A 112,981-nucleotide genomic window follows, 5' to 3' on the forward strand; every position below is an offset into this window, starting at 1 on the left:
GTTGCATAGGTCGGGTCTCAGTCCAGGGCATAGCGAGTCTCCTCTTCTATGCCAGTTATAACTGTTACCCATGTATCCGGTCTAAAGTGTTACCCATGTTTCCGGTTCATACCCTACGCTTACCGGGCCTACGGGATCGAGTAGGCCGGGTAAGGCGAAGCCGCCACCCGGCGATGGTTAGCGCAACAGCGCAAACGTCTGCCGCTTCGGCCTTTCCAGCAGCTCCAGCGCCTCCTGATACGTCCGCACGTTGTTATAGCCCATCACCAGCCCGTAGCGTTTGCCCGACCCACGATACCACTCCGAGAGCGCATTGACCTGCAGCTGCTGTTCCTGCCAGCAGCGCGCGATTTCCCGGTCACGGCTTCCTTTGGTCAGGAACGCCACGATATGCATCCCGCCGTCGTTTTGCTCGGTGAAAAACAGATCGCCATATACCTCCTGCAGGGCGGCAATCATCCAGTCGCGGCGGGTCTGATACAGCGCGCGCATCTTTTTCAGGTGACGGAAAAAATGCCCTTCGTTGAGAAACGCGGTGAGGATCTTTTGCGTCAGCACCGGCTGGCCGCTGGTGGTGATGTCCGCGCAGTCGGTAAAGGCCCCGACGGTGCTGGCGGGCATCACTACGTAGCCCATGCGCAGCGACGGCATAATGGTTTTACTGAAGGAGCCCATAAAAATCACCCGGTCGTGCTGGTCGAGGCTTTTCAGCGACGGCAGCACCTTGCGCGTATAGTGAAACTCTCCGTCGTAATCGTCTTCGATAATCCACGCCTCGTTCTGGCTGGCCCAGTCGAGCAGCTGCTGTTTACGCGGCAGCGAGAGCGTGACCGCCAGCGGACTCTGGTGCGACGGGGTGACGATGGCAAAACGGGCGTCGCGATGGTGGCGGAGCAGGTAGTCCGTGTCGATGCCGCAGCGATCGACCGGCACCGTGTGCAGGCGCGGCACGATCCGCTTCAGCAGCTGCTGGCCCATAAAATAACCCGGATCCTCAAACACCACCTTGTCGCTGCGGCTGGCAAGGGTGTCGAGGATCAGCCGCAGGCTGCCGCTGTAGCCGCTGGTGATGAGCACCTGTTCTGCGGTGCAGGACAAGCCGCGTGAGATGTTGAGGTAGCTGGCGATGGCCTGGCGCAGCGGATACCAGCCCAGCACCGGCGGGTTGAACATCTCCTCCTGACGCATGGCCCGCGTCGCCTGGCCCGCCAGCAGCAGCCACTTTTTATACGGGAAGCTGTCGAGGGCGGGGATGCCGGGGCGCAGAAACCCCGCCCGCTCGCGCTGGCTGATGAGCGAGGCCGGAAGCGTACCGGTGGGCTGCTCCGCCGGGGCATGTTTGTCCGGCAGCAGGAGGTCCGGGTTAACCCGCGTGCCGCGCGCCCCCTGGCTCACCAGATACCCTTCACCCGTCAGAATGGCATACGCCGTTTCGACGGTTTTACGCGCCACCTTCAGCTCTTCCGCCAGCACGCGGATGGCAGGCACCTTATCGCCCGGCTTCAGCACGCCGCGCATAATATTGTCGCGATAGCGGGAATAAATCTCGTGATAGCCCGGCTTCATGTCCTACCTCGTTTCACGATTTTTGTATCTTTTTACTATGTCATGAACGGCGTAGATTTGCCTCATCGCATGACACATGCCGCACAAAAAGAGGAAAGACCATGAGCACTCGCGTTAACCACCATAAAGCTACACCTGCCCTCGCCAACGCGCTGTCTGCCCTGAGCATGGAGGTGGCAAAAACCTCCATCGATCCGGCGCTGAAGCACCTGATCGACATTCGTGTGTCGCAGCTGAACGGCTGTACGTTCTGTCTGGATATGCACTCAAAAGAGGCGAAAATCGCCGGCGAGCGCGAGCTGCGCCTGTACCATCTGGCGGCCTGGCGCGAGTCCCCGCTGTTCAGCGCCCGTGAAAAAGCGGCGCTGGCGTTCACCGAAGCGCTGACCCAGATTGGCGTTCACGGTGTCAGCGACGCCCTCTACCGCAGCGTGGCGGAACATTTCTCCGACGTGGAGATTTCAGAGCTGAACTTCGCGATCGTGGCGATCAATGCCTGGAACCGTCTGGGGATCACCTCCCGCATGGCGCCCGGCTCGCTGGACGCGGCTTACGGGCTGAATAAGGCTAACCTGGAATAATCCCGCGCTCGCGGATCATCGCCACCAGCGCCCGCAGTCCCGGCGGGACGTGGCGATGGCCCGGGTAGTACAGGCGCAGCCCGGCAAACGGCTGCGCCCAGTCGTTTAAGACGCTCACCAGCTCCCCGCTTTTCAGCTCGTCCTGAATATAGAGTTCCGGTAAAAATCCCACCCCTAACCCCGCTTTTACGGCGCGGATCGAGGCAAAAAGATCGGACGTCGCAAAGCGCGGCGGCACGGCAAGCGCGTACGTTTCACCCCGACGGGCCAGCTCCCAGCGGTAGATCCCGCCGTGGGCCATACGCATGCCGATCCCCTGGTGTGAAAGCAGATCGTCCGGCGTCTCGGGTGTGCCGTGACGGGTGAAATAGTCCGGCGTGGCGGTGACGAGCTGGCGGATCTCACCGGTCAGCGGCACGGCGATCATGTCCTGCGGAACGGACTCTTCGAGGCGGATCCCCGCGTCATAGCCTTCGGCGACGATGTCGATCATCCTCGCTTCGCTCACCGTTTCCACGCGCATTTTCGGGTAGCGGATCATGAAGTCGATCAGCAGCTGGTCCAGAAACAGCGTGCCGATATGGTTCGGCACGTTGAGGCGCAGCGTGCCGGCGGGTTCCCCGGTGTCGCTGTGGATCTCCTCCCCGGCGAGACGGATCTCCTGCAGCGCCGGGCCGATACGCGCCACGTAGCGCTGCCCGGCGTCGGTGAGCGCCACGCTGCGGGTCGTGCGGTTGAAAAGTCGCGTCTCAAGGCGGCTCTCCAGCCCGGCGATGGCGTTGCTGACCGCCGTGGCGGACATGCCGAGCTCCTGCGCCGCGCCGCGAAAGCTGCCGCGCCGCACCACCGCCATCACCACTTCCAGCTCTGTCAGACCTGAACGATGCATAGATTATCCTGAAAATCGAAACAACCCTTGCAGCATAGCGTGGATTATCGCAACGGAGAAGCCGTGACAGACTGGTCTCACACAGCCTGAGGAGGTTTATATGCACACCATCGAACAGATCTTTATTAACGGCGAATTTGTTACCCCGCACGGCACCGAGTGGTTTGATTTGTACAACCCGGCGACGGCGCAGGTTATGGGTCAGGTTCGCCTGGCGGATGAGGTTGACACAGAGCGCGCTATCGCGGCGGCGATAGCGGCGTTTCCGGCGTGGTCCCGGACCACAAAGCAGGAACGCATCGCCGCGCTGAAGCGCATGCACGCCGCCGTGGCCGCCCGTCACGACGATCTGCTGGCAGCGGTCATTGAAGAGTACGGCGCGCCCGCCTCGCGCTCGGCATGGATGGCAAGCTATCCGGCAGAGGTGATTGCTCAGGCCATCGAGGCGCTGGAGGCGTTTGAGTTTGTCACCTCCGCAGGTGCCGCAGCGGTGCAGATGACGCCGCTCGGCGTGGCCGGGCTGATTACGCCGTGGAACAGCGATGCGGGGTTTATCTGCGGCAAACTGGCGGCCGCGCTGGCGGCGGGCTGCACGGCGGTCATCAAGCCGAGCGAAATGAGCGCCCTGCAAACGCAGATTGTCACCGAAGCGCTGCGCGACGCCGCGCTGCCGCCGGGCGTGTTTAACATCGTCACCGGACGCGGCGAGACGGTGGGCGAAACCCTCAGCCGCCATCCGGACGTCGCGAAAATCTCGTTCACCGGTTCCACGAATACCGGCAAGGCGATCCTGCGCAACGCGGCGGAAAGCTTTAAGCGCGTCACGCTGGAGTTGGGCGGTAAATCGCCGACGATCCTGCTGGATGATGTGGATCTCGTGCAGGCGATCCCGCTGGTGATCCAGGCCGGGTTTATGAACAGCGGTCAGGCGTGCGTGGCCGGGACGCGCATTCTGGTGCCTTACTCGCGCAAGGCGGAGATCGAAACCGCGCTGGCGCAGGCCGTGGCGGCGGTGAAATCCGGCGACCCGCGCAACAGCACGACGGACGTCGGCCCGATGGTCAGCGAAAAGCAGTGGCTGCGGGTGCAGGGCTATATCCGCAAAGGAATCGAAGAAGGGGCGCGCCTGCTGGCGGGCGGCGAAGGGCGACCGGACGGCACGCGGGACGGCTGGTTCGTGCGTCCGACGCTGTTTGCCGACGTGAACAATCGGATGACCATTGCCCGCGACGAGATTTTCGGCCCGGTGCTGTGCGTAATCCCTTATCAGGACGAGGCGGAGGCGATCGCCATTGCCAACGATATCGAGTACGGCCTGAGCGCGATGGTGCTGGGCGGCGATGTGGACCGCGCGCGACGCGTGGCACAGCAGATTGTTTCCGGTCGCGTGCTGGTGAACACCCTGGCTCATGAACCGAAAGCGCCATTTGGTGGCTTCAAACACTCCGGCGTGGGGCGCGAGATGGGCGAGTGGGGAATTCGGGCGTTTATGGAGCCGAGGTCGATGGTGGGCTAAAACCCGCCCGGTGGCGCTGCGCTTACCGGGCCTACATGAGCCGTAGGCCGGATAAGCGCAGCGCCATCCGGCACAACGCTTCGCTCTTTGCCGAAGCATTGTGCTTTTCCCTCCTGCATTCTCTCCCCAACATCACAACGGAGAGAAAACCATGATCGCAGTTCTTTTCGAAGCCAAAGCCGAGCCTGCCCATCAGGCGCGCTATCTTCAGCTTGCCGCAGAGCTTAAGCCGCTGCTGGCCGACATCGACGGCTTTATTGATATCGAACGGTTCCAGAGCCTGACGACCGACGGCAAAATCCTCTCTCTTTCCTGGTGGCGGGATGAAGAGGCCGTCCGCCGCTGGAAGCAGAACGTCTTTCATCAGGCGGCGCAGGCCGAAGGGCGGGCGTCGATTTTTTCTTTCTACCGTATTCGGGTGGCGCAGCTGGTGCGGGAATACAGTTCCGAAACCGGAGGGCACGCTGCGTGTCTATCCTGACTCAGTACAGCGACCATGCGAATCACCTTATTCTGCTGACGGATGATGATAAGCTGGCCGCAGAGATCACCGAACCCTGGGCGGCCCATGCTTAAGACGAGTTTACCCCCCGATAACAGCGCGATGCTGGAAAAGGCGATTGCCGCGGTGGCGGCTGCCATGGCCGATCCGTCGCGCGTGAAGATGCTCTGTGCGCTAATGGACGGGCGGGCGTGGACGGCCACCGAACTGAGCGCGGCGGCAGATGTCGCACCGTCGACCGCCAGCGGGCATCTCGCCCGGCTGGTTGAAGGGCAGCTAATTACCTGCCTGTCGCAAGGGCGGCATCGCTATTATCGTCTTGCCGGGCACGACGTGGCGGCGCTGGTGGAACAGATGATGGGGCTTTCGTGGAGCCGCATTACCCCGCCGGAAACCAGCGCGCCGAAAGCCATGCGTGAAGCCCGGACCTGCTACGACCATCTCGCAGGCGCCGTGGCGGTGCAGATCTATGATTTCATGCAGGCGGAAGGCTGGCTGGAGGCTGACGGTTCCGCATTGACCCTCTATGGCCGGGAGCAGTTCCTGGCGCTCGGCATTTCGTTAAGCGCGCATCCGCGCCGGAAGGCCTGCTGCGCCTGCCTGGACTGGAGCGAGCGACGGTTTCACCTGGGCGGAGAAGCCGGTGCGTTGTTGCTCGACCATCTTGAAAGTAAAGGCTGGATCCAGCGGGTGGCGGGGTATCGGGAGGTGGTGGTGACGGCGTCGGGGAAGGCCGCTGTAAAAAGACTTTTTAGCCGCTAAAAATGCCCGGTGGCGCTGCGCTTACCGGGCCTACGTGTACATTGCCTCCAGTAACACCTTTCGCAATTCCTGCGCTTTAACTTCTCGTTTCTTGATACTTATCCTGATAACTATTATCTTGGCCGCGTGTGACGAGAGGTTCCCCATGAGTGAAGAAGAACTGTTCTGCCGCAGGCCGATGGGCATGCGGATGGCGATGATCGTGCGCCAGTGGCGTGCCGTCATCGACGACGCCATTCTCGATACCGGGTTAACCCAGTCGAGCTGGACGGTGATGATGCAGCTTCATCAGCTCGGGGATAACGTCTCAATGAGTGAGCTTGCGGAGGTGCAGGGCATTGAACTGCCGCCGCTGATGCGCACCCTAACACAGCTGGAAAAACAGGGTTACCTGCTGCGCACCACATCGCCTTATGACAAGCGCATCCGGCTTCTGACGCTGACGCCTGAGGGAAAAGCCATATTACAAAGGCTCACTCAGGTGATTGAGACGTATCAGGCGCGCGTATCGCAAAACATCGCGCCGGAACATCTCGACATTTTCAGCGCCACGTTGAATCAAATCGCCTGCAATTTGCGGACAATCCGCGAAGAAGATAACAAGACCGAAAAATAATGACCCCTGAACAAAAGTTTGCCCGCTGGGTAAGGGTGAGTATTGCCTCTTTCCTGCTGATGTTTGTCTACTTTATCGTCGCGGATATCTGGATCCCGCTGACGCCGGACTCCACCGTGATGCGCGTGGTGACGCCGGTGTCTCCGCGCGTCTCCGGCTACGTGGCGGCGGTACATGTCCATAACAACAGCCAGGTGAAGAAAGGCGATCTGCTGTTTGAACTCGACGACACGCCGTTTCGCAATAAGGTAGAAGCGGCGCAAATCGCGCTCGAGCAGGCACGCCTGTCTAACGAACAGCTGGATGCGCAGATCGCTGCCGCGCAGGCCAGCCTGAAAACCGCCGTGCTGACCGCGCGTAACGACAAAGTGACCTTTGATCGCTACCAGAAGCTGAGCACCCTGCAGAACGTCTCGCAGGCGGATCTGGATAAGGTTCGCACCACCTGGCAGAGCAGCGAGCAGTCCGTCAGCACGATTCAGGCCAACATCCGCAACCTGCGCATCCAGCGTGGTGAGCGCGAAGAACACCGCAACGTGACGCTGCAAAAATACCGTAACGCGCTGGATGAAGCGGAACTCAATCTCGGCTGGACGAAGGTCTACGCCCAGGCGGACGGCACGGTCAGTAACCTGCAGCTGAGCCCGGGCTTCTACGCTTCCTCCGGTTCGGCCGCGCTGGCGCTGGTAAACAACCAGACCGATATCGTGGCCGATTTCCGTGAGAAGAGCCTGCGCCATACCCATCAGGGCACCGATGCGGCCGTGGTGTTTGACGCCTTCCCGGGACACGTTTTCCGCGCCCACGTCACCAGCAGCGACGCGGGGATCCTGGCAGGTCAGGAGGCCGTTAATGGCCAACTCTCCGAGCCGGAAACCTCTAACCGCTGGGTACGCGATGCCCAGCGCATGCGCATTCACGTCTCGCTGGATGAGCCGCTGCCGAAGCATCTGCCGACCGGCGCCCGCGCGACCGTGCAGCTTTACAACAGCGAAGGGCCGTTTGCGCGCTTCTTCTCCGGGATGCAAATCCACCTGGTGAGCCTGCTTCACTATGTCTATTAGCACCCTGGCGCGGGTGTTTACCCCGCACGGCAACATCGTCTACACGGCAAACGACTTTCGCCAGACCCTGCGCATCGTCTTTGCCGGGATGATTGCGTTGAGCATCTCGAGCTTCTACAACACCCGCTACGGCGTGTTTTTCGTGGTCTATCCGATCATGCTGCTGTCGCTGGTGCCGGTGTTTAACCGCCACGTGGCGAAGCAGTTTATCTTCAGCGCATCGCTTAACTGCGTCGAAATGGTAATTATCATCGGCTATCTGTCGCAATGGCCGGCGATCATGACGCTGGTGGTCTTCGCCCTGTACGTGATGCGCTTTCGCTTTATGAGTAAAGGGCCGCTGTTTTTGTTCGGGTCCATGGGCGTGGTGTGCCAGAGCGTGATGCTCAACTTTATGAGCTACCCCACCACCAACTGGCATACGCTTTTGTTCTCGAACATCGAAGCCAGCGTGATGGCGGTGTGCCTGAGCGCGCTGATGAACTACCTCCTGCCGGACGTGGAGCCCCGCAAGCCGCCGCCGCTGATCGAGAAAGACGACGCCCGCGTGCGCCACGAGTCGCTGCTCTCCGGCACCGTCGCGACGCTGATATTCGTCGTGTTTCAGATTAGCGACTTAAGCGATTCGCTTTCGGCGCTGATGGCAGGGATTCTGATCCTGTTCCCGATGCACTATCGCGGCGCGGTGATGAGCTCCATCTGGCGCGTGGTCGGCGTGGTGCTGGGTTGCCTCTATATTCTGGTGGTGCAGCTGATCCTCTACGATCACAGCAGCCATATGCTGTTGATGATGCCGCTGATCGGCCTTGGGCTGGCGTTTGGCGCGCGACTCCACGTGATGGAGAAGGTCGGGGCGGGCGTAGGCTTCTCCAGCATCACCACCATCGGGATAATGTTCGGGCAGAACATGCACCCGGACACTGACCTGGTGTTCAGCGATCTGTACCGCATCACCTCCGTTACCTTTTCGCTGGTGGCGACGCTGACGATGGTCTTTCTGATGCACCTGATCCTCAACCGCTTCGAGGCGACGCGCTACGTCATCGCGCCGCCCAAAGTAGATTAATGTCCCAGCACGGCAGGCAGCTGCGAGAGTAAAAACAGGATCAGGCCAATCGTCCCGCCCACCAGCGTACCGTTGACGCGGATAAACTGCAGATCCTTGCCAATGTTCAGTTCAATCTGGCGGGACATGTCTTTGGCGTCCCAGCTTTTGACCGTGTCGCTGATGTGGCGCGTCAGGAACGCGGCAAAATCCGGCGCGAGGCGGTGCGCGGCCTGCTCCAGATGCTCGTTCAGAGATGCCCGGAGGCTGGCGTCGTTAGACAGCGTTTCGCCAAACCACAGCCCGGCGTTGGCGATGCGTTGCTTCACGCGGGAATCCTCGCTCTGCATATCCGCCTTCAGCCACTGGCGCAGGTCGGCCCACATCTCCCCCAGATAGCGGTTAAACGCCTCGTCGTTTTTCAGGTAGTGCTTAATGTTGTCGGCTTTTGCCACCATCTCCGGATCGTTTTTCAGGTTGTCGATAAGCTTCAGCGTGGCGCGGTCAAACGCCTGGCGGATCTGGTGCGTGCGGTCGTGGCTGATATCGTCCAGCAGCGTGTTGACCGCGTTCGATACCATCTCCGCGCTTTGATCGCCCAGCCACTCGGTGGGCAGCACCATCGCCTTGCGCGGGTGCTCGGTCTTCAGCCAGTGGACGATCTGGTCAGAGATAAACTCTCGCGTGCTTTCCCGCTGAATCAGGGTAATCAACCGGTTGATGATGGCGTCCAGCAGCACCTGGTGGCGGTTGTTTTTGGTCATGCTCTCCAGCATCACGGCGCTGGTTTCGGTGAAGTCGACCTTGTCGATGGCCTTATGCACCGCGCGTTTGAGCAGGCGCTGAATGCGCCCGTCGTCGGTGAGTTCGAGAAAACCGCTCATCACCTGCATCAGATGCAGCCCGACGCGCTGGGCGTTGTCGGGCTTGCTGAACCAGGCGCCAATCATCCGTGCGGGCTCATAGCGGCGGATCAACGCCACCAGCGACTGGGTATCCAGAAACTTCTCCTGCACGAACTGGCCGAGATTGTCGCCGATCCGGTCCTTATTGCGCGGGATGATCGCCGTATGGCGGGAGATAAAGGGAATCGGCACCCGGCGGAACAGCGCGACCACCGCAAACCAGTCCGCCAGCGCGCCAACCATTGCCGCCTCGGCAATGGCCTTGACGCCGCGCACCCAAAAGGTCTGCGGCAGGAACAGGGTGGTGATAAAGGCCGCGGCGGCAATCAGCAGCAGCGACAGCGCCAGCAGCTTGGCGCGTTTGAGTTCAGCTATTTTTTCCATGGGTTAAGGATAGAGGCAAGTGAACCAAAAGTGCAAAACTGGTGAAAGGGGGAGACGCATTCTCAGTGTGAACCAATGGCGTCTATATAAAAAATATATACATCTAAATTTTCTATTATTAATTTTTCTATATTTTTTGTGCTTATTTATTTTCGGTCGTAATGTTTTGTGACCGTCGTAGTCATTTTAACGCTCCTGTTAGCCATAAGATAAAGGACTATTTATGAAAGGAGACGGTATCGATGACATGGGAGTATAAAGTTTCGACGGGGGTATTGAGCCATAATGGTGTTTTTGTTGCTAACTGCTACAGCGGTGCGGGTGAATCGAAAGATAAGCCAGAGTGTGAAAGTCAACGAAACAGAGGGCCTATTCCAAGAGGTATTTATTTTATCGCCGGGTGGAATAATCATAAAAGTGCAGAGGCCATTATTCTTGAGCCTATAGCCGGGACCAATACCTTTGGTAGAGATCATTTTCAACTTCATGGTGATAAAAAAGGTCAGCCACCAGGATCAGCATCAGCTGGTTGCATCATTATGAACGGCCAGGACAAGCGTCATATGATTTATGATTCGGGTGATACAATACTGGTGGTGCGATAATGAAGTGTATTATTGCGCTATTCTTCTTGTGCTTACCGATGGGGTTATTTGCCAAAAACCAAACTCCTGAACAGATCTTGCAGATGATAAACGGCAAAGGCGCCAGGCATGTTGTTGCACAATTATATGCTAATGATAGCGATGAGTCGGAATGGTGGAATCATGTTATCCCAGAGATTAGCAAAGGAAATCAGAAATGGTTAGCTGTCGCGAGTGCGCTTGAGCCGGGCGTGGACGCCAGTACGGCTGAAGATTTAAAGGCGGCGCTTTCTGAAGCTATCCCTCATAATCCTGCAGGCGTTTTAGCCATTTTAAAAGACGATAAGCCGTTACTCACTATTGAACAAATTTGCGCGTTTGATAATTTCCCCGAAACGGAGGCAGAAAGTAATAAGCTTTTTGTGGATTCAATCAGGGAGATGTTCAAAATAAAAAGCCCGCCGGGTAAAAGATGTCTTGCCGTTATGATCTCAACTGTTGAACACTCTGTTCCATTCGATAAGGATATGTAAATGGCCATTCCGGGATATATGTCATTAACTGACGATGCGGGTAATAGCATAAAAGGCAGCGTGAAAGTTAATGGCCGTGAAAACCAGATAGAGGTTTTAGGGCTCTATCATAACGTAAGCTATAATTCTGACCTGCATAATAGCAGAGCATTGAGCAAACGCCAGCATCGTCCCTTTCTGATTCAGAAAGAAATAGATGCCTCCAGCGTTTTTCTCTATAAAGCACTCAGCACGGGCGGTACGTTCAGGAAAGCGACTATCGACCTGTACAGAATCAATGATGCCGGTCAGGAAGACATCTATTTCACGATAACGCTGGAAGCGGTGAAGGTCGTCACGGTGTTTTCATTAATGCATGACGTGAAAGAGACTTACCATGAAAAACAGGGGCATCTTGAGCTTGTTTTGCTTCGTTATGAAAAGATAACCTGGCATTACCGTGACGGTAACGTTATTCACATGGATGACTGGGATTATCGGTTAGGGGCATAGAAAACGGCTGATAAGATTCTTTCATATCACCCGCCACATCACCCACCCGCCAAACCCCATCAGCACCACCCCCGCCGTGCGCTCTATCAGCCACAGCGCACGGCTGAGCTTCTGCTGGACCGCGGGCAAACCCATCAGCGTCACCAGTGCCAGATCCCACGCCAGCACCACCGTCACCATCCAGACGCCGCAGGTTGCCTGCTGAAGCAGCGTCACGTCCGGCCCCAGTAGCGCCGTCATCAGCGCCAGATAGAACAGCGCGTTCTTCGGATTAAGCAGCGCCGAGCCGAGCCCCAGCAGGATCTGCTTGCGCAGCGAGGGGCAGTGTTGACGGGGTTCATTCAGCGCCAGTGCCTGCGGTTGGCTGCGCACCAGATGCGAGCCGATCCACAGCAGGTACAGCGCCCCGCATACCTCGATAAGCGTAAACAGCCACGTAAACTGGCGCAGCGCGCTCCAGCCGATAATCACCAGTAAGATATACAGCCCGTTACCCGCGGCGATGCCGACGCACAATCCGGCGCTGCCGCGCAGTCGGTAGCGCGCCGCGTAGCCCACCAGCAGGAAGAAGTCCGGCCCCGGGCTTAACAGGGCGACAAAATGCGCCAGCGCCAGGGCGAGAAAAGCGGAAGGGAAGAACAGTTCCATAGCAGCCTCGGTTAACAATCTGAGGTCAGGCTACGGTGATGCCAACGTTATTTATTGTCAGATATTGATCGGCCCGTCGCGTACTGGCGCGGCGTGGCGGCGGTATAGCTGACGAAGGTCTTATGAAAATGGCTCTGGTCGGCAAACCCGCTCTGGTAGCCAACGTCGGCGATGTCGTCCCCGGCACGCAGTCGCGCTTTGGCGAACTCCACGCGGGAGATGTTGAGGAAGCTGCCCGGCGTCAGGCCGGTGTCCTGCCGGAAGGTGCGGATCAGCGTCTCCTTGCGCAGCGAGAATCGTTGGGCAAGTTCGTCAAGCGAAGGCGGTGCGGCCAGGTCGGCAAGAAACGCCTGCCGCACGTGCTGGCTGGTTGAGCGAAGCGCATCTGCGTTTTCCACGCGGCGGGGCAGGGCTGAAAGCAGCGTGTCCACGGATACAGGCGACATCATCTCAACAATATCCAGGTAGCGCTTAAACAGCGCAGGGTCGCGAATCACCTGTAACGCCAGAGGAATATCGGTGTCGATATAGAGCATATGGTAGCTGCGCGGTTGCCCGGCGACGGGGTTGCAGCTGTGCGGCGCAGAGGCCGGGATCACAATGAGGTCCCCGGGGTTAAGGATGTATTCTTTGTCATGACAAATGCAGCAGGTCTGGCCATCCATAATCGCGCCGATAGAGAGCTGAGGGTGACTGTGGCGTTTGTACGCCTGCGTGCTCTGCCACGTGCTGCGCAGCTCAAGGCCTGAGGCGCGGTGAAAAGTCTGCCGGATGTGTCGGGTATCGGTCATATGAACTCCTTCTCGACGTTTTTTATACCACGTCAGCGAACCGTCTTGCAGCGCTTCATTAAGAACCTTCCGGATATACCCAACTTTACGTCCACAGCCAGTCATGTTGACTACCCTTAATACCCTAAGCGGTAAAACAAGGAGATTCGACATGGCTTATCAGACAGTAAATCCTGCCACTAACCAGCTCATCAAAGAATACCCCTCGCATACCGACGCGGATATCGAAGCGGCGCTGAAAGCGGCCGATGCGCTTTACCATTCGGACTGGGCGAAAGGCGACATCAGCAAGCGCCTGCCGGTGCTGCATAAGCTTGCCGATCTGATCGACGAGCGCACCGAGGAGCTGGCGAAAATTGCCAGTCAGGAGATGGGTAAGCTCATCGAACAGAGCCGTGGCGAAGTGAAGCTGTGCGCGCAGATCGCCCGCTACTACGCCGACAACGCGAAGCAGTTCCTGGCCCCGGTGAAGTATCAATCCGAACTCGGGGAAGCGTGGGTGGAACATCACCCCATCGGCGTGCTGATGGCCGTTGAGCCGTGGAACTTCCCGTATTACCAGCTGATGCGCGTTCTGGCGCCAAACCTGGCGGCGGGTAACCCCGTTATCGCCAAGCATGCCAGCATCGTGCCGCACTGCGCCGAGACCTTTGCCCACCTGGTGCGTGAGGCGGGGGCGCCGGAAGGGGCGTGGACCAACCTGTTTATTTCGTCCGAGCAGGTGGCGAACATCATTGCCGACGATCGCGTGCAGGGTGCCGCATTAACCGGCTCCGAAAAAGCGGGTAGCGTGGTGGCCGCGCAGGCGGCGAAGCACATCAAGAAATCCACCCTTGAACTGGGCGGTAACGACGTGTTCGTGGTGCTGGACGATGCGGACCTGGACAAAGCCGTCAGGATTGGCGTGAATGCGCGGCTCAACAACGCCGGGCAGGTCTGTACCGCGGCGAAGCGCTTTATCCTGCATGAAAAGATTGCCGACGCCTTCCTGAGCAAATTCACCGAGGCATTTAAGCAGGTGAAGATTGGCGATCCGCTCGACGAAAGCACCACGCTGGGGCCGCTGTCGTCGAAAGATGCGCTGGAAACGCTGACCAAACAGGTCAACGAGGCGGTGAAAAACGGCGCGACGCTGCACTATGGCGGCAAGCCGGTGCAGCGCGACGGGAGCTTTTTTGAACCGACGATCCTGACGAACATCTCGCGCGACAACCCGGCGTACTTCGAAGAGTTCTTCGGCCCGGTGGCGCAGATGTACGTAGTAAAAAACGACGACGAGGCGGTCGCGCTGGCGAACGATTCCCACTACGGCCTGGGTGGGGCGGTATTCAGCCAGAATATCGAGCGCGCGAAAAAAATGGCGTCGCGGATTGAGACCGGGATGGTGTATATCAACTGGCTCACCGATACCGCGCCAGAGCTGCCGTTCGGCGGCGTGAAGCGCTCCGGTTACGGACGCGAGCTGTCGGATCTGGGGATCAAAGAGTTTGTGAACCAGAAGCTGGTGGTGGTGCGTAAGTAAGAGGCCATAAAAAAAACCTGCCAACCGGCAGGTTTTTTTATGGAGTTATTGCACTTCGATCTTGTCCCAGCCGCTTTTGAACATGCAGCTGTCAACCAGCGTATCCCGGCGATATTCATTCGCGTCTTCTACCGTGTAGCTCGTGGAAATATCCTTTTTCTTGTTCTTTTTGTCCGTTTTTTCCGAGCTCGAACCGGTCACCACGTTATCCGGGGGAAGATCGATCAGCGCCTGCGCTTCGCATTCCGTGAGCTTTTTATTCATTTCCGCATCGCTGACGCCCGGTTTCACCCATTTGTACTGGACGCAGCCGGTGAGCATCAGCGTGAGGCTCAGAACGCAAAGCGCGGTCATGCGGTGTTTCATCAGAAGGTGACTCCACCGCCTACATATGCGCCGTCAATCAGCGTGTGGCCAGGGCGGCCGTCCTTGCCATCAACGCTCACGTGGCGGTAACCCACTTTCAGGGTCACAGGCGTAATTGGCGTCCAGCTTACGCCGCCGTTGGCTTCCACGTAGTTTTTCACGCTGTTGTTCAGCCCTTCTGGCGCCACGTAGCCTTCACCGTACACGTGGATGCTGTCGGTCAGGGCAACGTTCACACCGCCGCCGATCGGGAACGCCACGCCGTTATCGCCTTTCTTCGGGCCGATGTAGATGGCTTTGGCACCCGCATTCAGCATCACCGGGCCCACTTCCAGGTTGTAGCCTGCGCCCACGCCGCCGGTCTGGGTACCGTCATCGGTGTTTTTAAGCCAGTTGCTTTCGGCATACAGGCCGGATGAGGATTTCCCCATCTCGAGGTTGAGGTTGGTAAAGTTTTTACCCTGCTCAATGCTGCCGCCCATTGCCAGAGCGGAACCCGAGAGGGCGGTCAGAGCAGAAAGAAGAAGGATATTCAGTTTTTTCATGTTTTATGCCTCGTCATTAAATTCATCTGGGGGCACCTTAACAAGCGATGTTTATGACTGCAAATGTGATGAAGGTCGCTGTTTTATGCTGATATTGTTAACTTTTTTATTTTAAATGTTGCATCGATGTTTGATTGTCGAGGTGTCAACGCGTGATGTTCGGACGTTTAGGCACCGTTTAATTTTTTGACTAAACATAAACTGAACGAGGAAGGGATAGTGATTAGAGGTGAATTAATTGGGTTTCTAATAATTTCCAGAAGTATTTCAGATGTCACACAATACAACACAACCTTACATTTCAGGGCAATGAATATACGTTCACCCGCGCACGCCGGTTGCCTTTCTATGTCATTTTTCTGACACGTTTATTCTTTACGTTGTTGGCTTCACTCACTGGACACTAACAATATGAAAAGAAAAATTATTCCTGTGCTTATCGGTTGTGCGCTCTCTTTCTCTGGCCTGGCTGCGCAGCCTACCGCTGAGCGCTATATCGTCAGCTTCCCTGACGGCTCCCATGTGAAATACAGCGGCGCGTTTGCCGATGCGTTCCCGAACGGGCTTCCGGTGGGGATTGGCTCTGGCCTGCTGTTTACGGGCAAGCAGGGCGATGCCCTGACGTTTGCGACCGTGACCGATCGCGGTCCCAACGCCGATGCGCCAAAAATGGGTAAAAACGAAGCCAAAATCTTTGTTACGCCGGATTTCGCGCCGCTCCTGATGACCATCCGCGTCCAGAACGGCAAAGCGGAGGCGGTTGATGCCCGCCCGCTGCATGACGATAAAGGCGAGATTAACGGTCTCCCGCTGCAAAGCGGCGTGATTGGCTCCACCAATGAAGTGGCGTTCAGCGACACCCTCAAGGTCCTGAAAGGTGATAACCGCGGACTAGATACGGAAGGCATCACGCCTGACGGCAAAGGCGGCTACTGGCTGTGCGACGAGTACGGCCCGTTCCTGATTAACGTCGACAGCAAAGGCAAGATCCACGCGATCCACGGGCCGCAGGCCGCGGAAGGGGAAAAATCTATCGCGGGCGGTCTGCCAAACATCATCAAATGGCGCCAGCCCAACCGGGGCTTTGAAGGCCTGACCCGGATGCCGGACGGGCGGATTATCGCCGCCGTGCAAAGCACGCTGGACATCGACGGGAAGAGCAAAAAGCAGGCGCTGTTCACCCGTCTGGTGAGCTTCGACCCGGCGACCGGCAAAACCGCGATGTACGGTTACCCTATCGACAGCGCGGCCTACGACAAAAACAGCGATGCCAAAATCGGCGACATCGTGGCGCTCGATAATCAGCACATCCTGCTGATTGAGCAGGGAAGCGATAAAAACGACGGGATGCGCAACCTGATTTACAAGGTGGATCTCAGCAAGGCGAGCGATCTTTCCGCCTTCGACAAGCCGGGCGAGTACCCGGAGTTTGATGATGAGAAAACCCTGGCGCAGCGCGGCATTACCCTTGCGGCAAAAACGCAGGTGGTCGATCTTCGCGCGCTGGGCTGGCAGCAGGAAAAGGCTGAAGGACTGGCGCTGATCGACAGCAAAACGCTTGCGGTGGCGAACGATAACGATTTTGGCGTGAAGGTCGCGATGCAAAACCCGGTCGAGGGCAAGAAGCTTAAGGATTACCGGGTGAACGCGGAAGGCAAGCTGACGCTGGAGGATAAACCGGTGGAAACCACGCTCAGCGTGAAGCCGCTGAAGAAGCCGGAGTCCGACAGCGAGCTGTGGATTGTGACGCTGCCGGAGGCGGTGAAATAAGTTTACCGCTCACCCCTCTCCCCACAGGGGAGAGGGGGATTGTTCGGAGCGCATAGTTAAGCGGGGAGGCTATTTCTTCAGCCCCGCAAACGCCGCCCGAATCTCCTCTTCCGGCAGCTGGATGCCTATAAACACCATCACGCTGTGCGGCGCTTCATCGCCCCACGGTCGGTCCCAGTCGGCGCTGTACAGGCGCTGCACGCCCTGGAACAGCAGGCGGTTCGGCTCGCCGTCAATCCACAGCATGCCTTTGTAGCGCAGCAGCCTGTCGGCAAACGACAGCAGCAGGTTCTCCATTACGCGGGAGACCTCGCTGATGTCCACCGGGTAATCCAGCTCCACCACAATCGACGCCACGTCGTTTTGCTTGTCTCCCATAAAGTGGAAGCGCGGTTTTGCGGTGACGTTCTCTTCCAGCATAAAACCGTTGGTGTTGAACAGCTGGGACAGGTTGATATCGCCGTGCGTCACCGTATAAATCGGCGCGCGGGAGTTGATGCGCGTCAGGCGCTCGCGAAGCTTAACGCTTTCACCCGCCACGTCGGTTTTGGTCAGCAGGATGCGGTCGGCGTAGCCCACCTGAGACTGGGCGATGGTGAACTGGTTCATCTGATCGTCGGCGTGGACCGCATCGACCAGGGCAATGACGCCGTCCAGCAGGTAGCGCTGGCAAAGGATCTCGTGCGAGAAAAAGGTCTGAATAATCGGGCCGGGGTCGGCCATGCCGGTGCACTCGATCACCAGGCGGTCAAAGTCGATTTCCCCGCGATCGCGGCTGTCGAGCAGGTCCAGCAGGGCATCTTCCAGCTCGTTAGAGCGGGTGCAGCAGATGCAGCCGTTGGTCAGGGTTTTGATCTGCGTGGCGCGATCGCCAATCAGCTGGTCGTCTACGGAGACTTCGCCAAATTCGTTTTCGATGACGGCGATTTTGAAGCCGTGCTGCTCGTTCAGGATGTGGCGCAGCAGGGTGGTTTTACCGGCGCCGAGGAAACCGGTCAGCAGGGTAACGGCAATCGGGGTCATGGTCTCTCCTTTAGCAGCAGCGGACGCCGCCTTCTCCACTTCCGCCGTAGCGCGCTTCCTGACGCTCGCGGAAGAATTCGGTGTAGGTCATGTACGGCTTATCCGGATGGTTGGTCTTCATATGCTCAACGTAGTTGTCATAGTCCGGGATGCCAATCAGCATTTTCGCCGCCTGACCGAGGTATTTTTTTGCTTCGCCTAAGTTACCAAACATAACGTGTCCTGATAAGAAAAAGCCCGGTGGCGCGCAGCGATCCGGGCCTACAGTACCGTTGTAGGGCGGGTCAGCGCAGCGCCGCCCGCCATTGTTTTAGTGGTGTGAAGAGGTCTTCACGCCGTCTTCCGGTACCGGCACGTACGGGGTTTCTTTATCCGTGCGGCCATCGATGTTGCGCACTTTCATCCAGGTTTTGATGCCGTAGAAGATGATGCTGTACACCACCACCAGGAACAGAATGCTCAGACCCGCGTTGGTGTAGTTGTTCACCACGATATGGTTCATGTTGGCAATCTGCTGCGCGGTTAAATCCGCGCCGCCTGCGGCAATCTTCTCTTTGTACTGGTTAGCCATGAAGAAGAAGCCTTCCAGCTGCGGGTTGGTGCTGAACAGCTTCAGACCCAGCGCCCAGGTGGTGCAGAGCAGCAGCCACAGCGCAGGCACCACGGTAACCCAGATGTATTTGGTACGTTTCATCTTCACGAGGACTACGGTACCCAGCACCAGGGCCACGGCCGCCAGCATCTGGTTAGAGATACCGAACAGCGGCCACAGGCTCTTCACGCCGCCGAGTGGGTCAACCACGCCCTGATACAGCAGGTAACCCCACAGGCCTACGCAGCCCGCGGTGCCGAGTACGCCCGCCACCAGAGAGTCGGTTTTCTTCAGGAACGGCACGAAGTTACCCAGCAGATCCTGCAGCATGAAGCGGCCCGCACGGGTACCGGCATCCAGCGCGGTGAGGATGAACAGCGCTTCGAACAGAATACCGAAGTGGTACCAGAAGCCCATGTCCGCCCACGGCAGCACTTTGTGGAACACGTGTGCGATACCTACCGCCAGCGTCGGCGCACCACCTGCGCGGTTCAGCACGGACGGTTCGCCGATGTCTTTCGCGGTCTGCATGATCTGCTCAGGCGAAATCACAAAGCCCCAGGAGCTGACGGTCGCCGCCGCGTGTGCGCTGGCCTCTTTCAGCTGCGCCATGATCAGCGCGGTATTTTCGCCGCCCATCTCATGCAGGTTAGGCATGGTGATGCCCAGACCCGCTGGTGGCGTGTTCATCGCGAAGTACAGGCCAGGCTCGATAATCGACGCCGCAACCAGCGCCATGATCGCCACGAAGGACTCCATGAGCATTGCGCCGTAACCGATGAAGCGCGCGTCGGTTTCATTGGCCATCAGCTTCGGCGTGGTGCCGGAGGAGATCAGCGCGTGGAAGCCAGACACGGCACCGCAGGCGATAGTGATAAACAGGAACGGGAACAGGGCGCCTTTCCACAGCGGACCGGTACCGTCAATGTACTGGGTTACCGCCGGCATTTTCAGCTCAGGGTTGATGATCACAATCCCGATGGCCAGCCCGACGATCACGCCGATTTTCAGGAAGGTCGCCAGGTAGTCGCGCGGAGCCAGAATCAGCCACACCGGCAGCAGGGCAGAAACGAATGCGTAACCGATCAGCGCGAAGGTGATGGTGGTGTCTTTAAAGGTCAGCGCCGGGCCCCAGTACGGGTCGTGCGCAATCACGCCGCCGAAGTAGATGGAGGCGACCAGCAGCACGATACCGATCACCGACACCTCGCCAACGCGGCCAGGGCGCAGGAAGCGCATGTAGATGCCCATGAACAGCGCAATCGGTACGGTAGAGCAGACGGTGAAGACGCCCCACGGACTTTCGGCCAGCGCTTTCACCACGATCAGTGCCAGCACCGCGAGGATGATGATCATGATCAGGAAGCAGCCAAAGAGGGCGATGGTGCCCGGCACGCGGCCCATCTCTTCTTTGATCATCTCACCCAGCGACGAACCGTTACGGCGCGAGGAGATAAACAGCACCATAAAGTCCTGCACCGCCCCCGCCAGCACCACGCCCGCCAGCAGCCAGAGCGTACCCGGCAGGTAGCCCATCTGCGCGGCCAGTACCGGGCCGACCAGCGGGCCAGCGCCTGCGATGGCGGCAAAGTGGTGACCAAACAGCACGTAGCGGTTGGTAGGCACGTAGTTCAGGCCGTCATTGTTAATGACCGCCGGGGTGGCACGCGTCGGGTCGAGCTTCATGACCTTCTGCGCGATGTATAAGCTGTAGTAGCGATAAGCCACAAGGTAGACGGAAACCGACGCGACCACGATCCACAGGGCGCTGACGTGTTCGCCCCGGCGTAATGCGACAACCGCCAGACAGAAAGCACCGAGGATCCCGAGTAAGGCCCAGGGCACGTGCTTCAGTAGTTTTTTAGTATCCATAGTAAGACCTGGTTTTTTATGTAAAGAAAAAAGGGTCAGGGTTCGTTGTGAGGAGGTATTGATTAATGCTGGAGCGATCGTGCCAGATCCCCGCGCGCGTAAAGGACGGTAAATGAATGAGTGGTTGAAAGTGCCGGGTGAGCGGTCAAAGGCGGCGACGAGCGGTTTCGGCGCGCCGCCAGAGGGCGAAATTATGTGATTGAGATCACTTGATTATTCGGGTTGCGCTCTACGGCCAGATAGCTCTCCAGCGTCCTGATGAGTTTCTCCTTCAGCCAGCTCGGTTCCAGGATCTGAATATGGGGGAGCCAGTAGAACAGCAGCGGCAGGATCTGGTTCTCGTGGGCCGCCTGGCAGCGCAGCGTGACGCCGTCCTGCTGCTCCTCCAGCAGCTCCTGTTCCGGCAGAAGATCCCGGCGCAGGAAGTAATGTGAAATATTATCTTTGATGAATATTTTCACCGCGAAAGTATCTTCGGACACCCAGGGATCGAGGCTTTTCTCCAGCAGCTCAAGAACATTTTCTTCGGGAGTGAAGGTCGTTTTCTGAATATCAAACCAGCTAATCTGGCTCAATGAGAAGGATTTCAGCCGGCTATTTTCGGTGGCTTGTAAATACCATATATTTTTTTTGTTAATGAGTTTATAGGGATTAATCAGGCGGGTTTTACCCTTATAAACGATCTGGCAAACATTATGGTTTTTAATCGATTTCTCGATTTTCGTTAAATGACGGCGAATATCGCGTTCTACCGTATGTTCCGCTTCATTGCCAAGAATAAGAATATGGTTTTCGTCTACGCGCGTTTCAAGCTTTTGCCAGAATTCCATATTTCTTTCAGGGAAAAAGCTGTCGGCATTCAGAAAGTTAGCCAGAGTGTGATGCAATCCTTGCCCACCCGGCGATTGTGCGGAATGAATCAGCCGATATAGACCGTTACCGGTATGTTCAACAATGGGCGAGAGGGCATTTAAATCCCGGTAGACGGTGCGTTCGGTAATTTTAAATTTCTCCATTAGCGCACCGCGGTTTACCACACCGTTTAAATGTAGCTCAAGGAGAATATCGACCAGACGTTCAGCCGAGCGGCTCCGCGTCGTTTTAGCCATAAGGTCATCCTGTATATATAGGTATGCGCTGAATGATGCGGGTGCACTGACAGGCGGCGTCAGTATTCAGGCACAGAAAATTTCTCTTATGGGTATATAACGGCGTGATTTAGCGGAAACCTTAGGAGTTTTTGCAGAAAGCGGCGCTGGCCGGAAAAAAGGCCAGCGCGAGGGGGGATCACACGGCGACTTCCGTCTCCAGCATGACCGGGTGGAAGCGGCGTCTGAAGTAGATCAGGCCGTGGCCCGCGTCACTCAGAATGATGTTTTTAATTTCAACCAGATAAACCAGATGCGTGCCGATGGTTTGCACCTGGCTTATATCGCCTTCAAGGCTGGCCAGCGCGCCCTTCAACACCGGCTGCGCCAGCGGCCCTTTCTGCCAGCAGGAGAGGGCAAAGCGCTCTTCCATCGTCATACCGGTCATCCCGGCGAAATGGCGCGCCATGATCTCCTGCTCGTGGTTCAGCACGTTAACGCACAGCCTGCCGTTGCCCTGGAATACCGGGTTCATGGCGCTGTTGGCGTTGATGCACACCATGACCGACGGCGGGGTGTCCGTGACCGAGCAGACGGCGGTGGCGGTGATGCCGCAGCGGCCCGCCTCGCCCTCGGTGGTGACCACGTTAACCGCCGCCGACAGGCTACTCATTGCGTCGCGAAAACGCAGGCGTTGTTCATCTGAATGCATTGCAACCTCCCGCTGCGCTATTTCAGCAGCTTGTCCAGCATGTTGATATCGCTGTTGTTGTGCAGGTGTGGCACCGTCCAGCCGTGTTGGTCGTATTCGGACATACAGCGGTCGACCATCGCCATCATCTTGTCCATATTGCCGGAGCTCTGCGCCTGGCGCAGACACTGCAGGCGAATTTCATCCTGGCTGCCGGAGTAGTTAATTTCGTACAGCTCGTGACGGCCGCCAAACTCGCTGCCGATGGCGTCCCACATCAGCTTCAAAATCTTGATGCGTTCGACGTGGTCCATGCCGTTGGAGCCGCGCACGTATTTCGCCAGATACTGGTCGATCTGCGGGTTGTTCAGATCCCGGGCGCTGGACGGCAGGTAGATCAGCCCGGAGGTGACGTTACGCTCGATGATGTTCTTGATCTTGGCGTAGGCCATCGGGGCCATCACGCGGTAGGTCTGCAACGCCGCGTGGTCAGGAAGATACGCGCCGTTTACCCACGGGGTGGCTTCGGAACACATGGAGTCGCTCAGCGCCCAGAACATGTTGCGCCAGGCCACCACTTCGCCGAGATCCGCCTGCACGCCGCGGAACTCCAGGGTGCCGGTACACTCCAGGGATTTCTTCAGCAGGGCGGTGATGAAGTCGAGCTTCACCGCCAGGCGCACGCAGGCCTGCAGCGGGTACATTCGCGCAAAGCCGCCTTCCATCGTCCACCGGCGGCAGCGGTCGAAATCGCGGTAAATCAGCACGTTTTCCCACGGGATCAGCACGTGATCCATCACCAGGATCGCGTCGTTCTCGTCAAAGCGGCTGGAGAGCGGGTAGTCGTACGGGGAGCCGGTTGCGCCTGCCACCATCTCGTAGGAGGCGCGGGAGATCAGCTTCACGCCCTCGGCGTCCATCGGCGCGACGAACATCAGCGCGAAGTCTGGGTTTTCGCCCATCACCTGCGCGGAGCCGAAGCCGATCATGTTGTAGTGGGTCAGGGCGGAGTTGGTGGCCACCACTTTCGCGCCGCTGACGATAATCCCGGCGTCGGTCTCTTTCTCCAGCTTGATGTAGACGTCTTTCACCTCGTCCGCCGGCTTGTGGCGGTCGATCGGCGGGTTGACGATGGCGTGGTTGAAGTACAGGCCGGTTTCCTGAATGCGGGTGTACCAGTTCCGGGCGTTCTGCTCGAACTGGCCGTAGAAGGCCGGGTTGGCGCCCAGCGCGCAGCCGAACGCGGCTTTGTAGTCCGGCGTGCGGCCCATCCAGCCGTAGCTCAGGCGCGACCACTCGGCGATGGCGTCGCGCTGCTGGCGCAGGTCGTCGGCGCTTTTCGCCACGCGGAAGAACTTGTGGGTATAGCCGCCGCTGCCGGTGTCGGTGCCCCAGCACAGCGTGTCCTGCATGTCCGGCTTGTGCAGCGCGTCGTACATCTGCGCGATGGAGGCCGCCGCATTGCGAAACGCCGGATGGGTGGTGACGTCTTTGACGCGCTCGCCGTAGATGTAAATCTCACGCCCGTCCTGCAGGCTTTTTAAATACTCTTCACCGGTTAACGGGCGTTTGGCATCAGCGCGGAACTCTTCAGGCTTCATAGGGACCTCGTATCGGAATTGTGTTGTTAAATTTATGTTTTGTTTTTGTTGTTTAATTGAAGCCTGAGAGGGGCGTAACGTGAAGGGACGATTGGGACAACGACGGGTACTTTTCGGGTGGGTTGTGGTTTTGTGATCTGTGCGGCTTTTCGGCGGGTGGCGCTGCGCTTACCCGCCCTACGAACCGTGATGCGCTCAGGAAACCGGTACTTTCTGCGCCCGATACGCGCTCGGCGAGCACCCCACTAAGCGATTAAAAAAGCGGGCGAAATAGGCCGGATCTTTGAACCCCAGCTGCCAGGCAATCTCGCTGACGGTGCTGTCGGAGAAGAGCAGCAGGCGTCGGGCCTCGCGCAGCTGGCGGTCGAAGATCAGCCGTTTTGGCGGCCGGTTGGCGAAGCGGCGACAGATATCGGTCAGACGGGATTCGGTCAGGTGCAGCTCGCTGGCGTATTCCGGCACCGTCCAGTGCTGGTGGTAGTGGGTGTCGATCAGCTGGGTAAACCGCTGGAACAGCTTCAGCTCGCCGCGCATGCCGCCTGACGCGTGGTCGTCGAGCTTCGCGTTGCGCAGCAGCAGGGTAAACACCGCCTGGGCCAGCAGGACCAGCGTATGCTCGCGCCCGGGCAGCTGCTCCGTGGATTCCCGGGCAATGAGCTGCCAGTAGTGCTTTAGCGCCGCCAGCTCGCCCGGCCTGTCGGCCAGCGAGAGGCAGATCCCCGGCAGGCCAAACGCCTCCCGCGTGCCGGGGTAGAGCACCTCCAGCAGCGGCCAGATCAGATCCTCGCGCACCGTCAGCACGTGTCCGTCGCTGTCGGATTCGGTGATAAACGCGTGCGGCACCGACGGTGGGGTGAGGACGAACAGCGGGGCCTGCACCGAATAGCGGTGATCGTCGAGCTGGAGCTCAATCTGCCCGGTATCGAGAAAGTGCATCTGAAAGTACTGGTCGTGACGATGCGCCTGCATGTCGCGGCCAAAAAAGGCCGCCATGCGGGCGAACGACTGGTAGTGCACATCGTCGGTGCCCAGACTTTCGTCGTACTCCTTGCTGATATCAATGTTGGCGATAGGGCTCTGGCACATGATCGTTCCTCTGTTGATCCCGCTGCGTCATCGGGATACGCGTCAGCACCAGCGCGCCGACCACCAGCAGACCCGCCACGAACCACAGTCCCGAGCTGAAGCTGCCGGTCGCGTCGCGCAGGATCCCAATCAGCAATGGGCTAACGGCGGAGCCGACGTTGCCGATGGCGTTGATCACCGCCAGCGCCACCGCGCGGGACTGCAGGCTAATCACCCGATCCGGCGTGGTCCAGAATATCGCCATGGCGGTAAACGATCCGGTTGAGGCCATGATGATGCCAAGCAGCTGGATCAGGCTGTGATCGGTCGCGGAGGCCAGCATCCATCCCGCCGCGGCGAACAGGTACGGCAGGATGGTGTGCTTTTTTCGCTCTTTCAGCCTGTCGGAACGGCGGCTCCACCAGATCATCCCGAGGATGGTGCAGAACTGCGGGATCGCCGCCAGCAGGCCGATGACGATGTTGCTGCTCCCCGTGTTAAAGCTTTGCAGGATCTGCGGGGTCCATATGTTGATCGCGCTCAGCGTATTGGTCAGGCAGAAGTAGGCCAGCGTGTAGAGCAGCACCGCCGGGGTCAGTACCTCGCGCAGCGTCGAGCGCGGCGTGACGGATTGGGCAATCGCGACCTCCTGCTCGCGGGCGATCATCGTTTTGAGCGCCCGCTTTTCGTCCTCATCCAGCCAGGTGGCCTGATCCGGGGTGTCGTTGAGGTAAAACCAGGTCACCACGCCGAGCACCACCGACGGCAGCCCTTCCAGCAGGAACAGCCACTGCCAGCCCTTGAGGTTCCACAGCCCGTCCATCGCCAGAATGTACCCAGAGAGGATTGAGCCGAGCATCATGGTGACCGGCATGGCAATCATAAACAGCGCGTTGGCGCGGGCGCGGTGATAGGCCGGGAACCACCAGGTGAGGTAGACCAGAATCCCCGGTAGGAAGCCGGCTTCGGCAATGCCCACCAGCATGCGCAGAACGTAGAGGGTTTCGGGGCTGGTGGCGAACATGGTGCAGGTGGAGGCAATACCCCACACTACCATGATCCCGGCGATCCAGCGGCGCGCGCCGATCTTCGCCAGCATGATGTTGCTCGGGATCCCGCACAGCACGTAGGTGACGTAAAAGAGCGTCGCGGCCAGGCCAAACATGGTTGAGGTGAGGCCCAGATCTTTGCCCATCGTCAGCCCGGCGAAGCCGATGTTGATGCGATCGAGAAACGAGAAAACAAACAGGATAAAGAGAAAGACGATCAGGCGTCGGAACAGCTTGTGAATGACGCGGTGTTCAACGGCTTTATTATCATGGGTTTGCAGGGTAGAGGTCGTCATGGTGCGCTCCAGATCTTACGTTTAGTAGACGGATTTATTGTTATTAACTGACGTAACCGGTTTTTCGATAAAGCGTGCCGCCAGCGCTTCCGCGCCGCGGGCAAGCAGGGTAGTGTCGACCCCGACGGCAACAAACAGCGCGCCGAGCTCAAGATAGCGTTTTGCCAGCAGTTCATTCGCCATCAGGATGCCGGGAGCTTTACCGGCAGCGCGTATCTGCGCGATCGCCTGCTCAATGGCGGCCTGCACCTCCGGGTGCTGCGGATTGCCGGCAAAGCCCATGTCGGCGCTCAGATCCGCCGGGCCGATAAACACGCCGTCGACGCCTTCTACGTCCAGGATCTGCGGCAGGTTTTTCAGCGCCTCGCGGGTTTCAATCTGCACCAGCACGCACATGGCGTCGTTGGCCTGCTGCAGGTAATCCGGAATGCGGTTCCAGCGCGAGGCGCGCGCCAGGGCGCTGCCGACGCCGCGAATGCCCGCGGGCGGGTAGCGGGTGGCACGTACCGCCTGCCGCGCTTCGTCGGCGTTTTGTACCATCGGCACCAGCAGAGTTTGTGCGCCCACGTCCAGCAGCTGTTTGATCTGCACCGGGTCGTTCCACGCCGGGCGGACCACCGGCTGGCTGGGGTAAGGGGCGATGGCCTGCAGCTGGGTCAGGACGGTCTGCACGCTGTTTGGCGCATGCTCGCCGTCGATCAGCAGCCAGTCGAAGCCTGCCCCGGCCAGCAGCTCGGCGCTGTAGCTGCTGGTCAGCCCCAGCCATAGGCCAATTTGCGGGCGGCCCGCCTGCAGCGCCGCTTTGAATGCGTTTTGCATGTTCCTCTCCTAAACAAAGCGGCAGCTGATGGAGCCCATGTTGCCGTAGTCCACGTGGAAGGTGTCGCCTCTGCTGGCGGGCACCGGGCGGGTAAACGAGCCGCCGAGAACGATCTGGCCAGGCTCCAGCTGCACGTCATACGGGGCGAGCTTGTTTGCCAGCCACGCCACGCCGTTGGCCGGGTGGTTAAGGACGCCTGCGGCAACGCCGGTCTCTTCGATCACGCCGTTGCGGTAGAGCAGGGCGGAGATCCAGCGCAGGTCCAGCGCGTCGGGCTTAATCGGACGGCCGCCGAGGATCACGCCCGCGTTGGCGGCGTTATCGGAGATGGTGTCGAACACCTTGCGCGGGCGCTGGGTGTCCGGGTCGACGTTGTGGCAGCGGGCGTCGATCAGCTCCAGCGCGGGGATCACGTAGTCCGTGGCGTTGTAGACGTCGAAGATCGTGCAGTTCGGGCCGCGCAGCGGTTTTGCCAGCACGAACGCCAGCTCCACTTCAATGCGCGGGACGATAAAGCGATCCACGGGAATGTCGCTGCCGTCGTGGAAGAACATGTCGTCCAGCAGCGCGCCGTAGTCCGGCTCGCTAATCTGCGAGCTGGCCTGCATCGCTTTGGACGTCAGGCCGATCTTGTGGCCCTTCAGCACGCGGCCTTCGGCGATCTTCAGGCTGACCCATTCGCGCTGGACGGCGTAGGCGTCGTCGATAGTGATCGTCGGGTAGTCGAGGGAGAGCTGGCGGATCTGCTCCCGGGACTGCTCCGCCTGATGCAGACGATGGGCGATCAGGGTATGGGTGTGTTTATCGAGCATGGCGTATCCTTTATGCGGCTGTTGCCGGGTGGCGCTGCGCTTACCCGGCCTACGTTCGAGCCGTTGTAGGTCCGGTAAGCGAAGCGCCACCGGGCGGAAAAGATGTCTACTTAAACAACGCGTGCACGTTGTTTTGTTTGTAATTGAGCGTCGGGTGCAGCTCGTCCAGCTCAAACGACAGCGCCAGATAGCGGCTCGCCATCAGCGCCGCGAAGTGCGTTTTAATCAGCGCAAACAGCATTTCACCGACCTCTTCCCGGCTCTCCAGACTGCGCCCCGCGCCAATCTTCAGCGTCATATGGACAAAGGCGTAATCGTGCTTGCCGTCGGCCATCTGCCAGGTGTCCAGCCAGTGGGCGCGGCTGCGGATACCGCCGATAGGGAAGATGCCCGTGGCGGCGAGCGCCTCGTTCACTTTGGCGAACAGTCCCGGCAGGTCGGCCTGCTCGCGGATGTTGTCGGTACATTCAGCAATAAAGTGCGGCATGGAGGCTCCTTACGCGGGCAGGGGGAAAACAGCGTTGACCTGGCCGGTGCCGGAGCTGGCGAACAGCTCGGTGAGAAACTCCACCTTGCCGTCGTATTTGTCCCAGCCGAGCATCCCCAGCAGCATCACCGTGTCGTGCATGTTGCCCTCGCCGTAGCAGTAGTCGGCGTACTCCGGCAGCATGCTGCAGAATTCTTTGAACTGACCCTCGCGCCACAGCTTCACCACGCGCTCGTCCATCTGGCGGTCGAACTCCCGGGTGTAGCTGTTCATCCCTTCTTCCGCGCGCTGGTCGTCGATAAAGCGGTGCGACAGCGAGCCGCTGGCGAGTACCGCCACGGTGCCGTCGTATTTCTCAATGGCGCTGACGATGGCCTCGCCCAGCCTGCGGCTGTCGGCGAAGTCGTGAACCGTGCAGAACGCCGAGATGGAGACCACCTTGAAGTGCTTATCCGCGTTCATGTAGCGCATTGGCACCAGCGTGCCGTACTCAAGCTTGAGGCTCGGAATGTTGTGCGCTTTGGCGCGCACGCCACGCTTCACCGCTTCGTCGGCGATCAGCTGGCTGAGTTCCGGGTTGCCGTCGTAGTCGTAGGTCATGTCGCGGATAAAGTGCGGCAGCTCGTTGCTGGTGTAGACGCCCGAAAAATGGTCCGCACAGTTGATGTGATACGCGCTGTTCACCAGCCAGTGGGTGTCGAAGACGATAATGGTATCGACGCCCAGCTCCCGGCAGCGCTTGCTGATCTCTTTGTGTCCGTCGATGGCGCCCTGGCGGCAGCCGTGGTTTTTGCCCGGCAGTTCGGAGAGATACATCGACGGCACGTGGGTGATTTTTGCCGCTAACGCTAATTTGCCCATTTTCAGATCCCCCACTTTGGAATCGGATGGTCGCCCATGGAGATGCAGACGTTCTTCATCTCCGCGAATACCTCGAAGCTGTACTCGCCGCCCTCGCGGCCGGTGCCGGAGGCCTTCACGCCGCCAAACGGCTGGCGCAGGTCGCGCACGTTCTGGGTGTTGACGAACACCATGCCGGCTTCAATGCTGCGCGCCAGGCGCAGCACTTTGCTGACGTCCTGGGTCCAGATGTATGACGCCAGGCCGTACTCCACGTCGTTGGCCAGGCGCAGCCCTTCCGCTTCGTCCTTGAACGGCAGCAGGCAGGCCACCGGCCCGAAGATCTCCTCCTGCGCCACGCGCATGCGGTTGTCGACGTCCGCCAGCACGGTCGGACGCAGGAAGTTGCCGCCCTTCAGGTGCGCAGGCAGATCGGTCGGTTTGTCCGGGCCGCCCGCCAGCAGGGTTGCGCCTTCCTCAATGCCCAGGCGGATATAGCCGGAGACCTTTTCCCAGTGCTGTTGGCTGATGAGCGCGCCAATCTGGGTGTTCGGATCGGTCGGGTCGCCCACGCGCAGGCGGCTGGCGCGCTCGGCAAAGCGCTTGACGAATTCCGGGTAGATGCTCTGCTGGATAAAGATGCGCGAGCCCGCGGTGCAGCGCTCGCCGTTGATGGAGAAGATGGTGAACAGGGCGGCGTCCAGCGCGCGCTCGATATCCGCGTCTTCAAAAATCAGCACCGGGGATTTGCCGCCCAGCTCCATGGAGTACTTCTTCAGCCCGGCGTTTTTCATGATGTTGCGCCCGGTGGCGGTGCCGCCGGTGAAGGAGACGGCGCGCACGTCGTGATGCCGCACCAGCGCATCGCCTGCCGTCGCGCCGTAGCCCTGCACCACGTTGAGCACGCCCGCCGGAATACCCGCCTCCAGGGCGAGCTCGCCCAGACGGTCGGCGGTGAGCGGGGAGAGCTCGGACATCTTCAGCACCGCGGTATTGCCTAAGGCCAGACAGGGCGCGACCTTCCAGGTGGCGGTCATAAACGGCACGTTCCACGGCGACACCAGCGCGCAGACGCCCACCGGCTGCACCAGGGTGTAGTTGAGCATCTTGTCGTCGACCGGGTAGGTCTTGCCGTTCATCTGCTGGCACACCTCGGCGAAAAATTCGAAGTTGTGCGAGGCGCGCGGAATGAGCACGTTTTTGGTCTGGTGGATCGGCAGCCCGGTATCGGCGGTTTCCATGGCGGCGATCTCGGGCACGTTCTGGTCGATCAGATCGCCCAGGCGACGCATCAGGCGCGCGCGCTCCTTCATCGGCAGGTTAGCCCACTTCGGGAACGCCTCTTTGGCGGCGGCAACGGCCTGATGGATTTCGGCCTCGCCGCCGGCGGCCACTTCTGCCAGGACCTCGCCGGAGGCCGGGTTAGTGGTGTGGAAGTAGTCGCTGCCCGCGACGTTTTTACCGTTGATCCAATGGTTTATCTTTTTCATTTTGCCGTCTCCTCACTCACAATTCGGTTCACCAGGCGTCCCACGCCTTCCACTTCCACCACCACCTCATCGCCCGGCACCACGTCGGACAGCCCCTTCGGCGTGCCGGTGGCAATCATGTCGCCCGGCTGCAGGGTCATAAAGTCGCTCAGGTAGGCGATCAGGAACGGGATGCTGAAGATCAGATCCGCCGTGGTGCCTTCCTGACGCAGCTCGCCGTTAACGAAGGTGCGCAGGGCGAGGTTGTGCGGGTCGGGAATGGCTTCTTTTGGCACGATGTTGGGGGAAATGGGGGTCAGCCCGTCGCGGCTTTTCACCCGCAGGTTCGGGCGGTAGTAGTTTTCGAGATAGTCACGAATGGCGTAGTCGTTGCAGACCGTGTAGCCCGCAACATAGTCCATCGCCTCGGCTTCGCTCACCTTGCGGGCGGTTTTACCGATGACCACCACCAGCTCCGCTTCATAGTGCATGTACTCGACGTTGTTCGGGCGCACCGAGGTCTGGTTGTCGCCGTTGAAGGTGTTCGGCGCTTTGATAAAGACCAGCGGCTCGGTGGGCGGCTTGAAGTCCAGCTCGCTGGCGTGATCGGCATAGTTCAGGCCGAGGGCAAACAGCGTGGCGTGCGGCGGCGTGCGGTGCGCAATAGTGACGTCGCGCTCGTCCACCACCGGGTTTTCCAGCGGCGGAAACCCTTCCGCCAGAATACGTACCCGATCGCCCGGGCGGATCTCAACGCGGCTGTGCGGGGTACCGAGCAGGATCGCATCGCCGGGATTAAGGGTGGCGAACTCGCTCAGGGCGCTCAGCAGTTCGGCAGCGTTACGCTGCAGATCGGCGGTGTTCCAGTGGTCCGCTTCGCGGCCGTTGATCTCCGTGATGATGGTCAGGCTATCCACGTTATCAATGGCGACCGGTTCGCCGAGCGGGCAGAATCCGTCGCGGCATTTGGCCTTGATGGCCGGACGGTAGAAGCTCTCTTCCGGCAGGCTCACCTCGTTGGCCAGCGCATATCCGGCGATGTACGCCGCGGCGTCCTCCACGCGCACCTTGCTGGCGGTTTTACCGACCACCAGCGCTACCGTGGCGCCGCTCAGCACCGTTTCCCCCTGCGGGAACGGAATGGGGTCGCCCGCGCGAATCACGGTGTTATGCGGTTTGATAAACCACACCGCCGTTTTCGGCGGCGTGTTGTAGGGGGCTTTTTCAAACGCCTCTCGCCAGGCTTCGCGCTGGCTCTGATGGTTGAGGGCGACGGCAAAGACGGTACCTTTCATTCACATACTCCTCAGGCCGGAGGTCCGGTTTGGATTTCATTAATATGTTAATGATCTGGTTTTATGCTTTTGCTGATTATTTCGCAATCAGAAGTGAAAGATTTGTGATACGAATAACAATAAATTTACATGTTGGTTTTTATTGATATTAAAATCAGAGTGTTAATAAACTTAATGGGTTTCTGTTAGACTTTTTGACGGAAAACGTGTTGTTTATAAAAGCATCTTTTATGAATTGTTTACGTGTTAATGATGTGAAGGGGAGAGGCTATGCATGATTCATTAACCATCGCGCTGCTGCAGGCGCGGGAAGCGGCGATGTCCTACTTCCGACCGATCGTGAAGCGCCATAACCTGACCGAGCAGCAGTGGCGCATTGTGCGCGTGCTGGCTGAACATCCGTCGATGGATTTTCACGATCTGGCGTTTCGCACCTGCATTTTGCGCCCGAGCCTCACCGGCATTCTGACGCGCATGGAGCGCGACGGCCTGGTGCTGCGCTTAAAGCCGCTGAACGACCAGCGCAAGCTGTACGTCTCGCTGACCAAAGAGGGCAATGCGCTGTATGAGCACGCCCAGGCGCAGGTGGAGGAGGCGTATCAGCAGATTGAGGCGGAATATACGCCGGAGAAGATGAAACAGCTGACGGCGCTGCTGGAAGAGTTTATTGAACTCGGAAACCGACATAACGCAGCGCGGGAAGAAGAGTAAAAACCACAAATTTCAGGATGAATTTCGTAAAGTTTTCCCTTTCCAGGCCGAAAATTCTGTATCTGTCTGAGGAAAGAGAAAACATGTTAAACCGTATCAAGATTGTCACCAGCTTAATGCTGGTTTTAGCGATATTTGGCCTTTTACAACTCACATCCGGTGGTCTTTTCTTTAATGCTCTGAAGAATGACAAAGAGAATTTCACCGTCCTGCAAACCATTCGCCAGCAACAGTCCACGCTGAACGGCAGCTGGGTAGCGTTGCTGCAAACCCGTAATACCCTGAACCGCGCGGGTATTCGCTACATGATGGATCAGAGCAATATCGGTAGCGGCGCGACCGTGAACGATTTGATGCAAATCGCGTCTGCGTCTCTGAAACAGGCGGAAAAAAACTGGGCTGCCTACGAAGCCCTGCCGCGCGATCCGCGTCAAAGCGATGCGGATGCCATGGAGATCAAGCGTAACTATGATATTTACCACGGCGCGCTGGCGGAGCTGATCCAGCTGCTGGGCGCGGGCAAAATCAACGCCTTCTTCGACCAGCCGACCCAGAGTTACCAGGACGGTTTTGAGAAACAGTACGTGAGCTACCTGCAGCAGAACGATAAGCTGTACCAGATGGCGGTTGAAGACAGCAACAGCTCCTACAGCCAGGCTATCTGGGTGCTGATCGGCGTCCTGATTGCCGTGCTGGTGGTGATTGTGGCCGTCTGGCTCAACATCAAGCAGACGCTGATCTCCCCGCTGAATCGTCTGATCGACAACATTCGCCATATCGCCAGCGGCGACCTGGTGAAGCGCATTGAGGTTCAGGGCACCAACGAGATGGGTGAACTGGCCGACTCGCTGCGCCATATGCAGGGCGAGCTGGTGCGTACCGTTGGCGACGTGCGTAACGGCGCGAATGCGATCTACAGCGGCGCGAGTGAAATCGCGATGGGCAACAACGACCTCTCCTCCCGTACTGAACAGCAGGCCGCTTCCCTGGAAGAGACCGCTGCCAGCATGGAGCAGCTGACGGCGACCGTTAAGCAGAACGCCGAAAACGCCCGTCAGGCGAGCCATCTTGCGCTGAGCGCCTCTGAAACCGCGCAGAAAGGCGGCAAAGTGGTGGACAACGTGGTGCAGACCATGCGCGATATCGCGGGCAGTTCGCAGAAAATTGCCGACATTATCAGCGTGATCGACGGTATTGCTTTCCAGACCAACATCCTGGCACTGAACGCGGCGGTAGAAGCGGCGCGTGCGGGCGAGCAGGGCCGTGGTTTTGCGGTGGTAGCAGGTGAAGTGCGTAACCTGGCCCAGCGCAGCGCCCAGGCGGCACGCGAGATCAAGAGCCTGATCGAAGACTCCGTGGGTCGCGTGGAAGTGGGCTCAACGCTGGTCGAAAGCGCCGGTGAAACCATGGGTGAGATCGTGAATGCGGTTACCCGCGTCACGGACATCATGGGTGAAATCGCCTCTGCGTCTGACGAGCAGAGCCGCGGTATCGACCAGGTCGGTCTGGCGGTGGCAGAGATGGATCGCGTGACCCAGCAGAACGCCTCGCTGGTGGAAGAGTCTGCCGCAGCGGCAGCCGCACTGGAAGAACAGGCAAGCCGTCTGACGCAGGCCGTGGCGGTGTTCCGCATTCAGCAGGAGCAGATGAAAGCGCGTGAGTTCGCTTCTGCGAAAACCGTTGCAGCACCGGCGATGGCGCGTAAAACGGTTACCGCTGATGCTGGTGATAACTGGGAAACGTTCTAACGCCGTATGTTGTGCCGGGTGGCGGCTACGCCTTACCCGGCCTACGGTTCGTGGTTGTGCCGGGTGGCGGCTACGCCTTACCCGGCCTACGGTTCGTGGTTGTGCCGGGTGGCGGCTACGCCTTACCCGGCCTACGGTTTGTGGTTGTGCCGGGTGGCGGCTGCGCCTTACCCGGCCTACGGTTTGTGGTTTTGTAGGCCCGGTAAGCGCAGCGCCACCGGGCGGTATTACAGGGGCAGGCGCATGGCGCAGCGCGTTTCATACGCGAAACCGTGCGCCGTCTCTTCTTCCCTTTTCTGACGCAGTTCAGGCGTCAGCGTCGTTATTTTTTCAAACCCCAGCCGCGCATAGAACGGCGCATTCCACGGGACGTTCCTGAACGTCGTCAGCGTCAGCGCTGTCAGCCCCTTTCTGCGGGCATGGTCTGCCACGCAGGCGATGAGCTGCCTGCCGATCCCTTTTCCCTGCCAGTCCAGATCAACCGAGAGTTCGACAATAAACAGTGAAGACGGATGGGCTTCGGCAAGGATAAACCCGACGGGCTGGTCGTTTGCCAGCGCCAGCCAGCTTAACCCGCGTTCGACATAGTCGAGGTGTTGCTCAGCGGAAATGACCTCGCCATCGGCAAGCCAGGCGAGTGCCGGGAAGTCACGGAAGCGCCCGGCCGCCGCGCGTTCAATGGCGGGCAGGGCGGCAATGTCGTTGAGGGTGGTGGGGCGAATGCGAAGAGTCATGGCGGCAAGTATAGCCTGACCCGTCGACATTATTCCGAGCAGATCAGCACCGGCGAATAAAAATTGCTGATCACCAGCGCGTCTTCCGGCGTGCGCTCTATTGTCAGGAGCCTTTTATTGCCCAGCGTCAGGCCGGCAACGTATTTTTCAAAGACCCCGGGCGGCATGGCGTCATGGCTAAAACGCTCCACTTTTTGAATAGCGATCTCATACAGTTCGCCCTCCACGTGACGCCATTTAAACATCTCCTGGCGGGAAACCTCCCAGCTGCGTGGGGCATTTACCACGCTGCCGTTAACCGTGATGTACCCGGTTTTGTCGGGATGAAAACGCATAATGATCTCACCGTCAAAGGTGAAATCGTGGTTGTCGCGCCGGTCGGAAAAGGTCAGGTTTCCGTCGCAGGCCACCGACAGCGGGGGCGTGTGAAAGTACCACGCCAGCACGGTGCCCAGCAGCAGCAGGTTGAGGATCAGGGTTAGCCAAACTTTTTTGTGTCTCATCATCACCACTCGTAATAGTAAAGCGTACGACAGGCGCTGGCTTTACCCTGCGTGAGGGAACATTGGGAGAGCACCAGCCGCCCTTCGTGGCCGTAGAAAAGCGTTCTCTGAATGTGCATGTAGAAAATTGAATTTTTCAGGCACGGAAGATGGCCGTCCTTCTGAAGCGTTTGCGCCAGCGCTATTGCCTTCCCGTGAAATACGTCCGCCAGCGGCGTAAAGGTGTAGACCGGGCAGGTGCCGATATGCGTCAGCAGATGGATCTCCCTTTGTGAATTTTCTGGCTTGATCAGCACGATCCAGAGGCATAGCGCAACGACGACCAGCGTGAGCGCGCCGCAGAACAGCCATTCAGGGCGAACGCGCCATGCAGGTTTCGCCGTTTCGGCGGTCGGTGGAGCCTCCTCCAGCGGAGTGACCGTAACGTCCGCGCTGAGCATAAAGCCCGTTTTCGGTACGGTAACGATAAGCAGCGCGTCGGGAAGCAGGGCCGCCAGCATCTTGCGCAAAATGCTGATGTACTGGTTTAAGGAGTTGTTAGATCCCTGAAGCCCTCGCCGATCCCAGACTTCCTGGAGAAAGGTTTCCCGTTCAACCACGTTCCCATGATGCTGTACCAGCAGCTTCATGATGGTATTGGCCGTACAGGTGAGGAGCTGCGCATCCTCATCCGGCGCATTGATAAGAGAAACAGAACCGTCCTCGTCGTTATAGACGATGGCGTCAGCAAGCAGGTATTTCATAAGTTGTTGTAATAAAAACAGAGATAAAAAATAAAAAGAGAAGGTCTACGCCTTCAGGGCTGCATTGCTGGCTATTTTAACGTCACTGTTACCGATAACATTGATCCAGACAGGATTTTGGGTGGTTTAATAAGTCAGCGTGATAATCACGTCATCAATAAATTCCCCGGTACCGGTTAGCGGCTGTGCCGGGACCTCGCCGTAAACGGTGTAGTTCTGGGTGCCGCCAGCGGGATTGGTGACCTGCAGCGCATCGCCGCTGCTTTGATCTCCCCAGCGTTGCGTGGCCGCCTCATCCTGCCAGAGCCCGTAGCGCAGGCACTGGCCCTCGTTGTTGCAGAGCTGCCGCTGATTACCGCTGGCATGGTTGCCTTTGCCCATGGCAAGGGTGAATGCGGTTCCGGCCGGGCAGCGCGTGGTCAGGGTGGCGGTGGAACGCGTCGGACGCAGGGTAGCGGTGCTGGTCAGGGTGCCGAAGTTAAGGGGCGTCACGCGCTCGATGTAGCATCCCTGGCTGATTTCGGCCTGCGCGCTGGTGCCGCCCTGCACCTGCTCCCCCTCTGCGGAACCGTCCGAGCAGTTTTGCAGGGCATCCTGACGCAGGGCGCTGTGCCAGGCGATGCGCAGATTCATGTTGTAGTTGTAATAGTGGTAGGCCGGAAGCTGGCTTTGCCCTGCCGGAATGGTAGCGATAAGCGGAAAGGTACCGCTGACGTTGGCATTGCTTTGCGCGGCCAGAGTCTGCTGAATCAGGTTCCCGCTGCTGGCAGGCCCCAGCTCCTGAGAGCGTGCTGCGCCGTTCAGCAGGCGGAAGAGGAGGGTGTACTGTTTTCCCTCCTGGTCCCCCGGCGAGATCATCTTAAAGGGGGGGGCGTCTACGCTGCTCAGGCAGACGTTGAGATATTCCGTCCTGCCCTCGTTGTCGGCCTGGCAGCTAAACTTGACCTCGGTGTTGACGGAGGTGGTATTGCCCGCCACGACGTTGCCAAAGTTAATGGCGGGCATGGAGGTTATCCAGCAGGCTGCCGCCATCGCCTTTACGGACAGGACGAGCAGCAATAATAACGGCGCTCTTAATGACACAGTTGTTCTCCCATATTCTGTATAGATGATGCGGTACGGGGCGACGGAAGCGCGACCCGGCACTCTCCCTCACCGGTCTTCACCACCAGTTCACCCGGCAGGGGCGGATCTTCAAGCCAGATAAAGCCATCGCGGCCCACGATGGTGGCACCCTGCGGCGTTGACACGACGCTGCCCAGCGGGAGCGGCCTGCGGCGGCTGTCGACCAGCCGGGCCTGAACCGTGACGGCGTGATGGACGTTAAAATCGACTTTGACCGCGCTGTTGTTGCCCGGCCTGGCATGCATGTCGGTGACGGGGGCGATCACATCGGCGGGCAGATCGAGCGGGTTAATGCTGACTTTGCTGTTGTGGTAGCGCGGCAGGTCGGTCAGCAGAAGATAACCGTCCTCATCCGTTTCACCGGCCGGACGGTTTTCCAGCATCACCGGTACGTGCCCAATACCGTGCGTGGACACCAGCGCCATGCCCTGCTGGATGTAGCGCAGCGCGTGCAGGCTGCCGTCGAGCAGCGTCAGGCTCCCTTCGGCTGAGGCGTACTGGTTGCGCTGGCTGGCACCTTGCTGCAGCCCTACATGCCATTCGCCCGCGCGGCCCAGATAGCCTGCGTCTGCATATCTTTCACGTCGTTCGCCAAAGCCCTGGCCCAGCTCCCATGACCAGCCGCCGGCCTCATCGTCCGGCTGGTGGCGGTAATCCATGCGTGGTTTATCCCGGCTGGCCTGAACGGAGAGCGTGTCCTCGCGACCCAATGGGACGGAAAGCAGTAGCTGAACCTGACTCGACGCATCCGTAAACGAGCGGGTATAGCTCAGCGTGGTGGAGATGTGTGCCGGCAGCGACACCGACCAGGAGGCATTGAGGTAGCGCTGCGTGCTGCCCTGAATGTTCTGCTGTACCCAGCCCGCGCCCACGGTGCCGAAGTGGGGGACGGACTGGCTTACCCAAACGCTGTCGCTGCGTCTGACGGGGGCGGCACCGCTCATGCGGGCGTTGTCGGCGAAATCCGCCTCGGTGCGGACGGTGCTGGCAGAAATGCCCGTTCCTCTGCCGTTCCACTGCCAGCCGAGGCCCCACTGAACGCCCTGACCGTAAGGGCTGTCGCTCACGGCAACGTGCTGGCTAACCACCCCCACGGCGGGAGAGACCAGCCAGTCTGCGCCCGTGCCCACGTTGTGCAGCCTGCGCTGCTGCTCCGTATGCAGTGCCAGCGTCAGGTGATTATTCACCCCATAGCGCCAGCCCGCGTCCAGCAGCGGCGAGGCGGCATAGTCGTCGGAGTGCAGGGCGTAGTTTTCCCGCATCCAGCCGATGTCCAGCGAACCGCTGCTGAGCCCTTCCGCCAGCATGCCCGGCGCGCCGTAGAGATAGAGCTGTACGGTGCGACGCTGGCCGTTGATATCGGTAATCACCACCTCCGCCTGCCCGCTTCCGGTGAAGGAGGGCAGGGTATCCAGCAGAAAGTCACCCGGCGTGACGCGCTGGCTGCTCTGCTTAAGGCCGTCGATATACAAATCGACCGTGGAAGGCAGTACGGCCGTGTCGCTGTAGCGGCTGCGCGGTTCGGTATTGAGTTGCGGATTGAGCTCAAAATTACGTGCCCAGTGCAGCCCGCCAAAGCGCACCTGTCGGCTCCAGCGGGCGCCAGTGGTGATGCTGTCGCCCAGCGCCAGCGTGGTCAGCGAGTCGGTGTTGTCCCACTGCCAGCGGGTTTCGAGACGCGTGTGGGTCGGTCGACCGGCGCTGTTTTCCTCCCCGGCATGGCTTGAGAAACTGCTGCTGAACGTTCCGGGTAATCCTCCGGATGCGGTCAGCATGGTCTGGGCGTTGAGCTGGCGCTTCCCCTGCGCATCGCTGGCGTAGAGCGCGTATCCGAGCGTATAGGCGCTGACGGGTTGCGCATCAGGGTAGCGATACATCGGCGCGGGCTTTGAGGCGGTGAGATGCTGCTGGCCCTCGAGCGCCTCTGCCTCAGCGGTAATCGACACCTGCTGGGACAGCACGTCGAGATTAACCTTCAGGCCCGGCAGGGACGTCAGCTCAACCCATTCGGCGCGATCGTCCGGGGCGTGAAGCCCCAGCTTTTTCATGTCGCTGCGGCTTATCCATAACGCATTATCCACCACCCGGCAGGCCCAGAGCTCGCCTCGCGGGGCGTGGTTTACGGTAATGGCCAGCCATTGTACGGTGTCGGCGGGTTCAGTCCGGGCTGACAGCATGAGCGGTAGCCAAAACAGGAGCGCGAGAAGCGAGCGGGCGCAGGGGTATCTGGCTGGCATGGTGGTCATCATTGAGATAGACGCGCAGCGTGCTGAGCGCGTGACGTGAAGCGTGTTTAAGCGGCAAAAGGGCGGTTTGTCCCGGGAGCACATAGCCCGCCAGGCCTTTAATCGACCCTACAACCTGCCCATCGGCCGTCAGGGCCTCAAGGTGGCTGAGACGGATGTGGCGGTTTCCGGCATTAAAGCAGCGAAGGGTGGCCGGTATTTCAGACTGCTCACAGCTCAGGGCATCGTGGCTGACGGGCGCGCTCTGGTTCCCGGCAATAAACACCGGAATCGAGTAGCGCAGCAGGAAGTGCACCGCGGTGGGATTGGCGGCACGGGACGTGGCGTCCGGCAGTTCGTCGATGACCAGCCGGTAACTTTGCTCCTGCGCACGGATGCCGGGCTGCATGACGATAATACGCACCAGCTGCTGCTGGCCCGGCGCCAGTGATGTCATCGCCGGGCTGCTGACCACCTCCCCGGTGGCCACCAGAACATCTTTACCGTTTTTTTGCGTCCATTCGTACACCCGAATCTGCGCATGGATGGCCGCTTTCCCACTGTTAGTGAGATAGATAGCCGCTGCCCGCTGGTCGCTCTGCAGATCGAGCGTTACCGGGGCCACCTGAAGCGTGGCGGCCAGCGCGTAGCGTGACAGCAGCGCCAGCATCATGAGCCACAGAATGAAGCAGGAAAGATAGCGACGCACGATCAGTACTCCAGTTTTAACGTGATATCGTCGCTGTAGGTACCTGCCTGGGCGGTTGTCAGCGCCCCGGCGTCAATCACGCCATACAGCGTTTCTTCCTGTTCCGCACCGTTGCCGGTATCGTCCAGCCCATTCGTGCCGGTGATTTGCGTCTGTTTGCCTTCGTCAGCAAAGAGCTTCCACGCAATCTTCTGCGCGCCCGTGTCGCCGTTTTCCGGCTTCAGCCAGAAGGTTCCATTTTCGCCGTCGTTGCTGGTGGCGGTCAGAGTGAACGGCGTGCCGTTGGTACAGACGATATCGACCTGCGTTTTGGCCTGGATTTCGCTCGACTCATCGGAGCCGTGACGCGAGAAGTTGAGGTCGTTGGCTTTGAGGGTGCACGACTTCACGACCTCAAGTGATACGTGCATCGTCGCGCTTGCGGTGCTGTCTGCGGCGATCGCAGCAGCAGGAAGCAGGAGAACGGAACAACATACAGCGGTGGGAATAATTTTCATGATCTTATTTCCTGACGTGAGTAACAGTGCAATTACAAAGCGAATGACTGAGCGTCCAGCAGGCAGCGTTTTTGATGGAATGCCGCCAGGTTGTGGCAGCAACAAGTGGGGCAAGGCCATAAACAGGCATTGCCGCGCAGAACGATGACCATATCGCCAGCATTCGGAATGAGAGGGGTCATTTTCTGCCCCACAGATAGCCCTGGCCGTAATCGGCCGCGCTGGCGCGGGCCAGTGCGAAATCACCTGCGGTTTCAATGCCTTCGATCAGCACCTTGCTGGCGACGCGCTTGCACTGGCGGGTGAGATGCAGAAACTTCGCCTGCTCGGTCCGTCCGTTCCAGAAGGTATGTTTGTCAATTTTGATGCCGCAGAAGCGGATCTGGCTGGTCAGCAGGTCGGGAAGAAGGTCTTCGCAAACATCGTCTGCCCACACTTCTATCCCCCACTGATGGAGCGTTGCGATGCATTTCCGCAGCGCCCGGCTTTGCGTATCGTCGAGTTGTATCATCGAATGGAGATCGGTGACCTCGATAGCAAGTCTCTCCGGGCAGGGTGTTTCTTCTTTGAGCCTGTCGAGGAAGTCCGTGTCGAGCAGTAAATCCGATGTCGCATTGAGGTAATACTTGTCGCCATCCTTGCAAAACATGGCGTGACGAAGCTGCGCAAAGAAGTGCGCTTTACGCTGCGTCGCGGTCATCGAGCCAAAGTAATCTTCAAGATTGACGTGGGGCTTTGCCGTGGACAATACCTCCCAGGCAATCACATTTTCACTGCGCAGTGCCCGGATGGATTCGAACTTATAGCCGGTTAGCATGATAAAAGTGCGTAACGCTCCGTGGTGATTTCAGGAGCTGCACATTTTATGGATTTGGATTTTGACAGGATATTTATAGATAAAAATGGCTTATATAAAGTGTTTTTATCTATTTTATAAGATTTATAAAGGATTATTTATTTTCATAAGCGCCCGGCAGAACGCCGGGCGCGACGTGCATTAGCCCGCTTTGCTGATGATTTTGATTTCGACCATGCCAATTCCGATCTCGCGCGGCGAATGCCCAAGGATATTTCCCTCATTCGTGGACTGCGGGTCCGGCGGTACAATCACCAGGGTATTGCTGCGTGAAGGATTCTCAAAATGCAGCGTTTGTGTGCTCACGTCGTTTCCAAGCGTTAACGTCTGCTCCCGATCGCCCACGCGCACGGGTACGGGCTTGTTAGCATTAGGCCCATAGGCCCTGGCGGTGATCACCAGATCAAATTGTTCCGGCAGGGGATGGGTGTACTCAATTTTCACCTCATTGCCCAGTTGCGCGTTGGACCAGCGTCCCCAGGACTCCGGCCGCGAGATGCCGCTAAACTGTTTCACTTCCTCCGGCGCGCCGGCCACGTTAAAGATAAAGCTGTCCGCTTTGTAGCGAATATCGTTGTCGACGATTTTCAGCATGTCGACGTTACGCTGATAGCGCGCGGTATCTATCACCGTATCTTTAAAGGCGGTTTTGCCCTTCCACTGCGCCTTATCCACGTGCTGCACGGTTTGTTCTCCGCCAAGCTGGCCCTGCGAGACGCACCAGTCGGTCGAGAGCGCCAGCGGCTGCGACCAGAGCTGGCCCATTTTGTAGCACCGGTCGACCCAGACGAAGTTATCGCGTGGCGCAAAATCGGCCAGCTGGTAGCGCAGCGGCGCGGAATACTCGCTTTCCGGCAACGGCTCAACGCGTCCTTCCGAGACGCGCAGCAGCAGCGGCAGACGGAAGTTGCTGCCCGAGAAGGCAATGGTGTTTTTATCCCGATCGACGGTGAAGTCTTTCATCTCTTTCGGGAAGTTCCACAGGCGGATGATGTCTGGCTTCCAGGCGAGAATTTTTTCCTTCATGTTGAGGAACACTTCCGACAGGGATTGCCCCGACAGCGTGCTGCGGCCCAGGCCAATAAAGTTGTCGCCGCCCAGAATGTCCAGCACGGTGGCGCCGTTATCCATGGAGTTGCGTTTGGTGGCGATCTCCTCCTGCTGCGGCTGGTCGCCGCGCAGGACGAAGAACAGGTTGCTGCGATCCTGCTTGTTGAGCTGATCCCACGCGCTGTTTTTCATCGCCAGATGGTCAGATGAGACGACAATGACGGTATTTTTAAACCAGGGCGAGGCTTTGATTTTCTCGACCAGTGCGGCGATGTGCTCCTGACTGCAGGTGACGGCGCTGAACGATTTGTTGTTTTTGCCATCAATCTCATAGCTTTTGCGCTTACAGGTGCGCGAGACAAACCCGTCCGGATGGTGGGTATCCACCGTCAGCGCAAAGAGAGAGAAACGCTTGCCCGCGCGGGACAGCTCCTCGAATTTCTTCCAGGTTTCGTCGAGTACCGTATCGTCATAGAAGCCCCAGTCGTTGCGGTAGCTCGGATCGGCAACCGTCGTTTTTAACTCTTCTGAGCCGTACAGGTGGTCAAAACCGTGGGATTTCAGGAACACATCTTTTCCGGCGAAGCGCAGGTTTGCTCCCTGCATAAAATAGTTTTCGTAGCCGGAGTTTTTCAGGATATCGCCGAGGCAAATATTCTGCGGGAAGAAGGTCGACATGGAGGCTGAGGCGTTACCTTCAAAAGGCGCGAACAGCGGGATACCACACTGGGAGGCAACCATCCCGGCAATCGTATAATCCGTGCCGGGCAACTGCATGGTGTGGCTGAAATCGAGACCTTCATTTTTCAGCGCGCCCAAATCTGGCGTCAGGTCCGGGAAGGCATCGTTATCAAAGTAGGTGCGCTCCAGGCTTTCACCGTAGATATAGACGAGATTGAGCGTCGGGTTGGCGATCGTTTTCGACGGCTCTTTGTAGTAAGCCGCGAAATCCGGATCGCCATCGCGCGACTGGGATTTCACCAGCTCGGTGATCTGATGGAACGCCGGGCTGGCGTCGACGGAGGCCAGCGCCAGGAATAACGCCAGCAGGCTGTAGCCATGATGGTGTGGATGATGGCGACGGCGACGCAGCACCCAGGCCAGCGCGCCAAAAATCATCACCAGCGCGACGATAAGGCCGAGCCCCGGAAGTATGTACTTACCCACACCTGCGCCCGTCAGGCTGTTCGTCAGGGTGTAGAGCACCGCATCGTTAATACCGTCGCCGGTAAAGTAATCGCTGGCGTATAAGGTAATGTTTAAAATAATAAAAATGCCGAGCACCACCAGCGTGGCGATAAACCACCAGATGTGACGGCCGGCTTTCCAGGCGTAAACGCCGACAGAAGCCAGAAAAAGGATAAGAGACAAGAATTCTGACAACAGCATATCCTCATGACGCCAGGTGCTTCGCTGGCTAACTGTTTATTTTTTGGGTGATACAATGTAATTGCGATGTCGTTAAGCTGCAATTTTAGTGTCACGAAAGTGTGCTGTTGTTAGGATTTGGTTTAGAAAATCGTTTTTATGAAGATGTGCACATCCTGACAAACGGACGCTGAGACGGTGGCAGGCAGGAAAAACGCTCATTTAGCGCCGCGCTGCAAGACTATCGCACTAAACGCGGCGTGTTGTGGCAGAAAATGGGGTGGATCAGGAGATGAAATTAACGCCTTGTTTCAGCACCAGATCGCAGGCTTTGGTTTTCACCTGTTTGGCCAGAGAAGAGTTGCCGAGGGTGCTCAGGTTAAGCTGCTGACCGTTCTGCGCGTTAAGCAGGCCCTGAATGCCGTCCATGTAGTTGGTGTCCGCTTTTTGCTCCTGAGTATCCAGACCCAGTTTACCCAGCACCTGGTTTTTTACATTTTGCGCGTCGGTCACGGAGGCCAGCTTTTGCTTCGCGCAATATTCCAGAATCCCCGCCGCGTTGTTCATCGTCCCCGCGCTCAGGCTCTGGGAACTGTTGCCCAGCAGGCTGGTGAGGGAAGAGGCGGAGAGTCCGCCCTGCGTGCTGCTGCTCTCTTTGGTCAGCTCATTTGCTGCGCTTGACAGGGACTCCTGCCAGGACGCCGCCTGCGCTGCGCCGGTTACCAGCAGCGCGCCTAAAAAGGTGCTGATTAGAATCTGTTTTTTCATCATGGCTCTCTCAAAAAGGTCCGTTTTGGGCCGAAGGGGTTCCAGTATATACCTGCGACCTGTCGGCGATTCCTGGAACTGTCTTAATACTCTTTCCCGGTGACGCGGCTGCGGTAACTGTCCCAGTCGAAGATGACATACAGGCTGTTACCCAGCTTCATGCGGTCCATGACGCGTTCCCCCAGCAGGCGGGTCATCTCGTCGATATTATGGTTCGTCAGCATGCCGGTAGGGCGCTTGGACGAGGAGCGGCGATCGACAATCTGGTTGATGATCACTTTTTCATAGCGGGATTCCGTCTGAACGCCAATCTCATCGATGACCAGCAGGTCGACGTTACTCAGATCGTTAAGCAGCTGTTCTTCGCTGGTTTCACGGTTGCTGAAGGTGTCTTTCATCGCGGACATGATATCGGCCACGGTGATGATGAGGACCGATTTACCGCGCAGAAGCAGCTCGTTGCAGATGGCGGCAGCAAGGTGGTTTTTGCCGGTGCCCGGCTTGCCGCTAAAGATGAAGCTGGCGATATTGCCGTCGAATTCATCCACGTACTGACGCGCGGCGGCGAGCGCGTTCATCTGCCCGGTGGTCTCAATTTTATAGTTATCGAACGAGCAGTTCTGGTGCAGGGGACGAATACCGGAACGGTTAAAGGTGCGCTGCATTTTCATCGCCCGATTTTCGCGGGCGAGCGCGGCGGCGCGGATCTTGCCTTGCTCTTTTTGCCACGCCAGCAGCTCTTCACCGGTGGTGAAAGCAGGCTTCACGTTGGCAGGCATCATTTTTTGCAGACGTTTCATCAGGTCGCCGACGTTCTTCATTTCGCACCTCGGAATCCGCTGGGGATCTGTTTATCCGGTTCTGAAAAGGCATTGATATCACGTTTTGGCTGGCCGTTGTTGCCGGCGCGGGTAATCTGAAGATGACGCGCGAGCTTTTGCTGCCACTGAATATGGGTAAACACTTTACCCTCCGCCTGCCACCAGGCGGTAAACGCGGCAAGCTCTTCCGCTGTGGCGGGTTGAGTTAACGCAATGCCCCACAGCGCCGCCTGCCGCTGAAAATCTGCATCCGGCTGCCAGCCCGCATAGAGGGCAAATTTACCCATCGGAACGGTCACGGGAACGTTAACCGGTTCATCAAAGAACTGGGTATCCAGCGTGACATCGCTTGCCGGGCGTGCCAATTGCGCTTCGATCTCCAGAAGCTGTGCCAGACGTTCCGGTGTGATTGCGTAAAACGCCGGCGCGTTGTCGGCAAAAACCGCAACCGTGCCGCCTTCGGCGTGGGTCAACACACCGCGTGGGTCGCGCATAAAGGCATCAATACCAGCAATGCTGGTGGTCAGAATTCTGGAGGACATAACGCTTACTCTACTGATGACTACGGGCGTGATATGGGCTTATGGTAGCACAGAGAGGGGAAAGGAAAGGAGGGGATTTCCCCGGTGGCGCTGCGCTTACCGGGGCTACAGTCGTAGGCCGAATAAGCGCAGTGCCATCAGGCAGTTATCACGCAATGATGTTCAGCGTGACGTCGATGTTGCCGCGGGTCGCGTTAGAGTACGGGCAAACAATGTGTGCCGCATCGACCAGCTTTTTAGCTTCCGCAGGATCCATACCTTCAACGTGGATGTTCAGTTTTGCTTCGATACCAAAACCGGTAGGCAGCGGGCCAATACCCACTTCGCCTTCAATAAAGGCATCTTTTGGCAGGGTAAATTTGTCGCGTGCGGCCACGAACTTCATCGCGCCCAGGAAGCAGGCAGAGTAGCCCGCGGCAAACAGCTGCTCAGGGTTGGTCACGTCTCCCCCCATGCCGCCCATCTCTTTTGGCACACCCAGTTTGACGTCCAGTACGCCATCGGAGGAGGTGGCACGACCGTCACGGCCACCGGTGGCTTTTGCTTTGGCGGTATAAACAACTTTTTCTAAAGACATGGCAGGTTCCTCATTTTGTTTTAATGCGTGCTATTAAATAGCGTGCGATATATATAGGTAAGTAATGACGCGTAAAGTATAGCGTTACGCGCGGTGTAGCTGTTGTCGCAAAAGTTCGAGCTGCTGTTTGAGCGCCAGCAAAGTGTCTGTATCACACTGCGCTGCGCAACCCACCGCATGGGGGATACCCAATGCCTGCTGCTGGAGTTCACGTCCCGCTTCACTCAGGGTGACGGCGACCTGACGCTCGTCTTTGCGCGAACGGTGGCGGTTGATGAGCCCGGCGCTTTCCAGACGTTTCAACAGCGGCGTCAGGGTCGCAGAGTCAAGGAACAGCCGTTCACCGATGTCCGACACCGTCATATCATCCTGCTCCCACAGCACCAGCATCACCAGATATTGCGGGTAGGTCAGGTTCAGCGGTGCCAGCAGCTGCCGGTACAGCTTGTTAAGCGCCAGGTTTGCCGAATAGAGGGCAAAGCAGAGCTGGTTATCCAGCTTGAGCGCAGCGGTTGCATCGTTCGTTTTCGCGTTCATGAGATGAATATAGGTAGTGTGCGATTTAATTGCAAGCAATTTTATGGGCAGGTGTAACGGAGCGCCACCTGAACGACCATTTTACGGTAGTGCTGGCGCTGCGCCTGCTCGTCTGCGCCTTCTTCAAACAGCAGCGTAAAGGTGTAGCTGTTGGCAACGTAGTGAAAGCTGAAGCTGCTTATCAGACGATGAAGATCGCGGGCGTCAACCGTCTCACTGAAGAGCTGTTTTTCTTTCCCCCGGCGCAGGATCTCCTCCAGCAGATCGAGCGCGCTGCGGTTGACCTGGCGGAGATAGCTCGACTGCTGCATAAAGCGGCCGCGCTGCATGTTTTCCATGCAGATAATCCGGATGTAGTCAGGGTGGTCGGCATGATAGTCAAAGGTGGCTTCAACCAGATTGACCAGCGCTTCGACCGGGGGCATTCCCGTCAGGCTTAGCGCTTTTTCGCTGGCGCGAATCTGGGTGTAAACATGTTCAAGTACGAGGAGATAGAGGTTCTCTTTATTCTTGAAATGGTAAACCACCATGCGTTTGGTGGTGCCCGCTTTCTCTGCGATCTGCTCCATCCTTGCACCGTTCAATCCATACTCGGCAAAAAGCGCGATGGCGCTCTGAAAGATTTTCTCTTTCAGGCTGGATTCTTCACTGTGCTCGGGGTGTTCGCTGCCAGGGTTAGCCACATCCTTTCCTTATTTTCACCAAACGGACCAGACGGATTATCTCCACGGCAGCGAAATAACACAAATATCATACGCGTGGGCGTTTACGGTACAGCCACAGGCCGGGGATCGACAGCCCGATGGAGAGCGCGCCGACGATGGATGACGCCTTAAGAAAGTTGCTGAGAAGAAGGATCATCTGAGGCTCGGTATAGCCGAAATGGCTGATTTTCACCGCGGAAATCATCGCGGTATAGGCCGATATCCCCGGAAACATGGGGATCACGGCCGCAACGGTGAATACTTTGGGATGCGCCAGATACCAGCGCGACCACTGGATGCCGATACTGCCGACCAGCATGGAGGCCATAAATGTTGACCATTCGATGTTAAAACCCGCCGTCATCATCACCATTCGCGAGCCATGGCCAATCGCGCCCAGCAGCGCACACCACGGCAGCGCGCGTTGCGGTACGTTAAATACCATCGCGAAGCCGACGGCAGGAATGGCGGCCAGAAGCATGTCCTGCGCCAGCGCCAGCAGAAAATCGATCACGCCCATCCGCGTAACCCCCAAAGTGTCATGGCCATGACCACGCCGATGCAGGTCGCCAGCGTCAGCAGGCTGGCGATAGCCCAGCGAGCCAGGCCGGTATTGATGTGCCCTTTAAACATGTCGGCGACGGCGTTGATCAACGGAAAGCCCGGGACCAGCAGAAGCACGCTGGCGGCCATGGCAACGGTCGGCGTGTTGGCAAACTGCGGCAGGCGCAGCAGCAGACCGGAAACCGTAGTGGCGACAAACGCGGTAATGCAGAAGTTAATTTGCGGATGCAGCTGCCGATGCGTCAGCAGCTGGCGAACATACATGGCGATACTGCTGGCGAAAAAGGTGATGATTGCACCGTCCCAGCCGCCTTTGTTGAGCTTACAAAAGCAGGCGCACGAGAGCCCTACCATCACCACGACGAGCCAGCGCGGATAACGTAATGGCTTGATCTGGTTGAACCGTTTTTCAATGTCGCTGAGATCGAGAAGCTTATGTTCTGCAAGGATGACAATGTGCTGCACTTCGGTCACGACGTGCATGTTGATGCCGCGATCATGGTTTTTGCGCGTGGAGGTCAGGCACTGACCGTCCTTGATTGTGGTCAGCACAATGGCGTTGGATGAGATTGCGCTTTCGACGCTGTCCATCCCTAGCGCCAGCCCCAGCCGGGTGGAAAGCTCCTCAACCAGCGCGCTTTCCGCGCCGTGCTGGAGCAGAAAAAGACCGCACTGAATACATAGCCGCGTGATAGCACGCTGCGTTGACCGCTCTGCCTGCATGTATTGTCCTGAAAAAAGATGGATAGCTATCTGTTAACCCATAGTGGGTACTTTTAGCACAGAGTGCAGTCCCTCTTGCTGTGGGCCAGATCAAGGTTTGTGCAAACAGTTGCAGTCCGTGTCGTGGAAGGGGGAAGGGGGAAGGGATTAATTTATCAATACCGTGAATTATAAATACCAAAATATAAAATATTTGTATTTAGTTATTCTAATTTTATATTGTCGTTATTTTAATGTCTCCACAATTAATTTTTGTTTCGCTTTGTGAGATATTACTGCTGTTTAGGCATTTCTTAAACTAAGCATACATCTCATCTTCTGCTTGTATTAACCAGTCTTACACTCAGGGACGAAAATACTCATACGTTGATGCGTTTTAACGTTACTCATCAAATGAAAAATGGACACGGAGGGTCTATGTTGTCATTGCATGGTAAGCATGGCGTTGTCATTAGCCGGATGCCCGTGATGCAAAACGGGTTAGGGGGCCTGATGGCACGTCATTTCCCCGAATTTGAATTGAGCTATTGCCGCTCATTGCAGGAATTAACGCTGCTCCAGTTGCGCCGCGCGGACGTCATTATTGCCGATATTTCAGGCGAATACAGAAACCCTCGGGGTGCGCTTGAAGAGTATTACGGTTTATTGAATCAATACCGGGATATTCACTGGATCTTTTTAGTCTCGCGGCCGCTTTACCCTATTGCGGTTGAGTTACTTATGCGCCCGGAAAGCACGTTGCTTTCTGACATGGAGCCTATTGAAGGCGTGGTTAACGCTATTCGGGCCGGTAGCGAGCGGGCAGAGCGGATTAGCCAGACGTTATTAACTCCGGAACCACTGAGTACGGAGAATGAAAATGAACACGTTATCGCGCTCACGCACTCCGAACGTAAGGTCCTGCGTCTGTTAGGGAAAGGATGGGGGATTAACCAAATCGCCACATTGCTCAAGAAGAGCAATAAAACCATCAGTGCGCAGAAAAACAGTGCGATGCGACGGCTGTCATTACGAAGTAATGCGGATATGTATGCCTGGATCAACAGTACACAGGGAATGAGAGAGCTGAGTTTGCTATCAGCCTATGGAGAGTTCGAGGAATGGAAAAAACCGATTCAACAAGACATATCGCCATCATCGAAAATTGCGCGATGAGTGCCGTCGGGCTACAGCATCTTTTTGCGATGCCCGGCCTGAGCCATTATCAGCTACACCTGTTTAGTGAATTTGACAGTTTTAAGAATGCACTTCATCACGTTAATTTTTTCTCGCTGATCTACTCCCTTTCCGATGCGCGAGAGGAGCGCCGTAACTGCCTGGCGCACCTGCGGGATCTGGCGTTTACGCACGGTCATATCCAGCGCATCATTTTGGTTTCTGACGAGATGGAAGCACGGCTAATTAGCCATCTTTCGCCATCGCGCCTGCACGGAGTAGTCAGTAAATCGGTGACGCTTGAGCATCTGCAGAAGGAACTTGTGGAGTTGCTCAGCGAAACGCTGCGCATCAATGACAATATGCTGAATCACTGGTACCGGAGTCAGAACAGGATGCTAAGCCCCACAGAACGGGCAATATTGCGTTATATGTCCTGCGGGTATTCCATCCCTGAAATCGCGGCACAGCTTGAACGGAATATTAAGACCATTCGGGCACATAAGTTTAATGCGATGGTGAAACTGGGCGTGAATTCAGACGTAGGGTTGCTCGATGCGGCGGATATTATTACGCATCTTCCTGCAAGAGAGCCGCAATGTTTGGCTCTCCTCACGCCCACATTTTTATAACCCGTCTTTTGCGCGCCAGATACACTCTGGCGCGTCAATCAGATACAGACATCCACCCATTTTGCGGAAGTCAGTTCTGCCATTCTGTCAGGTGAAATGCGCACAGCGCTGTGAATTGCGCCTGCGGCGGGCAGCACTTCGGCGTACTGCTTCAAAGAGATATCACAATATACCGCGAGCGGGTTTTCCAGTCCGAACGGGCATACACCGCCAACGGGATGACCGGTAATGGTCACCACTTCATCACTGCTGAGCATGCGCGCTTTCGCACCGAACGTGTCTTTGAGCTTTTTGTTATCCAGACGCGCGTCGCCTTTCGCCACCACCAGGATCACTTCATTTTTAACCTTGAGTGACAGGGTCTTGGCGATTTGTCCCGGCTCGACACGATGGGCGGCAGCAGCCAACGCAACGGTAGCAGTACTTTGACTAAGCTCAATAACGTCTATATCCGGCGCGTTGTCGGCAAAAAACTGCTGTACAGACTGCAAACTCATTGTTTCCTCCTGACAAATATCCTGCGTAATCTGTCATAAGAATTTATGCTCTGTAAATATCTCTTAAGTAACAAATACCCCAAACGGCTGATTTCTGGATCCTCTTCACAATCACAGAAACCGGTTACAGTAACCGGTTGCAGAGCGGGGAGCGTAGATTAATACTGAGTACGTAACGTCCCCTGTATCCAATAATAAGAGCCAAATATGAAACCATTTCGTCTGAGCAGTACCGCTGGTTGGCAAGCCAGCAAGGTTGTGAAGCTGATGTATGGAACAACGTGCGGCGCGTATGTGCCCGTAACAAACGTCTGACAGGAGATCTGCCATGTCTGCCAACCATGCTGCGTTTAATCTGATATTCCGTTTCGTCGAAAATTACGTCAGCCCGATAGCCGGGCGGATCTCTTCCCAGCGTCACGTTATGGCGATTCGTGACGGGTTCATCTCCGCGATGCCGTTTATGATTGTGGGTTCGTTTTTGTTAGTTTTTGCTTACCCACCTTTTTCGCCTGATACCACCTGGGGTTTCGCCCGCGCCTGGCTGGATATGGCGAAGCAGTTTGAAGGCCAAATCCTGACGCCGTTTGATATGACGATGGGCATCATGTCCATTTATATCTGTGCCGCCATTGCCTATAACCTTGGCAAACACTACGTCAAATCTCACCAACTGGACCCCTTTATGTGCGCCATGCTGTCGCTGATGGCGTTTCTGCTGGTCGCGGCACCGAAAACCAAAGGCACGCTTCCTGTCGACAGCCTGGGGGGAACGGGCATTTTTACCGCGATTCTGGTAGCGATCTACTGCGTTGAGATGATGCGTTTCCTCAAAGCGCATAACATCGGCATTCGCCTGCCGGACCAGGTCCCGCCGATGATCAAAAACTCTTTTGATCTGCTGATTCCGGTGCTGGTGGTGGTGGTGACCCTCTATCCTCTGAGCCTGGTGATTCAATCACAGTTTGGCATGCTGATCCCGCAGGCCATTATGTCGGTCTTTAAACCTCTGGTTTCCGCGGCAGATTCTCTGCCTGCGATCCTGCTGGCCGTGTTGATTGGTCATCTGCTCTGGTTCGCCGGGATCCACGGCGCCGCCATCGTCTCCGGGATGCTGCAGATGTTCTGGCTGACGAACCTGGGCGCTAACCAGACCGCACTGGCCGCCGGTCAGCCTCTGCCGCATATCTTCATGGAGGCGTTCTGGACGTTCTTTATCGTAATTGGCGGGTCGGGCGCCACGATGGGATTGGTGATTTGCTATCTGCGCAGCCGTTCAGCGCATTTACGCTCTATCGGGCGTTTGAGCGTGGTACCCAGCTTCTTTAACATCAACGAGCCGGTCATTTTCGGTACGCCAATCGTGATGAACCCGGTGTTCTTTATCCCGTTCCTGCTGGCACCGATGGTTAACGCCGTTCTGGTGTGGGCGGCGATGACGTTTGATTTGATTGGGCGCGTCATCTCCGTGGTTCCCTGGACGGCACCGGCGCCGATAGGCGCAGCGTGGGCCCTGGGCTGGGATTTCCGCGCGGCGATTCTGGTTGTGGTTCTGGCCTGCGTATCGGCGATCATCTACTTCCCGTTCTTCAAAGTGTATGAGAAGCAGTTGCTGGAGCAGGAAGCGGAAGAAGCGCAGCGTAGCGCGGAAGAGGACAATCAGCAGGTGGCCTAGGTAAAAGCAAAACGGCAACTCAGGTTGCCGTTTTTGTTTTTGTCGGCCCGGTAAGCGAAGCGCCACCGGGCAATTCACTGCTCTACTTGAGCGTGCAATCCCCACACTGCTTAACGTCCGGCAGGCGATAGCGCTGGCAGCAGGTGCGGCGAACCAGAAGCCCATCACGGAGCACGACGGTACGGAATAGCGGGTTGCCACGGCCATCGGAAAGCTGCTTTGCAAAGAAACAGGACTGACGCAGGGCCTCAACGTTCTCATCACCGAGAAGCGGCTTCATTTCCGTTAAATACCAGTGGATTAAATAGCCCGTATTGCTCCAGATAAGCTTCCCGTTAATCTCTCCCGTCGCTTCCAGCGCTTCCACCACCGGGATCAGGGCCTGCGTGATGAGCCGCTCCATACGTTCCTGAGCAGTGAGGCGTTCAGCGCTGTGGTCTTCATGGAGATTAATCCAGAAGCAGGCAGCACGTCCGGTTTCGTGAAACTCGACGTGGAAATTATCCGGCGAGAGTTCAAGCATGCTCTTCTGTGTTAACAGCGCCAGCATGAGCGGAGGCACCATCAGCCCGATATACCACTGCGCCCAGAGGGAGAGCAGGGGTTTATTTTCCCGCGTAAGGGTAGGCTGATTGCGATAAATATGGTCGGAATAGGTGGCCAGCAGTGATTGCAGCTTAGACGGTTGGCGCCACTCTAAGAGCGTCATCGCGTGGGACGGGGGCGCTTCATCAAGCCGGATAAAGTCCAGCAGGTGGGCGCGCGTTTCCGCAATCTTTTCCCGTATCGCATCTGCAAGCGAAGCATTCCCACTGATGAGCGGCGCTCGCCAAAGGAGAGGTTCGACGATGTGTGCGGTATGCGTGGCCATAGTATAGATAGAAATCTAAATGATAATGATTGCCAATCCTAACTATTGCTCATACCAATGGCAAGACTTTTGTCCTGGTGACCTCGTCGGTAGGGTTATGCCGTCTGAATCTCTTCGCTTAACAGAATGTTATTGCGTCCCATATGCTTTGCTTCATAGAGGGCTTTGTCCGCTTTTTCCAGCGCGCCTTCCACGTCTTCATCCTCGAAAATGGCGATGCCAATGCTGATAGTGACGTTTGTCGCGACGCTTTCGTTAAACAGATGCGGGATTTTTAAATCATACACTTTCTGACGGATCCGCTCGGCCGTCTGGCGAGCGTGTTCGAGTGAAATGTTGGTCAGCAGCACCATAAACTCTTCCCCACCAAAACGCGCCACAATATCGCGAGAACGCACGGCGTCGCGGATTGCCGCAGAGACGCGCTTCAGCGCCTGGTCGCCCATCATATGGCCGTAATGGTCGTTATAGGCTTTGAAGTGGTCGATATCCATCAGCAGGACAAAGTGTTCGCCATTTTCTACCGTGGGCAGATTCTCCAGACGGCTTTGCAGACCGCGACGATTATAGAGCCCGGTAAGCGGGTCCATCATGCTGAGGTCGGTAAGGGTTTCTCGTTCTTCCAGAAGGCGAGAGAGCAGCTCCTGAGCGAAACGGTCGTTGCGTCTTTGCAAAATGTTATGAATAGCAATTGCCACCACAGGAAGTGCGAAAGAATAGGTCATTCGCAGCCATATATCGTGATCGCTTAACCACAGGCAGACAATAAAGGTGGGCAATGAATGCAGCGTAAACGCTTTGATATTACTGGCGAACGCCAGCGTGCCGATAAAAAGTACCGTTAAAAGAGCAATTAGCAAATATGTCGCATGGTCCTGAGTAATTAAGGCGAATTTGGAGACAATTTGCCAGGCCCATAAAATACCGAAGATCGCTGAAACGACAGGAATATTTATCTTCCGCGCGCGCTTTCTCCAGTGCCAGACGAACAGGCCAGTACTGATGGCGAAAATAGCAATCAGAGGGGCAGAAAACAGGCGTACAGAATTGAGCGGATTTGTTACCGAGAACACTGCCGAGGTTGCGTTCAGAAATAAAAATAAACGTAACGATAATTGATATTTTCTGTGAACCAAAGACCGCCAGGATTGTGATGTCATAGTCGCGTGTTTTTATTAAAATTTAATTAAAACAGATAAATAGGTGTTATTTCGCAATAAAATATGCAAAAAACTCAAAGAGTAATTATCAGAAAATCTTTAGACGTTGTTAACAGGTGCGCAATTTATCACCTTAGACAATTCCTGTCATTACGGGAAAGGTAAAGGTCGATGGATTTTGATTCATTCAGCTGGCAAATGATAATTTTTGTTATATGATATTGGTTATCATTATCGTTGAAAGAGGGAAAAAGCATGTTGAACAGAGCGCTGGGCAGTGGTTGGGGGGTACTGCTACCGGGAGCCATTCTTGGCGGTTTGACGTTTGCCGATCTCTCTCTCGATACCTGGAAAGTCATCATCGCGTCAGGACTGTTAGCCACGTCAGGCATGATCTGGCATAAGCAACTACGTCACTTTGTTTTACTGCCATCCTGTGTCGCGCTGGTCAGTGGAATTCTGGTGATACTGATGAGTTTGAAATAACAGGGAAAAAGAAGAAATTCAGAGGGGTTGTAAGATAATTGGTGCGAGGGGGGGGACTCGAACCCCCACATCCTAAGGACACTAACACCTGAAGCTAGCGCGTCTACCAATTCCGCCACCTTCGCACAGTCATCTTACTCTTTATTGCTATGTTGATATCGCCTCGTTGGTGCGAGGGGGGGGACTCGAACCCCCACATCCGTAAGGACACTAACACCTGAAGCTAGCGCGTCTACCAATTCCGCCACCTTCGCCCAGTGCGAGCAATATCATCGTGATTTATGGTGCGAGGGGGGGGACTCGAACCCCCACATCCGTAAGGACACTAACACCTGAAGCTAGCGCGTCTACCAATTCCGCCACCTTCGCATACCATCGATACTGTAAAAGTATCGTAACCACGGAGGCGCATTCTAGATGTTTTCAGCTTTACGTCAACAGAAAAGTGCGCGTGATGCCTTGATTGATGCAAAAATGGCCGATGGACGCGCCGTGTATAGCCGGATGGCGCTTTCGCTTATCCGGCCTACAGGGGAGGTGGTTACTTTTTGGCCTGACGCGTCATCACGGTGCGGTAGACCTTAAAGCGGCCGGTCTGGGCGATAACTTCGTGGAAGCCAAAAGTTTCATCCAGCACTTTCGGGTATGCCAGGAAGGCGTTCGCGACGATACGCAGCTCACCGCCGCTGTTGAGGTGACGAACTGCGCCACGGATCAGCGCTTGTGCCGCTTCCAGGCTGGTCTCCATACCGTCGTGGAACGGCGGGTTAGAGATGATCATGTCGAAGCGACCGGTGATGTCGGAGAAGACGTTGCTGGCAATGACTTCGCCTTCAATGCCGTTTGCGGCAAGCGTTGCGCGGCTGGCTTCAACCGCCGGGGCGCTCACGTCACACAGGGTTAAGCGCACCTTTGGCGAATGGCTGGCGAGCACGGTAGAGAGCACGCCCGCGCCGCAGCCCACGTCCAGCACTTTGCCTTTGGTGTGCGGCGTCAGGGTGGAAAGCAGCAGCTTGCTGCCCGTATCCAGCGCATCGCGGCTGAACACGCCCGGCAGGGTTTTGATGGTCAGGCCGTCAAGCTGGTACTCGTCCCAGTATGCCTGCGCATCAAACGTTGTCTGTTTTTCCAGACGGCCATGGTACAGACCACAGCGGCGAGCGCTGTCGACTTTGTTCAGCGGCGCATAGCCTTCCAGCAGCTGTTCTGCGCTACGCACGCCGCTGCGGTTTTCACCGACCACGAAAATATCGCAGCCGACCGGCAGCAGGGAGAGCAGGTTCATCAGCTGGAACTGGGCTTCCGGTTTATTCTTCGGCCAGTAGTAGATCAGCGTATCGCAGTCGGCGATATCGCTCTGCTCTGCCACCAGGCTAAAGCGCGCGCGCTCGCCCATCTGGCGGCTCAGCACCTGCCAGTGGTGGTAGTATTGGGTGTGGGCACGGCTTTCAGCACAGTCGAAACGCGCGGGCAGGTCATCCTGCATATCTCCGGCAAACAGAATACGGCTTTCTTCGAAATCATCACTGTGACGCAGCAAGACTTCACTTGCCGGGGTAAATGCAGACATGAATTGTTCCTCATTAAACTCAGGCGGGGATTATAGTAGGTAGATGGCGCACTTTCGACACATTTGCTATATTTGCGCGCCTGAGAGACAGGAGTTTTCCCTATGACATCCCGACGAGACTGGCAGTTGCAGCAGCTGGGCATTACCCAGTGGGCTTTGCGTCGCCCGACGGCGTTGCAGGGCGAAATCGCCATCTCCATACCGGCGCACGTTCGCCTGGTGATGGTGGCGGAAGAACTGCCTGCCCTGAATGACCCCCTGATCGATGATGTCCTTCGCAGCCTGAAGCTGACGGCCGACCAGGTTTTACCGCTGACGCCAGAGCGTGTCGCGATGCTGCCTCCTGATAGCCGCTGTAACAGCTGGCGTATCGGAGAGGCAAATGAGATCTCTCTTCAGGGGAGCCAGATCTGCTCGCCAGCGCTGGACGAACTGAAAGCCAACCCAAAAGCGCGCAGCGCGCTATGGCAACAAATCTGCGAATATGAACACGATTTCTTCCCTCACGACGCCTGACCTGTCCACCGCGTTCGCGATTGAAACACGCGCCCACGCGTTTCCGTGGAGCGAAAAAACCTTCGCCAGCAATCAGGGCGAACGGTATCTGAACTACCGCCTGGACGTTGACGGCACCATGGCCGCTTTCGCGATCACGCAGGTTGTTCTTGATGAAGCGACGCTGTTTAATATCGCGGTTGATCCCGCGTTTCAGCGCCGCGGGCTGGGAAGAGAACTGCTTGAGCATCTCATCCGTGAGCTCGAAACCCGTGACGTTTTCACCCTGTGGCTGGAGGTGCGCGCGTCGAATGTCGCCGCCATCGCGCTCTATGAAAGCTTAGGCTTTAACGAGGCGACAATCCGCCGTAACTACTACCCCACCGCAGAGGGACGTGAAGACGCCATCATAATGGCTCTGCCGATTGGATAATAAAAAATAAGGTTGTAACGATGAAATGGGACTGGATTTTCTTTGATGCCGACGAAACGCTGTTTACGTTCGACTCGTTCGGCGGCCTGCAGCGGATGTTTCTCGACTATAGCGTAACCTTCACCGCTGAAGATTTTCAGGACTATCAGGCGGTCAACAAACCGCTGTGGGTGGATTACCAGAACGGTGCCATCACCGCGTTACAGCTTCAGCACCAGCGCTTTGACGTCTGGGCGGAACGCTTAAAGGTCAGTCCGGGAACGCTGAACGAGGCTTTTCTCAACGCCATGGCCGATATTTGTGCGCCCCTGCCGGGCGCGGTTTCCCTGCTGAATGCGTTGAAAGGTAAGGTGAAACTGGGGATCATCACCAACGGTTTTACCGCCCTGCAGCAGATCCGCCTTGAGCGCACCGGCCTGCGCGATCATTTTGACGCGCTGGTGATCTCGGAAGAGGTTGGCGTGCCGAAGCCGGATCCGCGAATTTTCGACTACGCGCTGGCGCAGGCTGGCAATCCCGACCGCGATCGTGTCCTGATGGTGGGGGATACCGCAGAGTCAGATATTCTGGGCGGCATGAAGGCTGGTCTGTCGACCGTCTGGCTCAATGCGCATGGCCGCGTGAAGCCTGAAGGCATCGAGCCGACCTGGACCGTGACGTCGTTGAACGAACTGGAGCGACTCCTGTGTAAACAATGATTGCCTGCCCCCCGTTGATGGGTAAAATAGCCGCAATTTTGTATTCCATGATGCGTGGCGTGCTGCCGCGCTTATAAAAGAAGATTTAATTATGACGTTGTCTCCTTATCTGCAAGAGGTGGCCAAGCGCCGCACTTTTGCCATTATCTCGCACCCGGATGCCGGTAAAACGACCATCACTGAGAAGGTGTTGCTGTTCGGACAGGCGATCCAGACTGCGGGTACCGTTAAAGGCCGTGGCTCCAGCCAGCATGCAAAATCCGACTGGATGGAGATGGAAAAACAGCGTGGTATTTCGATTACCACCTCCGTGATGCAGTTCCCGTATCATGACTGCCTGGTGAACCTGCTGGACACCCCGGGCCACGAAGACTTCTCCGAAGATACCTACCGTACCCTGACGGCGGTGGACTGCTGTCTGATGGTGATCGACGCCGCGAAAGGTGTAGAAGATCGTACCCGTAAGCTGATGGAAGTCACCCGTCTGCGCGATACGCCGATCCTCACCTTTATGAACAAACTCGACCGTGACATCCGCGATCCGATGGAGCTGATGGATGAAGTGGAAAACGAGCTGAAGATCGCCTGTGCGCCTATCACCTGGCCGATTGGCTGCGGTAAGCTGTTCAAGGGCGTTTATCACCTCTATAAAGACGAAACCTACCTGTATCAGACCGGTAAAGGCCACACCATTCAGGAAGTGCGCATCGTGAAAGGTCTGGACAACCCGGATCTGGACGCGGCGGTAGGCGAAGAGCTGGCCGCGCAGCTGCGCGACGAGCTGGAGCTGGTCAAGGGCGCGTCTCACGAATTCGACAAAGAGCTGTTCCTGAGCGGCGAAATTACCCCGGTCTTCTTCGGTACCGCACTGGGTAACTTCGGGGTTGACCACATGCTCGACGGGCTGGTGGAGTGGGCGCCGCAGCCGATGCCGCGCAAAACCGACACCCGTGAAGTGGAAGCGAAAGAAGAGAAGTTCACCGGCTTCGTGTTTAAGATTCAGGCCAACATGGATCCGAAACACCGTGACCGCGTGGCCTTTATGCGCGTGGTGTCCGGTAAGTATGAAAAGGGCATGAAGCTGCGTCAGGTGCGTATCGGGAAAGACGTTGTCATCTCCGACGCGCTGACCTTTATGGCGGGTGACCGTTCGCACGTTGAAGAAGCCTATCCGGGCGACATCATCGGTCTGCACAACCACGGCACCATCCAGATCGGCGATACTTTCACGCAGGGTGAAATGATGAAGTTCACCGGTATTCCGAACTTCGCGCCGGAACTGTTCCGTCGCATTCGTCTGCGCGATCCGCTTAAGCAGAAACAGCTGCTGAAAGGCCTGGTTCAGCTCTCCGAAGAGGGTGCCGTGCAGGTCTTCCGCCCGATTGCGAACAACGATCTGATCGTTGGTGCGGTCGGCGTGCTGCAGTTTGACGTGGTCGTTGCGCGCCTGAAGAGCGAATACAACGTAGAAGCGATTTACGAATCGGTGAACGTCGCGACCGCGCGCTGGGTTGAGTGTTCTGACGTGAAGAAATTCGAAGAATTTAAGCGTAAGAATGAAGTTCAGCTGGCGCTGGATGGCGGCGATAACCTGACCTATATCGCGCCAACGATGGTCAACCTGAACCTGACGCAGGAACGTTATCCGGACGTTCAGTTCCGTAAAACCCGCGAGCACTAATCCCCTCTCAGAGCACGGCAGCAGCCGTGCTCTTCTTTTATTCCTGTCTTATTAATCCCTTGCGGAATGTTCTTAATTCAACGCAATTTCACGCTATTCGCCCATTTTTTACCCAATTCTGAAAGCGGCTCTGTGAGAGTGATCTATATTTAACTCAGTGTTTAACACCGGGCGTGGATAAATTAACTGTTCAATGCATGGCTTTAGGTTATCCATTTTGCCCGCGTGTTTATTCGCAATATATATCACTACTAAGGAAGTACGTAGCCCGAATAACGGGTCAACACAGGAATAGATCGATGAATATGACAAGACTGAAGATTTCTAAAACTCTGCTGGCTGTAACTCTGGGTAGCGTTCTGGTGAGCGGCTCCGCCCTGGCGGAAAGCAGCACCATGGATAAAGCACAATCCACGGCTGACAGCGCAGGGCAAAAAATCGATAGCTCTATGAATAAAGTCGGCAATTTCATGGATGACAGCTCTATCACAGCAAAAGTGAAAGCCGCACTGGTGGATGATGAAGCCATCAAGAGCACCGATATTTCCGTTAAGACCGACAAGAAAGTGGTCACGCTGAGCGGCTTTGTTGAAAGCCAGGCTCAGGCTGAACAGGCGGTGAAAGTGGCGAAAGGCGTCGAAGGCGTCGCCTCCGTCAGCGATAAGCTGCACGTCCGTGACGGCAAAAACGCGTCGGTGAAAGGTTATGCCGGTGATGCAGCCACCACCAGCGAAATCAAAGCTAAACTTTTAGCAGATGACATCGTGCCGTCCCGTAAGGTGAAAGTGGAAACCACCGATGGCGTGGTTCAGCTTTCCGGTACGGTAGATTCGCAGGCGCAAAGTGAACGTGCCGAGTCCATCGCGAAGGCGATTGATGGTGTGAAAAGCGTTAAAAACGATCTGAAAACGAAGTAAATCTCGACCATTCGCCCGTCTGGCTAAACCCTGCGGGCGAAATAAGAACGACTCTGGAAAAACGCCGGTGAGTGACCTGAGCGCTCACGTTTAGCGGCCGACATTAACTATGGTAAAGGAGAAGCTTATGTTTCGTTGGGGCATTATATTTCTGGTTATCGCGTTAATTGCCGCCGCATTGGGCTTTGGTGGACTGGCAGGTACAGCGGCATGGGCAGCTAAAATTGTCTTCGTTGTGGGTATTATTCTGTTCCTGGTCAGCCTGTTTACAGGGCGTCGACGTCCATAGCAAACGCAATATTCCTTCAACAAAATAAAGCCAGTCACTGTGACTGGCTTTTTCTTATTTGCGTAACAGGTCGGGTGCGTTACTGTGGTGTTATAAAATAATCAAAACAGGAAAGCAGAGGTGGGGCAACGAATTCCCGTTACGCTCGGCAATATTGCGCCGCTGACGTTAAAACCGTTTCGCGCGGGTCAACTCGCGCTGGTCTGCGAGGGTGGCGGACAGCGCGGCATTTTCACCGCTGGCGTGCTGGACGAATTTATGCGCGCGCAGTTCAACCCCTTTGACCTTTACTTCGGCACCTCTGCCGGGGCGCAGAACCTCTCTGCCTATGTCTGTAACCAGCCCGGCTACGCGCGAAAGGTCATCATGCGCTACACCACGGCGAAAGAATTTTTTAACCCGGTGCGGTTTGTGCGCGGCGGCAACCTGATCGATCTCGACTGGCTGCTGGAGTCAACCTCCAGCCAGATGCCGCTGGCCATGGATACTGCCGCCCGTCTGTTTGATAGCGGTAAAGAATTCTGGATGTGTGCCAGCCGGGGCGATGACTATTCCCCGGGCTATTTTTCGCCTCAGAAAGAGAACTGGCTGGATATCATCCGCGCCTCCAGCGCGATCCCCGGCTTTTATCGTACCGGCGCCCTGCTGGACGGTATTAGCTATCTGGACGGGGGGATCAGTGACGCGGTGCCGGTGCAGGAAGCCGCCCGTCGCGGGGCGAAAACCATTGTGGTGATCCGTACCGTACCGTCGCAAATGTATTACACCCCGCAGTGGTTTAAGCGGATGGAGCGCTGGCTGGGCGACAGCAGCCTGCAGCCGCTGGTGAACATCGCGAAGCAGCATGAAACCACCTACGGCGCGATGCAGCGCTTCATTGAGAAACCGCCGGGCAAGCTGCGTATTTTTGAAATTTATCCGCCTAAGCCGCTGCTGAGCATGGCGCTGGGCAGCCGCGTTCCTGCGCTGCGCATGGATTACAAAACGGGGCGGCTGTGTGGGCGCTACTTCCTGGCGACGGTGGGGAAAATGCTGGCGGAGCAGCCGCCGCTTCATCGCCATAAACGCATTATTACGCCGCCTGCGATTGTCGCCAACGACGCCCTGACGGTGCCCCTGGTTGACATTCCGCAGGCGAATGACGCTTTACTGGATAACGAGGATCTGGCGTGATGCACCGCTTTGTCGACACCCATTGCCACTTTGATTTCCCGCCGTTTACGGGAGATGAAGAGCAAAGCATTGCGAAAGCGGCCGAGGCAGGCGTTCAGGCCATTATTGTGCCTTCAGTGGAAGCGGCTTACTTTTCCCGGGTGCTGGATCTTGCTGCACAGCACCCCGCGCTCTATGCGGCGCTTGGCCTGCATCCGATCGTGATTGAGCGGCATCGGGATGAGGACATTGAGCGACTTGATGAGATAGTGCAGACCGCAGGCGACAAGCTTGTCGCCATCGGTGAGATCGGCCTCGATCTTTATCGCGAGCATCCGCATTTTGAGCGCCAGCAGACGATCCTCGACGCGCAGCTCAGGCTGGCGAAGCGTCACGATCTGCCGGTGATCCTTCATTCAAGACGCACGCACGATAAGCTGGCAATGCACCTGAAGCGTATCGATTTGCCGCGTAAGGGCGTCGTGCATGGTTTCTCAGGCAGCCTGCAGCAGGCGCAGCGTTTTATCGAGCTGGGCTACAAAATCGGCGTTGGGGGCACCATCACCTATCCGCGCGCCAGCAAAACCCGGGACGTGATGGCACAGCTGCCGCTGTCGGCGCTTCTGCTGGAAACCGACGCGCCGGACATGCCGCTGAACGGTTTTCAGGGACAGCCGAATCGTCCGGAACAGGCGGCGCGCGTATTTGCCACCCTGTGCGAACTGCGAAAAGAGACTGAAGAGGCCATAGCCGGTGCGCTGCTGGAAAATACGCGTTCGGTATTTGGCATCACGCTATAGATAAAGCGCCGGACGGATCACCGTTATCTTCTGTTTTTCCAGCGCCCGCGCCAGCGGTTCAACGTCTTCCGGCGTGGCGCTGCGCCATGACGCCGCCTCGCCGTACACGCCATGCGCATGAAACGCGTTGAGGCGCACCGGCACGTTTCCAAGCCCGTGGATAAACGCCGTCAGCGGCTTCAGATGTTCCAGATAATCACACTGTTCCGGAATCACCAGCAGGCGGAGCTCCGTTAAACGATTACGATCTGCCAGCCAGCGGATACTCTGCTTGATCTGCGGGTTTTCGCGCCCGGTCAGGAAGCGGTGGTGTTCGTTCCCCCATGCTTTCAGGTCCAGCATCGCGCCATCCAGTACCGGCAGCAGCTTTTGCCAGCCGGTTTCGCTTAACAAACCGTTGCTGTCGACCAGGCAGGTCAGATGATTCAGGTCGGGATCGGCTTTGATCGCGGTGAACAGCGTCACTAAAAACGGTAATTGCGTTGTGGCCTCACCGCCGCTCACGGTGATCCCCTCGATAAACGGTGCGGATTTGCGGATCTGTGAAAGGATCTCCTCCACGCTCAGGCGGTGCGCCATAGGCGTTGCCTGCTGCTGGCACAGGTGCAGGCAGGTGTCGCACTGCTGGCAGTCACTCTCCTGCCACCAGACGCGTCCCGCCTGTATGGTCAGTGCGTCGTGCGGGCAGTGGGGCACGCAGTACCCGCAGTCGTTGCAGCGGCCGATCGTCCACGGGTTGTGGCAGGTTTTACAGCGCAGGTTGCAGCCCTGCAGGAACAGGGCCAGGCGGCTGCCCGGCCCGTCCACGCAGGAAAAAGGGATGACCTGACTAACTAAAGCGCATCTGCTGTTCATGGCTTATCACGCGCGGCTGACGTTCCAGAATACGGGTATTGCGCGCGGCTTCTTCACCCAGCCAGGTGGTATTGGTGCGCGATCCGGCTTCCCGGTACTTCTCCAGATCCGACAACCGCACCATATAACCGGTAACGCGCACCAGATCGTTACCCGCGACGTTGGCGGTAAACTCGCGCATCCCCGCCCTGAACGCGCCGAGACAGAGCTGGACCACCGCCTGCGGGTTACGTTTTACCGTCTCATCCAGCGTCAAAATATCGCTGATCCCGGAAGCGTAGTGCTTGTGGTGCGGCGCCACCGCCAGCAGGTGGCTGATGGGATCCGGCTCGTCGCCGTAGGGCAGGCGCGCGCCCGGCGTGGTGCCCGAGTCAGAGCTGATCCCCGACTGCGCATGCAGCATCGCGCGCTGCTTCCAGCCGTGTTTCACCGGCGTGTTTTCGACAAACGCCGCAAGCTGTTCGCTGATGCGATAGCCCAGCGCGTTGGCCTGCTCGCCTTTGCCGTAACGCCCAGTCATCCCGGCTTTCTCACAGAGCACGTTTACCGCTTCTGCCAGGCCGTACATGCCAAACATCGGCACAAACCGATCGGCATCAATCAGCCCCTCTTTCACCAGGAAGCTATTCTCAAAGAAGCCGGATTGTTGATACAGGAAATCGCAGCGGGCATCGATGATGGCCATTTGCTGCTGGCAGTAATGCGGGAGGGCGCGGCTGAAGAAGTCTTCCATTGACGTACTGTGTTCGGCGATGGCCTTGAGGTTGAGGCGCACCAGGGTGCTGCCACCGCCTGCCAGAGGCAGGGAGTTGTAACAGCTCACTACGCCGTAACGGCCTTTTGTGAAAATTTTATCATTCACCGGGCCATTAGAAATATGCGGTTTACTGCATTCACATATGTTTTTCGCCACCTCAAGCAGCAAATCATCCGGGGTGATCGCTGGATCATAAATAAAGGTCAGATTCGGTGCGACCTGCTTCAGCTCTGCATCGGCACGCAGAATGGCGCGCGTGACGGGGGTATCTTCCGGCCCGATATTGGCATGCATAAAGGCATCGGGCAGCGTACGGTCGAGATAGCGCCAGAAACGTTTTATTCGGCTATTGATTTCTTCTTGTGTTAGAATTCTAACATACGGTTGCAGCAGCGCATCAAGCTGGCCGAGATAGACCGGCATCGATGTGACGGACGGAACATGGTGGTAGAGGATGGTTAACAGTGAGAGGGCGTCGTCGAGATCTTTTGCCCCTTCCAGCTCCAGCCATTCTGAACCATTAGCCAGAAATTTTGCGTAATCCGGCAGAACGTAACGGGGTTTGTAAGGCGCATGGCCTTCGAACATGTCGCAGATAAAACCCTCGTCCAGCGCGGCGCGTGCTGCCTGCGGCAGGGCGGGATAGGGCAGATCGTTTTCCGCTTCCAGCGCCAGGAAATGACGTTTTTGCTCAGGCGTTAACACTGGGCTTGTCACAATGTGCTGGCAACGTTGTTGCAGGGCGTCGAGGCTGGAGTGGGGCATGTGCGCTTCCTTGAGTATTCTGCGGATGATGAACAGATTGTAGAAAGCCAGCCTGTTGGGGCTTTTGATCCGACAGGGGGTATCGCTGCTTTAGTCGGCAATGTGCACGCAGAAGTTTGAAGAAGATCGCATTACAGTAATGCAAATTTGCACGCAGTTTTCATTAACTGTGATGAATGTCGAAGTGTGGATGCGGGTGGATGTTAGAATACTCACAGACCCGCAAGGTAAAATTTATACGGCACTGCCGTTGGAGAATGTTATGACCGATTTAACTGCAAGCAGCCTGCGCGCGTTGAAACTGATGGACCTGACTACCCTGAACGATGACGACACCAATGAGAAAGTCATCGCCCTGTGCCATCAGGCGAAAACGCCGGTGGGCAACACCGCAGCCGTCTGTATCTACCCGCGCTTTATCCCGATTGCCCGTAAGACGCTGAAAGAGCAGGGCACCCCGGACGTGCGCATTGCAACCGTCACTAACTTCCCGCATGGCAACGATGATATCGAGATTGCGCTGGCAGAAACCCGCGCGGCGATTGCCTACGGCGCAGACGAAGTGGACGTGGTGTTCCCGTACCGCGCGCTGATCGCCGGCAACGAGCAGGTCGGTTTTGACCTGGTGAAGGCCTGTAAAGACGCGTGTGCGGCGGCAAACGTGCTGCTGAAAGTGATCATCGAAACCGGCGAGCTGAAAGAAGAGGCGCTGATTCGTAAAGCCTCTGAAATCTCCATCAAAGCCGGTGCGGATTTCATTAAAACCTCTACCGGTAAAGTACCGGTAAATGCGACCCCGGAAAGCGCGCGCATCATGATGGAAGTGATCCGCGACATGGGCGTGTCCAAAACCGTGGGCTTCAAACCTGCGGGCGGCGTGCGTACCGCGGAAGACGCGCAGCAGTTCCTGGCGATTGCCGACGAGCTGTTCGGCGCCGACTGGGCCGATTCCCGTCACTACCGCTTCGGTGCGTCCAGCCTGCTGGCCAGCCTGCTGAAGGCGCTGGGTCACGGCGACGGTAAGAGCGCAAGCAGCTACTAAGTTTGAATTGCCGGGTGGCGCTACGCTTACCCGGCCTACCCGGATCGTGGTCGGGTAAACCGTACCCGCCACCATTCACCCGATTCCTCATGGGGGTTACCGTGTTTCTCGCACAAGAAATTATTCGTAAAAAACGTGATGGTCATGCATTAAGCGACGAAGAGATCCGCTTCTTCATCAACGGCATTCGTGATAACACCGTCTCAGAAGGGCAGATTGCGGCTCTGGCGATGACCATTTTCTTCCACGATATGTCGATGCCTGAGCGCGTGTCGCTGACCATGGCGATGCGAGATTCAGGAACCGTTCTGGACTGGAAAAGCCTCAACCTTAACGGCCCGATTGTGGATAAACACTCCACCGGCGGCGTGGGCGACGTGACCTCCCTGATGCTTGGCCCCATGGTGGCAGCCTGTGGCGGTTACGTTCCGATGATCTCCGGGCGCGGCCTGGGCCACACCGGCGGTACGCTCGACAAACTGGAAGCCATTCCGGGCTTCGATATCTTCCCGGATGACAACCGCTTCCGCGACATTATTAAAGACGTTGGCGTGGCGATTATCGGCCAGACCAGCTCTCTTGCTCCGGCTGACAAGCGTTTCTACGCGACGCGTGACATTACCGCGACCGTAGACTCCATCCCGCTGATCACCGCCTCTATCCTGGCGAAGAAGCTGGCAGAAGGGCTGGACGCGCTGGTGATGGACGTGAAGGTAGGCAGCGGCGCGTTTATGCCAACCTATGAACTCTCTGAGGCGCTGGCCGAAGCGATCGTTGGCGTCTCCAACGGCGCGGGCGTGCGCACTACCGCACTGCTCACCGACATGAACCAGGTGCTGGCTTCCAGCGCCGGTAACGCCGTCGAAGTGCGTGAAGCCGTCCAGTTCCTGACGGGGGAATACCGCAACCCGCGTCTGTTCGACGTCACCATGGCGCTGTGCGTGGAGATGTTAATCTCCGGCAAACTGGCCAAAGACGACGCCGACGCCCGCGCGAAGCTACAGGCGGTGCTGGACAACGGCAAAGCGGCGGAGATCTTTGGCCGCATGGTTGCGGCGCAGAAAGGCCCAACCGACTTCGTCGAAAACTATGCGAAGTACCTGCCGACCGCGACGCTCAGCAAAGCGGTGTATGCCGACAGCGAAGGGTTTGTCTCGGCAATGGATACCCGCGCGCTGGGTATGGCGGTCGTGTCTATGGGCGGCGGCCGTCGTCAGGCGTCAGATACCATTGATTACAGCGTCGGCTTCACCGATATGGCCCGTCTGGGCGACAGCGTTGACGGCCAACGTCCGCTGGCGGTGATCCACGCCAAAGATGAAGCCAGCTGGCAGGAAGCGGCGAAAGCGGTGAAGGCGGCCATTACGCTTGACAATAAAGCGCCGGAAACCACACCGACTGTCTATCGCCGTATCACCGAATAGCGGTATACTGATCTGATCGATAATTTTTGAAGCACTACGTACGGAGAACAATTATGAAACGTGCATTTATTATGGTGCTGGACTCATTCGGCATCGGCGCAACCGAAGATGCGGAACGTTTTGGTGACGTGGGTTCCGATACCATGGGTCACATCGCGGAAGCCTGTGCGAAAGGCGAAGCGGATAACGGTCGTAAAGGCCCTCTGACTCTACCTAACCTGACCCGCCTCGGGCTGGTGAAAGCACATGAAGGTTCTACCGGTAAAATCGCAGCCGGTATGGACGGCAATGCGGAAGTCGTGGGCGCCTATGCCTGGGCGCACGAGCTCTCCTCCGGTAAAGACACCCCGTCTGGCCACTGGGAAATCGCCGGTGTGCCGGTGCTGTTCGACTGGGGTTACTTCTCCGATCACGAGAACAGCTTCCCGCAGGAGCTGCTCGATAAGCTGGTGAAGCGTGCCAACCTGCCGGGTTACCTCGGCAACTGCCACTCCTCCGGTACCGTGATTCTTGACCAGCTCGGCGAAGAGCATATGAAAACCGGCAAGCCGATTTTCTACACTTCTGCTGACTCCGTGTTCCAGATTGCCTGCCACGAAGAGACCTTTGGCCTGGATAAACTCTACGAGCTGTGCGAAATCGCCCGTGAAGAGCTGACCGAAGGCGGCTACAACATTGGCCGCGTGATCGCGCGTCCGTTTATCGGTGACAAAGCGGGTAACTTCCAGCGTACCGGTAACCGTCACGATCTGGCCGTTGAGCCGCCGGCGCCAACCGTGCTGCAGAAGCTGGTCGATGAGAAAGACGGCCACGTGGTTTCTGTAGGTAAAATCGCGGATATCTACGCTAACTGCGGCATCACCAAAAAGGTCAAAGCGACCGGACTCGATGCGCTGTTCGATGCCACCATCAAAGAGATGAAAGAAGCGGGCGACAAGACCATTGTCTTCACCAACTTCGTCGACTTCGACTCATCCTGGGGTCACCGTCGCGACGTAGCGGGTTATGCTGCGGGTCTTGAGCTGTTCGACCGCCGCCTGCCGGAGCTGATGGAGCTGGTGGGTGAAGATGACATTCTGATCCTGACCGCGGACCACGGCTGCGATCCAACCTGGACCGGTACCGATCACACCCGTGAGCACATTCCGGTGCTGGTGTACGGCCCGAAAGTGAAGCCGGGTTCGCTGGGTCACCGTGAAACCTTCGCGGACATTGGCCAGACCCTGGCGAAATACTTTGGTACGTCTGACATGGAATATGGCAAGGCCATGTTCTGATGTCATTGCCCGGTGGCGCTTCGCTTACCGGGCCTACGGTTTTGTAGGCCGGGTAAGGTGTAGCCGCCACCCGGCAAAAACAACAAGTTAAAAGGAACTGAAGATGGCAACTCCTCACATTAATGCAGAAATGGGTGATTTCGCTGACGTCGTATTGATGCCGGGCGACCCGCTGCGCGCGAAGCACATTGCAGAAACCTTCCTGGAAGACGTGCGTGAAGTGAACAACGTTCGCGGCATGCTGGGCTTCACGGGTACTTATAAAGGCCGCAAAATCTCCGTTATGGGCCACGGCATGGGTATCCCATCCTGCTCCATCTACACCAAAGAGCTGATCACCGATTTCGGTGTGAAGAAAATCATCCGCGTGGGCTCCTGCGGTGCGGTGCGTATGGACGTTAAGCTGCGTGACGTGGTGATCGGCATGGGCGCGTGTACCGACTCTAAAGTCAACCGCATCCGCTTTAAGGATCATGACTTTGCGGCCATCGCTGACTTTGACATGGTGCGTAACGCGGTTGACGCGGCAAAAGCGCTGGGCGTTGACGCGCGCGTGGGCAACCTGTTCTCTGCCGATCTGTTCTACTCGCCAGAAGGCGACATGTTCGACGTGATGGAAAAATACGGCATCCTGGGCGTGGAAATGGAAGCGGCCGGTATCTACGGCGTAGCGGCTGAATTCGGTGCGAAAGCGCTGACCATCTGCACCGTATCTGACCATATCCGTACCCACGAGCAGACTACCGCTGCCGAGCGTCAGACCACCTTCAACGACATGATCAAAATCGCGCTGGAATCCGTTCTGCTGGGCGATAAAGAGTAAGAGCTGTTATGCCGGGTGGCGGCCTCGCCTGACCCGGCCTACGGTTTTGTAAGCCCGCTAAGCGCAGCGCAAGCGGGCTTTTTTACTAGCGCACGGCCTGTGCAACCCATGCTGACAAATCCCTTAACTCTTTTTCCTGCTCCGGAAAATCGCCGATCAGCGCATCACACTCCTGCTGCAACATATCCGCCCGATACAAACAGCCCTGCAGACGAGCGGCTAACGCCTCTAACGGTGCCGGATTGAGACTATCCGTAAAGACCTGCGTGCGGGTGATATGGCCTTTCTCCACGTCGAAGTGCAGCTCCACGCCGCCCCAGGTAAACCGTTCGTCCAGCAGATGGGAAAAGGCAGGGGCCTGACCGAAGTTCCACTCCCAGCTGCTCTGGCGCGCAAAGGTTTCCGCGAAGTTGGGCAGGTCCGGTGTTTTGTCAGGGGAGATCGCTTCAGCTTCTACCCGCTCGCCGTAATGTTCGAAGAAGGCTTCACGAATCGCATCGCAAATCTGCTCGTGAGTAATCCCGGGCAGCAGTTCCACCAGATTCGCCACGCGCCCGCGCACGGAGGTGATGCCCTTAGCCTGTAGCTTTTTCTTATCTGGATTAAGGTAGTTAGCCAGACGGCTGAGATCGGCGTTCAGCAGCAGGGTGCCGTGGTGGAATCCGCGATCCATCGTTTCGCGATAGGCAGAGCCGGATACCTTGCGGTCGCCATCGGGCGTTTTGACCACCAGATCGTTACGTCCGGAGGCTTCCGCCGTCACGCCGAGCGAATTGAGCGCGTTGAGGACGATGGACGTTGAGATGGTTTTGTCGTATTCCGGTTTGCCCGCCATAAAGGTAAAGCAGGTATTGCCCAGATCGTGGAATACCGCGCCGCCGCCGCTGCTGCGGCGCGCCAGACGGACGTTGTCTTCTTCCATACGGCGGGTGTTGCACTCTTTCCACGGGTTTTGCGCACGACCAATAACCACCGTATCGGCATTGCGCCAGAGAAACAGTACGCGCTGGGTGGCAGGCATCTGGCGGAAGATGCACTCCTCCACCGCCAGGTTAAACCAGGGATCGTAAGAGTCAGAGATAAGCAGGCGTAACGTCGACATGGCAGAGTTCCTTTTCCGAATCATCCGCCTACTTTATCACTATTCTTTCTTCTCGCTCTCTTCGTCTTCGGGGACTGACCGGCTGGCGGTCAGCAGGAACGGGGATTGCTGCCAGCGCGTGCGCTTGCCCCGAAGCAGAGTACGCGCCAGCACAACGCCGATGGCGAGTGAAAGCAGCAGCATCAGGCGCAGAATATTGGTGGTATTATCGACCTGTTTGGCTTCAGTGGGCAGGGTGTGGGTATCGAGGGTGAGGCGCAGATAGCCCAGCGGGCCATTCTTCCCCTGAATAGGTTCAACAAGCTGTTGGTTGAAATAGCCGCCGGCTTTTTTGCCGTCCAGCGCCAGCCTGTCTCGCACGTCGACGTGCTCACCCGCGCGGGCAATCAGGTTGCCTTGCTCATCATAGACACCGGCATCAAGAATGCGGCTGTTCTCCGTGAGCAGGCGTAAAACCTGGCCTATCCGCTTCTCGTCAGGCGTTTCGTTACGCATGGACGGCGCGACGTTGAGCGTGACCTGGCGTGCCAGCGTGCGGGCCAGCTCTTCAAACTGCGGGTTGCGTTGCCGTTGATGGTTCTGGCTAAACCACGATGCCCCTTGCATCAGCACCACTAAGAGTGCGAGACAGGAAAGGACAATCACGGCGCGATGGAGCCGGAATTTCAGTTTTGCGCGAGCCATATTCCACCTGCTGAAAATTTACGGCTTAATGTTGCCAGAAGTGATGGTTACAGGGTAGCCTCATGCGTTATTTTCCCTCTGCAACCTTCCGGCGCGAACGAAATTACAGGAGCTTTAATGCCGAACATTACCTGGTGTGACCTGCCAACGGATGTCTCTTTATGGCCAGGATTGCCGCTCTCTTTAAGTGGCGATGAGGTGATGCCTCTGGATTACCACGCCGGTCGTAGCGGCTGGCTGCTGTATGGACGCGGTCTGGATAAGCAACGCCTGACCCAATATCAAACCAAACTGGGGGCCGCGATGGTCATCGTCGCCGCCTGGTGCGTGGAAGACTACCAGGTCATTCGCCTGGCGGGCTCTCTGACCCAGCGCGCCACGCGCCTGGCGCATGACGCCGGGCTGGATGTCGCACCGCTGGGTAAAATTCCGCACCTGAAAACGCCTGGCCTGCTGGTCATGGACATGGACTCTACCGCCATTCAGATCGAGTGTATCGACGAAATTGCGAAGCTGGCGGGCAGCGGCGAGCTGGTGGCTGAAGTCACCGAGCGTGCGATGCGCGGCGAGCTGGATTTCACCGCCAGCCTGCGACAGCGCGTGGCGACCCTGAAAGGGGCCGATGCCAACATTCTGCGCCAGGTGCGCGACGTGCTGCCGCTGATGCCCGGGCTGACGCAGCTGGTGCTGAAGCTGCAGTCCCTCGGCTGGAAGGTGGCGATCGCCTCCGGTGGCTTCACCTTCTTCGCGGATTATCTGCGGGAAAAACTGCATCTGACCACCGTGGTGGCCAACGAGCTGGAGATTATGGACGGCAAGCTGACCGGTCAGGTGATCGGCGATATTGTGGATGCCCAGTACAAAGCCAATACGCTGACGCGCCTCGCGGAAAAATATGAAATTCCGGTTGTCCAGACCGTCGCCATCGGTGACGGCGCGAACGACCTGCCGATGATCAAAGCGGCCGGCCTGGGCATTGCCTACCATGCCAAGCCAAAAGTGAATGAAAAGACGGAAGTGACTATCCGTCACGCTGACCTGATGGGGGTGTTCTGCATTCTCTCCGGCAGCCTTAATCAGAAATAACGGTCTGCTTTGTACTCCGGGTAAGCGTAAGCGCCACCCGGCTCGCAGGCCGCAGAGAAATAACGAGGTAAACCGTGGCGAAAGCTCCAAAACGCGCATTTGTCTGTAATGAATGTGGTGCGGATTATCCGCGCTGGCAGGGGCAATGCAGCGCCTGCCATGCCTGGAACACCATCACCGAAGTGCGTGGTGTGGCGGCTTCGCCGAGCGTGGCGCGCAATGAACGCCTGAGTGGCTATGCGGGCAATGCAGGCGTGTCGAAGGTACAAAAACTTTCAGACATCAGCCTGGAGGCGCTGCCGCGCTTCTCCACCGGCTTCAAGGAATTTGACCGCGTGCTCGGCGGCGGCGTGGTGCCGGGCAGCGCGATCCTGATCGGCGGTAACCCGGGTGCGGGTAAATCGACTCTGCTGCTGCAAACGCTTTGCAAGCTCGCCGAACAGATGAAAACCCTGTACGTCACGGGCGAAGAATCACTCCAGCAGGTTGCTATGCGCGCGCACCGCCTGGGCCTGCCGACCGGCAATCTGAATATGCTGTCGGAAACCAGCATCGAGCAGATCTGCATGATCGCCGAAGAAGAGCAGCCGAAGCTGATGGTGATCGACTCCATCCAGGTGATGCACATGGCGGACATCCAGTCCTCGCCGGGCAGCGTCGCGCAGGTGCGTGAAACCGCGGCCTACCTGACGCGCTTTGCCAAAACGCGCGGCGTGGCGATTGTGATGGTCGGCCACGTGACCAAAGACGGCTCGCTGGCGGGACCGAAGGTACTCGAACACTGTATCGACTGCTCGGTGATGCTCGACGGCGACGCGGACTCTCGCTTCCGTACCCTGCGCAGCCATAAAAACCGCTTTGGGGCGGTTAACGAACTGGGCGTGTTTGCCATGACCGAACAGGGGCTGCGCGAAGTCAGCAACCCGTCGGCCATCTTCCTGAGCCGGGGAGATGAGATCACCTCCGGCAGCTCGGTGATGGTGCTGTGGGAAGGGACGCGCCCGCTGCTCGTCGAAATTCAGGCACTGGTGGATCACTCGATGATGGGCAACCCGCGGCGCGTGGCGGTCGGTCTGGAACAGAACCGCCTGGCAATCCTGCTGGCGGTCCTGCACCGTCACGGCGGGCTGCAGATGGCGGATCAGGACGTCTTCGTGAACGTGGTCGGCGGCGTCAAAGTCACCGAGACCAGCGCTGACCTGGCGCTGCTGCTGGCGATGGTCTCCAGCCTGCGCGACAGACCGCTGCCGCAGGATCTGGTCGTCTTTGGCGAAGTGGGCCTCGCCGGGGAAATCCGTCCGGTGCCGAGCGGCCAGGAGCGTATCTCCGAGGCGGCAAAACACGGTTTCCGTCGGGCTATCGTTCCCGCTGCCAACGTGCCGAAAAAAATCCCGGAAGGGATGCAGGTCTTTGGCGTGAAGAAACTCGCAGATGCGTTAAATGTCTTTGACGACTTATAATTACGTATTCGATTTTGCAGGAGGCACCGTAATTTATGTCATCATTTGACTACATCAAGACCGCTATCCGCCAGAAAGGCTGCACGTTGCAGCAGGTGGCAGACGCCAGCGGCATGACCAAAGGCTACCTGAGCCAACTGCTGAACGCCAAAATCAAAAGCCCCAGCGCGCAGAAGCTGGAAGCGCTGCACCGCTTTCTGGGGCTGGAATTCCCGCGTATGCAAAAGAACATCGGCGTGGTGTTTGGCAAGTTTTACCCGCTGCATACCGGGCATATCTATCTGATCCAGCGCGCCTGTAGCCAGGTGGACGAGCTGCACATCATCATGGGGTACGACGAAACCCGCGATCGTCAGCTGTTTGAAGACAGCGCCATGTCGCAGCAGCCGACCGTGCCGGACCGTCTGCGCTGGCTGCTTCAGACCTTCAAGTACCAGAAAAACATTCGCATTCATGCCTTTAACGAAGAGGGTATGGAGCCGTACCCGCACGGCTGGGACGTGTGGAGCAACGGCATCAAAGCGTTTATGGAAGAGAAGGGCATTGCGCCGAACTGGATCTACACCTCTGAAGAGTCCGACGCGCCGCAGTTCCGCGAGCATCTGGGCATCGAGACGGTGCTGATCGACCCGAAACGCACCTTTATGAACATCAGCGGGGCGCAGATCCGCGAAAACCCGTTCCGCTACTGGGATTACATTCCGACCGAAGTGAAGCCGTTCTTCGTGCGCACCGTCGCGATCCTGGGCGGCGAGTCGAGCGGTAAATCGACGCTGGTCAACAAGCTGGCGAACATCTTCAACACCACCAGCGCGTGGGAGTATGGCCGCGACTATGTCTTTTCCCATCTGGGCGGCGATGAGATGGCGCTGCAGTATTCCGACTACGACAAAATCGCGCTCGGTCACGCTCAGTACATTGATTTCGCGGTGAAATACGCCAACAAGGTGGCGTTCATCGATACCGATTTTGTCACCACCCAGGCGTTCTGCAAAAAGTACGAGGGGCGCGAGCACCCGTTTGTGCAGGCGCTGATTGACGAATACCGCTTTGACCTGGTGATCCTGCTGGAAAACAACACCCCGTGGGTGGCCGACGGCATGCGCAGCCTCGGCAGCTCCGTCGACAGGCGGGAATTCCAGACCATGCTGGTGGAGATGCTCAACGAAAACAACGTTGAGTTCGTGCATGTGGAAGAGTCGGATTACGACTCCCGTTTCCTGCGCTGCGTCGAACTGGTGAAGGAGATGATGGGGGAGCAGGGTTAATAACTTTCCCCTCACGCTAACCCTCTCCCAAAGGGAGAGGGGACTTTAATCTCCCTTTGGGAGAGGGCCGGAGTGAGGGAATCAGTCCACTCAGAACTCAACCACCACTTTCCCACGCATATGCCCGTCCAGCACCTTGCGTTGCGCCTCGGTAATGCTTTCCACGCTCAGCCCGTGCAGCGTTTCACTCAGTGAGCTTTCCACCACGCCGTTATCCACCAGCTTCGCCACCTCATTGAGGATCTCACCCTGACGCGCCATATCAGCGGTCTGGTACATGCTGCGGGTGTACATAAATTCCCAGTGCAGCGCGGCGGATTTGGACTTCAGCTTGTCCTGGTTCAGCGGGTGTTCATTCTCCACGATAGAACAGATATGCCCCTGCGGTGCAATCAGGTCGCTGACCGCATCCCAGTGCCCGTCGGTGTCGTTGAGGATGAAAATGTAATCCACAAAGGTCAGCCCGTGCTTCGCCAGTTCGCCTTTCAGATCGCGGTAGTTCACCACCACATCTGCACCGCGATCGCGGCACCACCGGGCGGAATCTTCACGGGACGCGGTTGCGATCACCTTTACCTTGCTGTTGTGCTTCGCAAACGGGATCGCCAGCGATCCCACCCCGCCCGCACCGCCGACGATCAGCAGGGTTTTGTCCGCACCGGCGTCCTGAATGTTCAGCCGTTCAAACAGGCCTTCCCACGCGGTGAGCGCGGTCAACGGCAGCGCGGCGGCAGCCGCCCAGCCGAGGCTTGACGGTTTGTGCCCGACAATGCGCGCATCGATCAGCTGATGTGTGGTGTTGCTGCCCGGACGGGTGATGTCGCCTGCGTACCACACTTCATCTCCCGGTTTGAATCCGGTCACGCCAGCCCCAACGTCTTTGACGATCCCGCTGGCATCCCATCCGAGAATACGCGGCTCGTTCAGCCCGCTCTTAGCAATGCCCGCGTGGACTTTGGTATCGACCGGGTTAACGGAGACGGCTTTCACCTCCACCAGCAGATCGTGCTCGCCGGGCTGCGGCATCGGTGGAGTGATTTCAATGAAAGTAGAGGGATTTTCAGGGTTAACGGCGATGGCTTTAACTGACATGGTGTGCTCCTCAATGGCATGCGTTTTGTTGAGGCTAGTCTATTAAGTGGCCATCTGCGTGATAAGATGGACAATTAAGAACTCAGCGTTCGTACAGGATGAACAATCATGTTTAAACAGCTGCAGGATATGGCGCTATTCGCGCTGGTGGCCGAGATGGGCAGCTTTACCGCGGCAGCCCAGAAGGCGGAGCTGCCAAAATCCAGCGTGAGCCAGCGGATTAGCCAGCTGGAGCAGCAGGTGGGCATTCGCCTGCTTAACCGCACCACGCGCAGGCTGAACCTGACGTTTGCGGGTGAGCACTATCTGGTGCACTGCCGCGAAATGCTGGCGGCCAGCGAGCGGGCGGAGTACGCCATCCAGCGCCTGCGCGAAAACCCCAGCGGGCGGCTGCGCATCACCTGCCCGGCGGGGATTGGCGCGACGCTGCTGGCGCATATGAATGCCGAGTTCCAGCTTCGCTATCCCGAGGTTTCGCTGGACGTGTCGATCTCTGATGACGTGGTGGATCTGGTTGAGGCCGGCTTTGACGTGGCGCTGCGTACCGGCAAGCCGCAGGACTCCTCCCTGATTGGCCGCATGATCGGGCACTGCCCGCGCTACATGCTGGCCTCGCCGGACTATCTGGTGCGCCGTGGGCCGCTAACGCATCCCCGTCAGCTGGTGGAGCACCGCAGCATTACGCACAGAGCCTGGTCGGAGTGGCTTCTGCGAAGCGAGAGCGAGGATTACCGCTACCTGCCGGATAACGCGCACATGACCGATAACCTGGTATACGCCCGCGAATGTGCGATTGCCGGTGCGGGGATTACGCTCCTTCCGGCTTTTTTGCTGGAAGATAAGGTCGAGAAAGGGGCGCTGGTGCAGGTACTGCCGGAGTGGAACGTTGAAGGAAACGACCTGTGGCTGGCCTATCCGAGCCGTAAGCTCAACTCACCCGCGCTGATGAGCTATATCGACTTTGCAATGCAGTTTGATGAGGTGAAGCGGTATTACGTGGGTAAATAAAAAAGCCGGGTGGCGGCTTCGCCTTACCCGGCCTACAAACAGCGCAGAACCGTAGGCCGGGTAAGCGTGAGCGCCACCCGGCTTTTGGGCACTTACTTAGAAATACGCTTGTACTTAATACGCTTCGGCTCCAGCGCGTCGGCGCCCAGCGTGCGTTTCTTGTACTCTTCGTATTCGGTGAAGTTACCTTCGAAGAACTCCACTTTACCTTCATCCTGGTAGTCCAGAATGTGGGTCGCGATACGGTCGAGGAACCAGCGGTCGTGCGAGATAACCATTGCACAGCCCGGGAACTCCAGCAGGGCGTTTTCCAGCGCGCGCAGGGTTTCGATATCCAGGTCGTTGGTTGGTTCATCGAGCAGCAGAACGTTACCGCCCACCTGCAGCAGCTTCGCCAGGTGCAGACGTCCGCGCTCACCGCCGGACAGCTCGCCCACGCGTTTGCCCTGGTCGGTGCCTTTGAAGTTAAAGCGGCCAACGTAGGCGCGGCTTGGCATCTCGGTGTTGCCGATACGCATGATATCCAGACCGCCGGAGACTTCTTCCCACACGGTTTTGCTGTTATCCATCGCGTCGCGGAACTGGTCAACGGAGGCCAGCTTCACGGTCTCACCCAGGGTGATAGAGCCGCTGTCTGGCTGTTCCTGACCGGACATCATGCGGAACAGGGTCGATTTACCCGCGCCGTTCGGACCGATGATGCCCACGATAGCGCCTTTCGGTACGGAGAAGGTCAGATCGTCGATCAGCACGCGGTCGCCGTAGGACTTACGCAGGTTGGTCACTTCAACCACTTTATCCCCCAGACGAGCTCCAGGTGGAATAAACAGTTCGTTGGTTTCGTTACGTTTCTGGTATTCGGTGTTGTTCAGCTCTTCAAAGCGTGCCAGACGGGCTTTGCCCTTAGACTGACGGCCTTTCGTGCCCTGACGCACCCACTCCAGCTCTTTCTCGATAGACTTACGGCGCGCCGCTTCCTGAGACGCTTCCTGAGCCAGACGCTGATCTTTCTGCTCCAGCCAGGAGGAGTAGTTGCCTTCCCACGGAATACCTTCACCGCGGTCCAGCTCCAGGATCCAGCCGGCGACGTTGTCGAGGAAGTAACGGTCGTGGGTAATCGCCACAACGGTGCCTTCGAAGTCGTGCAGGAAGCGCTCCAGCCACGCCACGGATTCCGCATCCAGGTGGTTAGTCGGTTCGTCGAGCAGCAGCATGTCTGGTTTTTCCAGCAGCAGGCGGCACAGCGCCACGCGGCGGCGTTCACCCCCGGAGAGGTTCGCGATTTTTGCATCCCAGTCCGGCAGACGCAGGGCATCCGCCGCGCGCTCCAGCTGCACGTTCAGGTTGTGACCGTCGTGCGCCTGGATGATCTCTTCATACTTGCCCTGCTGTGCGGCCAGCTTGTCGAAGTCCGCATCCGGTTCGGCATATTTGGCATACACTTCATCCAGACCTTTCAGGGCGTTAACCACTTCGGACACCGCTTCTTCAACGGATTCGCGAACGGTGTGTTCCGGGTTCAGCTGAGGTTCCTGCGGCAGGTAACCAATCTTGATGCCAGGCTGCGGACGGGCTTCACCTTCGATGTCTGTATCAATGCCGGCCATGATGCGCAGCAGGGTGGACTTACCGGCACCGTTGAGACCCAGAACACCGATTTTTGCGCCCGGGAAGAAGCTCAGCGAGATATTTTTAAGAATATGACGTTTCGGCGGGACAACTTTGCCGACACGATGCATGGTATAAACGAATTGAGCCACGTTGGACTTCGCCTCTTTTATCGTAATGAGAAGGAATTTCAGCCTCGAAGTGTAGCCTTTTTCCCGCCCTAATCCCAGCCAGGAACGTCGGGAGTGTTAAAACGCGCAAGAAAGGTAAAAAAGTGTCCATGACGTGGCGCGTTGCAGGATGCCTGGTTAGCATAAGTTAATGAGACTTTGACGTGGCAAGACGCTGCAATTGACGAAAAAACAATGAGGAAGAGCTTGTGGAAAAAGCCAAACGGGTGATCTGGCGTCTGCTGGCTGCCAGCGTATGCGTAATGGCGGTAAGCCAGGCGGTGCATGCCGATTCACTGGATGAACAACGTAACCGGTATGCCCAGATTAAGCAGGCATGGGACAACAAGCAGATGGATACCGTGCAGGCGCTGATGCCGACGCTCAAGGATTATCCGCTGTATCCGTATCTGGAGTATCGTCAAATTACGGACGATCTCATGAATCAACCCACCGTTACCGTGAATAACTTCATTCAGGCGAACCCGACCCTGCCGCCAGCCCGGAATCTTCAGTCTCGTTTTGTGAACGAACTGGCGCGACGTGAAGACTGGCGCGGGCTGCTGGCGTTTAGCCCTGAAAAGCCGAATACCACCGAAGCGCAGTGTAACTACTACTACGCAAAATGGGCGACCGGCCAGCAGGAAGAGGCCTGGGCCGGGGCGAAAGAGCTCTGGCTGACCGGGAAAAACCAGCCGAACGCCTGTGATTCCCTGTTTGGCGCGTGGCGTGCTTCCGGCAAGCAGGATCCGCTGTCCTACCTCGAGCGTATCCGCCTGGCGATGAAAGCCGGTAATACGCGTCTGGTGACTGCGCTGGCGGGGCAGATGCCGTCCGATTACCAGACTATCTCCACGGCAGTTATCTCGCTGGCAAACGATCCCAACAGCGTGCTGACCTTTGCCCGCAGTACGGGCGCGACCGATTTTACCCGCCAGATGGCGGCGGTGGCTTTTGCCAGCGTGGCGCGTGACGATGTGGAAAACGCGCGGCTGATGATCCCGCAGCTGGTGCAGGCGCAGCAGCTTAATGAGGAGCAAACGCAGGAGCTGCGCGATATCGTGGCGTGGCGACTGATGGGCACCGATGTGACCGACGAGCAGGCGCGCTGGCGAGACGATGCGATTATGCGTTCGAACTCCACGTCGCTGGTGGAACGCCGCGTGCGCATGGCGCTGGGTACGGGCGACCGTCGTGGGCTCAATACCTGGCTCGCCCGGTTGCCTATGGAGGCCAAGGAGAAAGACGAATGGCGCTACTGGCAGGCCGATCTGCTGTTGGAGCGCGGTCGTGATGATGAGGCCAAAGAAATTCTTCATACGCTGATGCAGCAGCGCGGGTTCTACCCGATGGCGGCCGCGCAGCGCCTGGGCGAGGAGTACACCTTCCGCATCGATAAAGCGCCCGCTAACGCGAATCCGGCGCTGACCCAGGGGCCAGAAATGGCGCGCGTTCGCGAGCTGATGTACTGGAATATGGACAACACCGCGCGCAGCGAGTGGGCGAATCTGGTGACCAGCCGCACCACCGATGAAAAAGCTCAGCTTGCCCGCTATGCGTTTGATAACCACTGGTGGGATCTGAGCGTGCAGGCGACGATCGCCGGTAAGCTGTGGGATCATCTCGAAGAGCGTTTCCCGCTGGCTTACAAGGATCTGTTCGATCGTTACACCAGCGGCAAAGATATCCCGCAAAGTTACGCGATGGCGATTGCCCGTCAGGAAAGCGCCTGGAACCCGAAAGTCCGTTCCCCGGTGGGCGCCAGCGGCCTGATGCAGATTATGCCGGGAACGGCGACGCACACGGTGAAGATGTTTAACATCCCTGGATACAGTAGCCCGTCACAGCTTCTCGATCCGGATACCAACATCAACATCGGTACCAGCTACCTGCAGTATGTGTATCAGCAGTTCGGCAACAACCGCATCTTCTCGTCGGCGGCGTATAACGCGGGGCCGGGTCGCGTGCGCACCTGGCTCGGCAACAGCGCCGGACGCATCGACGCCGTGGCGTTTGTCGAGAGCATCCCGTTCTCGGAAACGCGCGGCTACGTGAAGAACGTGCTGGCTTATGACGCCTACTATCGCTACTTCATGGGGCAGAAAGATACCCTGATGAGCGATGCCGAGTGGCAGAGACGTTACTGATCGGCGTGGGTTGTGTTATGCTGTACTCGCTAAAGAGTACAAGAGGCAGCATAACATGACCCAGCATTCCCCGTATTCCTCGGCAATGGCCGAACAACGTCATCAGGAGTGGCTTCGTTTTGTGGAGCTGCTTCGCCAGTCTTACGAGCAGGATTTGCATTTACCCCTGATGCAGCTGATGCTCACGCCGGACGAGCGTGAGGCGCTGGGCACGCGCGTGCGCATCATTGAAGAGCTGCTGCGCGGCGAGATGAGCCAGCGCGAGCTGAAAAATGAGCTCGGCGCGGGCATCGCAACGATTACCCGCGGATCGAACAGCCTGAAGTCGGCACCCGTTGAGCTGCGCCAGTGGCTGGAAGCGGTATTGCTGAAAAACGCCTAACGATAGATCGCGTTATGGAACGGGCTTAACGCCAGGATCACCGCCTGGTGATAAACGCCTGAACGCGTCAGCGCACCGGCGGTAAAGACGCCAATCGCTCCTTCTTTACGGCCAATCTCATCAATGCCGGTGTACTGCGACATCACCGGCCCAAGCGCTTCACCCGCGCGGACTTTTTCCAGAATGATCTCCGGCAGGGGCAGGGTGGCCGAACGCGCCTCGCCGCGCTGCTCGCGGCTTTCGATCACCACCCAGCTAAAGGTTGCGCCTTCGTCGATACCGGCTTCAATCGCCACCCAAAAGTCCGCATCCGGGGCCGCAGCTCTGGCATTTGCCACGCGATTTCGTGCGCCAGCGCGCGTTTCCTCGCTGCCAAACGGCTGTTCAGGGACGCCACTCTCGACGCCGATGGCCTCAATATGGCAGGATCCTGCGCCGAAGATCTCGTCAAATGCCCTTAGAATTGCCTGAATTTTGGCAGGATTAGTGGTAGCAGAGACAACATGGTGCATAATTAAGCTCGATTCAAAAAAAACTCATCGCAGTATAACGGAAAAAAAGCATGTTACAGGTATACCTTGTTCGCCACGGTGAAACGCAGTGGAACGCTGAGCGACGTATTCAAGGCCAGTCAGACAGTCCTCTCACTGAGAAGGGTGTGCAGCAAGCGTGGCAGGTGGCGGAACGCGCCAGAACGCTGGGCATTACCCACGTGATTACCAGCGACTTAGGTCGCACACAGCAGACGGCGCGCATCATCGCGGACGCCTGCGGCTGTGACGTCATGCTTGAGCCGCGCCTGCGCGAGCTGGATATGGGCGTGCTGGAAAAACGCCATATCGATACGCTGACGGAAACGGAAGAGGGCTGGCGCCGCACGCTGGTAAACGGTACCGAAGATGGCCGTATTCCTGAGGGCGAATCCATGCAGGAGCTCAGCGTACGTATGCATGCCGCCCTGGCGGAATGCCTGAAGCTCCCGGCAGGAAGCCGTCCGCTGCTGGTGAGTCATGGGATTGCGTTGGGATGCCTGGTGAGCACCATTCTGGGACTACCGGCTTACGCTGAGCGCCGTTTGCGTCTGCGCAACTGCTCTATTTCCCGAATTGATTATCAGGAGAGCGCGTGGCTGGCGTCAGGCTGGGTGGTGGAGATGGCAGGGGACATTTCGCATCTCGATGCCCCTGCGCTTGACGAACTGCAGCGTTAACGACGTATCGGAATCAAGAATTCCATACGCAGATTGATGGGGCCTTCTTCCGGTTTGGCATCCTGCGCCGGGTAGTAGCGCTCAATGTCCTGACCTTTACGGCGATTCAGATTCAGCATCGGCATGCAGGTTCCGTAAACGGTCAGGATGAACTCCTGAACGCCCGTTCCCAGCCCTTCATAGGCGAACATCACGTATTCACCGCCTTCCAGCACGACAGGTTTTGAACCCTGAATGTAGCCATTGGCCATCTCTGGCGTCAGCGCGGTGGTGTAGAACACCTCCTGCTCGTCGTCCTTTTCCTGGCTTGGGTGCGTTTCGTTGAGACCATACAGAATAGGCGGGATCGCCGGTGCGTGGCTCAGGAAGTCGCGCCAGAACTGGACGCGCATCTGATGACGGAACTCGGAAATCTGCTCCAGCGAACAGGAGTAGCTCTGCGTCGTGCCGATCAGATGGGTATCCGGCAGGGTAATAATTTCATACTTCGGCATCGCGAACTCGCCCAGACGCAGCGGCGGACGCATGCCAAACGAGCTCCAGTCAGGCGAGCGACGATACAGCGCTGGCGTCAACGAGAACTGTTTTTTAAAGGCGCGGGTGAAGGTCTGCTGCGAATCGAAACGATATTGCAGGGCAATATCCAGAATCGGGCGCGCGGTCAGGCGCAGAGCCACAGCAGATTTCGATAAACGACGTGCGCGAATATAGGCCCCGATAGCATGACCGGTGACATCCTTGAACATCCTTTGCAGATGCCACTTGGAATAGCCTGCTTTAGCCGCCACATTATCCAGTGACAAAGGCTGGTCGAGATGACCTTCCAGCCAGGTGAGCAGGTCGCGAATAATTCCAGCCTGATCCATATACTATCCTCATCCTTAAAACAGCAGGTGCCTGATAACAGGTTAGCGGATAATAGCATTTTTTGATGTTTTAGCATTCAGTGTTTTTTTTGCGCTTTCATGCTTTTTGTAGGGCATTATGGGTAAATATATTCTAATCCTGTGATCTTGCTACATTTTTGTCTAAAGTGTTGAATAATCGCTCAGTGTAATTTTAAAGAATGGTAACAATATGAAATACAAGACTTTGCTCTTCACCGCGCTGATGTTGATGGCCGGGCGCGTCGCACAGGCGGAACAGATTGGTTCTGTCGACACCGTGTTCAAAATGTTTGGCCCGGACCACAAAATCGTGGTGGAGGCGTTTGACGATCCGGACGTGAAAAACGTCACCTGCTATGTCAGCCGTGCGAAAACGGGCGGTATCAAGGGCGGTCTGGGGCTGGCGGAAGACACCTCCGATGCGGCGATCTCCTGTCAGCAGGTGGGCCCGGTTGAATTGAGCGATAAAATTAAAAACGGCAAAGCGCAGGGCGACGTGGTATTCCAGAAACGAACCTCGCTGGTGTTCAAAAAGCTGCAGGTTGTGCGTTTCTATGATGCCAAACGCAATACGCTGGCTTACCTGGCCTATTCCGACAAAGTGGTGGAAGGTTCACCGAAAAACGCGATCAGCGCGGTGCCGATTATGCCGTGGCAGTAATTCAGGGATGAATCATGCAACAACCTGTGGTCTGGCTGGTTGAAGACGAAACCAGTATCGCCGATACGCTGATCTACATGCTTCAGCAGGAAGGATTCGCGGTAAAGGCGTTTGAACGCGGCTTACCCGTGTTGGAGGAGGCGCGGCGGCAGGTTCCGGCGCTCGCCATTCTGGATGTCGGACTGCCCGACATCAGCGGGTTTGAGCTTTGCCGTCGGCTGCTGGCGCAGCATCCCTCGCTGCCTGTGCTGTTTCTGACGGCGCGCAGTGATGAAGTCGATAAGCTGCTTGGCCTGGAAATGGGCGCTGATGACTACGTTGCGAAACCTTTCTCCCCTCGTGAAGTCTGCGCCCGGGTGCGGACGATTTTGAGGCGCATGCAAAAATCCGCTGTACCGTCAGAAACGTTGCGTATCGGGCAGTTTGAACTGAACGAACCTGCCGCGCGAATCAGCTGGTGCGGGGAAGCACTGCCCCTGACCCGCTACGAATTCTTGCTGCTCAAAACCTTGTTACAGGCACCCGGGCGGGTCTTTTCGCGTCAGCAGCTCATGGACAAGGTATGGGGTGAAGACGGCGACAGCTTCGATCGTACCGTGGACACCCACATCAAAACCCTGCGCGCCAAGCTGCGGGCGGTGAACGAGGAACTGTCCCCCATCAGCACCCATCGCGGTATGGGCTACAGTCTGGGCCTTTACTGATGCGCATTGGGATGCGGTTGTTGCTGGGATATTTCCTCATCGTGGCCATTGCCGCGTGGTTTGTGCTGTCGATCTTTGTTCAGGAAGTGAAGCCCGGCGTGCGCAGGGCAACCGAGGACACGTTAATCGATACCGCGACCCTGTTGGCCGAAATCGGACGTGATGATTTGCTTTCGGGTCATGCGCAGCAGGGCAAGCTGGCACAGGCCTTTTCCCAGCTTCATCAGCGCCCTTTCCGCGCCAATATCGGCGGGATCCATAAAGTGCGTAACGAGTATCACGTCTACATGACCGATGCGCAGGGCCGCGTCGTGTTTGATTCCGCCGGTCTGGCCGTGGGGCAAGATTACTCGCGCTGGAACGATGTCTGGCTGACGCTTCGCGGCGAATACGGCGCGCGCAGTACCCAGAGCCATCCCGACGATCCGGATAGCACGGTGATGTATGTTGCCGCGCCGGTTGTGGATCAGGGCAAGATTATCGGCGTGCTGTCCGTGGGGAAACCGAACAGCGCGATGGCGCCGGTGATTCACCGCAGCGAGCGACGGATACTGTGGGCAGGCGGGGCGCTGCTCGGCATTGCCCTGCTGATTGGCCTCGTTGTGGCATGGTGGATCAATCGATCTATCGGTACGTTATCGCGCTATGCCGACTCGGTGACCACGGATACACCTCTCCCGCTGCCTAATCCTGGCAGCAGCGAACTGCACAAGCTGGCCCAGGCGCTGGAGAATATGCGCATTCGCCTTGAAGGGAAAAACTACATTGAACGCTATGTCCATGCGCTGACCCACGAGCTGAAAAGCCCCATCGCCGCTATACGCGGCGCGGCAGAAATTCTCTCCGAGCAGCCACCGCCGCAGGTGACCGCGCGGTTTATCGATAATATTCTGGTGCAAAACGCGCGTATGCAGTCGCTGGTTGAAAAACTGCTCACTCAGGCGCGGCTTGAAAATCGGGTCGAGATTACGCCTCAGACCGTCCGCGTCGATCTGCTGTTTACGCGGCTTGCCGATGCGCGCTCGGCGGTGTTGGCGGCAAAAGAGATTGCGCTGACCCTCCAGCCCGCTTCGCTTCATGTTGAAGGCGATCCCGATCTGCTCGAACAGGCGCTCGGCAATTTGCTGGATAACGCTATCGATTTTACCCCGCAGGGCGGTGCTATTGAACTGGCGGCCCGGGAGGTGCACGGGCAGATACAGCTTCTCGTCACCGACAGCGGAAACGGGATCCCGGATTATGCGCTGGAGCGAATTTTTGAGCGTTTTTATTCCCTGCCGCGCGAGAACGGGTTGAAGAGCAGCGGGCTCGGGTTGGCGTTTGTCCAGGAGGTGGCGCGTCTGCATCAGGGAGAGGTTACATTGCGCAATCGTGATGAAGGTGGCGTGATGGCCACGCTGACACTTCACCGTCCCTTCACATAACTTCAAACTGCCCCCACACAGCCTGGTTACGCTCTCCTCATCACAAAGGAGACGTAATGATGAAATCCCCCCTGTTCTGGAAAGTCAGCACCCTGCTGGGGTGCATTCTGCTGCTGTTAGTTCCGCTGTTTATGGTGAGTAACCTCATTTCAGAGCGTGAAAGCTACCGTAACGATGTCGAAAATACGCTTCGCCAGAGTACCAGTGGACCGCAAAAACTGGTCGGCCCGCTGATTGCTATCCCGGTGACGGAGATCTTCTACAAGTTAGAGGATGAGAAGAACGTCGAATACAAGAAAAGCTATATGCGCTTTATCCTGCCGGAGTCTCTGCTGGTTGAGGGTAACCAGCACGTTGAGTCCCGAAATATCGGTATTTATGACGGGCAGATCTGGAACACTAAACTCAACATAAAAGCGCGGTTCAACACCGAAAAAATCACGCAGCTGAAAGGGGAGGCGATGACCCTGGGGCAGCCGTTTATCGTTGTTGGCGTGGGCGACGCTCGCGGTATTGGCACGGTGAACGTCTCCAGTATCAACGGTGAGACGCTGGGCGTAGAGCCGGGTTCAGGCGTGTATGGGGGGCTTTCCGGGATTCATATCCCGCTGACGGACAAAGCGCTGGAGCCAAAAACGTTTCTCATGGAGATGTCGCTGAATCTGGCAGGGACGGGAAGTTTTGCCGTGGTGCCTGTGGGACGTAACAGTGAAATGGCGCTGAACAGCAACTGGCCACATCCAGGCTTTATGGGTAACTATCTGCCGGTGAAGCACAAAATTGGTGATTCCGGTTTCCAGGCGAACTGGCAGAGCAGCTGGTTTGCGAACAACCTTGAGAGCTGGTTCAACGGCAGTGAATCTCCGGCGTGGGAGTCGATCCCCGCTTTCAGCGTCACGGTGGCCACGCCCGCCGATCAGTATCAACTGACTGACCGGGCGATAAAGTACGCTATTTTACTGATTGCGCTGACGTTTATGGCCTTCTTTGTTTTCGAAACTCTGACCGGGCTGCGCCTGCACCCGATGCAGTATCTGCTGGTGGGGCTGTCGCTGGTGCTGTTCTATCTGGTGCTGTTGGCGCTGTCAGAACACGTCGGCTTTACGCCAGCCTGGGTTGTTGCAAGTCTGGTTGGCGCGGCGATGAACGGGATGTACCTGCGGGCTGTGCTGAAAAGCTGGAAGCGTAGCGGGCTGTTCGTGCTGGCCCTGCTGGGGCTGGACGTGGTGATGTGGTTCTTGCTGCGCTCGGAGGATAGCGCGCTGCTGTTGGGGTCAGCGGTGCTGGCGCTGGCACTGTTCGCCGTGATGTACCTGACCCGACATCTCGACTGGTATTTACTTTCACAGCCGAAGCGGCCTGAGCCACCTGCATCGCCGGATGACGATACGATGCGGATCTGGAAATAAAAAAAAACGGCGCAAATGCGCCGTTTTTTATTGCGTTAACTGCGGGATTACTCCTGCAGGTCACCGCAGAAACGGTACCCTTCGCCGTGGATCGTGGCGATGATTTCCGGCGTATCTGGTGTAGATTCGAAGTGCTTACGAATACGACGGATGGTGACGTCTACGGTACGGTCGTGCGGCTTCAGCTCACGGCCGGTCATTTTCTTCAGCAGCTCTGCACGGGACTGGATCTTGCCCGGGTTTTCGCAGAAGTGCAGCATCGCGCGGAATTCACTGCGCGGCAGTTTATACTGCTCGCCGTTCGGGCTAATCAGCGAACGGCTATTGATATCAAGTTCCCAGCCGTTGAATTTGTAGCTATCGACGCTACGACGCTCTTCGCTGACCGTGCCCAGGTTCATGGTGCGGGACAGCAGGTTGCGTGCACGAATGGTTAACTCGCGAGGGTTGAACGGCTTGGTGATGTAATCATCCGCACCGATTTCCAGGCCAAGAATTTTATCAACTTCGTTGTCACGGCCCGTCAGGAACATTAACGCGACGTTCGCCTGCTCGCGCAGTTCGCGCGCCAGAAGAAGACCGTTTTTGCCCGGCAGGTTAATATCCATGATCACCAGGTTGATATCATTTTCAGAAAGGATCTGATGCATCTCTGCGCCATCGGTCGCTTCAAAGACATCGTAGCCTTCTGCTTCGAAAATGCTCTTTAACGTGTTGCGTGTTACCAACTCGTCTTCAACGATAAGAATGTGCGGGGTCTGCATGTTTGCTACCTAAATTGCCAACTAAATCGAAACAGGAAGTACAAAAGTCCCTGACCTGCCTGATGCATGTCGCAAATTAACATGATCGGCTTAACGTGACTAAAGTACGTAATTGCGTTCTTGATGCACTTTCCATCAACGTCAACAACATCATTAGCTTGGTCTTGGGTACTTTCCCTTTGGACCCGACAGTGTCAAAAACGGCTGTCATCCTAACCATTTTAACAGCAACATAACAGGCTAAGTGACACCAGACACCCAATAAAACTACGCTTCGTTGACATATATCAAGTTCAATTGTAGCACGTTAACAGTTTGATGAAATCATCGTAGCCGAATGCTAGCCTTTGTCACAATTTTTCAATAAACCAACTAGTTGCGGACATTGATTTATAAACGAAGCGAATCCAATCAGAATAGAGTATTCATGTTACTATTATCATTATAAAACATAGGGATAATAGTGTTCTGTTAACATTCTAACTGATTGTTCAGACACAGAATAGTTTAGCGTTTTTAATTTGTTATGAAACGCTATTTCGGTGATTTGTGTTGCAATTTTGTAAATTCGCGCTGCGTAATATGTTGAAGTGCATCACATTTTTACCAGCTAACTGATTAAAAAGAGAGCATAAATGCATCTGTCGATTGTACTGGTTGCACCAGCCAGAGCAGAAAATATAGGCGCAGCGGCGCGTGCGATGAAGACCATGGGTTTTACCGATTTACGTATTGTGGACAGCACGGCCCATCTGGAGCCAGCCGCCCGGTGGGTGGCGCATGGTTCGGGAGATATTCTCGATAATATAACCACTTACGCTACGCTTGCCGACGCGCTGCATGACATTTCGTTTACCGTTGCAACCACCGCGCGCAGCCGGGCGAAGTTCCACTATTACGCCACGCCTGCTGAACTGGTACCCATGCTCGAAGAGAAAAGCCAGTGGCTGGAGAAAGCCGCGCTGGTATTTGGACGTGAAGATTCCGGATTAACCAACGAAGAGCTGGAATTGGCGGACGTTCTTACCGGTGCGCCGATGGTGGCCGATTATCCTTCCCTGAATTTGGGCCAGGCGGTCATGGTCTATTGCTATCAATTAGCCTCCCTAATGCAAATCCCTCAACCTCAGCCAGAAGCGGCAAATGAAAATCAGCTGGCCGCGCTGCGAACTCGCGTGCAGGGGCTGTTATCGAGCCTTGGCGTCGCGGACGATCAGAAAATGGCCGACTGGCTGCAGCAGCGTCTTGGTCGTCTTGAGCAACGGGACACCGCCATGTTGCACCGTTTGCTGCACGATATTGAAAAAAAATTGGCCGAGTAAAATACTGCCATAAGTTTTTACTATGGCGAATAAGTCTGTCTGAACGGGTTGCGTTTGGGGGAATCGGATGAAAATAAAGCGGCACGCAGCGGGACCTGAGAGTCTCCCAAAATGTGATCAAATTAAAAATCCATTGACTTAAGGGGCCCGATCCTTTAACCCTAAAAGAATACAGCACAGACAGATAATAATGACAGAGTACACAACATCCATGAAACGCATCAGCATCACCACCATTACCACAACCATCATCATTACCACAGGTAACGATGCGGGCTGACGCGTACAGGAAAAACAGAAAAAAGCCCGCACCTGAACAGTGCGGGCTTTTTTTTCGGCTAAAGGAAACGAGGTAGAACCATGCGAGTGTTGAAGTTCGGCGGTACATCAGTGGCAAATGCAGAACGTTTTCTGCGTGTTGCCGATATCCTGGAAAGCAACGCCAGGCAGGGGCAGGTTGCGACCGTGCTCTCTGCCCCGGCAAAAATCACGAACCATCTGGTGGCGATGATTGAAAAAACCATCGGTGGTCAGGATGCACTTCCGAACATCAGCGACGCAGAGCGTATCTTCGCTGACTTACTGCAAGGCCTGGCAGAAGCGCTGCCTGGCTTCCCGCATGCGCAACTGAAGTCTTTTGTTGAACAAGAATTCGCGCAAATTAAACATGTCCTGCACGGCATCAGCCTTCTCGGCCAGTGCCCGGACAGCATCAATGCAGCGCTGATTTGTCGCGGTGAAAAACTCTCTATCGCCATCATGGCCGGCGTGCTGGAAGCGCGCGGCCATAGTGTGACCGTGATCGATCCCGTTGAAAAACTGCTGGCGGTGGGCCACTACCTCGAATCCACCGTTGATATTGCCGAATCAACCCGCCGTATCGCCGCCAGCAAAATTCCCGCTGACCACATGATCCTGATGGCAGGCTTCACCGCCGGTAACGAGAAGGGCGAGCTGGTGGTGCTGGGCCGTAACGGTTCCGACTACTCCGCCGCCGTGCTGGCCGCCTGCTTACGCGCGGACTGTTGTGAGATCTGGACTGATGTTGACGGCGTGTATACCTGCGATCCGCGCCAGGTACCGGACGCCAGACTGCTGAAGTCGATGTCGTACCAGGAAGCGATGGAGCTTTCCTACTTCGGCGCCAAAGTACTTCACCCGCGTACCATCTCCCCGATTGCCCAGTTCCAAATCCCTTGCCTGATTAAAAACACCGGTAACCCGCAAGCGCCGGGTACACTGATTGGCGCGAGTACCGATGAGGACGGACTGCCGGTGAAAGGCATCTCCAACCTGAACAACATGGCGATGTTCAGCGTCTCGGGTCCGGGGATGAAAGGGATGGTCGGCATGGCGGCACGCGTGTTTGCGGCCATGTCCCGCAACGGTATTTCGGTGGTGCTGATCACCCAGTCTTCCTCCGAGTACAGCATCAGCTTCTGCGTGCCGCAGGCTGACTGCCTTCGCGCCCGCCGCGCGCTGGAGGAAGAGTTCTATCTGGAGCTGAAAGAAGAATTGCTGGAGCCGCTCGCGATTCAGGAGCGTCTGGCGATCATCTCCGTGGTGGGCGACGGTATGCGCACCCTGCGCGGTATCTCCGCCAAATTCTTTACCGCGCTGGCGCGCGCCAATATCAATATCGTGGCGATTGCCCAGGGCTCGTCAGAGCGTTCAATTTCTGTTGTTGTGGATAACGACGATGCCACCACCGGCGTTCGTGTGGTTCACCAGATGCTGTTCAACACCGATCAGGTTATCGAGCTGTTCCTGATTGGCGTGGGCGGCGTCGGCGGCGCGCTGCTGGAGCAGGTGAAGCGTCAGCAGGAATGGCTTAAGAAGAAACACATCGACCTGCGCGTCTGCGGGATCGCGAATTCCAGAGCGCTGCTGACCAACGTCCACGGCCTGAACCTGGAAAACTGGCAGGCCGAGATGAATGAGGCAAAAGAGCCGTTCAACCTGGGGCGCCTGATCCGTCTGGTAAAAGAGTATCATCTGCTTAACCCGGTCATCGTCGACTGTACCTCGAACCAGGCGGTGGCCGACCAGTACGCGGACTTCCTGCGCGAAGGTTTCCACGTGGTGACGCCGAACAAAAAGGCCAACACCTCGTCGATGGATTACTATCACCAGCTGCGTCTGGCAGCGAGCAAGTCGCGCCGCAAGTTCCTCTACGACACCAACGTGGGGGCAGGCCTGCCGGTTATCGAGAACCTGCAGAACCTGCTTAACGCGGGCGATGAGCTGCAGCGTTTCTCCGGCATTCTCTCCGGATCGCTGTCGTTTATCTTCGGCAAGCTGGACGAAGGAATGAGCCTCTCGGAGGCCACCCGCGCCGCGCGCGAGCTGGGCTATACCGAGCCGGATCCGCGTGACGACCTTTCCGGTATGGACGTGGCGCGCAAGCTGCTGATCCTCGCGCGCGAAACGGGCCGTGAGCTTGAGCTTTCCGATATTGTGATTGAACCTGTTCTGCCGGCAGAATTTGACAGCAGCGGCGATGTCGGCGCCTTTATGGCCAGGCTGCCGCAGCTTGACGACGCGTTTGCCGCCCGCGTGGCGAAAGCCCGTGATGAAGGTAAGGTATTGCGCTATGTTGGCAACATTGAAGAAGATGGCGTGTGCCGGGTGAAGATTGCCGAAGTGGATGGCAATGACCCGCTGTACAAAGTCAAAAACGGCGAAAACGCCCTCGCGTTTTACAGCCACTATTATCAGCCACTGCCGCTGGTGCTTCGCGGCTATGGCGCAGGGAACGACGTTACGGCGGCGGGTGTCTTTGCCGATCTGCTGCGTACCCTGTCATGGAAGTTAGGAGTTTAACATGGTCAAAGTTTATGCCCCGGCTTCCAGCGCGAATATGAGCGTCGGATTTGACGTGCTGGGTGCGGCGGTGACGCCGGTGGACGGTTCGCTGCTGGGCGATACGGTGACGGTGGAAGCGGCAGACAGCTTCAGCCTGAATAACGTAGGCCGCTTCGCCAGCAAACTACCGTCTGAGCCACGCGAGAATATCGTCTATCAGTGCTGGGAGCGTTTCTGTCAGGAGATCGGTAAAAACGTGCCGGTCGCCATGACGCTGGAAAAAAGTATGCCGATTGGCTCCGGGCTGGGTTCCAGCGCCTGCTCGGTGGTCGCCGCGCTGGTGGCGATGAACGAGCACTGCGGCAAGCCGCTGAACAACAACCGCCTGCTTGCCTTAATGGGCGAGCTGGAAGGGCGTATCTCCGGCAGCATTCATTATGACAACGTTGCGCCATGCTTCCTCGGCGGCATGCAGCTGATGATCGAAGAAAATGGCATCATCAGCCAGCAGGTGCCAGGGTTTGATGAGTGGCTGTGGGTGCTGGCCTATCCGGGTATCAAGGTATCAACCGCGGAAGCGCGTGCGATCCTGCCCGCGCAGTATCGCCGTCAGGACTGTATCGCCCACGGGCGTCATCTGGCGGGCTTTATCCACGCCTGCTACACCCGTCAGCCGCAGCTGGCGGCCAAACTGATGAAGGACGTCATTGCCGAGCCGTACCGCACGAAGCTGCTGCCCGGCTTTAACGAGGCGCGACAGGCGTCCATGGATATCGGCGCGCAGGCGTGCGGCATCTCCGGCTCCGGCCCGACGCTGTTCGCCCTGTGCGACAAGCCTGACACTGCGCAGCGCGTGGCGGACTGGCTCTCTAAACACTACCTGCAAAATCAGGAAGGCTTTGTTCATATTTGCCGTCTGGACACGGCTGGCGCACGAGTACTGGGATAATTAATGAAACTCTACAACCTTAAAGATCATAACGAGCAGGTCAGCTTCGCGCAGGCGGTGACTCAGGGACTGGGCAAAAATCAGGGGCTGTTTTTCCCGCATGACCTGCCGGAATTCCAGCTGACCGAGATTGATGACCTGCTGAAGCAGGATTTTGTCACCCGCAGCACCAAAATTCTGTCCGCGTTTATCGGGGATGAAATTCCGCAGGAGCTGCTGGAAGAGCGCGTACGCGCGGCATTCGCCTTCCCGGCGCCGGTTCAGCAGGTTGAGCCTGATGTTGGCTGCCTGGAGCTGTTCCACGGTCCGACGCTGGCGTTCAAAGACTTCGGCGGCCGCTTTATGGCGCAGATGCTGACCCACATCAGTGGCGACAAGCCGGTGACCATCCTGACCGCGACCTCCGGGGATACCGGCGCGGCGGTCGCCCACGCGTTCTACGGCCTGAAAAACGTCCGCGTGGTGATCCTCTATCCGAAAGGTAAAATCAGCCCGCTGCAGGAGAAACTGTTCTGCACCCTCGGCGGCAACATTGAAACCGTGGCAATTGACGGCGATTTCGATGCCTGCCAGGCGCTGGTCAAGCAGGCCTTCGACGACGAAGATCTGAAGGTGGCGCTGGGTCTGAACTCCGCCAACTCCATCAACATCAGCCGTCTGCTGGCGCAGATCTGCTACTACTTCGAAGCGGTGGCGCAGCTGCCGCAGGACGCGCGCAATCAGCTGGTGATCTCCGTGCCGAGCGGTAACTTCGGTGACCTGACGGCTGGCCTGCTGGCGAAATCCCTGGGTCTGCCGGTGAAACGCTTTATCGCCGCCACCAACGCTAACGACACCGTGCCGCGCTTCCTGAAAGACGGTAAGTGGGCGCCGAACGCCACGCAGGCGACGCTCTCCAATGCGATGGATGTGTCTCAGCCGAACAACTGGTCGCGGGTGGAAGAGCTGTTCCGCCGTAAGATCTGGCGTCTGGGCGACCTGGGCTATGCTGCGGTGACGGATGAAACCACCAAATCCACCATGCGCGAGCTGAAGGCGGTGGGGTATACCTCTGAACCGCACGCGGCGATTGCTTACCGCGCGCTGCGCGATCAGCTTAATCCGGGTGAATACGGCCTGTTCCTGGGAACCGCACATCCGGCGAAGTTCAAAGAGAGCGTGGAGGCGATCCTGGGCGAAACGCTGCCGCTGCCGAAAGAACTGGCCGAGCGTGCCGACCTGCCGCTGCTGTCCCATGAGCTGCCGGCGGACTTTGCGGCGCTGCGTAAGCTGATGATGACCCGCGCGTGATTTTTGTCGGGTGCGGCTACGCCTTACCCGACCTACAACTGATGATGACGCGTGCGTGATTGTGTTGCCCGGTGGCGGCTTCGCCTTACCGGGCCAACAAAGACGAACAAACCGTAGGCCGGGTAAGCGAAGCGCCACCCGGCTTTTTTTGTGAAGAAATTAAGGAGAAAAATAGCAGGGAAAAAGCAGAAATTCTCAATAAATGCGGCCACTTAGCGTTTAGGATTGCAGAGAATAACATCCCCCGTTCCCCTCGCGTACTCTCCTTACATCGGCCCACGTTGGGCAACGATAATAAGGAGTCACCGATGTCAAAACTGAAACCTGCGCTGATTGCGCTTTCACTGATGCTGGTCGCTCCCATGGCGGTTCAGGCATCTGAAATCACCCTCGTACCTGCGGTCAAACTGCAGATTGGCGACCGGGATAATAACGGGCACTACTGGGACGGTGGCCGCTGGCGCGACCATGACTGGTGGAAGGCGCATTATGACTGGCGCGATAACCGCTGGCGTCCTCACGATGAGCATCGCGAGCGTGACCATCATCATGACGATCATCGTCCAGGTCCGGACTGGAAACACCACTAATGCAAAACCCCGCCAGCCGGCGGGGTTTGTTTTTACTGCTCGTGGCGCTTAAACACCAGTTCGCCTTTCCCTGACGACGCCTCGTCAAAGAAATAGCCTTCGCTGTTGAAGGCGGTTAGCTGCTCCGGCTTCGTCAGGCGGTTCTGAATGATGTAGCGGCTCATCAGACCGCGCGCTTTCTTGGCGTAGAAGCTGATCACTTTGAACTTGCCGTTTTTCTCGTCGAGGAATACCGGCTTGATGATGTCGGCATCCAGTTTTTTCGGCTTCACCGACTTGTAGTATTCATCGGATGCCAGGTTAATCACCACGTTATCGCCCTGCGCGCGCAGCGCCGCATTCAGCTTATCGGTAATGATATCGCCCCAGAAATGGTACAGATCTTTGCCTTTGGCATTCTCCAGGCGAATCCCCATCTCCAGACGATAAGGCTGCATCAGATCCAGCGGTCGCAGTACGCCGTACAGGCCCGACAGCATGCGCAGATGCTGCTGGGCAAAATCAAAATCGGCTTCGCTAAAATCTTCCGCCTGCAGGCCGGTGTACACGTCGCCTTTAAACGCCAGAATCGCCTGGCGAGCGTTGGCAGGGGTGAAATCCGGGTGCCACTCGTGAAAGCGGGTCGCGTTCAAATCGGCCAGCTTGTCGCTGATGCTCATCAGCGAGGCGATTTGCGGCGCAGAGAGCTTACGCGCTTCGCGGATCAGCTGTTGCGAATAGTCCAGCAGTTCAGGCTGGGTATAGCGCTCGGTGGCGAGCGGGCTCTGGTAGTCGAGCGTTTTTGCAGGTGAAATCAGAATCAGCATATCCAGTCCTTGCAGGAAATTTAGAGCGACTTTAGCAAAAAATCGCCCTGAATTGATCGATAGCTGTTATTGCCGTGGCAAATCATCCCACGTGCCGGGGGCAAGCTGCGCCTTGATATCGGGATAGCGGGCGGGATCAAAGACCGGCGGAACGCCGAGTTTGCGCTGGCGCAGATAGTCTCTGGCAATCAGGGTCACCACGGGCGAGAGCAGCAGGATCGCCGTGAGGTTCGTGATTGCCATCAGCGCCATAATGATATCGGCCAGCTGCCAGACCAGCGGCATACTGAGCAGGGAGCCTGCTACCACCATCAGGATAACCCCCAGACGCAGGGTTCCGATCGCGGCGCGGGAGTCGAGTTTCAGGAAAATAAGGTTATTTTCGGCGTAGAGGTAATTCACTACGATTGAGCTGAAGGCAAACAAGATCAGGATGAGCGAGACAAATCCGGCTCCCCAGCCGCCGGTCAGGGTCACCAGCGCCTGCTGAAGAAGCTGTATCCCGACGGTTCCCGACGCGTGGGGTACGGGGCCTGCCAGCAGCAAAATCATGGCGCTGGCGGAACAGATAATAATGGTATCGGTAAAGACGCCAATCATCTGCACAATACCTTGTGCGGCCGGGTGTGGCGGCCAGGAAGAGGCGGCGGCTGCCGCATTGGGGGTTGACCCCATACCGGCTTCATTGGAGAACATGCCCCGCTGAAAACCCGCCATCAGCGCCTGGCTGAAGGTGTAGCCCAGCGCGCCGGAAGCCACTTCGCGCCAGCCAAAGGCGCTTTTGACGATGGTGGCAAGCACGCCCGGCACCTGGTCGAGATGCAATACAGCGACGAACAGGCTCGCGGCAACCCAGAGCAGCGCCATAATGGGTACCAGCCACTGCATCAGGCGAGCGATACCCTTGAGACCGAATGAAATGGTAAGCAGAACGATCGAAGCTAAAGCGAGACCCGCGAGCCACTCGGGGCAGGAGAAGGCATAGCGCATGGCATGGGCGACCGAGTTCGCCTGGACGGTATTAAAAATAAGACCGTACGCGAGCAGTAAAAAAAGCGAGAACAGGACGCCCATCCAGCGCATCCCCAGGCCACGCGCCATGTACCAGGCTGGACCACCGCGAAACTGGCCGCGCTTATCTTTCTCTTTGTAGAGTTGCGCAAGCGAACTTTCGGCAAAGGAGGTGGCCATACCGAGAAGTGCCGTCATCCACATCCAGAAGACCGCGCCTGGCCCACCGGCGCTGATGGCCAGTGCTACCCCCGCCAGATTCCCGCTGCCCAGGCGTGCCGCAAGGCTGGTACAGAGCGCCTGAAACGACGTTAATCCGCCCGGCTGGGGCGTGACGCTGTTTTTCAGACTTCTGCCAAACTTGCGAATATAGCGAAACTGGATAAACCCACTGCGTAGCGTAAACCAAATACCTGCTCCCAGAAGCAGGTAAATCATTATCGAACCCCAGAGGACTTCGTTAATAAAGAAAAAGAAATCAGGCATTAACGTCCCTCTTGTTGATGCCAACGTGAATATGTAAGCGCTACCACTGATTGGGCATGCTGTTGCTTAGCAGCCTGTTAATATTCTGAGTTTATCATACTCTGCCTAAGCGCACTGTCTGCGGTTGCGCTACCCTTCCGTCGTGTTATCATCAGGGCAGACCGGTTACATCCCCCTAACAAGTAAACCTGTCATTTTTCCGCTGCAGGCATGCTGTCGGTAGCGTGAATTATCCAGGGCACGTTAAAAGAGAAACACTATCATGACGGATAAATTGACCTCCCTTCGTCAGTTCACCACTGTCGTAGCTGACACCGGAGATATCGCGGCAATGAAGCTGTACCAGCCGCAGGATGCCACAACCAACCCTTCTCTGATCCTTAACGCCGCACAGATCCCTGAGTATCGCAAACTGATTGACGAGGCTGTGACCTGGGCGAAAGCGCAGAGCAACGACCGCGCGCAGCAGGTTGTGGACGCTACTGATAAACTGGCCGTGAACATCGGTCTGGAGATCCTGAAACTGGTTCCGGGCCGTATCTCTACCGAAGTGGACGCGCGTCTCTCCTACGACACCGAAGCGTCTATCGCGAAAGCAAAACGTCTGATCAAACTGTACAACGATGCGGGCATCAGCAACGATCGTATCCTGATCAAACTGGCTTCTACCTGGCAGGGTATCCGCGCGGCAGAGCAGCTGGAAAAAGAGGGTATCAACTGTAACCTGACCCTGCTGTTCTCCTTCGCACAGGCGCGTGCATGTGCAGAAGCAGGCGTATACCTGATTTCTCCGTTCGTGGGCCGTATTCTGGACTGGTACAAAGCCAACACCGATAAGAAAGAGTACGCACCGGCTGAAGATCCAGGCGTGATTTCTGTGACTGAAATCTACGAATACTACAAACAGCATGGCTATGAGACTGTGGTTATGGGCGCAAGCTTCCGTAACGTCGGTGAAATCATCGAGCTGGCTGGCTGTGACCGCCTGACCATCGCGCCAGCGCTGCTGAAAGAGCTGGCAGAAAGCGAAGGCACCCTGGAGCGTAAACTGTCTTACACCGGTGAAGTGAAAGCACGCCCAGAGCGCATCACTGAATCCGAGTTCCTGTGGCAGCACAACCAGGATCCAATGGCGGTAGACAAGCTGGCGGACGGTATCCGTAAGTTTGCTGTTGACCAGGAAAAACTGGAAAAAATGATCGGCGACCTGCTGTAATCATTCCGCGTGACCGGGCTCCCGGTCACGCGACTGCTTTCGTACCCTGTCTGAATTTCCTCTCTGCGTGTATCATTCCCTTTAATCAGTACTCTTTGAATGGAATGGATATGAATACCTTACGCATCGGCTTAGTGTCGATTTCTGACCGCGCCTCCAGCGGTGTTTACCAGGATAAAGGCATCCCCGCTCTGGAAGCGTGGCTGGCCAGTGCACTGACTACCCCGTTTGAGATCCAGACTCGCCTTATTCCCGACGAACAGCCGATTATCGAGCAGACCCTGTGTGAGCTGGTGGATGAGATGAGCTGTCACCTGGTGTTAACCACCGGCGGAACCGGGCCCGCGCGCCGTGATGTGACGCCGGACGCGACGCTGGCGATTGCCGATCGTGAAATGCCGGGCTTCGGCGAACAGATGCGCCAGATCAGTCTACACTTTGTCCCGACGGCCATTCTTTCCCGCCAGGTAGGGGTGATCCGCAAGCAGGCGTTGATTCTGAACCTCCCGGGGCAGCCGAAGTCGATCAAAGAGACGCTGGAAGGGCTAAAAGCGGAAGACGGCAGCGTCATCGTTCACGGCATCTTTGCAAGTGTACCGTATTGTATACAGCTGCTTGACGGCCCGTATGTCGAAACCGATGAGAAAGTGGTAGCAGCTTTTCGTCCTAAAAACGCGCGTCGCGAAACAATCTCCTGAAATTAATCAATATGTGACATAAGCTGAAGCGGCGATAGCGTAGTAACGGTTTTACGGTATAGTAATTTTTTCTTTACGATTGCTGTAAAAATAAATCCACAATACACGCATAATGGTTCGCTATGTCACATAACACCCGACCTCTGAATCGACAGGACTACAAAACCCTCACGCTCGCGGCCTTAGGCGGTGCGCTGGAGTTTTACGACTTCATTATCTTCGTCTTCTTCGCTGCCGTAGTGGGGGAGCTCTTCTTCCCGGCAGATATACCGGAGTGGCTGCGTCAGGTGCAAACCTTCGGCATTTTTGCTGCCGGGTATCTGGCGCGTCCGCTGGGCGGCATTATCATGGCCCACTTTGGCGATCTGGTCGGGCGTAAAAAGATGTTTACCCTCAGCATCCTGCTGATGGCAGTACCCACGCTGGCCATTGGTCTGCTGCCCACCTATGCCTCGATGGGCATTCTCGCGCCGTTGCTGCTGTTGCTGATGCGCGTGCTTCAGGGCGCGGCGATTGGCGGTGAAGTGCCGGGCGCGTGGGTGTTTGTCGCAGAGCATGTTCCGGCGCGCCGGATTGGTATCGCCTGTGGAACCTTAACCGCGGGGCTGACGGTCGGGATCCTGCTCGGCTCGGTGGTCGCCACCATTGTGAATACCAGCATGACGCAGCAGGCCGTACACGACTGGGGCTGGCGTATTCCGTTCCTGCTGGGTGGGGCGTTTGGCCTGGTGGCGATGTACCTGCGCCGCTGGCTGCAGGAGACACCGATTTTCCTGGAGATGCAGCAGCGTAAAGCGCTGGCGCAGGAGCTGCCGGTGAAGGCGGTTGTGGTACGTCATAAAAAGGCGGTGGTGGTGTCGATGCTGCTCACCTGGCTACTCTCGGCCGGGATTGTGGTGGTGATATTGATGTCTCCGGTGTGGCTGCAAAAGCAGTACGGTTTCGCCCCTGCCGTGACGCTACAGGCAAACAGTATCGCGACAATCATGCTCTGCTTTGGCTGTCTGGCCGCCGGGCTGGCGGCAGATCGTTTCGGGGCCAGCGTTACCTTTATTGTCGGCAGCCTGTTACTGGCCGCTTCAAGCTGGGCGTTTTACCATCTGGCTGGCAGCCATCCTGAACAGTTGTTCCTGCTGTACGGCGTGGTAGGGCTGTGCGTGGGCGTTGTCGGCGCGGTGCCTTACGTCATGGTGCGCGCGTTCCCGCCGGAGGTTCGCTTCACCGGGATCTCATTTTCCTACAACGTGTCGTATGCCATTTTCGGTGGGCTGACGCCGATTGCGGTGACGGTCCTGATGGGCGTGTCTCCCATGGCTCCGGCCTGGTACGTGCTGGCGCTGTCGGTGATGGGGCTGGTATTGGGATTTTGGCTTCGTCAGGCGGGGGGATGTCGTGCCCGCGAGGCGGGCACGACAGAGGGATCAGTGTTTTTCACCAATCGGTAGCACGGTGCGGTCAAACTGCTCGTTCAGCACTTCACCCATTGCCAGGTAGATAGCGCTTGCGCCGCAAACCAGACCAATCCAGCCGGCAACGTGAACGATGCCTTCGTTATCCACCAGGTGACCGATTGCCAGCAGGGCAAACAGCACGGTCAGGCTCAGGAAGACGAACTGCAGCATGCGGTTGCCTTTCAGGGTACCGAAGAACATGAACAGGGTGAAGACGCCCCACAGGCCCAGGTAGACGCCCAGGAAGTGGGCGTTTGCCGCGTCTGCCATGCCCATTTTAGGCAGCAGCAGAATGGCGACCAGGGTCAGCCAGAAAGAACCGTAAGAGGTGAAGGCGGTTAAGCCGAAGGTATTGCCTTTCTTATATTCCAGCAGGCCCGCAAAGATTTGCGCGATACCGCCATAAAAAATGCCCATCGCCAGGATGATGCCATCCATCGGGAACATCCCGATATTGTGCAGGTTCAGCAGAATAGTGGTCATGCCAAAACCCATCAGGCCCAGCGGAGCCGGATTAGCCAACTTAGTGTTGCCCATAAGTCCTCAAAAAAATCATCATTAATATGGTGAAATGGTTAAACCCGCGTCAGTTCTCCCTGACGGGGCGCGGCATCATAATGGGCGCAATCGATGGCGTCTATGATCTCATCAGGGTGAAATTAAAATTTTTTTTATGCTTGCCCCTTGATGGATGCCGTCGCGACCCCATCTTGTAGTCAACCGCAGTGTGTGGACCTGAAAAAAATCAAATCTGGGCAGTTGAAAAAGCACGTTCTGCCCTTATTACAGGTACACAACCACATGTTGACTGAATTTTTAGTGGAGACGTTTAGATGGGTAAAATTATTGGTATCGACCTGGGTACTACCAACTCTTGTGTAGCGATTATGGATGGCACTACTGCACGCGTGCTGGAGAACGCCGAGGGCGATCGCACCACGCCTTCTATCATTGCTTATACCCAGGACGGTGAAACTCTGGTTGGTCAGCCGGCTAAACGTCAGGCAGTGACAAACCCGCAAAACACTCTGTTTGCGATTAAACGCCTGATCGGTCGCCGCTTCCAGGACGAAGAAGTTCAGCGTGACGTTTCCATCATGCCTTACAAAATCATCGCGGCAGATAACGGCGATGCATGGCTTGATGTGAAAGGCACCAAAACAGCACCACCGCAGATTTCTGCTGAAGTGCTGAAAAAAATGAAGAAAACCGCAGAAGATTACCTGGGTGAGCCGGTAACTGAAGCTGTTATCACCGTTCCTGCATACTTCAACGATGCTCAGCGTCAGGCAACCAAAGATGCTGGCCGTATCGCAGGTCTGGAAGTAAAACGTATCATCAACGAACCAACCGCGGCTGCTCTGGCTTACGGTCTGGATAAAGAAGTCGGCAACCGTACTATCGCGGTTTACGACCTGGGTGGTGGTACCTTCGATATCTCTATTATCGAAATCGACGAAGTTGACGGCGAAAAGACCTTCGAAGTTCTGGCAACCAACGGTGATACCCACCTGGGTGGTGAAGACTTCGATACCCGTCTGATCAACTACCTCGTTGACGAGTTCAAGAAAGATCAGGGCATTGACCTGCGTAACGATCCGCTGGCTATGCAGCGCCTGAAAGAAGCCGCTGAGAAAGCGAAGATCGAACTGTCTTCCGCTCAGCAGACCGACGTGAACCTGCCGTACATCACTGCAGACGCGACCGGTCCTAAACACATGAACATCAAAGTGACCCGTGCGAAACTGGAAAGCCTGGTAGAAGACCTGGTGAACCGTTCTATCGAGCCGCTGAAAGTTGCTCTGCAGGACGCTGGCCTGTCCGTGTCTGATATCAACGACGTTATCCTCGTTGGTGGCCAGACCCGTATGCCAATGGTGCAGAAGAAAGTGGCTGAGTTCTTTGGTAAAGAGCCACGTAAAGACGTTAACCCGGACGAAGCAGTGGCTATCGGTGCTGCGGTTCAGGGTGGCGTACTGACCGGTGAAGTGAAAGACGTACTGCTGCTGGACGTTACCCCGCTGTCTCTGGGTATCGAAACCATGGGCGGTGTGATGACTGCGCTCATCAACAAAAACACCACCATCCCAACCAAGCACAGCCAGGTGTTCTCTACCGCTGAAGACAACCAGTCTGCGGTAACCATCCATGTGCTGCAGGGTGAGCGTAAGCGTGCGGCGGATAACAAATCTCTGGGTCAGTTCAACCTGGACGGTATTAACCCGGCACCGCGCGGCATGCCACAGATCGAAGTCACCTTCGACATCGATGCTGACGGTATCCTGCACGTGTCTGCGAAAGACAAAAACAGCGGTAAAGAGCAGAAGATCACCATCAAGGCATCTTCTGGTCTGAACGAAGCGGAAATCGAAAAAATGGTTCGCGATGCCGAAGCTAACGCGGAATCCGACCGTAAGTTCGAAGAGCTGGTTCAGACCCGCAACCAGGGTGACCATCTGCTGCACAGCACCCGTAAGCAGGTTGAAGAAGCAGGCGATAAACTGCCAGCGGAAGACAAGACTGCTATCGAAGCTGCACTGAGTGCGCTGGAATCCTCACTGAAAGGTGAAGATAAAGCGGACATCGAAGCGAAGATGCAGGAACTGGCACAGGCTTCTCAGAAGCTGATGGAAATCGCTCAGCAGCAGCACGCTCAACAGCAGGCGGGCGCTGACGCTTCGGCGAACAATGCGAAAGACGACGACGTTGTCGACGCTGAGTTCGAAGAAGTTAAAGATAAAAAATAATCGCCCTGATGCAGGGTAATTAATCGGCACGGGCGTAGGAGAACTCTCCACGCCCGTGCTCGCATGTTAAGGGGCTTAAAAAAACCAATGGCAAAGCAAGACTATTACGAGATTTTAGGCGTTCCGAAAACTGCGGAAGAGCGTGAAATCAAAAAGGCGTATAAGCGCCTGGCCATGAAATTCCACCCGGACCGTAATCAGGGTGACAAAGAGGCTGAAGCCAAATTTAAAGAGATCAAAGAAGCCTACGAAGTCCTGACCGATGCACAAAAACGTGCAGCCTATGACCAGTACGGTCACGCAGCCTTTGAACAGGGCGGCATGGGCGGCGGTGGATTCGGTGGCGGCGGCTTTGGCGGCGGTGCCGACTTCAGCGATATCTTTGGCGATGTCTTCGGCGACATCTTCGGCGGTGGGCGTGGTCGTCAGCGCGCGGCGCGCGGCGCGGACCTGCGCTACAACATGGATCTGACGCTGGAAGAGGCCGTTCGCGGTGTTACCAAAGAGATCCGTATTCCGACGCTGGAAGAGTGTGACGTCTGCCACGGCAGCGGCGCGAAAGCGGGTACCCAGCCGCAGACCTGTCCAACCTGTCACGGCTCCGGTCAGGTCCAGATGCGTCAGGGCTTCTTCGCGGTACAGCAGGCCTGTCCTCACTGTCACGGTCGCGGTACGCTGATTAAAGATCCGTGCACCAAATGCCACGGCCACGGTCGCGTTGAGAAAACCAAGACCCTGTCCGTTAAAATCCCGGCTGGCGTGGATACGGGCGACCGCATCCGTCTGGCGGGTGAGGGTGAAGCTGGCGAACACGGCGCACCGGCAGGCGATCTGTACGTTCAGGTGCAGGTGAAACAGCACGCTATCTTCGAGCGCGAAGGGAATAACCTGTACTGTGAAGTGCCGATCAACTTCGCGATGGCGGCTCTCGGCGGCGAAATCGAAGTGCCGACGCTGGATGGTCGCGTCAATCTGAAGATCCCGGGCGAGACCCAGACCGGTAAGCTGTTCCGCATGCGCGGGAAAGGCGTTAAATCCGTTCGCGGTGGTGCGCAGGGCGACCTGCTGTGCCGCGTCGTCGTGGAAACGCCGGTTGGCCTGAACGATAAGCAGAAACAGCTGCTGAAAGAGTTGCAGGAAAGCTTTGGTGGTCCGACGGGTGAGAAAAACAGCCCGCGTTCCAAAAGCTTCTTCGATGGCGTCAAAAAATTCTTCGATGATTTGACCCGCTAATCCGTTAGCTGGTTTTCATCTTCAAAAAGCCCGGAAGCGATTCCGGGCTTTTTTTATTTACGGTTATTGCTCGGTAAAAGTGAATCTATACTCAATATTAATCTGTTTTTGCCGAGCTATTTGGCTTGGTATTATGGTTTTATCGAGGTATTGTTGTAAAAGAGAGAACTTAAATGAAATTACTACACCGTTTCTTTAGCAGTGAGGCGTCCGGTGGCGTGCTCCTGATTATTGCCGCAGCGGCCGCGATGGTGCTGGCTAATCTTGGCATCACGCGGGATCTCTATCATGCATTTCTGGAAACGCCCGTTGAGCTGAAGGTCGGGGCGCTGGAAATTAACAAGAACATGCTGCTGTGGATCAACGATGCGCTGATGGCGGTGTTCTTCCTGCTGGTGGGGCTTGAAGTTAAGCGTGAGCTGGTTCTGGGCTCGCTTGCCAGCCGCCAGCGCGCGGCGTTCCCGGTCATTGCCGCGCTCGGTGGGATGGTGGTGCCGGCGCTGCTCTTCCTGGCGTTCACCTGGCAGGATCCGGTTGCACGTCACGGCTGGGCGATCCCGGCCGCGACGGATATCGCCTTTGCGCTCGGGGTGCTGGCCTTGCTGGGAAGCCGCGTGCCGGTTGCGCTGAAAATCTTCCTGATGGCGCTGGCGATCATCGATGACCTTGGCGCCATTGTGATTATCGCGCTGTTCTACACTAGCGATCTGTCGATCCTGTCTCTGAGTGTGGCCGCAGGCGCGATTGCGGTGCTGGCGCTGCTGAACATCTTTAATGTGCGCCGCATCGGTATCTACATCCTCGTGGGGATGGTGCTGTGGACGGCGGTGCTGAAATCCGGCGTGCACGCCACGCTGGCTGGGGTGATCGTCGGCTTCTTCGTACCGCTTAAGCCGCAGGACGGCAAGTCGCCGGCCAAACAGCTGGAGCATGTGCTGCACCCGTGGGTCGCCTTTATGATCCTGCCCCTGTTTGCGTTTGCCAACGCCGGGGTTTCGCTGGGCGGCGTGACGCTGGACGGGCTGACGTCCGTGCTGCCGCTGGGCATTATTGCCGGTCTGTTTATCGGTAAGCCGCTGGGTATTAGCCTCTTTTGCTGGCTGGCGACGAAACTGAAGCTGGCGTCATTGCCGCACGGCACCACGTTTAAGCAGATTATGGCCGTCGGCGTGCTGTGTGGAATAGGGTTTACGATGTCGATCTTTATCTCGACGCTGGCGTTTGGCGCGCATGCGCCTGAGCTGATCGTCTGGGCGAAACTCGGCATTCTCATCGGGTCATTACTGGCCGCCGTAATTGGTTATACCTTGTTGAAGGTGAAATTGTCCGGACAGGCCGTCCAGGCATAACGGAACACCGGGAGGAGGCGATCCTTCTCCCGAAACACACTCAAGGAGCGAAGACGCGATGTCTCATTTGAATTACAACCATCTTTACTACTTCTGGCACGTCTACAGACAGGGCTCGGTGGTCGGGGCTGCAGAGGCGCTCTACCTGACGCCGCAAACCATCACCGGGCAAATCAAGGCGCTGGAAGAACGTTTGCAGGGCAAGCTGTTCAAGCGTAAGGGGCGCGGGATTGAACCCAGCGAACTGGGTGAGTTGGTTTTCCGCTACGCGGACAAAATGTTTACCCTTAGCCAGGAGATGCTGGATATCGTCAACTACCGCAAAGAGTCGAACCTGCTCTTTGATGTTGGCGTGGCGGATGCGCTGTCCAAACGGCTGGTGAGCGGCGTGCTGGATGCGGCGGTGGTCGAAGACGAGCAAATCCACCTGCGCTGCTTTGAATCCACCCACGAGATGCTGCTGGAACAGCTGAGCCAGCACAAGCTGGATATGATTATCTCGGATTGTCCGATCGACTCGACGCAGCAGGAAGGGCTGTTCTCGGTGAAAATTGGGGAATGCGGCGTGAGCTTCTGGTGCATTAATCCGCCGCCGGAGAAACCCTTCCCGGCCTGCCTGGAAGAGCGTCGACTGCTGGTGCCGGGAAGACGTTCCATGCTGGGGCGCAAGCTCCTGAACTGGTTTAACTCGCAGGGGCTGAACGTGGAAATTCTCGGCGAATTTGACGATGCGGCGCTGATGAAAGCCTTCGGTGAAGCCCATAACGCCATCTTCGTTGCGCCGACGCTCTACGCGCACGATCTCTATTCGGACGACAAGATTACGGAGATAGGCAGAGTGGATAACGTGATGGAGGAGTATCACGCCATCTTTGCCGAAAGGATGATTCAGCATCCGGCGGTACAGCGAATCTGTAACCGTGACTACTCGGCGCTGTTTACGCCACCGGCAATCTGAAGATATAAAAAAACCCGCGTTAAGCGGGTTCTTTTAAAACAAGCAACAACAAGCGGCGATTAAGCCAGTTTGTTGATCTGCGCGGTCAGGTTTGCTTTATGACGCGCTGCTTTGTTTTTGTGGATCAGACCTTTAGCAGCCTGACGATCCACGATTGGTTGCATTTCGTTAAATGCGTTCTGCGCAGCAGCTTTGTCGCCAGCTTCGATAGCTGCGTATACTTTCTTGATGAAAGTACGCATCATAGAGCGACGGCTTGCATTGTGCTTACGAGCCTTTTCAGACTGAATAGCACGTTTCTTAGCTGATTTGATATTAGCCAAGGTCCAACTCCCAAATATGATCTATGTGGACAATTCAAAGGCCGAGGAATATGCCCTCTATACCTTCTTTTGTCAATGGATTTGTGCAAATAAGCGCCGTTAATGTGGCGACGCTACGTTACGTAGTGATGGCGCAGGATTCTACCAGCTTGTTGTCCGTGAATACAGCTTTTCGGCATAGAAATCGCAGTTCGCGAGCAGATTTTTTCGCTGCGAAAGGTCAGCCTGATGAAATCATTACGGCTTTCTGTTTTGCACGAACAATCGCCGGTTAACCTTAACCGCTGTACAAGGTATACTTTGGCGATTTTCACTGTTTTGAGCCAGACATGAAGCTGATACGCGGCATACATAATCTCAGCAGAGCCCCGCACGGGTGCGTGCTGACCATTGGTAATTTCGACGGCGTGCATCGTGGTCATCAGGCGCTGTTGCAGGGATTGCGTAAAGAAGGGGAGGCTCGCGGCCTGCCCGTAGTAGTGATGATTTTCGAACCGCAGCCGCTGGAGCTGTTCGCGGGCGATAAATCTCCCGCCCGTCTTACACGCCTGCGCGAGAAGTTGCGCTATCTGGCTGAGTCCGGCGTGGACTATGTATTGTGCGTACGTTTCGATCGCCGCTTTGCCGCGCTGACAGCACAAAATTTCGTCAGCGACCTGCTGGTGAAGCGTCTTGGCGTGCAGTTTCTTGCCGTGGGCGATGATTTCCGCTTTGGCGCTGGTCGTCAGGGTGATTTCTTGCTATTACAGAAGGCTGGTCTGGAGTACGGTTTTGACGTCACCAGCGCGATGACCTTCTGTGAAGGCGGCGTGCGCGTCAGCAGCACGGCAGTGCGGCAGGCGCTGGCCAACGATGAACTGGATACGGCAGAAAACCTGCTGGGACATCCGTTCACCATCTCTGGTCGCGTGGTCCATGGCGATGCGCTGGGCCGCACGATAGGTTTCCCGACGGCGAATATACCGCTGCGTCGTCAGGTTTCCCCGGTTAAAGGGGTCTATGCGGTGGAAGTGGCAGGACTGGGCGAAAAGCCGTTTTACGGCGTCGCCAACATTGGCACGCGTCCGACCGTCGCCGGTGTGCGTCAACAGTTAGAAGTGCACCTGCTGGACGTTGTAATGGACCTGTATGGTCGCCATATAGATGTAATACTGCGTAAAAAAATACGCAACGAGCAGCGATTTGGTTCGCTGGATGAACTCAAAGCGCAAATTGCGCGAGATGAATTAACAGCCCGCGAGTTTTTTGGGCTTTGAACCCGGCTTAACTGCCTACGTGATAAATACGGAACCGAGAATCTGATGAGTGACTATAAATCAACCCTGAATTTGCCGGAAACAGGGTTCCCGATGCGCGGCGATCTCGCCAAGCGTGAACCGGGAATGCTGGCGCGTTGGACCGATGATGACCTGTACGGCATCATTCGTGCAGCCAAAAAAGGCAAAAAAACCTTCATTCTGCATGATGGCCCTCCCTATGCGAATGGCAGCATTCATATTGGTCACTCTGTAAACAAGATTCTGAAAGACATTATCGTGAAGTCCAAAGGACTCGCGGGATATGACTCGCCTTACGTTCCGGGCTGGGACTGCCACGGCCTGCCAATCGAGCTGAAAGTTGAGCAGGAATTTGGCAAGCCTGGTGAGAAATTCACCGCCGCCGAGTTCCGTGCGAAGTGCCGCGAATACGCAGCCACCCAGGTTGACGGTCAGCGCGCTGACTTCATCCGTCTGGGCGTGCTGGGCGACTGGTCGCACCCGTACCTGACCATGGACTTCAAAACTGAAGCCAACATCATCCGTGCGCTGGGTAAAATCATCGGTAACGGCCACCTGCACAAAGGCGCTAAGCCGGTGCACTGGTGCGTGGACTGCCGTTCTGCGCTGGCAGAAGCGGAAGTGGAGTATTACGACAAAACCTCTCCGTCTATCGACGTAGCCTTCCATGCCGTCGATCAGGATGCGGTGAAAGCCAAATTTGGCGTGTCGTCCGTTAACGGCCCGATCTCGCTGGTGATCTGGACCACCACCCCGTGGACCCTGCCAGCCAACCGCGCGATCTCCCTGTCCGGTGAATTCGAATACGCGCTGGTGCAGATTGACGGCCAGGCGGTTATCCTGGCGAAAGATCTGGTTGAAAGCGTGCTGAAGCGCGCGAACATCGCCGATTACACCGTGCTGGGCACAGTTAAAGGCGACGCGCTGGAGCTGATGCGCTTCAAACACCCGTTCCTGGACTTCGACGTTCCGGCGATCCTGGGCGACCACGTAACGCTGGACGCGGGTACCGGTGCGGTACATACCGCCGGTGGCCACGGTCCTGACGACTACAACATCAGCCTGAAGTACGGTCTGGAAATCGCTAACCCGGTGGGGCCGGACGGTTCTTACCTGCCTGGCACCTATCCGGCGCTGGACGGCATCAACGTCTTCAAAGCGAACGACATTATCGTTGACATGCTGCGCACCAGCGGCGCGCTGCTGCACGTTGAAAAAATGCAGCATAGCTATCCGTGCTGCTGGCGTCACAAGACGCCAATCATCTTCCGTGCGACCCCGCAGTGGTTCGTCAGCATGGATCAGAAGGGCCTGCGCGAGCAGTCTCTGAAAGAGATCAAAGGCGTGCAGTGGATCCCGGACTGGGGCCAGGCGCGTATCGAATCCATGGTGGCTAACCGTCCTGACTGGTGTATCTCCCGTCAGCGTACCTGGGGCGTGCCGATGTCGCTGTTCGTGCATAAAGAGACGCATGAGCTGCACCCGAACACCCTCGAACTGATGGAAGAAGTGGCGAAGCGCGTCGAAGTTGACGGCATTCAGGCGTGGTGGGATCTCGACGCCCGTGACATCCTGGGCGCTGATGCTGACAACTACGAGAAAGTGCCGGATACCCTGGACGTATGGTTCGATTCCGGGTCTACCCACTCCTCCGTGGTTGACGTGCGTCCAGAATTTGCCGGTCACGCTGCCGATATGTATCTGGAAGGGTCTGACCAACACCGCGGCTGGTTCATGTCATCTCTGATGATCTCCACCGCCATGAAGGGTAAAGCGCCTTACCGTCAGGTACTGACTCACGGCTTCACCGTGGATGGTCAGGGCCGTAAGATGTCTAAATCTATCGGTAATACCGTTTCTCCGCAGGATGTGATGAACAAGCTGGGCGCAGACATTCTGCGTCTGTGGGTGGCGTCGACCGACTACACCGGCGAAATGGCGGTGTCTGACGAGATCCTGAAACGCGCTGCCGACAGCTATCGTCGTATCCGTAACACCGCGCGCTTCCTGCTGGCGAACCTGAACGGGTTTGATCCGGCAAAAGACATGGTGAAACCGGAAGAGATGGTGGTGCTGGACCGCTGGGCGGTAGGCTGCGCGAAAGCGGCGCAGGAAGATATCCTGAAGGCCTATGAGTCTTATGACTTCCACGAAGTGGTGCAGCGCCTGATGCGCTTCTGCTCCATCGAGATGGGCTCGTTCTATCTCGACATCATCAAAGACCGCCAGTACACCGCGAAAGCGGACAGCGTGGCGCGTCGTAGCTGCCAGACCGCGCTGTTCCATATCGCAGAAGCGCTGGTACGCTGGATGGCGCCGATCATGTCCTTCACCGCGGATGAAATCTGGGGTTACCTGCCGGGC

At 57.0% G+C, this 112,981-nt stretch carries 112 protein-coding genes, 3 tRNA genes, 2 pseudogenes and 1 other annotated feature (1 of these 118 cut by a window edge); of the genes and pseudogenes, 59 read left to right on the forward strand and 58 right to left on the reverse strand.

Translation table 11 applies throughout. From position 1 onward, the window contains the following. Positions 1–177 precede the first annotated feature (177 nt). Positions 178–1,566, reverse strand: a complete 1,389-nt coding sequence (locus tag FHC48_RS15580; RefSeq protein WP_059363178.1) for a PLP-dependent aminotransferase family protein — start codon at positions 1,564–1,566, stop codon at positions 178–180. Between the two features lie 101 nt (positions 1,567–1,667). On the opposite strand from FHC48_RS15580, the gene FHC48_RS15585 reads away from it, so the two are divergent. Next, complete coding sequence (locus FHC48_RS15585) at positions 1,668–2,147, forward strand: carboxymuconolactone decarboxylase family protein (protein ID WP_008501331.1); 480 nt, start codon at positions 1,668–1,670, stop codon at positions 2,145–2,147. Here the strand turns inward: FHC48_RS15585 and FHC48_RS15590 are convergent. Further along, positions 2,134–3,036: a LysR family transcriptional regulator gene (locus FHC48_RS15590; RefSeq protein ID WP_059363179.1), complete on the reverse strand. Its 903-nt coding sequence runs from the start codon at positions 3,034–3,036 to the stop codon at positions 2,134–2,136. The genes FHC48_RS15585 and FHC48_RS15590 overlap by 14 nt on opposite strands. 100 nt (positions 3,037–3,136) lie before the next feature. Here FHC48_RS15590 and FHC48_RS15595 point away from each other — a divergent pair, with 100 nt between their 5' ends. From FHC48_RS15595 to FHC48_RS15625, 7 genes and pseudogenes are all read left to right on the forward strand, one after another. Then, positions 3,137–4,552 (forward strand): aldehyde dehydrogenase family protein, encoded by a 1,416-nt coding sequence (locus tag FHC48_RS15595; protein WP_059363181.1) that lies wholly within the window; start codon positions 3,137–3,139, stop codon positions 4,550–4,552. A gap of 151 nt (positions 4,553–4,703) precedes the next feature. Continuing rightward, positions 4,704–5,033, forward strand: a complete 330-nt coding sequence (locus FHC48_RS15600; RefSeq protein ID WP_023345375.1) for an antibiotic biosynthesis monooxygenase — start codon at positions 4,704–4,706, stop codon at positions 5,031–5,033. Then, positions 5,012–5,128 (forward strand): annotated as a pseudogene (locus FHC48_RS15605) (amino acid-binding protein); the annotation flags it as partial. The gene FHC48_RS15600 and the pseudogene FHC48_RS15605, both read left to right, overlap by 22 nt. After that, entirely contained in the window at positions 5,121–5,816 is a 696-nt protein-coding gene (locus FHC48_RS15610; protein ID WP_059363183.1) for a helix-turn-helix transcriptional regulator, read from the forward strand. The pseudogene FHC48_RS15605 and the gene FHC48_RS15610, both read left to right, overlap by 8 nt. A 145-nt stretch (positions 5,817–5,961) precedes the next feature. Then, positions 5,962–6,432 carry a MarR family winged helix-turn-helix transcriptional regulator gene (locus FHC48_RS15615; RefSeq protein WP_021240623.1) on the forward strand — a complete coding sequence of 157 codons (471 nt, stop codon included), beginning with the start codon at positions 5,962–5,964 and terminating at the stop codon, positions 6,430–6,432. Next, the gene (locus tag FHC48_RS15620) at positions 6,429–7,496 is read left to right on the forward strand and encodes an HlyD family secretion protein (RefSeq protein ID WP_085930304.1); all 1,068 of its coding nucleotides are present in this window, start codon (positions 6,429–6,431) and stop codon (positions 7,494–7,496) included. Before FHC48_RS15615 ends, FHC48_RS15620 begins: the two co-directional genes overlap by 4 nt. Then, entirely contained in the window at positions 7,486–8,562 is a 1,077-nt protein-coding gene (locus tag FHC48_RS15625) for a DUF2955 domain-containing protein (RefSeq protein ID WP_032655052.1), read from the forward strand. Before FHC48_RS15620 ends, FHC48_RS15625 begins: the two co-directional genes overlap by 11 nt. Here FHC48_RS15625 and FHC48_RS15630 read toward each other — a convergent pair. Continuing rightward, a complete protein-coding gene (locus FHC48_RS15630; RefSeq protein WP_059363120.1) occupies positions 8,559–9,830 on the reverse strand; it encodes a DUF445 domain-containing protein in 1,272 nt (423 codons plus the stop codon). The genes FHC48_RS15625 and FHC48_RS15630 overlap by 4 nt on opposite strands. Before the next feature lie 242 nt (positions 9,831–10,072). Between FHC48_RS15630 and FHC48_RS15635 the strand changes: the two genes are divergently transcribed. The 3 genes from FHC48_RS15635 to tssD are packed head-to-tail and all read left to right on the forward strand — an operon-like array spanning position 10,073 to position 11,439. Next, positions 10,073–10,435, forward strand: a complete 363-nt coding sequence (locus FHC48_RS15635) for a tlde1 domain-containing protein (protein WP_059363118.1) — start codon at positions 10,073–10,075, stop codon at positions 10,433–10,435. After that, positions 10,435–10,947 (forward strand): hypothetical protein, encoded by a 513-nt coding sequence (locus tag FHC48_RS15640; protein WP_059363116.1) that lies wholly within the window; start codon positions 10,435–10,437, stop codon positions 10,945–10,947. Before FHC48_RS15635 ends, FHC48_RS15640 begins: the two co-directional genes overlap by 1 nt. Next, entirely contained in the window at positions 10,948–11,439 is a 492-nt protein-coding gene (gene tssD / locus FHC48_RS15645; RefSeq protein WP_059363115.1) for a type VI secretion system tube protein TssD, read from the forward strand. Between the two features lie 21 nt (positions 11,440–11,460). Here tssD and FHC48_RS15650 read toward each other — a convergent pair whose 3' ends face one another. Continuing rightward, positions 11,461–12,087: a LysE family translocator gene (locus tag FHC48_RS15650; RefSeq protein WP_059363113.1), complete on the reverse strand. Its 627-nt coding sequence runs from the start codon at positions 12,085–12,087 to the stop codon at positions 11,461–11,463. Between the two features lie 47 nt (positions 12,088–12,134). Next, positions 12,135–12,878: an AraC family transcriptional regulator gene (locus FHC48_RS15655; RefSeq protein WP_059363112.1), complete on the reverse strand. Its 744-nt coding sequence runs from the start codon at positions 12,876–12,878 to the stop codon at positions 12,135–12,137. A 151-nt stretch (positions 12,879–13,029) separates the two neighbouring features. Here FHC48_RS15655 and FHC48_RS15660 point away from each other — a divergent pair, with 151 nt between their 5' ends. After that, a complete protein-coding gene (locus tag FHC48_RS15660; RefSeq protein WP_059363111.1) occupies positions 13,030–14,400 on the forward strand; it encodes an NAD-dependent succinate-semialdehyde dehydrogenase in 1,371 nt (456 codons plus the stop codon). 45 nt (positions 14,401–14,445) lie between these two features. Here FHC48_RS15660 and FHC48_RS15665 read toward each other — a convergent pair whose 3' ends face one another. Both FHC48_RS15665 and FHC48_RS15670 read right to left on the reverse strand, forming a co-directional pair. Next, on the reverse strand, positions 14,446–14,766 hold the full coding sequence (locus tag FHC48_RS15665; protein ID WP_032660910.1) for a hypothetical protein: 321 nt from the start codon (positions 14,764–14,766) through the stop codon (positions 14,446–14,448). Further along, complete coding sequence (locus FHC48_RS15670) at positions 14,766–15,311, reverse strand: YfaZ family outer membrane protein (protein WP_008501313.1); 546 nt, start codon at positions 15,309–15,311, stop codon at positions 14,766–14,768. The genes FHC48_RS15665 and FHC48_RS15670 overlap by 1 nt, the downstream gene beginning before the upstream one ends. Before the next feature lie 411 nt (positions 15,312–15,722). On the opposite strand from FHC48_RS15670, the gene FHC48_RS15675 reads away from it, so the two are divergent. Then, positions 15,723–17,081 carry an esterase-like activity of phytase family protein gene (locus FHC48_RS15675; RefSeq protein ID WP_059363110.1) on the forward strand — a complete coding sequence of 453 codons (1,359 nt, stop codon included), beginning with the start codon at positions 15,723–15,725 and terminating at the stop codon, positions 17,079–17,081. A 69-nt stretch (positions 17,082–17,150) separates the two neighbouring features. On the opposite strand, the gene yjiA is transcribed toward FHC48_RS15675, so the two are convergent. The 14 genes from yjiA to hpaG form a co-directional block, all read right to left on the reverse strand. Next, complete coding sequence (yjiA, locus tag FHC48_RS15680; protein WP_039023939.1) at positions 17,151–18,104, reverse strand: GTPase; 954 nt, start codon at positions 18,102–18,104, stop codon at positions 17,151–17,153. A gap of 10 nt (positions 18,105–18,114) precedes the next feature. Then, complete coding sequence (locus FHC48_RS15685; RefSeq protein ID WP_003856610.1) at positions 18,115–18,318, reverse strand: YbdD/YjiX family protein; 204 nt, start codon at positions 18,316–18,318, stop codon at positions 18,115–18,117. 96 nt (positions 18,319–18,414) lie between these two features. Then, complete coding sequence (locus tag FHC48_RS15690; protein ID WP_220418810.1) at positions 18,415–20,568, reverse strand: carbon starvation CstA family protein; 2,154 nt, start codon at positions 20,566–20,568, stop codon at positions 18,415–18,417. A gap of 191 nt (positions 20,569–20,759) precedes the next feature. After that, complete coding sequence (locus tag FHC48_RS15695; RefSeq protein WP_008501309.1) at positions 20,760–21,677, reverse strand: YafY family protein; 918 nt, start codon at positions 21,675–21,677, stop codon at positions 20,760–20,762. Between the two features lie 178 nt (positions 21,678–21,855). Beyond that, positions 21,856–22,368: a 4-hydroxyphenylacetate 3-monooxygenase reductase subunit gene (locus FHC48_RS15700; protein WP_059363105.1), complete on the reverse strand. Its 513-nt coding sequence runs from the start codon at positions 22,366–22,368 to the stop codon at positions 21,856–21,858. A 17-nt stretch (positions 22,369–22,385) separates the two neighbouring features. After that, entirely contained in the window at positions 22,386–23,948 is a 1,563-nt protein-coding gene (gene hpaB / locus FHC48_RS15705) for a 4-hydroxyphenylacetate 3-monooxygenase, oxygenase component (RefSeq protein ID WP_008501307.1), read from the reverse strand. 195 nt (positions 23,949–24,143) lie between these two features. Then, positions 24,144–25,034, reverse strand: a complete 891-nt coding sequence (gene hpaA / locus FHC48_RS15710; protein ID WP_059363104.1) for a 4-hydroxyphenylacetate catabolism regulatory protein HpaA — start codon at positions 25,032–25,034, stop codon at positions 24,144–24,146. Next, positions 25,006–26,358, reverse strand: a complete 1,353-nt coding sequence (hpaX, locus tag FHC48_RS15715) for a 4-hydroxyphenylacetate permease (protein WP_045335609.1) — start codon at positions 26,356–26,358, stop codon at positions 25,006–25,008. Before hpaX ends, hpaA begins: the two co-directional genes overlap by 29 nt. Before the next feature lie 21 nt (positions 26,359–26,379). Beyond that, on the reverse strand, positions 26,380–27,177 hold the full coding sequence (hpaI, locus tag FHC48_RS15720; RefSeq protein ID WP_220418811.1) for a 4-hydroxy-2-oxoheptanedioate aldolase: 798 nt from the start codon (positions 27,175–27,177) through the stop codon (positions 26,380–26,382). Between the two features lie 9 nt (positions 27,178–27,186). After that, positions 27,187–27,990, reverse strand: coding sequence for a 2-oxo-hept-4-ene-1,7-dioate hydratase (hpaH, locus tag FHC48_RS15725; RefSeq protein WP_059363099.1), 804 nt, complete (start codon positions 27,988–27,990; stop codon positions 27,187–27,189). Between the two features lie 106 nt (positions 27,991–28,096). Beyond that, a complete protein-coding gene (locus FHC48_RS15730; RefSeq protein ID WP_008502110.1) occupies positions 28,097–28,477 on the reverse strand; it encodes a 5-carboxymethyl-2-hydroxymuconate Delta-isomerase in 381 nt (126 codons plus the stop codon). A 9-nt stretch (positions 28,478–28,486) separates the two neighbouring features. Beyond that, the gene (gene hpaD, locus FHC48_RS15735; protein WP_059363095.1) at positions 28,487–29,338 is read right to left on the reverse strand and encodes a 3,4-dihydroxyphenylacetate 2,3-dioxygenase; all 852 of its coding nucleotides are present in this window, start codon (positions 29,336–29,338) and stop codon (positions 28,487–28,489) included. A 2-nt stretch (positions 29,339–29,340) separates the two neighbouring features. After that, on the reverse strand, positions 29,341–30,807 hold the full coding sequence (hpaE, locus tag FHC48_RS15740) for a 5-carboxymethyl-2-hydroxymuconate semialdehyde dehydrogenase (RefSeq protein WP_049122727.1): 1,467 nt from the start codon (positions 30,805–30,807) through the stop codon (positions 29,341–29,343). Then, the gene (gene hpaG / locus FHC48_RS15745) at positions 30,804–32,081 is read right to left on the reverse strand and encodes a 4-hydroxyphenylacetate degradation bifunctional isomerase/decarboxylase (RefSeq protein WP_059363093.1); all 1,278 of its coding nucleotides are present in this window, start codon (positions 32,079–32,081) and stop codon (positions 30,804–30,806) included. Before hpaG ends, hpaE begins: the two co-directional genes overlap by 4 nt. 270 nt (positions 32,082–32,351) lie before the next feature. Between hpaG and hpaR the strand changes: the two genes are divergently transcribed. Both hpaR and tsr read left to right on the forward strand, forming a co-directional pair. Then, entirely contained in the window at positions 32,352–32,792 is a 441-nt protein-coding gene (hpaR, locus tag FHC48_RS15750; RefSeq protein ID WP_008502106.1) for a homoprotocatechuate degradation operon regulator HpaR, read from the forward strand. Between the two features lie 83 nt (positions 32,793–32,875). Beyond that, complete coding sequence (tsr, locus tag FHC48_RS15755) at positions 32,876–34,540, forward strand: methyl-accepting chemotaxis protein (protein ID WP_023293346.1); 1,665 nt, start codon at positions 32,876–32,878, stop codon at positions 34,538–34,540. 227 nt (positions 34,541–34,767) lie between these two features. On the opposite strand, the gene FHC48_RS15760 is transcribed toward tsr, so the two are convergent. From FHC48_RS15760 to FHC48_RS15840, 17 genes are all read right to left on the reverse strand, one after another. Beyond that, complete coding sequence (locus FHC48_RS15760) at positions 34,768–35,274, reverse strand: GNAT family N-acetyltransferase (RefSeq protein WP_021240603.1); 507 nt, start codon at positions 35,272–35,274, stop codon at positions 34,768–34,770. 29 nt (positions 35,275–35,303) lie between these two features. Next, on the reverse strand, positions 35,304–35,777 hold the full coding sequence (locus FHC48_RS15765; RefSeq protein WP_025912120.1) for a hypothetical protein: 474 nt from the start codon (positions 35,775–35,777) through the stop codon (positions 35,304–35,306). 2 nt (positions 35,778–35,779) lie between these two features. Further along, entirely contained in the window at positions 35,780–36,520 is a 741-nt protein-coding gene (locus FHC48_RS15770) for a winged helix-turn-helix domain-containing protein (protein ID WP_008502102.1), read from the reverse strand. Positions 36,521–36,646: 126 nt separating this feature from the next. Then, complete coding sequence (locus FHC48_RS15775) at positions 36,647–37,603, reverse strand: spore coat protein U domain-containing protein (RefSeq protein ID WP_031274956.1); 957 nt, start codon at positions 37,601–37,603, stop codon at positions 36,647–36,649. After that, positions 37,594–39,882 (reverse strand): fimbria/pilus outer membrane usher protein, encoded by a 2,289-nt coding sequence (locus tag FHC48_RS15780; RefSeq protein WP_227028247.1) that lies wholly within the window; start codon positions 39,880–39,882, stop codon positions 37,594–37,596. Before FHC48_RS15780 ends, FHC48_RS15775 begins: the two co-directional genes overlap by 10 nt. Further along, complete coding sequence (locus tag FHC48_RS15785; protein WP_025912124.1) at positions 39,803–40,579, reverse strand: molecular chaperone; 777 nt, start codon at positions 40,577–40,579, stop codon at positions 39,803–39,805. Before FHC48_RS15785 ends, FHC48_RS15780 begins: the two co-directional genes overlap by 80 nt. Positions 40,580–40,581: 2 nt before the next feature. After that, positions 40,582–41,076 carry a spore coat protein U domain-containing protein gene (locus tag FHC48_RS15790; RefSeq protein ID WP_008502098.1) on the reverse strand — a complete coding sequence of 165 codons (495 nt, stop codon included), beginning with the start codon at positions 41,074–41,076 and terminating at the stop codon, positions 40,582–40,584. 178 nt (positions 41,077–41,254) lie between these two features. Beyond that, positions 41,255–41,893 carry an EAL domain-containing protein gene (locus FHC48_RS15795; protein ID WP_059363089.1) on the reverse strand — a complete coding sequence of 213 codons (639 nt, stop codon included), beginning with the start codon at positions 41,891–41,893 and terminating at the stop codon, positions 41,255–41,257. A 180-nt stretch (positions 41,894–42,073) separates the two neighbouring features. Then, positions 42,074–44,365, reverse strand: a complete 2,292-nt coding sequence (gene opgB, locus FHC48_RS15800; protein ID WP_059363122.1) for a phosphatidylglycerol--membrane-oligosaccharide glycerophosphotransferase — start codon at positions 44,363–44,365, stop codon at positions 42,074–42,076. Between the two features lie 270 nt (positions 44,366–44,635). Beyond that, positions 44,636–45,118 carry a DUF2501 domain-containing protein gene (locus tag FHC48_RS15805; RefSeq protein ID WP_021240596.1) on the reverse strand — a complete coding sequence of 161 codons (483 nt, stop codon included), beginning with the start codon at positions 45,116–45,118 and terminating at the stop codon, positions 44,636–44,638. An 83-nt stretch (positions 45,119–45,201) separates the two neighbouring features. Next, positions 45,202–45,939 (reverse strand): DNA replication protein DnaC, encoded by a 738-nt coding sequence (dnaC, locus tag FHC48_RS15810; protein ID WP_008502094.1) that lies wholly within the window; start codon positions 45,937–45,939, stop codon positions 45,202–45,204. Further along, a complete protein-coding gene (gene dnaT / locus FHC48_RS15815) occupies positions 45,936–46,481 on the reverse strand; it encodes a primosomal protein DnaT (RefSeq protein ID WP_021240595.1) in 546 nt (181 codons plus the stop codon). Before dnaT ends, dnaC begins: the two co-directional genes overlap by 4 nt. Before the next feature lie 148 nt (positions 46,482–46,629). Continuing rightward, positions 46,630–47,058: an organic hydroperoxide resistance protein gene (locus FHC48_RS15820; RefSeq protein WP_008502092.1), complete on the reverse strand. Its 429-nt coding sequence runs from the start codon at positions 47,056–47,058 to the stop codon at positions 46,630–46,632. Between the two features lie 84 nt (positions 47,059–47,142). Then, entirely contained in the window at positions 47,143–47,595 is a 453-nt protein-coding gene (locus FHC48_RS15825) for a MarR family winged helix-turn-helix transcriptional regulator (RefSeq protein ID WP_023293337.1), read from the reverse strand. 41 nt (positions 47,596–47,636) lie between these two features. Next, positions 47,637–48,278, reverse strand: a complete 642-nt coding sequence (locus FHC48_RS15830; protein WP_059363088.1) for a TetR family transcriptional regulator — start codon at positions 48,276–48,278, stop codon at positions 47,637–47,639. 67 nt (positions 48,279–48,345) lie between these two features. After that, entirely contained in the window at positions 48,346–48,819 is a 474-nt protein-coding gene (locus FHC48_RS15835) for a threonine/serine exporter (protein WP_020885295.1), read from the reverse strand. After that, complete coding sequence (locus tag FHC48_RS15840) at positions 48,810–49,586, reverse strand: threonine/serine exporter ThrE family protein (RefSeq protein ID WP_021240591.1); 777 nt, start codon at positions 49,584–49,586, stop codon at positions 48,810–48,812. Before FHC48_RS15840 ends, FHC48_RS15835 begins: the two co-directional genes overlap by 10 nt. A 417-nt stretch (positions 49,587–50,003) precedes the next feature. Between FHC48_RS15840 and FHC48_RS15845 the strand changes: the two genes are divergently transcribed. Together FHC48_RS15845 and bglJ are read left to right on the forward strand one after the other, a co-directional pair. After that, the gene (locus tag FHC48_RS15845; protein WP_059363087.1) at positions 50,004–50,741 is read left to right on the forward strand and encodes a LuxR C-terminal-related transcriptional regulator; all 738 of its coding nucleotides are present in this window, start codon (positions 50,004–50,006) and stop codon (positions 50,739–50,741) included. Further along, a complete protein-coding gene (gene bglJ, locus FHC48_RS15850) occupies positions 50,738–51,373 on the forward strand; it encodes a DNA-binding transcriptional activator BglJ (protein ID WP_032622978.1) in 636 nt (211 codons plus the stop codon). Before FHC48_RS15845 ends, bglJ begins: the two co-directional genes overlap by 4 nt. Positions 51,374–51,411: 38 nt before the next feature. Here the strand turns inward: bglJ and FHC48_RS15855 are convergent, their stop codons facing one another. Then, positions 51,412–51,870, reverse strand: coding sequence for a YbaK/EbsC family protein (locus FHC48_RS15855; RefSeq protein WP_008502085.1), 459 nt, complete (start codon positions 51,868–51,870; stop codon positions 51,412–51,414). Positions 51,871–52,198: 328 nt separating this feature from the next. Between FHC48_RS15855 and FHC48_RS15860 the strand changes: the two genes are divergently transcribed. Next, complete coding sequence (locus tag FHC48_RS15860; protein ID WP_059363085.1) at positions 52,199–53,545, forward strand: PTS sugar transporter subunit IIC; 1,347 nt, start codon at positions 52,199–52,201, stop codon at positions 53,543–53,545. An 82-nt stretch (positions 53,546–53,627) separates the two neighbouring features. On the opposite strand, the gene fhuF is transcribed toward FHC48_RS15860, so the two are convergent. Next, positions 53,628–54,416, reverse strand: a complete 789-nt coding sequence (gene fhuF / locus FHC48_RS15865; protein ID WP_059363084.1) for a siderophore-iron reductase FhuF — start codon at positions 54,414–54,416, stop codon at positions 53,628–53,630. Between the two features lie 95 nt (positions 54,417–54,511). Continuing rightward, a complete protein-coding gene (locus FHC48_RS15870) occupies positions 54,512–55,576 on the reverse strand; it encodes a GGDEF domain-containing protein (RefSeq protein ID WP_023293335.1) in 1,065 nt (354 codons plus the stop codon). 255 nt (positions 55,577–55,831) lie between these two features. Between FHC48_RS15870 and FHC48_RS15875 the strand changes: the two genes are divergently transcribed. Further along, entirely contained in the window at positions 55,832–56,062 is a 231-nt protein-coding gene (locus FHC48_RS15875; protein ID WP_025912133.1) for a DUF1435 domain-containing protein, read from the forward strand. Between the two features lie 39 nt (positions 56,063–56,101). Here FHC48_RS15875 and FHC48_RS15880 read toward each other — a convergent pair. The 4 genes from FHC48_RS15880 to rsmC all read right to left on the reverse strand — a co-directional run bounded on the left by FHC48_RS15880 (position 56,102) and on the right by rsmC (position 57,632). Beyond that, positions 56,102–56,187: transfer RNA gene (locus FHC48_RS15880), tRNA-Leu, on the reverse strand. A 42-nt stretch (positions 56,188–56,229) separates the two neighbouring features. Next, positions 56,230–56,316 (reverse strand) — tRNA-Leu (locus FHC48_RS15885). A 28-nt stretch (positions 56,317–56,344) separates the two neighbouring features. Continuing rightward, a tRNA-Leu gene (locus tag FHC48_RS15890) sits at positions 56,345–56,431 on the reverse strand. A 172-nt stretch (positions 56,432–56,603) separates the two neighbouring features. Next, the gene (gene rsmC, locus FHC48_RS15895) at positions 56,604–57,632 is read right to left on the reverse strand and encodes a 16S rRNA (guanine(1207)-N(2))-methyltransferase RsmC (RefSeq protein WP_008502080.1); all 1,029 of its coding nucleotides are present in this window, start codon (positions 57,630–57,632) and stop codon (positions 56,604–56,606) included. A 102-nt stretch (positions 57,633–57,734) separates the two neighbouring features. Here rsmC and FHC48_RS15900 point away from each other — a divergent pair, with 102 nt between their 5' ends. From FHC48_RS15900 to FHC48_RS15935, 8 genes are all read left to right on the forward strand, one after another. After that, entirely contained in the window at positions 57,735–58,148 is a 414-nt protein-coding gene (locus tag FHC48_RS15900) for a DNA polymerase III subunit psi (protein WP_045907736.1), read from the forward strand. Continuing rightward, a complete protein-coding gene (gene rimI / locus FHC48_RS15905; RefSeq protein WP_008502078.1) occupies positions 58,117–58,560 on the forward strand; it encodes a ribosomal protein S18-alanine N-acetyltransferase in 444 nt (147 codons plus the stop codon). The genes FHC48_RS15900 and rimI overlap by 32 nt, the downstream gene beginning before the upstream one ends. A gap of 20 nt (positions 58,561–58,580) precedes the next feature. Continuing rightward, the gene (yjjG, locus tag FHC48_RS15910; protein ID WP_044597180.1) at positions 58,581–59,258 is read left to right on the forward strand and encodes a pyrimidine 5'-nucleotidase; all 678 of its coding nucleotides are present in this window, start codon (positions 58,581–58,583) and stop codon (positions 59,256–59,258) included. A gap of 91 nt (positions 59,259–59,349) precedes the next feature. Continuing rightward, a complete protein-coding gene (gene prfC / locus FHC48_RS15915; protein WP_008502076.1) occupies positions 59,350–60,939 on the forward strand; it encodes a peptide chain release factor 3 in 1,590 nt (529 codons plus the stop codon). A gap of 299 nt (positions 60,940–61,238) precedes the next feature. Beyond that, the gene (gene osmY / locus FHC48_RS15920; protein ID WP_008502075.1) at positions 61,239–61,856 is read left to right on the forward strand and encodes a molecular chaperone OsmY; all 618 of its coding nucleotides are present in this window, start codon (positions 61,239–61,241) and stop codon (positions 61,854–61,856) included. A gap of 127 nt (positions 61,857–61,983) precedes the next feature. Next, positions 61,984–62,145, forward strand: coding sequence for a DUF1328 domain-containing protein (locus FHC48_RS15925; RefSeq protein ID WP_003856556.1), 162 nt, complete (start codon positions 61,984–61,986; stop codon positions 62,143–62,145). Between the two features lie 120 nt (positions 62,146–62,265). Then, positions 62,266–63,318 carry a patatin family protein gene (locus tag FHC48_RS15930; RefSeq protein ID WP_008502074.1) on the forward strand — a complete coding sequence of 351 codons (1,053 nt, stop codon included), beginning with the start codon at positions 62,266–62,268 and terminating at the stop codon, positions 63,316–63,318. Further along, a complete protein-coding gene (locus FHC48_RS15935; protein ID WP_072253823.1) occupies positions 63,315–64,097 on the forward strand; it encodes a TatD family hydrolase in 783 nt (260 codons plus the stop codon). The genes FHC48_RS15930 and FHC48_RS15935 overlap by 4 nt, the downstream gene beginning before the upstream one ends. On the opposite strand, the gene FHC48_RS15940 is transcribed toward FHC48_RS15935, so the two are convergent. Then, positions 64,092–64,952, reverse strand: coding sequence for a YjjW family glycine radical enzyme activase (locus FHC48_RS15940; protein WP_059363082.1), 861 nt, complete (start codon positions 64,950–64,952; stop codon positions 64,092–64,094). The genes FHC48_RS15935 and FHC48_RS15940 overlap by 6 nt on opposite strands. After that, positions 64,927–66,474 (reverse strand): YjjI family glycine radical enzyme, encoded by a 1,548-nt coding sequence (locus tag FHC48_RS15945; protein ID WP_220420549.1) that lies wholly within the window; start codon positions 66,472–66,474, stop codon positions 64,927–64,929. The genes FHC48_RS15940 and FHC48_RS15945 overlap by 26 nt, the downstream gene beginning before the upstream one ends. A gap of 262 nt (positions 66,475–66,736) precedes the next feature. Here FHC48_RS15945 and deoC point away from each other — a divergent pair, with 262 nt between their 5' ends. The 4 genes from deoC (at position 66,737) to deoD (ending at position 71,040) form a co-directional block, all read left to right on the forward strand. Next, positions 66,737–67,516, forward strand: coding sequence for a deoxyribose-phosphate aldolase (deoC, locus tag FHC48_RS15950; RefSeq protein WP_003856543.1), 780 nt, complete (start codon positions 66,737–66,739; stop codon positions 67,514–67,516). A gap of 101 nt (positions 67,517–67,617) precedes the next feature. Next, complete coding sequence (deoA, locus tag FHC48_RS15955) at positions 67,618–68,940, forward strand: thymidine phosphorylase (RefSeq protein WP_032635526.1); 1,323 nt, start codon at positions 67,618–67,620, stop codon at positions 68,938–68,940. Between the two features lie 53 nt (positions 68,941–68,993). Beyond that, positions 68,994–70,217, forward strand: coding sequence for a phosphopentomutase (deoB, locus tag FHC48_RS15960; RefSeq protein WP_014882457.1), 1,224 nt, complete (start codon positions 68,994–68,996; stop codon positions 70,215–70,217). A gap of 103 nt (positions 70,218–70,320) precedes the next feature. Continuing rightward, positions 70,321–71,040 (forward strand): purine-nucleoside phosphorylase, encoded by a 720-nt coding sequence (gene deoD, locus FHC48_RS15965; RefSeq protein WP_003856538.1) that lies wholly within the window; start codon positions 70,321–70,323, stop codon positions 71,038–71,040. A gap of 85 nt (positions 71,041–71,125) precedes the next feature. On the opposite strand, the gene lplA is transcribed toward deoD, so the two are convergent. Continuing rightward, entirely contained in the window at positions 71,126–72,142 is a 1,017-nt protein-coding gene (lplA, locus tag FHC48_RS15970; protein ID WP_039023920.1) for a lipoate--protein ligase LplA, read from the reverse strand. Positions 72,143–72,181: 39 nt separating this feature from the next. Further along, positions 72,182–72,826: a YtjB family periplasmic protein gene (locus FHC48_RS15975; RefSeq protein ID WP_008502067.1), complete on the reverse strand. Its 645-nt coding sequence runs from the start codon at positions 72,824–72,826 to the stop codon at positions 72,182–72,184. Positions 72,827–72,943: 117 nt separating this feature from the next. Between FHC48_RS15975 and serB the strand changes: the two genes are divergently transcribed. The 3 genes from serB (at position 72,944) to nadR (ending at position 76,640) form a co-directional block, all read left to right on the forward strand. Then, on the forward strand, positions 72,944–73,912 hold the full coding sequence (gene serB / locus FHC48_RS15980) for a phosphoserine phosphatase (RefSeq protein WP_008502066.1): 969 nt from the start codon (positions 72,944–72,946) through the stop codon (positions 73,910–73,912). A 74-nt stretch (positions 73,913–73,986) separates the two neighbouring features. Further along, positions 73,987–75,372, forward strand: coding sequence for a DNA repair protein RadA (gene radA / locus FHC48_RS15985; RefSeq protein ID WP_003856523.1), 1,386 nt, complete (start codon positions 73,987–73,989; stop codon positions 75,370–75,372). A 35-nt stretch (positions 75,373–75,407) separates the two neighbouring features. Beyond that, positions 75,408–76,640, forward strand: coding sequence for a multifunctional transcriptional regulator/nicotinamide-nucleotide adenylyltransferase/ribosylnicotinamide kinase NadR (gene nadR, locus FHC48_RS15990; protein ID WP_015572616.1), 1,233 nt, complete (start codon positions 75,408–75,410; stop codon positions 76,638–76,640). Between the two features lie 90 nt (positions 76,641–76,730). Here the strand turns inward: nadR and FHC48_RS15995 are convergent, their stop codons facing one another. Further along, entirely contained in the window at positions 76,731–77,732 is a 1,002-nt protein-coding gene (locus FHC48_RS15995; RefSeq protein WP_059364559.1) for a zinc-binding alcohol dehydrogenase family protein, read from the reverse strand. Between the two features lie 108 nt (positions 77,733–77,840). On the opposite strand from FHC48_RS15995, the gene FHC48_RS16000 reads away from it, so the two are divergent. Then, a complete protein-coding gene (locus tag FHC48_RS16000; RefSeq protein ID WP_045335628.1) occupies positions 77,841–78,740 on the forward strand; it encodes a LysR family transcriptional regulator in 900 nt (299 codons plus the stop codon). 92 nt (positions 78,741–78,832) lie between these two features. On the opposite strand, the gene ettA is transcribed toward FHC48_RS16000, so the two are convergent. Then, positions 78,833–80,500: an energy-dependent translational throttle protein EttA gene (gene ettA, locus FHC48_RS16005; RefSeq protein ID WP_021240576.1), complete on the reverse strand. Its 1,668-nt coding sequence runs from the start codon at positions 80,498–80,500 to the stop codon at positions 78,833–78,835. Between the two features lie 227 nt (positions 80,501–80,727). On the opposite strand from ettA, the gene sltY reads away from it, so the two are divergent. Together sltY and trpR are read left to right on the forward strand one after the other, a co-directional pair. Continuing rightward, positions 80,728–82,665: a murein transglycosylase gene (sltY, locus tag FHC48_RS16010; RefSeq protein WP_059364561.1), complete on the forward strand. Its 1,938-nt coding sequence runs from the start codon at positions 80,728–80,730 to the stop codon at positions 82,663–82,665. Positions 82,666–82,720: 55 nt separating this feature from the next. Beyond that, complete coding sequence (gene trpR, locus FHC48_RS16015; RefSeq protein ID WP_021240574.1) at positions 82,721–83,047, forward strand: trp operon repressor; 327 nt, start codon at positions 82,721–82,723, stop codon at positions 83,045–83,047. On the opposite strand, the gene yjjX is transcribed toward trpR, so the two are convergent. After that, entirely contained in the window at positions 83,044–83,559 is a 516-nt protein-coding gene (yjjX, locus tag FHC48_RS16020; RefSeq protein ID WP_008502058.1) for an inosine/xanthosine triphosphatase, read from the reverse strand. The genes trpR and yjjX overlap by 4 nt on opposite strands. 50 nt (positions 83,560–83,609) lie before the next feature. Here yjjX and gpmB point away from each other — a divergent pair, with 50 nt between their 5' ends. After that, positions 83,610–84,257, forward strand: coding sequence for a 2,3-diphosphoglycerate-dependent phosphoglycerate mutase GpmB (gene gpmB, locus FHC48_RS16025; RefSeq protein ID WP_008502057.1), 648 nt, complete (start codon positions 83,610–83,612; stop codon positions 84,255–84,257). Here gpmB and robA read toward each other — a convergent pair. Then, positions 84,254–85,123, reverse strand: coding sequence for an MDR efflux pump AcrAB transcriptional activator RobA (robA, locus tag FHC48_RS16030; RefSeq protein ID WP_059364563.1), 870 nt, complete (start codon positions 85,121–85,123; stop codon positions 84,254–84,256). The two genes, gpmB and robA, sit on opposite strands and share 4 nt — an antisense overlap. A gap of 211 nt (positions 85,124–85,334) precedes the next feature. Here robA and creA point away from each other — a divergent pair, with 211 nt between their 5' ends. The 4 genes from creA to creD are packed head-to-tail and all read left to right on the forward strand — an operon-like array spanning position 85,335 to position 89,342. Continuing rightward, positions 85,335–85,805 (forward strand): protein CreA, encoded by a 471-nt coding sequence (gene creA / locus FHC48_RS16035; RefSeq protein ID WP_021240573.1) that lies wholly within the window; start codon positions 85,335–85,337, stop codon positions 85,803–85,805. Positions 85,806–85,819: 14 nt separating this feature from the next. Continuing rightward, positions 85,820–86,509: a two-component system response regulator CreB gene (gene creB / locus FHC48_RS16040; RefSeq protein ID WP_021240572.1), complete on the forward strand. Its 690-nt coding sequence runs from the start codon at positions 85,820–85,822 to the stop codon at positions 86,507–86,509. Further along, positions 86,509–87,933, forward strand: coding sequence for a two-component system sensor histidine kinase CreC (creC, locus tag FHC48_RS16045; protein WP_059364566.1), 1,425 nt, complete (start codon positions 86,509–86,511; stop codon positions 87,931–87,933). The genes creB and creC overlap by 1 nt, the downstream gene beginning before the upstream one ends. 56 nt (positions 87,934–87,989) lie before the next feature. Beyond that, positions 87,990–89,342, forward strand: a complete 1,353-nt coding sequence (creD, locus tag FHC48_RS16050; protein WP_059364567.1) for a cell envelope integrity protein CreD — start codon at positions 87,990–87,992, stop codon at positions 89,340–89,342. 47 nt (positions 89,343–89,389) lie between these two features. Here the strand turns inward: creD and arcA are convergent, their stop codons facing one another. After that, positions 89,390–90,106 (reverse strand): two-component system response regulator ArcA, encoded by a 717-nt coding sequence (gene arcA, locus FHC48_RS16055; RefSeq protein ID WP_003856501.1) that lies wholly within the window; start codon positions 90,104–90,106, stop codon positions 89,390–89,392. 95 nt (positions 90,107–90,201) lie between these two features. Here arcA and yjjY point away from each other — a divergent pair, with 95 nt between their 5' ends. The 7 genes from yjjY (at position 90,202) to FHC48_RS16090 (ending at position 97,062) form a co-directional block, all read left to right on the forward strand. Then, positions 90,202–90,342: a protein YjjY gene (yjjY, locus tag FHC48_RS16060; protein WP_085928893.1), complete on the forward strand. Its 141-nt coding sequence runs from the start codon at positions 90,202–90,204 to the stop codon at positions 90,340–90,342. A gap of 399 nt (positions 90,343–90,741) precedes the next feature. After that, complete coding sequence (locus FHC48_RS16065; RefSeq protein WP_008502053.1) at positions 90,742–91,428, forward strand: tRNA/rRNA methyltransferase; 687 nt, start codon at positions 90,742–90,744, stop codon at positions 91,426–91,428. Positions 91,429–91,639: 211 nt separating this feature from the next. Further along, positions 91,640–91,708, forward strand: coding sequence for a thr operon leader peptide (gene thrL, locus FHC48_RS16070; protein ID WP_015572623.1), 69 nt, complete (start codon positions 91,640–91,642; stop codon positions 91,706–91,708). Further along, positions 91,647–91,764 (forward strand) — a sequence feature (Thr leader region). Its footprint overlaps the gene before it by 62 nt. A 24-nt stretch (positions 91,765–91,788) precedes the next feature. Beyond that, a complete protein-coding gene (gene thrA, locus FHC48_RS16075; RefSeq protein ID WP_059364568.1) occupies positions 91,789–94,251 on the forward strand; it encodes a bifunctional aspartate kinase/homoserine dehydrogenase I in 2,463 nt (820 codons plus the stop codon). Between the two features lies 1 nt (position 94,252). Next, positions 94,253–95,182, forward strand: coding sequence for a homoserine kinase (gene thrB, locus FHC48_RS16080; RefSeq protein WP_021240567.1), 930 nt, complete (start codon positions 94,253–94,255; stop codon positions 95,180–95,182). Between the two features lie 3 nt (positions 95,183–95,185). Then, positions 95,186–96,472: a threonine synthase gene (gene thrC, locus FHC48_RS16085; RefSeq protein WP_059364571.1), complete on the forward strand. Its 1,287-nt coding sequence runs from the start codon at positions 95,186–95,188 to the stop codon at positions 96,470–96,472. 308 nt (positions 96,473–96,780) lie between these two features. Beyond that, the gene (locus FHC48_RS16090) at positions 96,781–97,062 is read left to right on the forward strand and encodes a DUF2502 domain-containing protein (RefSeq protein WP_023293318.1); all 282 of its coding nucleotides are present in this window, start codon (positions 96,781–96,783) and stop codon (positions 97,060–97,062) included. A gap of 32 nt (positions 97,063–97,094) precedes the next feature. On the opposite strand, the gene yaaA is transcribed toward FHC48_RS16090, so the two are convergent. Continuing rightward, on the reverse strand, positions 97,095–97,868 hold the full coding sequence (gene yaaA, locus FHC48_RS16095; RefSeq protein ID WP_008502047.1) for a peroxide stress protein YaaA: 774 nt from the start codon (positions 97,866–97,868) through the stop codon (positions 97,095–97,097). Positions 97,869–97,934: 66 nt separating this feature from the next. Further along, positions 97,935–99,365 carry a sodium:alanine symporter family protein gene (locus tag FHC48_RS16100; RefSeq protein WP_023326670.1) on the reverse strand — a complete coding sequence of 477 codons (1,431 nt, stop codon included), beginning with the start codon at positions 99,363–99,365 and terminating at the stop codon, positions 97,935–97,937. A gap of 262 nt (positions 99,366–99,627) precedes the next feature. Between FHC48_RS16100 and tal the strand changes: the two genes are divergently transcribed. The 3 genes from tal to FHC48_RS16115 all read left to right on the forward strand — a co-directional run bounded on the left by tal (position 99,628) and on the right by FHC48_RS16115 (position 102,724). Further along, entirely contained in the window at positions 99,628–100,581 is a 954-nt protein-coding gene (tal, locus tag FHC48_RS16105) for a transaldolase (RefSeq protein WP_008502045.1), read from the forward strand. 110 nt (positions 100,582–100,691) lie between these two features. Then, entirely contained in the window at positions 100,692–101,279 is a 588-nt protein-coding gene (gene mog / locus FHC48_RS16110) for a molybdopterin adenylyltransferase (protein ID WP_008502044.1), read from the forward strand. Between the two features lie 122 nt (positions 101,280–101,401). Next, positions 101,402–102,724 carry an MFS transporter gene (locus FHC48_RS16115; RefSeq protein WP_095442975.1) on the forward strand — a complete coding sequence of 441 codons (1,323 nt, stop codon included), beginning with the start codon at positions 101,402–101,404 and terminating at the stop codon, positions 102,722–102,724. Here FHC48_RS16115 and satP read toward each other — a convergent pair. Then, complete coding sequence (satP, locus tag FHC48_RS16120; protein ID WP_008502042.1) at positions 102,701–103,267, reverse strand: acetate uptake transporter; 567 nt, start codon at positions 103,265–103,267, stop codon at positions 102,701–102,703. The two genes, FHC48_RS16115 and satP, sit on opposite strands and share 24 nt — an antisense overlap. Positions 103,268–103,563: 296 nt before the next feature. Between satP and dnaK the strand changes: the two genes are divergently transcribed. The 4 genes from dnaK to nhaR all read left to right on the forward strand — a co-directional run bounded on the left by dnaK (position 103,564) and on the right by nhaR (position 109,017). Then, positions 103,564–105,477 carry a molecular chaperone DnaK gene (gene dnaK / locus FHC48_RS16125; protein WP_008502041.1) on the forward strand — a complete coding sequence of 638 codons (1,914 nt, stop codon included), beginning with the start codon at positions 103,564–103,566 and terminating at the stop codon, positions 105,475–105,477. Between the two features lie 87 nt (positions 105,478–105,564). Next, positions 105,565–106,710 (forward strand): molecular chaperone DnaJ, encoded by a 1,146-nt coding sequence (gene dnaJ / locus FHC48_RS16130; RefSeq protein WP_008502040.1) that lies wholly within the window; start codon positions 105,565–105,567, stop codon positions 106,708–106,710. A 173-nt stretch (positions 106,711–106,883) separates the two neighbouring features. Then, entirely contained in the window at positions 106,884–108,059 is a 1,176-nt protein-coding gene (gene nhaA / locus FHC48_RS16135; RefSeq protein WP_023326672.1) for a Na+/H+ antiporter NhaA, read from the forward strand. Positions 108,060–108,117: 58 nt separating this feature from the next. After that, on the forward strand, positions 108,118–109,017 hold the full coding sequence (gene nhaR, locus FHC48_RS16140) for a transcriptional activator NhaR (protein WP_008502038.1): 900 nt from the start codon (positions 108,118–108,120) through the stop codon (positions 109,015–109,017). A gap of 59 nt (positions 109,018–109,076) precedes the next feature. Here the strand turns inward: nhaR and rpsT are convergent, their stop codons facing one another. After that, a complete protein-coding gene (rpsT, locus tag FHC48_RS16145; protein ID WP_008502037.1) occupies positions 109,077–109,340 on the reverse strand; it encodes a 30S ribosomal protein S20 in 264 nt (87 codons plus the stop codon). 115 nt (positions 109,341–109,455) lie between these two features. Here rpsT and FHC48_RS23495 point away from each other — a divergent pair. The 3 genes and pseudogenes from FHC48_RS23495 to ileS form a co-directional block, all read left to right on the forward strand. After that, positions 109,456–109,662: pseudogene (locus FHC48_RS23495) on the forward strand (DUF2575 domain-containing protein); the annotation flags it as partial. Between the two features lie 7 nt (positions 109,663–109,669). Next, entirely contained in the window at positions 109,670–110,596 is a 927-nt protein-coding gene (gene ribF, locus FHC48_RS16150) for a bifunctional riboflavin kinase/FAD synthetase (RefSeq protein WP_023326674.1), read from the forward strand. 45 nt (positions 110,597–110,641) lie between these two features. Then, positions 110,642–112,981: the 5' portion of an isoleucine--tRNA ligase gene (gene ileS, locus FHC48_RS16155; RefSeq protein ID WP_025912149.1), read on the forward strand. Its footprint extends 477 nt past the window's final position; 2,340 of the gene's 2,817 nt are visible here — the first part of the coding sequence; the start codon lies at positions 110,642–110,644; the stop codon falls past the right edge of the window.

Origin of the sequence: Enterobacter sp. EC_50 (genome assembly GCF_019584525.1) — a bacterium.
Taxonomy (GTDB): Bacteria; Pseudomonadota; Gammaproteobacteria; order Enterobacterales; family Enterobacteriaceae; genus Enterobacter; species Enterobacter roggenkampii.

Excerpts from the sequence above, each read along its gene's own strand:
- deoC (WP_003856543.1), top strand. The coding sequence starts at position 66,737 with ATGACCGATTTAACTGCAAGCAGCCTGCGCGCGTTGAAACTGATGGAC.
- FHC48_RS15875 (WP_025912133.1), top strand. The coding sequence starts at position 55,832 with ATGTTGAACAGAGCGCTGGGCAGTGGTTGGGGGGTACTGCTACCGGGA.
- FHC48_RS15900 (WP_045907736.1), top strand. The coding sequence starts at position 57,735 with ATGACATCCCGACGAGACTGGCAGTTGCAGCAGCTGGGCATTACCCAG.
- FHC48_RS15670 (WP_008501313.1), bottom strand. The coding sequence starts at position 15,311 with ATGAAAAAACTGAATATCCTTCTTCTTTCTGCTCTGACCGCCCTCTCG.
- gpmB (WP_008502057.1), top strand. The coding sequence starts at position 83,610 with ATGTTACAGGTATACCTTGTTCGCCACGGTGAAACGCAGTGGAACGCT.
- FHC48_RS15600 (WP_023345375.1), top strand. The coding sequence starts at position 4,704 with ATGATCGCAGTTCTTTTCGAAGCCAAAGCCGAGCCTGCCCATCAGGCG.
- robA (WP_059364563.1), bottom strand. The coding sequence starts at position 85,123 with ATGGATCAGGCTGGAATTATTCGCGACCTGCTCACCTGGCTGGAAGGT.
- creA (WP_021240573.1), top strand. The coding sequence starts at position 85,335 with ATGAAATACAAGACTTTGCTCTTCACCGCGCTGATGTTGATGGCCGGG.
- nadR (WP_015572616.1), top strand. The coding sequence starts at position 75,408 with ATGTCATCATTTGACTACATCAAGACCGCTATCCGCCAGAAAGGCTGC.
- satP (WP_008502042.1), bottom strand. The coding sequence starts at position 103,267 with ATGGGCAACACTAAGTTGGCTAATCCGGCTCCGCTGGGCCTGATGGGT.
- serB (WP_008502066.1), top strand. The coding sequence starts at position 72,944 with ATGCCGAACATTACCTGGTGTGACCTGCCAACGGATGTCTCTTTATGG.
- FHC48_RS15945 (WP_220420549.1), bottom strand. The coding sequence starts at position 66,474 with ATGCCCCACTCCAGCCTCGACGCCCTGCAACAACGTTGCCAGCACATT.
- yjiA (WP_039023939.1), bottom strand. The coding sequence starts at position 18,104 with ATGACCCCGATTGCCGTTACCCTGCTGACCGGTTTCCTCGGCGCCGGT.
- tsr (WP_023293346.1), top strand. The coding sequence starts at position 32,876 with ATGTTAAACCGTATCAAGATTGTCACCAGCTTAATGCTGGTTTTAGCG.
- FHC48_RS15790 (WP_008502098.1), bottom strand. The coding sequence starts at position 41,076 with ATGAAAATTATTCCCACCGCTGTATGTTGTTCCGTTCTCCTGCTTCCT.
- FHC48_RS16000 (WP_045335628.1), top strand. The coding sequence starts at position 77,841 with ATGTTTAAACAGCTGCAGGATATGGCGCTATTCGCGCTGGTGGCCGAG.
- hpaE (WP_049122727.1), bottom strand. The coding sequence starts at position 30,807 with ATGAAAAAGATAAACCATTGGATCAACGGTAAAAACGTCGCGGGCAGC.
- nhaR (WP_008502038.1), top strand. The coding sequence starts at position 108,118 with ATGTCTCATTTGAATTACAACCATCTTTACTACTTCTGGCACGTCTAC.
- dnaJ (WP_008502040.1), top strand. The coding sequence starts at position 105,565 with ATGGCAAAGCAAGACTATTACGAGATTTTAGGCGTTCCGAAAACTGCG.
- FHC48_RS15870 (WP_023293335.1), bottom strand. The coding sequence starts at position 55,576 with ATGACATCACAATCCTGGCGGTCTTTGGTTCACAGAAAATATCAATTA.
- FHC48_RS15780 (WP_227028247.1), bottom strand. The coding sequence starts at position 39,882 with ATGCCAGCCAGATACCCCTGCGCCCGCTCGCTTCTCGCGCTCCTGTTT.
- FHC48_RS15695 (WP_008501309.1), bottom strand. The coding sequence starts at position 21,677 with ATGGCTAAAACGACGCGGAGCCGCTCGGCTGAACGTCTGGTCGATATT.
- thrC (WP_059364571.1), top strand. The coding sequence starts at position 95,186 with ATGAAACTCTACAACCTTAAAGATCATAACGAGCAGGTCAGCTTCGCG.
- thrB (WP_021240567.1), top strand. The coding sequence starts at position 94,253 with ATGGTCAAAGTTTATGCCCCGGCTTCCAGCGCGAATATGAGCGTCGGA.
- trpR (WP_021240574.1), top strand. The coding sequence starts at position 82,721 with ATGACCCAGCATTCCCCGTATTCCTCGGCAATGGCCGAACAACGTCAT.
- yjjX (WP_008502058.1), bottom strand. The coding sequence starts at position 83,559 with ATGCACCATGTTGTCTCTGCTACCACTAATCCTGCCAAAATTCAGGCA.
- bglJ (WP_032622978.1), top strand. The coding sequence starts at position 50,738 with ATGAGTGCCGTCGGGCTACAGCATCTTTTTGCGATGCCCGGCCTGAGC.
- hpaG (WP_059363093.1), bottom strand. The coding sequence starts at position 32,081 with ATGAAAGGTACCGTCTTTGCCGTCGCCCTCAACCATCAGAGCCAGCGC.
- nhaA (WP_023326672.1), top strand. The coding sequence starts at position 106,884 with ATGAAATTACTACACCGTTTCTTTAGCAGTGAGGCGTCCGGTGGCGTG.
- FHC48_RS15845 (WP_059363087.1), top strand. The coding sequence starts at position 50,004 with ATGTTGTCATTGCATGGTAAGCATGGCGTTGTCATTAGCCGGATGCCC.
- FHC48_RS15765 (WP_025912120.1), bottom strand. The coding sequence starts at position 35,777 with ATGAGACACAAAAAAGTTTGGCTAACCCTGATCCTCAACCTGCTGCTG.
- FHC48_RS15975 (WP_008502067.1), bottom strand. The coding sequence starts at position 72,826 with ATGGCTCGCGCAAAACTGAAATTCCGGCTCCATCGCGCCGTGATTGTC.
- FHC48_RS15585 (WP_008501331.1), top strand. The coding sequence starts at position 1,668 with ATGAGCACTCGCGTTAACCACCATAAAGCTACACCTGCCCTCGCCAAC.
- rsmC (WP_008502080.1), bottom strand. The coding sequence starts at position 57,632 with ATGTCTGCATTTACCCCGGCAAGTGAAGTCTTGCTGCGTCACAGTGAT.
- FHC48_RS15635 (WP_059363118.1), top strand. The coding sequence starts at position 10,073 with ATGACATGGGAGTATAAAGTTTCGACGGGGGTATTGAGCCATAATGGT.
- osmY (WP_008502075.1), top strand. The coding sequence starts at position 61,239 with ATGAATATGACAAGACTGAAGATTTCTAAAACTCTGCTGGCTGTAACT.
- deoD (WP_003856538.1), top strand. The coding sequence starts at position 70,321 with ATGGCAACTCCTCACATTAATGCAGAAATGGGTGATTTCGCTGACGTC.
- FHC48_RS15650 (WP_059363113.1), bottom strand. The coding sequence starts at position 12,087 with ATGGAACTGTTCTTCCCTTCCGCTTTTCTCGCCCTGGCGCTGGCGCAT.
- FHC48_RS15940 (WP_059363082.1), bottom strand. The coding sequence starts at position 64,952 with ATGAACAGCAGATGCGCTTTAGTTAGTCAGGTCATCCCTTTTTCCTGC.
- yaaA (WP_008502047.1), bottom strand. The coding sequence starts at position 97,868 with ATGCTGATTCTGATTTCACCTGCAAAAACGCTCGACTACCAGAGCCCG.
- FHC48_RS16090 (WP_023293318.1), top strand. The coding sequence starts at position 96,781 with ATGTCAAAACTGAAACCTGCGCTGATTGCGCTTTCACTGATGCTGGTC.
- mog (WP_008502044.1), top strand. The coding sequence starts at position 100,692 with ATGAATACCTTACGCATCGGCTTAGTGTCGATTTCTGACCGCGCCTCC.
- FHC48_RS15995 (WP_059364559.1), bottom strand. The coding sequence starts at position 77,732 with ATGTCAGTTAAAGCCATCGCCGTTAACCCTGAAAATCCCTCTACTTTC.
- hpaR (WP_008502106.1), top strand. The coding sequence starts at position 32,352 with ATGCATGATTCATTAACCATCGCGCTGCTGCAGGCGCGGGAAGCGGCG.
- FHC48_RS15590 (WP_059363179.1), bottom strand. The coding sequence starts at position 3,036 with ATGCATCGTTCAGGTCTGACAGAGCTGGAAGTGGTGATGGCGGTGGTG.
- fhuF (WP_059363084.1), bottom strand. The coding sequence starts at position 54,416 with ATGGCCACGCATACCGCACACATCGTCGAACCTCTCCTTTGGCGAGCG.
- FHC48_RS15655 (WP_059363112.1), bottom strand. The coding sequence starts at position 12,878 with ATGACCGATACCCGACACATCCGGCAGACTTTTCACCGCGCCTCAGGC.
- FHC48_RS15615 (WP_021240623.1), top strand. The coding sequence starts at position 5,962 with ATGAGTGAAGAAGAACTGTTCTGCCGCAGGCCGATGGGCATGCGGATG.
- hpaB (WP_008501307.1), bottom strand. The coding sequence starts at position 23,948 with ATGAAGCCTGAAGAGTTCCGCGCTGATGCCAAACGCCCGTTAACCGGT.
- ribF (WP_023326674.1), top strand. The coding sequence starts at position 109,670 with ATGAAGCTGATACGCGGCATACATAATCTCAGCAGAGCCCCGCACGGG.
- FHC48_RS16100 (WP_023326670.1), bottom strand. The coding sequence starts at position 99,365 with ATGCCTGATTTCTTTTTCTTTATTAACGAAGTCCTCTGGGGTTCGATA.
- FHC48_RS16115 (WP_095442975.1), top strand. The coding sequence starts at position 101,402 with ATGTCACATAACACCCGACCTCTGAATCGACAGGACTACAAAACCCTC.
- FHC48_RS15625 (WP_032655052.1), top strand. The coding sequence starts at position 7,486 with ATGTCTATTAGCACCCTGGCGCGGGTGTTTACCCCGCACGGCAACATC.
- FHC48_RS15660 (WP_059363111.1), top strand. The coding sequence starts at position 13,030 with ATGGCTTATCAGACAGTAAATCCTGCCACTAACCAGCTCATCAAAGAA.
- thrA (WP_059364568.1), top strand. The coding sequence starts at position 91,789 with ATGCGAGTGTTGAAGTTCGGCGGTACATCAGTGGCAAATGCAGAACGT.
- FHC48_RS15665 (WP_032660910.1), bottom strand. The coding sequence starts at position 14,766 with ATGAAACACCGCATGACCGCGCTTTGCGTTCTGAGCCTCACGCTGATG.
- FHC48_RS15840 (WP_021240591.1), bottom strand. The coding sequence starts at position 49,586 with ATGCAGGCAGAGCGGTCAACGCAGCGTGCTATCACGCGGCTATGTATT.
- hpaX (WP_045335609.1), bottom strand. The coding sequence starts at position 26,358 with ATGACGACCTCTACCCTGCAAACCCATGATAATAAAGCCGTTGAACAC.
- FHC48_RS15690 (WP_220418810.1), bottom strand. The coding sequence starts at position 20,568 with ATGGATACTAAAAAACTACTGAAGCACGTGCCCTGGGCCTTACTCGGG.
- FHC48_RS15760 (WP_021240603.1), bottom strand. The coding sequence starts at position 35,274 with ATGACTCTTCGCATTCGCCCCACCACCCTCAACGACATTGCCGCCCTG.
- FHC48_RS15700 (WP_059363105.1), bottom strand. The coding sequence starts at position 22,368 with ATGCATTCAGATGAACAACGCCTGCGTTTTCGCGACGCAATGAGTAGC.
- tal (WP_008502045.1), top strand. The coding sequence starts at position 99,628 with ATGACGGATAAATTGACCTCCCTTCGTCAGTTCACCACTGTCGTAGCT.
- hpaI (WP_220418811.1), bottom strand. The coding sequence starts at position 27,177 with ATGCAAAACGCATTCAAAGCGGCGCTGCAGGCGGGCCGCCCGCAAATT.
- FHC48_RS15925 (WP_003856556.1), top strand. The coding sequence starts at position 61,984 with ATGTTTCGTTGGGGCATTATATTTCTGGTTATCGCGTTAATTGCCGCC.
- creB (WP_021240572.1), top strand. The coding sequence starts at position 85,820 with ATGCAACAACCTGTGGTCTGGCTGGTTGAAGACGAAACCAGTATCGCC.
- FHC48_RS15835 (WP_020885295.1), bottom strand. The coding sequence starts at position 48,819 with ATGGGCGTGATCGATTTTCTGCTGGCGCTGGCGCAGGACATGCTTCTG.
- prfC (WP_008502076.1), top strand. The coding sequence starts at position 59,350 with ATGACGTTGTCTCCTTATCTGCAAGAGGTGGCCAAGCGCCGCACTTTT.
- FHC48_RS15685 (WP_003856610.1), bottom strand. The coding sequence starts at position 18,318 with ATGTTTGGTAACTTAGGCGAAGCAAAAAAATACCTCGGTCAGGCGGCG.
- deoB (WP_014882457.1), top strand. The coding sequence starts at position 68,994 with ATGAAACGTGCATTTATTATGGTGCTGGACTCATTCGGCATCGGCGCA.
- FHC48_RS15795 (WP_059363089.1), bottom strand. The coding sequence starts at position 41,893 with ATGCTAACCGGCTATAAGTTCGAATCCATCCGGGCACTGCGCAGTGAA.
- FHC48_RS16065 (WP_008502053.1), top strand. The coding sequence starts at position 90,742 with ATGCATCTGTCGATTGTACTGGTTGCACCAGCCAGAGCAGAAAATATA.
- hpaH (WP_059363099.1), bottom strand. The coding sequence starts at position 27,990 with ATGCTCGATAAACACACCCATACCCTGATCGCCCATCGTCTGCATCAG.
- FHC48_RS15675 (WP_059363110.1), top strand. The coding sequence starts at position 15,723 with ATGAAAAGAAAAATTATTCCTGTGCTTATCGGTTGTGCGCTCTCTTTC.
- FHC48_RS15825 (WP_023293337.1), bottom strand. The coding sequence starts at position 47,595 with ATGAACGCGAAAACGAACGATGCAACCGCTGCGCTCAAGCTGGATAAC.
- FHC48_RS15860 (WP_059363085.1), top strand. The coding sequence starts at position 52,199 with ATGTCTGCCAACCATGCTGCGTTTAATCTGATATTCCGTTTCGTCGAA.
- FHC48_RS15595 (WP_059363181.1), top strand. The coding sequence starts at position 3,137 with ATGCACACCATCGAACAGATCTTTATTAACGGCGAATTTGTTACCCCG.
- dnaT (WP_021240595.1), bottom strand. The coding sequence starts at position 46,481 with ATGTCCTCCAGAATTCTGACCACCAGCATTGCTGGTATTGATGCCTTT.
- lplA (WP_039023920.1), bottom strand. The coding sequence starts at position 72,142 with ATGTCGACGTTACGCCTGCTTATCTCTGACTCTTACGATCCCTGGTTT.
- dnaC (WP_008502094.1), bottom strand. The coding sequence starts at position 45,939 with ATGAAGAACGTCGGCGACCTGATGAAACGTCTGCAAAAAATGATGCCT.
- tssD (WP_059363115.1), top strand. The coding sequence starts at position 10,948 with ATGGCCATTCCGGGATATATGTCATTAACTGACGATGCGGGTAATAGC.
- creD (WP_059364567.1), top strand. The coding sequence starts at position 87,990 with ATGATGAAATCCCCCCTGTTCTGGAAAGTCAGCACCCTGCTGGGGTGC.
- creC (WP_059364566.1), top strand. The coding sequence starts at position 86,509 with ATGCGCATTGGGATGCGGTTGTTGCTGGGATATTTCCTCATCGTGGCC.
- FHC48_RS15610 (WP_059363183.1), top strand. The coding sequence starts at position 5,121 with ATGCTTAAGACGAGTTTACCCCCCGATAACAGCGCGATGCTGGAAAAG.
- FHC48_RS15855 (WP_008502085.1), bottom strand. The coding sequence starts at position 51,870 with ATGAGTTTGCAGTCTGTACAGCAGTTTTTTGCCGACAACGCGCCGGAT.
- FHC48_RS15820 (WP_008502092.1), bottom strand. The coding sequence starts at position 47,058 with ATGTCTTTAGAAAAAGTTGTTTATACCGCCAAAGCAAAAGCCACCGGT.
- FHC48_RS15730 (WP_008502110.1), bottom strand. The coding sequence starts at position 28,477 with ATGCCGCACTTTATTGCTGAATGTACCGACAACATCCGCGAGCAGGCC.
- hpaA (WP_059363104.1), bottom strand. The coding sequence starts at position 25,034 with ATGTGCCAGAGCCCTATCGCCAACATTGATATCAGCAAGGAGTACGAC.
- FHC48_RS15640 (WP_059363116.1), top strand. The coding sequence starts at position 10,435 with ATGAAGTGTATTATTGCGCTATTCTTCTTGTGCTTACCGATGGGGTTA.
- FHC48_RS15630 (WP_059363120.1), bottom strand. The coding sequence starts at position 9,830 with ATGGAAAAAATAGCTGAACTCAAACGCGCCAAGCTGCTGGCGCTGTCG.
- FHC48_RS15805 (WP_021240596.1), bottom strand. The coding sequence starts at position 45,118 with ATGAAAAAACAGATTCTAATCAGCACCTTTTTAGGCGCGCTGCTGGTA.
- hpaD (WP_059363095.1), bottom strand. The coding sequence starts at position 29,338 with ATGGGCAAATTAGCGTTAGCGGCAAAAATCACCCACGTGCCGTCGATG.
- FHC48_RS15770 (WP_008502102.1), bottom strand. The coding sequence starts at position 36,520 with ATGAAATACCTGCTTGCTGACGCCATCGTCTATAACGACGAGGACGGT.
- FHC48_RS15580 (WP_059363178.1), bottom strand. The coding sequence starts at position 1,566 with ATGAAGCCGGGCTATCACGAGATTTATTCCCGCTATCGCGACAATATT.
- dnaK (WP_008502041.1), top strand. The coding sequence starts at position 103,564 with ATGGGTAAAATTATTGGTATCGACCTGGGTACTACCAACTCTTGTGTA.
- arcA (WP_003856501.1), bottom strand. The coding sequence starts at position 90,106 with ATGCAGACCCCGCACATTCTTATCGTTGAAGACGAGTTGGTAACACGC.
- yjjG (WP_044597180.1), top strand. The coding sequence starts at position 58,581 with ATGAAATGGGACTGGATTTTCTTTGATGCCGACGAAACGCTGTTTACG.
- rimI (WP_008502078.1), top strand. The coding sequence starts at position 58,117 with ATGAACACGATTTCTTCCCTCACGACGCCTGACCTGTCCACCGCGTTC.